Source organism: Ruegeria atlantica (genome assembly GCF_013033965.1).
In the GTDB taxonomy this organism is placed as follows: domain Bacteria; phylum Pseudomonadota; class Alphaproteobacteria; order Rhodobacterales; family Rhodobacteraceae; genus Ruegeria; species Ruegeria atlantica_D.
Genome location: NZ_WQFE01000004.1, coordinates 282684 through 394066, shown reverse-complemented (window position 1 = coordinate 394066; position 111383 = coordinate 282684). Strand labels below are relative to the sequence as shown.

At 58.0% G+C, this 111383-nt stretch carries 115 protein-coding genes and 1 pseudogene (2 of these 116 cut by a window edge); 68 read left to right on the top strand and 48 right to left on the bottom strand.

The annotated features are described in order from the left end of the window. A protein-coding gene (locus tag GOW16_RS10770; RefSeq protein ID WP_170414486.1) for an ABCB family ABC transporter ATP-binding protein/permease crosses the window boundary here: on the top strand, nt 1–268 show its end. It extends 1532 nt beyond the left edge of the window; the window shows 268 of its 1800 coding nt (coding positions 1533–1800); its start codon lies beyond the left edge, outside the window; it ends in the stop codon at nt 266–268. A 158-nt stretch (nt 269–426) separates the two neighbouring features. Next, the gene (locus GOW16_RS10765) at nt 427–750 is read left to right on the top strand and encodes a hypothetical protein (RefSeq protein WP_170414483.1); all 324 of its coding nucleotides are present in this window, start codon (nt 427–429) and stop codon (nt 748–750) included. Nucleotides 751–796: 46 nt separating this feature from the next. Here GOW16_RS10765 and GOW16_RS10760 read toward each other — a convergent pair whose 3' ends face one another. Both GOW16_RS10760 and GOW16_RS10755 read right to left on the bottom strand, forming a co-directional pair. Then, complete coding sequence (locus GOW16_RS10760; RefSeq protein ID WP_170414481.1) at nt 797–4594, bottom strand: efflux RND transporter permease subunit; 3798 nt, start codon at nt 4592–4594, stop codon at nt 797–799. After that, a complete protein-coding gene (locus tag GOW16_RS10755; RefSeq protein WP_170414477.1) occupies nt 4591–5823 on the bottom strand; it encodes an efflux RND transporter periplasmic adaptor subunit in 1233 nt (410 codons plus the stop codon). The genes GOW16_RS10760 and GOW16_RS10755 overlap by 4 nt, the downstream gene beginning before the upstream one ends. A gap of 225 nt (nt 5824–6048) precedes the next feature. Between GOW16_RS10755 and GOW16_RS10750 the strand changes: the two genes are divergently transcribed. The 5 genes from GOW16_RS10750 (at nt 6049) to GOW16_RS10730 (ending at nt 11447) form a co-directional block, all read left to right on the top strand. Then, entirely contained in the window at nt 6049–6720 is a 672-nt protein-coding gene (locus GOW16_RS10750; RefSeq protein ID WP_170414474.1) for a hypothetical protein, read from the top strand. A 78-nt stretch (nt 6721–6798) separates the two neighbouring features. Beyond that, a complete protein-coding gene (locus tag GOW16_RS10745) occupies nt 6799–8085 on the top strand; it encodes an outer membrane protein assembly factor BamB family protein (RefSeq protein WP_438826270.1) in 1287 nt (428 codons plus the stop codon). Between the two features lie 48 nt (nt 8086–8133). Next, nucleotides 8134–9597, top strand: a complete 1464-nt coding sequence (gene der / locus GOW16_RS10740) for a ribosome biogenesis GTPase Der (RefSeq protein ID WP_170414469.1) — start codon at nt 8134–8136, stop codon at nt 9595–9597. A 163-nt stretch (nt 9598–9760) separates the two neighbouring features. After that, nucleotides 9761–10747 carry a fatty acid desaturase gene (locus tag GOW16_RS10735; RefSeq protein ID WP_170414466.1) on the top strand — a complete coding sequence of 329 codons (987 nt, stop codon included), beginning with the start codon at nt 9761–9763 and terminating at the stop codon, nt 10745–10747. A 91-nt stretch (nt 10748–10838) separates the two neighbouring features. Continuing rightward, nucleotides 10839–11447: a helix-hairpin-helix domain-containing protein gene (locus GOW16_RS10730; RefSeq protein WP_170414463.1), complete on the top strand. Its 609-nt coding sequence runs from the start codon at nt 10839–10841 to the stop codon at nt 11445–11447. Between the two features lie 53 nt (nt 11448–11500). Here the strand turns inward: GOW16_RS10730 and serS are convergent, their stop codons facing one another. After that, complete coding sequence (gene serS / locus GOW16_RS10725; protein ID WP_170414460.1) at nt 11501–12793, bottom strand: serine--tRNA ligase; 1293 nt, start codon at nt 12791–12793, stop codon at nt 11501–11503. A 72-nt stretch (nt 12794–12865) separates the two neighbouring features. After that, nucleotides 12866–14530: a mechanosensitive ion channel family protein gene (locus GOW16_RS10720; protein WP_170414458.1), complete on the bottom strand. Its 1665-nt coding sequence runs from the start codon at nt 14528–14530 to the stop codon at nt 12866–12868. A gap of 201 nt (nt 14531–14731) precedes the next feature. Between GOW16_RS10720 and yajC the strand changes: the two genes are divergently transcribed. The 10 genes from yajC to GOW16_RS10670 all read left to right on the top strand — a co-directional run bounded on the left by yajC (nt 14732) and on the right by GOW16_RS10670 (nt 21731). Continuing rightward, complete coding sequence (gene yajC / locus GOW16_RS10715; protein WP_058274044.1) at nt 14732–15019, top strand: preprotein translocase subunit YajC; 288 nt, start codon at nt 14732–14734, stop codon at nt 15017–15019. Between the two features lie 33 nt (nt 15020–15052). Then, the gene (secD, locus tag GOW16_RS10710; RefSeq protein ID WP_170414455.1) at nt 15053–16717 is read left to right on the top strand and encodes a protein translocase subunit SecD; all 1665 of its coding nucleotides are present in this window, start codon (nt 15053–15055) and stop codon (nt 16715–16717) included. A gap of 2 nt (nt 16718–16719) precedes the next feature. Next, a complete protein-coding gene (gene secF, locus GOW16_RS10705) occupies nt 16720–17694 on the top strand; it encodes a protein translocase subunit SecF (protein ID WP_170414452.1) in 975 nt (324 codons plus the stop codon). After that, nucleotides 17687–18457 carry a sulfite exporter TauE/SafE family protein gene (locus tag GOW16_RS10700; RefSeq protein WP_170414449.1) on the top strand — a complete coding sequence of 257 codons (771 nt, stop codon included), beginning with the start codon at nt 17687–17689 and terminating at the stop codon, nt 18455–18457. Before secF ends, GOW16_RS10700 begins: the two co-directional genes overlap by 8 nt. Continuing rightward, nucleotides 18444–18797: an Mth938-like domain-containing protein gene (locus GOW16_RS10695; RefSeq protein ID WP_170414446.1), complete on the top strand. Its 354-nt coding sequence runs from the start codon at nt 18444–18446 to the stop codon at nt 18795–18797. The genes GOW16_RS10700 and GOW16_RS10695 overlap by 14 nt, the downstream gene beginning before the upstream one ends. Nucleotides 18798–18944: 147 nt before the next feature. Then, a complete protein-coding gene (ccmA, locus tag GOW16_RS10690; RefSeq protein WP_170414444.1) occupies nt 18945–19559 on the top strand; it encodes a heme ABC exporter ATP-binding protein CcmA in 615 nt (204 codons plus the stop codon). After that, on the top strand, nt 19556–20212 hold the full coding sequence (gene ccmB / locus GOW16_RS10685; RefSeq protein ID WP_170414442.1) for a heme exporter protein CcmB: 657 nt from the start codon (nt 19556–19558) through the stop codon (nt 20210–20212). The genes ccmA and ccmB overlap by 4 nt, the downstream gene beginning before the upstream one ends. Nucleotides 20213–20273: 61 nt before the next feature. After that, nucleotides 20274–21047, top strand: a complete 774-nt coding sequence (locus GOW16_RS10680; RefSeq protein ID WP_170414439.1) for a heme ABC transporter permease — start codon at nt 20274–20276, stop codon at nt 21045–21047. Further along, entirely contained in the window at nt 21044–21202 is a 159-nt protein-coding gene (gene ccmD, locus GOW16_RS10675; RefSeq protein WP_170414436.1) for a heme exporter protein CcmD, read from the top strand. The genes GOW16_RS10680 and ccmD overlap by 4 nt, the downstream gene beginning before the upstream one ends. After that, entirely contained in the window at nt 21195–21731 is a 537-nt protein-coding gene (locus tag GOW16_RS10670; protein WP_170414434.1) for a DsbE family thiol:disulfide interchange protein, read from the top strand. The genes ccmD and GOW16_RS10670 overlap by 8 nt, the downstream gene beginning before the upstream one ends. Before the next feature lie 107 nt (nt 21732–21838). On the opposite strand, the gene acnA is transcribed toward GOW16_RS10670, so the two are convergent. Next, nucleotides 21839–24529: an aconitate hydratase AcnA gene (gene acnA / locus GOW16_RS10665; protein ID WP_170414430.1), complete on the bottom strand. Its 2691-nt coding sequence runs from the start codon at nt 24527–24529 to the stop codon at nt 21839–21841. Between the two features lie 231 nt (nt 24530–24760). Here acnA and GOW16_RS10660 point away from each other — a divergent pair, with 231 nt between their 5' ends. Beyond that, nucleotides 24761–25462, top strand: a complete 702-nt coding sequence (locus GOW16_RS10660) for a DUF1223 domain-containing protein (RefSeq protein ID WP_170414427.1) — start codon at nt 24761–24763, stop codon at nt 25460–25462. Here the strand turns inward: GOW16_RS10660 and GOW16_RS10655 are convergent, their stop codons facing one another. The 4 genes from GOW16_RS10655 to purB form a co-directional block, all read right to left on the bottom strand. Beyond that, nucleotides 25463–26386: a lysophospholipid acyltransferase family protein gene (locus tag GOW16_RS10655; RefSeq protein WP_170414424.1), complete on the bottom strand. Its 924-nt coding sequence runs from the start codon at nt 26384–26386 to the stop codon at nt 25463–25465. Nucleotides 26387–26505: 119 nt separating this feature from the next. Beyond that, nucleotides 26506–27594, bottom strand: a complete 1089-nt coding sequence (locus GOW16_RS10650) for a flagellar motor switch protein FliG (RefSeq protein ID WP_170414421.1) — start codon at nt 27592–27594, stop codon at nt 26506–26508. A 68-nt stretch (nt 27595–27662) separates the two neighbouring features. Then, nucleotides 27663–28205, bottom strand: a complete 543-nt coding sequence (locus GOW16_RS10645) for a tetratricopeptide repeat protein (protein WP_170414418.1) — start codon at nt 28203–28205, stop codon at nt 27663–27665. Between the two features lie 379 nt (nt 28206–28584). Beyond that, nucleotides 28585–29889 (bottom strand): adenylosuccinate lyase, encoded by a 1305-nt coding sequence (gene purB / locus GOW16_RS10640; RefSeq protein WP_170414415.1) that lies wholly within the window; start codon nt 29887–29889, stop codon nt 28585–28587. A gap of 89 nt (nt 29890–29978) precedes the next feature. Here purB and GOW16_RS10635 point away from each other — a divergent pair, with 89 nt between their 5' ends. From GOW16_RS10635 to GOW16_RS10615, 5 genes are all read left to right on the top strand, one after another. Further along, nucleotides 29979–30311 carry a hypothetical protein gene (locus GOW16_RS10635; RefSeq protein WP_170414412.1) on the top strand — a complete coding sequence of 111 codons (333 nt, stop codon included), beginning with the start codon at nt 29979–29981 and terminating at the stop codon, nt 30309–30311. Further along, nucleotides 30308–30724, top strand: a complete 417-nt coding sequence (locus GOW16_RS10630; protein WP_170414409.1) for a DUF6314 family protein — start codon at nt 30308–30310, stop codon at nt 30722–30724. Before GOW16_RS10635 ends, GOW16_RS10630 begins: the two co-directional genes overlap by 4 nt. A gap of 74 nt (nt 30725–30798) precedes the next feature. Beyond that, entirely contained in the window at nt 30799–31386 is a 588-nt protein-coding gene (locus tag GOW16_RS10625) for a biotin transporter BioY (protein WP_170414406.1), read from the top strand. Nucleotides 31387–31528: 142 nt separating this feature from the next. Then, nucleotides 31529–32086 (top strand): hypothetical protein, encoded by a 558-nt coding sequence (locus GOW16_RS10620; RefSeq protein ID WP_170414401.1) that lies wholly within the window; start codon nt 31529–31531, stop codon nt 32084–32086. Between the two features lie 10 nt (nt 32087–32096). Then, complete coding sequence (locus GOW16_RS10615; protein ID WP_170414399.1) at nt 32097–32447, top strand: hypothetical protein; 351 nt, start codon at nt 32097–32099, stop codon at nt 32445–32447. A 9-nt stretch (nt 32448–32456) separates the two neighbouring features. On the opposite strand, the gene GOW16_RS10610 is transcribed toward GOW16_RS10615, so the two are convergent. Next, complete coding sequence (locus GOW16_RS10610; RefSeq protein WP_170414396.1) at nt 32457–33671, bottom strand: bifunctional alpha/beta hydrolase/OsmC family protein; 1215 nt, start codon at nt 33669–33671, stop codon at nt 32457–32459. A gap of 241 nt (nt 33672–33912) precedes the next feature. Between GOW16_RS10610 and GOW16_RS10605 the strand changes: the two genes are divergently transcribed. Further along, entirely contained in the window at nt 33913–34107 is a 195-nt protein-coding gene (locus GOW16_RS10605; protein WP_170414394.1) for a hypothetical protein, read from the top strand. A gap of 4 nt (nt 34108–34111) precedes the next feature. On the opposite strand, the gene dddP is transcribed toward GOW16_RS10605, so the two are convergent. Next, nucleotides 34112–35455: a dimethylsulfonioproprionate lyase DddP gene (gene dddP, locus GOW16_RS10600; RefSeq protein WP_170414391.1), complete on the bottom strand. Its 1344-nt coding sequence runs from the start codon at nt 35453–35455 to the stop codon at nt 34112–34114. A 123-nt stretch (nt 35456–35578) separates the two neighbouring features. Between dddP and GOW16_RS10595 the strand changes: the two genes are divergently transcribed. Further along, a complete protein-coding gene (locus tag GOW16_RS10595) occupies nt 35579–36322 on the top strand; it encodes a heme-dependent oxidative N-demethylase family protein (RefSeq protein WP_170414388.1) in 744 nt (247 codons plus the stop codon). Between the two features lie 36 nt (nt 36323–36358). Here GOW16_RS10595 and GOW16_RS10590 read toward each other — a convergent pair whose 3' ends face one another. The 5 genes from GOW16_RS10590 to GOW16_RS10570 all read right to left on the bottom strand — a co-directional run bounded on the left by GOW16_RS10590 (nt 36359) and on the right by GOW16_RS10570 (nt 40845). Further along, on the bottom strand, nt 36359–37270 hold the full coding sequence (locus tag GOW16_RS10590) for a hypothetical protein (protein WP_368039884.1): 912 nt from the start codon (nt 37268–37270) through the stop codon (nt 36359–36361). Nucleotides 37271–37469: 199 nt separating this feature from the next. Next, complete coding sequence (locus tag GOW16_RS10585; protein WP_170414382.1) at nt 37470–38258, bottom strand: lytic murein transglycosylase; 789 nt, start codon at nt 38256–38258, stop codon at nt 37470–37472. A gap of 66 nt (nt 38259–38324) precedes the next feature. Continuing rightward, nucleotides 38325–38969, bottom strand: coding sequence for an MSMEG_1061 family FMN-dependent PPOX-type flavoprotein (locus tag GOW16_RS10580; protein ID WP_170414380.1), 645 nt, complete (start codon nt 38967–38969; stop codon nt 38325–38327). Nucleotides 38970–39071: 102 nt separating this feature from the next. Continuing rightward, nucleotides 39072–40478, bottom strand: a complete 1407-nt coding sequence (glnA, locus tag GOW16_RS10575; protein ID WP_170414377.1) for a type I glutamate--ammonia ligase — start codon at nt 40476–40478, stop codon at nt 39072–39074. Between the two features lie 28 nt (nt 40479–40506). Further along, complete coding sequence (locus GOW16_RS10570; RefSeq protein WP_058274017.1) at nt 40507–40845, bottom strand: P-II family nitrogen regulator; 339 nt, start codon at nt 40843–40845, stop codon at nt 40507–40509. Between the two features lie 169 nt (nt 40846–41014). Between GOW16_RS10570 and GOW16_RS10565 the strand changes: the two genes are divergently transcribed. The 3 genes from GOW16_RS10565 (at nt 41015) to tig (ending at nt 45511) form a co-directional block, all read left to right on the top strand. Continuing rightward, nucleotides 41015–42568 (top strand): NAD(P)H-hydrate dehydratase, encoded by a 1554-nt coding sequence (locus GOW16_RS10565; protein WP_170414374.1) that lies wholly within the window; start codon nt 41015–41017, stop codon nt 42566–42568. A 302-nt stretch (nt 42569–42870) separates the two neighbouring features. Then, on the top strand, nt 42871–43995 hold the full coding sequence (locus GOW16_RS10560; RefSeq protein ID WP_170414372.1) for a porin: 1125 nt from the start codon (nt 42871–42873) through the stop codon (nt 43993–43995). Between the two features lie 184 nt (nt 43996–44179). Continuing rightward, nucleotides 44180–45511, top strand: a complete 1332-nt coding sequence (gene tig, locus GOW16_RS10555; protein WP_170414369.1) for a trigger factor — start codon at nt 44180–44182, stop codon at nt 45509–45511. A 96-nt stretch (nt 45512–45607) separates the two neighbouring features. Here tig and GOW16_RS10550 read toward each other — a convergent pair whose 3' ends face one another. From GOW16_RS10550 to rpsF, 7 genes are all read right to left on the bottom strand, one after another. After that, a complete protein-coding gene (locus GOW16_RS10550; protein ID WP_170414366.1) occupies nt 45608–46465 on the bottom strand; it encodes an acyl-homoserine-lactone synthase in 858 nt (285 codons plus the stop codon). A gap of 96 nt (nt 46466–46561) precedes the next feature. Continuing rightward, on the bottom strand, nt 46562–47263 hold the full coding sequence (locus GOW16_RS10545) for a LuxR family transcriptional regulator (RefSeq protein ID WP_170414363.1): 702 nt from the start codon (nt 47261–47263) through the stop codon (nt 46562–46564). A 214-nt stretch (nt 47264–47477) separates the two neighbouring features. Then, nucleotides 47478–47966: a lytic transglycosylase domain-containing protein gene (locus tag GOW16_RS10540; RefSeq protein WP_170414360.1), complete on the bottom strand. Its 489-nt coding sequence runs from the start codon at nt 47964–47966 to the stop codon at nt 47478–47480. 150 nt (nt 47967–48116) lie between these two features. Continuing rightward, nucleotides 48117–48473 (bottom strand): hypothetical protein, encoded by a 357-nt coding sequence (locus GOW16_RS10535; protein ID WP_170414357.1) that lies wholly within the window; start codon nt 48471–48473, stop codon nt 48117–48119. 235 nt (nt 48474–48708) lie between these two features. Next, nucleotides 48709–49329: a 50S ribosomal protein L9 gene (gene rplI, locus GOW16_RS10530; protein ID WP_170414354.1), complete on the bottom strand. Its 621-nt coding sequence runs from the start codon at nt 49327–49329 to the stop codon at nt 48709–48711. A 12-nt stretch (nt 49330–49341) separates the two neighbouring features. Further along, nucleotides 49342–49569, bottom strand: coding sequence for a 30S ribosomal protein S18 (gene rpsR, locus GOW16_RS10525; protein ID WP_005982441.1), 228 nt, complete (start codon nt 49567–49569; stop codon nt 49342–49344). Nucleotides 49570–49596: 27 nt separating this feature from the next. Next, nucleotides 49597–49950 carry a 30S ribosomal protein S6 gene (rpsF, locus tag GOW16_RS10520; RefSeq protein ID WP_170349078.1) on the bottom strand — a complete coding sequence of 118 codons (354 nt, stop codon included), beginning with the start codon at nt 49948–49950 and terminating at the stop codon, nt 49597–49599. Between the two features lie 284 nt (nt 49951–50234). Here rpsF and GOW16_RS10515 point away from each other — a divergent pair, with 284 nt between their 5' ends. Next, on the top strand, nt 50235–50753 hold the full coding sequence (locus tag GOW16_RS10515; RefSeq protein ID WP_170414351.1) for a hypothetical protein: 519 nt from the start codon (nt 50235–50237) through the stop codon (nt 50751–50753). A 128-nt stretch (nt 50754–50881) separates the two neighbouring features. After that, complete coding sequence (locus GOW16_RS10510) at nt 50882–51454, top strand: YceI family protein (protein WP_170414349.1); 573 nt, start codon at nt 50882–50884, stop codon at nt 51452–51454. 69 nt (nt 51455–51523) lie between these two features. Here GOW16_RS10510 and GOW16_RS10505 read toward each other — a convergent pair whose 3' ends face one another. Beyond that, nucleotides 51524–52750, bottom strand: coding sequence for a cytochrome b/b6 domain-containing protein (locus GOW16_RS10505; RefSeq protein WP_170414346.1), 1227 nt, complete (start codon nt 52748–52750; stop codon nt 51524–51526). A gap of 161 nt (nt 52751–52911) precedes the next feature. On the opposite strand from GOW16_RS10505, the gene fabD reads away from it, so the two are divergent. From fabD to mltG, 7 genes are all read left to right on the top strand, one after another. Beyond that, nucleotides 52912–53850 carry an ACP S-malonyltransferase gene (fabD, locus tag GOW16_RS10500; protein ID WP_170414343.1) on the top strand — a complete coding sequence of 313 codons (939 nt, stop codon included), beginning with the start codon at nt 52912–52914 and terminating at the stop codon, nt 53848–53850. A gap of 42 nt (nt 53851–53892) precedes the next feature. After that, nucleotides 53893–54630 (top strand): 3-oxoacyl-[acyl-carrier-protein] reductase, encoded by a 738-nt coding sequence (gene fabG / locus GOW16_RS10495; protein ID WP_170414340.1) that lies wholly within the window; start codon nt 53893–53895, stop codon nt 54628–54630. A gap of 209 nt (nt 54631–54839) precedes the next feature. After that, nucleotides 54840–55073 carry an acyl carrier protein gene (locus GOW16_RS10490; protein WP_005982462.1) on the top strand — a complete coding sequence of 78 codons (234 nt, stop codon included), beginning with the start codon at nt 54840–54842 and terminating at the stop codon, nt 55071–55073. A 142-nt stretch (nt 55074–55215) separates the two neighbouring features. Then, nucleotides 55216–55755, top strand: a complete 540-nt coding sequence (locus GOW16_RS10485) for a GNAT family N-acetyltransferase (protein WP_170414337.1) — start codon at nt 55216–55218, stop codon at nt 55753–55755. Nucleotides 55756–55878: 123 nt separating this feature from the next. Next, entirely contained in the window at nt 55879–56622 is a 744-nt protein-coding gene (locus GOW16_RS10480) for a HisA/HisF-related TIM barrel protein (RefSeq protein ID WP_170414334.1), read from the top strand. A 193-nt stretch (nt 56623–56815) separates the two neighbouring features. Then, nucleotides 56816–58081 carry a beta-ketoacyl-ACP synthase II gene (fabF, locus tag GOW16_RS10475; protein WP_170414331.1) on the top strand — a complete coding sequence of 422 codons (1266 nt, stop codon included), beginning with the start codon at nt 56816–56818 and terminating at the stop codon, nt 58079–58081. Then, complete coding sequence (mltG, locus tag GOW16_RS10470; RefSeq protein WP_170414328.1) at nt 58082–59242, top strand: endolytic transglycosylase MltG; 1161 nt, start codon at nt 58082–58084, stop codon at nt 59240–59242. Nucleotides 59243–59284: 42 nt separating this feature from the next. Here the strand turns inward: mltG and GOW16_RS10465 are convergent, their stop codons facing one another. The 3 genes and pseudogenes from GOW16_RS10465 to GOW16_RS22755 all read right to left on the bottom strand — a co-directional run. Further along, the gene (locus GOW16_RS10465) at nt 59285–60547 is read right to left on the bottom strand and encodes a DEAD/DEAH box helicase (protein ID WP_170414325.1); all 1263 of its coding nucleotides are present in this window, start codon (nt 60545–60547) and stop codon (nt 59285–59287) included. Between the two features lie 275 nt (nt 60548–60822). Next, entirely contained in the window at nt 60823–61089 is a 267-nt protein-coding gene (locus tag GOW16_RS22760; RefSeq protein WP_254429732.1) for a LysR substrate-binding domain-containing protein, read from the bottom strand. Nucleotides 61090–61128: 39 nt separating this feature from the next. Then, a pseudogene (locus tag GOW16_RS22755) lies at nt 61129–61362 on the bottom strand (LysR family transcriptional regulator); the annotation flags it as partial. 839 nt (nt 61363–62201) lie between these two features. On the opposite strand from GOW16_RS22755, the gene GOW16_RS10455 reads away from it, so the two are divergent. Then, entirely contained in the window at nt 62202–63572 is a 1371-nt protein-coding gene (locus tag GOW16_RS10455) for a DNA-packaging protein (protein ID WP_170414666.1), read from the top strand. 8 nt (nt 63573–63580) lie between these two features. Here GOW16_RS10455 and GOW16_RS10450 read toward each other — a convergent pair whose 3' ends face one another. Next, nucleotides 63581–64399, bottom strand: coding sequence for a DUF2971 domain-containing protein (locus tag GOW16_RS10450; RefSeq protein ID WP_170414324.1), 819 nt, complete (start codon nt 64397–64399; stop codon nt 63581–63583). Nucleotides 64400–64608: 209 nt separating this feature from the next. On the opposite strand from GOW16_RS10450, the gene GOW16_RS10445 reads away from it, so the two are divergent. From GOW16_RS10445 to GOW16_RS10370, 16 genes are all read left to right on the top strand, one after another. Continuing rightward, on the top strand, nt 64609–65769 hold the full coding sequence (locus tag GOW16_RS10445) for a phage portal protein (RefSeq protein WP_170414320.1): 1161 nt from the start codon (nt 64609–64611) through the stop codon (nt 65767–65769). Continuing rightward, a complete protein-coding gene (locus GOW16_RS10440; protein WP_170414313.1) occupies nt 65762–65980 on the top strand; it encodes a GTA head formation protein, RCAP_rcc01685 family in 219 nt (72 codons plus the stop codon). The genes GOW16_RS10445 and GOW16_RS10440 overlap by 8 nt, the downstream gene beginning before the upstream one ends. A gap of 26 nt (nt 65981–66006) precedes the next feature. Next, on the top strand, nt 66007–66552 hold the full coding sequence (locus GOW16_RS10435; protein ID WP_170414310.1) for an HK97 family phage prohead protease: 546 nt from the start codon (nt 66007–66009) through the stop codon (nt 66550–66552). Nucleotides 66553–66588: 36 nt separating this feature from the next. Next, nucleotides 66589–67767, top strand: coding sequence for a phage major capsid protein (locus GOW16_RS10430; RefSeq protein ID WP_170414307.1), 1179 nt, complete (start codon nt 66589–66591; stop codon nt 67765–67767). Between the two features lie 171 nt (nt 67768–67938). Next, nucleotides 67939–68538, top strand: coding sequence for a head-tail connector protein (locus tag GOW16_RS10425; RefSeq protein WP_170414304.1), 600 nt, complete (start codon nt 67939–67941; stop codon nt 68536–68538). Beyond that, nucleotides 68535–68873, top strand: a complete 339-nt coding sequence (locus GOW16_RS10420) for a phage head closure protein (RefSeq protein ID WP_170414301.1) — start codon at nt 68535–68537, stop codon at nt 68871–68873. The genes GOW16_RS10425 and GOW16_RS10420 overlap by 4 nt, the downstream gene beginning before the upstream one ends. Then, nucleotides 68870–69283, top strand: a complete 414-nt coding sequence (locus tag GOW16_RS10415; protein ID WP_170414298.1) for a DUF3168 domain-containing protein — start codon at nt 68870–68872, stop codon at nt 69281–69283. Before GOW16_RS10420 ends, GOW16_RS10415 begins: the two co-directional genes overlap by 4 nt. Before the next feature lie 20 nt (nt 69284–69303). Further along, entirely contained in the window at nt 69304–69717 is a 414-nt protein-coding gene (locus tag GOW16_RS10410) for a phage major tail protein, TP901-1 family (protein WP_170414295.1), read from the top strand. Nucleotides 69718–69721: 4 nt separating this feature from the next. Next, entirely contained in the window at nt 69722–70042 is a 321-nt protein-coding gene (locus GOW16_RS10405; RefSeq protein WP_170414292.1) for a gene transfer agent family protein, read from the top strand. Then, nucleotides 70039–70248 (top strand): rcc01693 family protein, encoded by a 210-nt coding sequence (locus GOW16_RS10400; RefSeq protein WP_170414289.1) that lies wholly within the window; start codon nt 70039–70041, stop codon nt 70246–70248. The genes GOW16_RS10405 and GOW16_RS10400 overlap by 4 nt, the downstream gene beginning before the upstream one ends. Further along, nucleotides 70235–70897, top strand: coding sequence for a phage tail tape measure protein (locus tag GOW16_RS10395; RefSeq protein WP_170414286.1), 663 nt, complete (start codon nt 70235–70237; stop codon nt 70895–70897). Before GOW16_RS10400 ends, GOW16_RS10395 begins: the two co-directional genes overlap by 14 nt. A 16-nt stretch (nt 70898–70913) precedes the next feature. Then, nucleotides 70914–71546: a DUF2460 domain-containing protein gene (locus GOW16_RS10390; RefSeq protein ID WP_170414283.1), complete on the top strand. Its 633-nt coding sequence runs from the start codon at nt 70914–70916 to the stop codon at nt 71544–71546. Further along, nucleotides 71546–72433 carry a DUF2163 domain-containing protein gene (locus GOW16_RS10385; RefSeq protein ID WP_170414280.1) on the top strand — a complete coding sequence of 296 codons (888 nt, stop codon included), beginning with the start codon at nt 71546–71548 and terminating at the stop codon, nt 72431–72433. Before GOW16_RS10390 ends, GOW16_RS10385 begins: the two co-directional genes overlap by 1 nt. After that, a complete protein-coding gene (locus GOW16_RS10380) occupies nt 72430–72876 on the top strand; it encodes an NlpC/P60 family protein (protein ID WP_170414277.1) in 447 nt (148 codons plus the stop codon). Before GOW16_RS10385 ends, GOW16_RS10380 begins: the two co-directional genes overlap by 4 nt. Continuing rightward, the gene (locus GOW16_RS10375) at nt 72877–76839 is read left to right on the top strand and encodes a baseplate multidomain protein megatron (protein ID WP_170414274.1); all 3963 of its coding nucleotides are present in this window, start codon (nt 72877–72879) and stop codon (nt 76837–76839) included. It begins immediately after the preceding gene. Nucleotides 76840–76846: 7 nt separating this feature from the next. After that, a complete protein-coding gene (locus GOW16_RS10370; protein ID WP_170414271.1) occupies nt 76847–77143 on the top strand; it encodes a DUF7742 family protein in 297 nt (98 codons plus the stop codon). On the opposite strand, the gene GOW16_RS10365 is transcribed toward GOW16_RS10370, so the two are convergent. Then, a complete protein-coding gene (locus GOW16_RS10365) occupies nt 77124–77462 on the bottom strand; it encodes a TraR/DksA family transcriptional regulator (RefSeq protein WP_170414268.1) in 339 nt (112 codons plus the stop codon). The two genes, GOW16_RS10370 and GOW16_RS10365, sit on opposite strands and share 20 nt — an antisense overlap. An 84-nt stretch (nt 77463–77546) precedes the next feature. On the opposite strand from GOW16_RS10365, the gene cysE reads away from it, so the two are divergent. Further along, nucleotides 77547–78356, top strand: coding sequence for a serine O-acetyltransferase (gene cysE, locus GOW16_RS10360; protein WP_170414265.1), 810 nt, complete (start codon nt 77547–77549; stop codon nt 78354–78356). Nucleotides 78357–78362: 6 nt separating this feature from the next. Here cysE and GOW16_RS10355 read toward each other — a convergent pair whose 3' ends face one another. The 8 genes from GOW16_RS10355 to GOW16_RS10320 form a co-directional block, all read right to left on the bottom strand. After that, nucleotides 78363–78599, bottom strand: coding sequence for a hypothetical protein (locus GOW16_RS10355; RefSeq protein ID WP_170414261.1), 237 nt, complete (start codon nt 78597–78599; stop codon nt 78363–78365). 148 nt (nt 78600–78747) lie between these two features. Next, on the bottom strand, nt 78748–80058 hold the full coding sequence (locus GOW16_RS10350) for a pyruvate dehydrogenase complex dihydrolipoamide acetyltransferase (protein ID WP_170414258.1): 1311 nt from the start codon (nt 80056–80058) through the stop codon (nt 78748–78750). A 1-nt stretch (nt 80059) separates the two neighbouring features. After that, a complete protein-coding gene (locus tag GOW16_RS10345) occupies nt 80060–80596 on the bottom strand; it encodes a hypothetical protein (protein ID WP_170414255.1) in 537 nt (178 codons plus the stop codon). Between the two features lie 15 nt (nt 80597–80611). Beyond that, the gene (locus tag GOW16_RS10340; RefSeq protein ID WP_170414252.1) at nt 80612–81985 is read right to left on the bottom strand and encodes a pyruvate dehydrogenase complex E1 component subunit beta; all 1374 of its coding nucleotides are present in this window, start codon (nt 81983–81985) and stop codon (nt 80612–80614) included. Nucleotides 81986–82000: 15 nt separating this feature from the next. After that, nucleotides 82001–82990: a pyruvate dehydrogenase (acetyl-transferring) E1 component subunit alpha gene (gene pdhA / locus GOW16_RS10335; RefSeq protein WP_170414249.1), complete on the bottom strand. Its 990-nt coding sequence runs from the start codon at nt 82988–82990 to the stop codon at nt 82001–82003. A gap of 173 nt (nt 82991–83163) precedes the next feature. After that, entirely contained in the window at nt 83164–83463 is a 300-nt protein-coding gene (locus GOW16_RS10330; RefSeq protein ID WP_170414246.1) for an FtsB family cell division protein, read from the bottom strand. Between the two features lie 165 nt (nt 83464–83628). Then, complete coding sequence (locus GOW16_RS10325; protein ID WP_170414243.1) at nt 83629–83973, bottom strand: lysozyme inhibitor LprI family protein; 345 nt, start codon at nt 83971–83973, stop codon at nt 83629–83631. 60 nt (nt 83974–84033) lie between these two features. Next, a complete protein-coding gene (locus tag GOW16_RS10320) occupies nt 84034–85224 on the bottom strand; it encodes a phosphoglycerate kinase (RefSeq protein ID WP_170414240.1) in 1191 nt (396 codons plus the stop codon). A 136-nt stretch (nt 85225–85360) separates the two neighbouring features. Here GOW16_RS10320 and GOW16_RS10315 point away from each other — a divergent pair, with 136 nt between their 5' ends. Both GOW16_RS10315 and GOW16_RS10310 read left to right on the top strand, forming a co-directional pair. Further along, nucleotides 85361–85867 (top strand): peptidylprolyl isomerase, encoded by a 507-nt coding sequence (locus GOW16_RS10315; protein WP_155151010.1) that lies wholly within the window; start codon nt 85361–85363, stop codon nt 85865–85867. After that, nucleotides 85860–86408, top strand: a complete 549-nt coding sequence (locus tag GOW16_RS10310) for a peptidylprolyl isomerase (RefSeq protein WP_170414237.1) — start codon at nt 85860–85862, stop codon at nt 86406–86408. The genes GOW16_RS10315 and GOW16_RS10310 overlap by 8 nt, the downstream gene beginning before the upstream one ends. 49 nt (nt 86409–86457) lie before the next feature. Here the strand turns inward: GOW16_RS10310 and aqpZ are convergent, their stop codons facing one another. From aqpZ to GOW16_RS10280, 6 genes are all read right to left on the bottom strand, one after another. After that, nucleotides 86458–87144, bottom strand: a complete 687-nt coding sequence (gene aqpZ / locus GOW16_RS10305) for an aquaporin Z (RefSeq protein WP_170414234.1) — start codon at nt 87142–87144, stop codon at nt 86458–86460. Between the two features lie 124 nt (nt 87145–87268). Next, complete coding sequence (locus GOW16_RS10300; RefSeq protein WP_170414231.1) at nt 87269–88078, bottom strand: zinc-dependent peptidase; 810 nt, start codon at nt 88076–88078, stop codon at nt 87269–87271. 117 nt (nt 88079–88195) lie between these two features. Next, a complete protein-coding gene (locus GOW16_RS10295) occupies nt 88196–88696 on the bottom strand; it encodes a bactofilin family protein (RefSeq protein ID WP_170414228.1) in 501 nt (166 codons plus the stop codon). Beyond that, nucleotides 88686–90011 carry a DUF5930 domain-containing protein gene (locus GOW16_RS10290; RefSeq protein WP_170414225.1) on the bottom strand — a complete coding sequence of 442 codons (1326 nt, stop codon included), beginning with the start codon at nt 90009–90011 and terminating at the stop codon, nt 88686–88688. Before GOW16_RS10290 ends, GOW16_RS10295 begins: the two co-directional genes overlap by 11 nt. Before the next feature lie 180 nt (nt 90012–90191). Further along, nucleotides 90192–91007: a ferritin-like domain-containing protein gene (locus tag GOW16_RS10285; protein ID WP_170414663.1), complete on the bottom strand. Its 816-nt coding sequence runs from the start codon at nt 91005–91007 to the stop codon at nt 90192–90194. Between the two features lie 85 nt (nt 91008–91092). Then, the gene (locus GOW16_RS10280) at nt 91093–91554 is read right to left on the bottom strand and encodes a peroxiredoxin (RefSeq protein ID WP_170414222.1); all 462 of its coding nucleotides are present in this window, start codon (nt 91552–91554) and stop codon (nt 91093–91095) included. 80 nt (nt 91555–91634) lie between these two features. Between GOW16_RS10280 and GOW16_RS10275 the strand changes: the two genes are divergently transcribed. The 4 genes from GOW16_RS10275 to GOW16_RS10260 all read left to right on the top strand — a co-directional run bounded on the left by GOW16_RS10275 (nt 91635) and on the right by GOW16_RS10260 (nt 98182). Next, nucleotides 91635–95006 (top strand): DUF3971 domain-containing protein, encoded by a 3372-nt coding sequence (locus tag GOW16_RS10275; protein ID WP_254429731.1) that lies wholly within the window; start codon nt 91635–91637, stop codon nt 95004–95006. A 57-nt stretch (nt 95007–95063) separates the two neighbouring features. After that, on the top strand, nt 95064–96110 hold the full coding sequence (gene queA, locus GOW16_RS10270) for a tRNA preQ1(34) S-adenosylmethionine ribosyltransferase-isomerase QueA (RefSeq protein WP_170414216.1): 1047 nt from the start codon (nt 95064–95066) through the stop codon (nt 96108–96110). A 112-nt stretch (nt 96111–96222) separates the two neighbouring features. After that, entirely contained in the window at nt 96223–97494 is a 1272-nt protein-coding gene (locus tag GOW16_RS10265) for an MFS transporter (RefSeq protein WP_170414212.1), read from the top strand. Nucleotides 97495–97603: 109 nt separating this feature from the next. Beyond that, complete coding sequence (locus tag GOW16_RS10260) at nt 97604–98182, top strand: DUF924 family protein (RefSeq protein ID WP_170414208.1); 579 nt, start codon at nt 97604–97606, stop codon at nt 98180–98182. Here the strand turns inward: GOW16_RS10260 and GOW16_RS10255 are convergent. Continuing rightward, nucleotides 98179–98613, bottom strand: coding sequence for a hypothetical protein (locus GOW16_RS10255; protein ID WP_170414204.1), 435 nt, complete (start codon nt 98611–98613; stop codon nt 98179–98181). The two genes, GOW16_RS10260 and GOW16_RS10255, sit on opposite strands and share 4 nt — an antisense overlap. A gap of 216 nt (nt 98614–98829) precedes the next feature. Here GOW16_RS10255 and lpdA point away from each other — a divergent pair, with 216 nt between their 5' ends. Continuing rightward, nucleotides 98830–100224 carry a dihydrolipoyl dehydrogenase gene (gene lpdA, locus GOW16_RS10250; RefSeq protein ID WP_170414201.1) on the top strand — a complete coding sequence of 465 codons (1395 nt, stop codon included), beginning with the start codon at nt 98830–98832 and terminating at the stop codon, nt 100222–100224. Between the two features lie 132 nt (nt 100225–100356). Here lpdA and GOW16_RS10245 read toward each other — a convergent pair whose 3' ends face one another. Continuing rightward, on the bottom strand, nt 100357–101742 hold the full coding sequence (locus GOW16_RS10245) for a dipeptidase (protein ID WP_170414198.1): 1386 nt from the start codon (nt 101740–101742) through the stop codon (nt 100357–100359). A gap of 332 nt (nt 101743–102074) precedes the next feature. Here GOW16_RS10245 and hemA point away from each other — a divergent pair, with 332 nt between their 5' ends. From hemA to ispG, 3 genes are all read left to right on the top strand, one after another. Next, the gene (gene hemA, locus GOW16_RS10240) at nt 102075–103298 is read left to right on the top strand and encodes a 5-aminolevulinate synthase (protein ID WP_170414196.1); all 1224 of its coding nucleotides are present in this window, start codon (nt 102075–102077) and stop codon (nt 103296–103298) included. A gap of 129 nt (nt 103299–103427) precedes the next feature. Beyond that, entirely contained in the window at nt 103428–104642 is a 1215-nt protein-coding gene (locus tag GOW16_RS10235; protein WP_170414192.1) for a helix-turn-helix domain-containing protein, read from the top strand. 71 nt (nt 104643–104713) lie between these two features. Then, entirely contained in the window at nt 104714–105835 is a 1122-nt protein-coding gene (gene ispG / locus GOW16_RS10230) for a flavodoxin-dependent (E)-4-hydroxy-3-methylbut-2-enyl-diphosphate synthase (RefSeq protein WP_170414189.1), read from the top strand. Nucleotides 105836–105930: 95 nt separating this feature from the next. On the opposite strand, the gene GOW16_RS10225 is transcribed toward ispG, so the two are convergent. From GOW16_RS10225 to GOW16_RS10215, 3 genes are all read right to left on the bottom strand, one after another. After that, nucleotides 105931–106464, bottom strand: coding sequence for a CHAP domain-containing protein (locus GOW16_RS10225; protein ID WP_170414186.1), 534 nt, complete (start codon nt 106462–106464; stop codon nt 105931–105933). 221 nt (nt 106465–106685) lie between these two features. Further along, nucleotides 106686–107444 carry a DsbA family protein gene (locus GOW16_RS10220; RefSeq protein ID WP_170414183.1) on the bottom strand — a complete coding sequence of 253 codons (759 nt, stop codon included), beginning with the start codon at nt 107442–107444 and terminating at the stop codon, nt 106686–106688. Beyond that, nucleotides 107441–108826, bottom strand: coding sequence for a M48 family metalloprotease (locus GOW16_RS10215; RefSeq protein ID WP_170414180.1), 1386 nt, complete (start codon nt 108824–108826; stop codon nt 107441–107443). The genes GOW16_RS10220 and GOW16_RS10215 overlap by 4 nt, the downstream gene beginning before the upstream one ends. On the opposite strand from GOW16_RS10215, the gene GOW16_RS10210 reads away from it, so the two are divergent. From GOW16_RS10210 to GOW16_RS10200, 3 genes are all read left to right on the top strand, one after another. Then, nucleotides 108825–109988, top strand: coding sequence for a pyridoxal phosphate-dependent aminotransferase (locus GOW16_RS10210; protein ID WP_170414176.1), 1164 nt, complete (start codon nt 108825–108827; stop codon nt 109986–109988). The two genes, GOW16_RS10215 and GOW16_RS10210, sit on opposite strands and share 2 nt — an antisense overlap. Before the next feature lie 66 nt (nt 109989–110054). After that, the gene (locus GOW16_RS10205; protein WP_170414173.1) at nt 110055–111275 is read left to right on the top strand and encodes an N-acetylmuramoyl-L-alanine amidase; all 1221 of its coding nucleotides are present in this window, start codon (nt 110055–110057) and stop codon (nt 111273–111275) included. 95 nt (nt 111276–111370) lie between these two features. Beyond that, nucleotides 111371–111383, top strand: the beginning of a protein-coding gene (locus GOW16_RS10200; RefSeq protein ID WP_170414170.1) for a penicillin-binding protein 1A. Its footprint extends 2474 nt past the window's final position; only the first 13 of its 2487 coding nucleotides appear in the window; its start codon is at nt 111371–111373; the stop codon falls past the right edge of the window.

Here is a 111383-nt window from a genome sequence, read left to right as displayed (position 1 = left end):
GAAAAATCCACCAATCCTGCTGTTGGATGAGGCGACCTCGGCACTGGATACGGACACGGAACAAGACATCAAGGATGCGTTGGCACGGGCAGGCGAGGGACGAACCGTGCTGACGATTGCGCACCGTCTGAGCACCATTGCCGAGGCGGACCGCATTGTCGTGCTGGAACGCGGTGAAATCCTAGAGCAAGGCAACCATGACGAGCTTTTGCAACGTGAGGGCCGCTATGCGCAACTCTGGAGCCGCCAGCAAGCGGACGCCGCCTGATGCGGTCGCAAAGCGATTGATGCATTCGTGCATAATACCACGGCAAAAAATGTAGCTATGCGTACAAGTTTAATTTGACGCTCATTTTCCTTGGTGACACTTCACATAAAGTCATGGTGCCAGGCACTGTGGCCGGACCTAAAATAAGGGATTATCTAATGAAAATGCGTGTAGCAGCAGCTTTGACCGCGGCTGTTCTTATGGCAACGTCGGCTTTTGCCGAGGATCTTGAATTTCTTGTCGTGAACGACTCCAGCGCGGATCTGGTTGAGTTCAATGTCTCGCCCGCGTCGTCCGATAGTTGGGAGGGCAACCTGCTGCGCGGTGGCTATCTGGCGCCCGACTACGAAGCCGATGTTGTGATCGCCGATGGATTAACCACATGCGTCTACGACATCCGGGGCGCGTTTGACGATGGCTCGTCAGTTGAAGATTTCGGTCTGAACCTGTGTGATCTGGGTGAATATGTATTCACCGACTAAGTCTTAAAGAAGAAAAATGGCGAACCGTGGGGTTCGCCATTTTTTGTTACTCTGCCGCTTTGAGAGGCGATGTGGGTGGGTGATCAGGACGCTCATCCTTGTCCGCATCTGATGCGGGCGCAGTAGGCGTCTCATCACCCCAGACAACTTCCGTGGCCTGTACCTGACGCGCAGCGCGCCCAACGGCCATATCCTGAGCGATTTGGCTGGAGCGGCCCGAGGTGGCCCGAGCCAGCGCCTTGCCCCCCCATACCGCATAGGTGGTGACCCAGACCCTCAGCGCCAGGAACGAAGGTGTGACGATCAGGGTCAGAACTGTTGCGATACCCAGCCCGAACACAACCGCCGTGGCCAGCTGTTTCCACCACAGCGCGGTTGGGCTGTTGATGGAATAACCGCCATTGATGAAGTCCAGCGACAATCCGAACATCATCGGTGTCAGGCCCGCCATGGTGGTCAGGGTGGTCAACAGAACCGGGCGAATACGCGCCTCGGCCGTGCGGATGATCGCCTCGATCCGAGGCATATAGCGGCTGTATTCCTGATAAGTGTCGATCAGAACAATGTTGTTGTTCACCACGATCCCCGCCAGGGCCACGATCCCTGTCCCGGTCATGATGATCGAGAAGGGCTGCTGCATGACCATCATGCCGATCAGAACACCGGTGGTCGAAAGGACAACAGCCAGCAGAACCAGAACCGAGTTGTAGAACGAGTTGAACTGCGCCAGCAGGATCACGAACATCAGCCCCAACGCGCCTAGAAATGCATTTGCCAAAAACGCACCGGATTCTTCCTGATCTTCCTGATCGCCAGTCCATTCCCAACTGACCGCATTGCCGAAGGGGTTGGTTTCCAGCCATTCGGTCAGCACCGCAATGCGCTCGTTCGGGTTGATCAGGGTGATCCGGGCGTCACCGGACTCGATATCCGCCCGCAAGACGTCGGCGTTTTCCGCGCCTGTCAGCGAAACCAGCTCATAGATACTGCCTGTCGGGCCGGTGAGGGTCGCGCCGGTGGGTTCCGCGCCGTCTACAACTTCGCGTACGATTGCCAGCCGTTGTTCAGTGCCCTCGGGGCCATCGGTCACAACCTTGCTCAGGCCCGGTTCCACATCCGCCTTCACATCATAATAGCGCTGTTGGTTGATCCGGTTGATTTCGGCCAGTTTGGCCACTGGTTTGCGCGTGACAAAGTTCGACAGGGGCACAAGACCGTCAGGCGTGCGTACCTTGAGCGTGTCCAGCGTGGAAAGCACCCGATCTGCATCGGGCAGGCGGACACGGATTTCGATTTCCTCATCCACGCCCTCGGGCCGCATTTCGCCCAGCAGCAGCCCACGCGTGACCAGCTGCACCATTGCACCGACGGTGGCTACGTCCGCACCGAACCGACCCGCCTTTGCAACGTCCACGTCAATCTGCCAGTCGATACCCGGCAGGGGCAGCGTGTCTTCGATCTTGATCAGGCCAGGAGTTTCTTCGAACACTTCCCTGGCTGTGACCGTGGCAGAGGTCAACTCCTCCCAACCGTCCGCCTTGATACGCAAGTGAACAGGCTTGGCCGAGGCCGGACCCTGTTCCAATGGCAGGATTTCGACAACGATGCCCGGGATCTGCGCCAGTTCCGCGTTCAACTGATCCAGCACAAAGTCGCCGTCATAGTCCGGTGCTACCGTTTCGCGGTCGATCAACCCACCAAGGATTGGCTCAGACACGTTGGGCCGATCTTCCCACGGAATGATCTCGAACTGAACGCGACCGACGGTATCGGCCGGAGCCTGCGCGCCGCCATTGTTCTGGTTCAACCCGCCTTCACCAGCAAAGGCAAAGACGTTAACGACCGCAGGATGTGCGCTGATGATTTCTTCGGCGGCCAGAACCATCTGGTCCTTTTCCGCCAGCGAGATATTGCCGCGGGCCCGAACATAGGCTGTGGCCTGTTCCGGTTCGCTTTCGACAAAGAATTCGACGCCGCGGTTGTTGTTCCCATAAGCGGTCATGACACTCATGACAGCAAACCCAATGACGCCAATCGAGACAATCGGCATGATCGGGTTGCCTACCAGAAATTTGATAACGTAGCCAAAGGGCGTGTGTTCACGCGCTGTATGCACATGCTGATCCGGCGCGCGTTCGATCTTGGCAGCACTCAGCGTGACCGATCCGGCAAAGGCACCGAAGATGAACAGAAACGCGCCAAACAGAACGCCCCCGGATGCGCCTTCGGGCAGCAGGTAGGCTGGGTTCAGCAGTTGCATCGCCCCCAGAAAAATCAGGTAGAGCGACGGCGGAACCATGACGGCGCGGACCCACCAACGGGTGCGCGCACGCAGCCAGTTGGAGGTGCGGTCAAAGACCCGGCTGAGACGTCCCGAGACACCACCCATGACGGGCAGGTAGATCAGCGCAACGATCAGCGAGGCCGACAGAACGAAGATCAGGGTGACAGGCAGCATGCCCATGAACTCACCCGGAACGCCGGGCCAGAAGAGCATCGGCAGGAAGGCACAAAGCGTAGTGGCAGTCGACGACACAATCGGCCAAAACATCCGCTGCGCCGCCTCGACATAGGCGTGCATCGGGCCGACGCCCTCTTTGATGCGTTTGTCCGCGTATTCCACAACGACAATGGCCCCGTCGACCAGCATCCCGACCGCAAGGATCAGACCGAACATCACAATGTTCGAAATGCTGACACCCATGACGGCGAGGAACGCGAAACACAGCAGGAACGAGGTCGGGATCGCAAAACCGACCAGCAGCGCGGCACGTGTGCCAAGCGAGGCCAGAACAACGATCATCACCAGCGCGATAGCGGTCAGAACCGAGCCTTCCAACTGGCTGACCATCGATCCCACGATGCGGCTCTGGTCGTTTGAGGTGCCCAGCTGAATAGCGGCCTGCATCTCGGGCGGCCATTTCGCCTGCGCGGCGGCGATGGTCTGTTTCACGCCCTCAACCGTGTCGATCAGGTTAAAGCCCTTGCGCTTGACCACCTGTAGCGCGACAGTCTGTTCGCCGTTGAAACGGGCGGTCCCTTCGCGGTCTTCAAAGGTGTAGTTGATCTGCGCCAACTCTCCCAAGGTGACGACCCGGTCACCATTTACCTTGACCGGCAGGCCATAAACATCCTGCGCTGTTTTGAAGGAAGAGGGGATCTTGACCGAGAATGTGCCTTGCGCAGTCTCAACCTCGCCAGCCGCGATCAGCTGGTTGTTGTTCTGAACAACGTTAATGAGTTCAGCGGCTGTGACGTTGTACGCCTCCAGGCGCAAAGGGTCGATTACCACCTCAAGCATCTCGTCTCGATTGCCCGCAATACCAGCCTCGAGCACCGAATCCATCGCCTCAAGGTCGTCCTGCAAGTCTTTGGCAACACGGGCCATCGTGCGTTCCGGAACCGCGCCGGTCAGGTTGACAATAACGATGGGGAATTCTGAAAAATTGATCTCGAACAGAGAATACTGTTCAGCGCCTTCGGGGAATTCAGCCTGCGCGCTGTTCATTGCGTCGCGCACATCGGCCATGATCGCGGTCTTGTCCCAGCCGAAATCGAATTCCAACGCCACACCGGCATAGCCTTCGGCAGCGGTGGACGTCATTTCCTTCAGACCATCAAGGTCGGCAAGCTCGGTTTCCATTGGTTTGACCAACAGGTTTTCCGAGTCCTCGGCAGAAATGCCCGGAAACTGGACCGAGACAAACAGGGCAGGGATTTCGATATCCGGCTCGCCTTCTTTGGGCAGGCCGACATAGGCAAACCCGCCCACCACCAATGAGATGGCGATGAAGGCCAGAACCATTCTGGCCCGGCCGGCGGCCCAACTGACGATTCCGGTCATTTTGCTGCTTCCCGATATGTGGGTTCGACTGTGACGCCGCGGGTCACGAACTCTTGCCCGACGATTATGATGTCCGCAGTTTCCGGCAGGCCGCTAACCCAAACTCCCTCGGCGGTGTCGCGCAGCAGAACGACGGGTTGGAAATCGACCACGTTGCTTTGGCCGATGGTGCGAACACCGAGCTGGCCATTATTGTTCAGGGTCAGTGCCGATTGCGGCAGGAAATGCGCCTTGGCCCCAGCGGCCGAGATGCGGATGTCGGCGGTTTGGCCGTCGCGAATGGCCAGTTCCGGGTTTGGAACCGTGATTTCAACCTCAAAGGTACGGGTTGTTTCATCCGCCGAACGGCTCAGAAATGTCACACGACCTGCGACCTGCAAACCAGTAACCAGTTGCGCGGTGGCCTCGGACCCGACAATGATCCGGTTCACCTCGGTTTCAGGTACAAACCCAACCAGTTTGATCGGATTCAATTGGATGACGGTTGCGCAGAGCGAGCCGGGCTGCATCAGGCTGCCCAATTCGGCTGTGTCGCTTTCCAGCAGCCCTTTGAAGGGGGCTTCGATGGTCTGGCGGTCAATCTCGCGTTGCGCAGCTTTGACCTCGGCCGTTGCGGCTTCGATCCCGGCGCGGGTGGCCTCAAGACCTGCTTCGGCGGTTTTGATGCCGGCCTCTGCGGTCCTCATGGCCGCCTCGCTGGAGATTCTGCGTGTTTCCGACCCGAACCCGGTCTCGGACAGTTTATTCGCGGCCGTCAGGTTGATCTCGGCCTCAGCGACACGCGCATGCGCTTCATCCAGACGCGCCTCGGCTTCTGGGATACGGCTTTGGGCCTCCAACTTGGCGGCTTTGGCTTCGGCCAGGCTGGCGGGGCGGGTGCCTGGGTCAAGCTCGCACAGGATATCGCCCGCTTCCACGAATGTGCCTTTGCGTTTGGGTTCCGAGATGACAGTGGATGTAGTTTCGGCCAGAACTTCGACCTGTCGATTGGCCTTGGTCTGGCCCCGCAATAGCACGGCGCTGTCAATTTCGCGTGCAATTGACCTAACGGCAACGACGCCAATCGTCGCCTGATCCGTGTCCGCGACCGAGTTGGAATCGCCGGCAGCGTCAGGGCCGGCCTCGGCTTCCGCGCGCCCGGCAAAGGCGAACAAGGTGTCTCGTTCAAATACCAACAAAAACAGAACAACAATCACCAAAGCGGCGTTTGCCAATGAAATCAATCGCATGCAGGGCTACTCCCAGAATTCTTTTCCACGTTTTTTTGGCGGTCATGCTAGAAAGTGGGGACGATTATGAACCTTTTCCACACTAAACTGAATAGTTCGGTTTATTTTTTTGTACAAGAGTGTAAGCCCTCAGCGGGATTGAGCGAAATCGGACCCTTGGCTTGGCGAATGTGCCGGGGTATGACATGGCGCCATACACCAAGGATGCAGCCCCGGAGGGCAGGGATGAGCGACGTCGACAGTTTTATTGATGAGGTGACCGAAGAGGTTCGCCGAGACCGTCTGTTCCTGCTGCTACGCAGATGGGGTTGGGTCGGCGTGCTTGCAGTTGTCCTGATCGTTGGCGGCGCTGCGTTCAATGAGATTCGCAAGTCGCGGGCAACCAGTCAGGCGCAAGAATTGGGTGACTCGATTCTGGCGGCGCTTTCGCAGAATGAGTCGGGTGACCGGGCAGCCAGCCTTGCCGCCGTCGAAACACAATCGCCGGGTGGGGATGCCGTTCTCAACATGCTGTTGTCGGCCTCTCAGCTTGAGGCCGGATCGGAACAGGATGCGATCGCCAGTCTGAATGCCATTGCGTCCCAGGGCGATCTGCCGGAAATCTACCGCGCTATCGCGGCTTTCAAAGCGCTGCTTCTTCAGACCGACACTCTGCCGGTCGCTGATCGCCGCCTTCAGCTCGAGGCGCTGGCTGCGCCGGGCGCACCGCTGCGGTTGTTGGCCGAGGAACAGTTGGCCCTGATTGATGTGTCCGAGGGCGATGTCGATGCGGCCATCACGCGGCTTCAAGCCTTACGTCAGGATGCAGAGGTTGGCGTGGATTTGCAGCAACGTGCGGCTCAGCTGATCATAGCACTGGGTGGCGAACCAGAGCCATTGGTAGCCCAGCAGGGCTGATCCGGTGGTGGCAAAAAAATTCACAGGCGAGTTCGGAATATCATGGTAGCAAGTCTATTCTCCCGTATTGGATTGCCGATGGCAGCCCTTTCCCTGACCATGGTCGCCGCTTGCCGCGAACCTGAAGTCATTTTGCCGGGGCCGCGTGAAGATATCCGTCCTGCCGCCGATACCGAAACGGTGGAAACTCGCGGATCGAAACCGATCAGCTTGCCGGGGCAAAAAGCCAACGCAAGCTGGCCGCAAAGTGCAGGCACGGCTGCGTTCCGGACAACCAATGCACAGTTGCGAGCTGCGCCGCAGCGTATCTGGTCCACGTCAATTGGGCAGGGTGACTCGCGCAGGCAGCGGATCACGGCCGAACCCGTTGTCGCGGGTGGATTGATCTATACGCTGGATGCGGGGGCAACGGTGTCTGCTGTGTCGCCGCAAGGGCAGGTCGTTTGGGACACCGATCTCATCCCCCCAAATGACGGCGACTCGGATGCCACCGGCGGTGGAATGGCCTATGATAATGGCGTGCTTTATGTATCTTCCGGTTTTGGTCGGTTGACGGCGCTGGATGCCAAAACCGGTGCAGTTCGGTGGCAGAAGAAGCTGAACGCGACGGGCAGCGGAGCACCTTTGGTCAGCAACGGGTTGCTTTATCTGGTGGCCGGTGACGAAACCGGTTGGGCGGTCAATACCAAGGACGGTCGCATAGCCTGGCAAATTCAAGGCACCCCTAGTGTCGGAAACGTTCTTGGCGCGCCCGCACCGGTGATTGCTTCAGATTTTTCCGTCTTCGCATTTGGCTCGGGTGATATTGCGGCGACGTTTCGCCGGGGCGGTATTCGCCGCTGGAATGCGTCAGTGGCCGGGGGGCGTCGCGGACGCGCGGCGGCTCAGATCGTCGATGTAACCGGCGGACCGATGGCAGTCGGCGACACGATTTATATCGGCAACCATTCGGGTCGAACCGTTGCGTTCGATGCCAATTCCGGCGATCGGATCTGGACTGCAGACGAAGGGGCTGTGGATACGGTCTGGGCCGCTGGCAACAGCATTTTCCTGATCAGTGACCGTAGTCAGCTAGTGCGGTTAGACGCGGCCACTGGTGTGATCGTTTGGGCGCAGGACCTGCCGGGATTTGTCAAAGACAAGCCGAACCGCCGTGGCCCGATTTACGCGCATTATGGTCCGATCATGGCGGGTGGGCGCATCGTTGTTACCTCGAATGACGGCTATATTCGGTTCTTCAACCCAGTTGACGGAACACTGGTGAATCGTGTTGAAGTGCCCGGTGGCGCGACGACGGCGCCGGTCGTAGCGGGTCAGACCCTTTACGTCGTGTCGACCAAAGGTGATTTGCACGCTTTCCGTTGACCACAAGATGCGCTAAAGGGCGCGTCTGAGTCTTGAAAGTTGAGTATCATGTCGCTGACCCTCGCCATCGTGGGGCGCCCGAATGTGGGCAAATCCACCCTGTTTAATCGCCTTGTGGGCAAGCGTCTGGCTTTGGTCGACGACCAGCCCGGCGTGACGCGCGACTTGCGCGAAGGCCAAGGGCGCTTGGGTGATCTGCGCTTTACCGTGATCGACACGGCTGGTCTGGAAGATGCGACCGACGACAGCCTTCAGGGCCGAATGCGCCGCCTGACTGAGCGTGCGGTGGACATGGCCGACGTCTGCCTGTTCATGATCGACGCGCGCGTTGGCGTTACTCCGACCGATGAGATGTTTGCCGAGATTCTGCGTAAGCGCTCCAAACACGTGATCCTTGCTGCCAACAAGGCCGAGGGTAATGCGGCGGATGCGGGTGTTCTTGAAGCCTACAATCTAGGGTTGGGTGAGCCGGTGCGTCTTTCGGGCGAACACGGCGAGGGGATGACCGATCTGTATTCCCAGCTGATGCCGTTGGCCGATGCCGCCGAAGAACAGGCGGTCGAGGATGCGCCGGAAACCGATATTGAACTGGATGAGGACGGTGAGGGCGAAACGCCTCTGATCACTGCCGCGAAACCGCTGCAGGTGGCCGTTGTGGGTCGTCCGAACGCTGGTAAATCCACGTTGATCAACAAGATCATTGGCGAAGATCGTCTTCTGACCGGCCCTGAGGCCGGTATTACACGCGATGCTATCAGTTTGCGCGTCGACTGGACCGACCCGGACGGGGATAGCACGCCGATGCGTATCTTTGATACGGCCGGCATGCGCAAAAAAGCCAAGGTGCAGGAGAAGCTTGAGAAGCTTTCGGTCTCGGACGGGCTGCGCGCCGTTAAATTTGCCGAGGTAGTGGTCGTGTTGTTGGACGCAGCCATCCCGTTCGAACAGCAGGACTTGCGTATCGCCGATCTGGCAGAGCGTGAGGGCCGTGCTGTCGTTGTCGCCATCAACAAGTGGGACATCGAAGAAGACAAACAGGAAAAGCTGCGCGACCTGAAAGAGTCGTTCGAACGCCTGCTGCCGCAATTGCGCGGCGCGCCTTTGATTACCGTGTCTGCTAAAACGGGAAGGGGGCTTGAGCGTTTGCGCGCTGCCATCCTGCGTGCCCATGACATTTGGAACCGCCGGGTCCCGACAGCCGCGTTGAACCGCTGGCTGACGGCGATGCTGGAACAGCACCCGCCACCAGCGCCGCAAGGCCGACGGATCAAATTGCGCTATATGACTCAGGCCAAGACACGCCCACCTGGATTCGTGGTCATGTGTTCGCACCCCGACAAGATGCCAGCCAGCTATACACGGTATCTGGTCAATGGCCTGCGCGAAGACTTTGACATGCCCGGTACCCCGATCCGCCTGACATTACGCGGACAGGGGGACAAGAATCCCTACAAGGGACGCCGCAAGAAAAACGCGGGCGCTTTGGCCAAACATCTCAAGGGTCGCGCGTAACTACGCCAATTTTCAGCATTTTCGGCTGAGGGGCGTGACAGCCCGAATTCCCCGCGCTAGCATTCACTAGCGTGCATCTGTTTTGAGCGCGCGTTATTTCACGCGGAGCATCCGCACTAGTTTTTTACAACCATTGGACCTGACCAACGTGGGGAGCGGCTGGATGGATCTGAGGGAATACACACGGCAATACGCGGTTCAGGACAACAGATTGGCCGCGCTAAGCTATTTTGGGACCTTTGCGGTGTATTTTACGTCGCTAGCATTGGCGATCGCCTTTGTGGATCGCTGGTATGTCATGATCCCCGCCGGAATCGTCTTCGCCTTTTCGGCGGTGCGCCTTTACGTGCTTCAGCACGATTGCGGGCATCACTCGCTGTTTGAGACACGTCGCCAAAACGAGTGGGCGGGGCACGGACTTTCGCCGTTCACGTTTGCTCCGTTTGAGGTGATGAAACAGAATCACAACCTGCACCACGCGGGCATCGGCAATCTTGAACATCGCGAGACGGGTGAAATCCATACGATGACCCTGCGGGAATGGAACCAGGCCGATTGGAAAACACGGCTGTTTTACAGGCTTTATCGCAATCCATTCATCCTGGTCCCAATCGGGGCGCTGTTTACCTACTTTATTCGTTACCGGTGGCCTAAGAACACGGTGCGGTTTGGTGTGAAGGGCGTGTTGCTGCACAACCTGTCGATCATCGTCTTTCTTGGCCTGCTGTACTTGATCACGGGGACCACAGGTATTCTGGTCTGGCTTGTGTTTTCACTGCTGGGCGGGATGCTGGGTGTGTTTCTGGTCTATCTCCAACACAATTTCGAGGACACGTACTGGGATGTTCGTCCGGATCTGGACCCGCAACTGGCCGCACTTCAAGGGTCATCGGCGCTGGATTTCGGATGGTGGTTCGACAATGCGGTCGCCTGTATCACCCTGCACGATATCCACCATTTCAATGCGCGCATTCCGTCCTATCGGCTGCGCGCGTGCCATTACAACTTGCCGCCTGAATTCACACCGCGCCGGATCAAGTTCCCCGAAGCAGTCGCGGCCTTGACCCTGAAACTGTGGGATGAAGACGCCAAGCGGCTGGTGCCGTTTCCTCGAAAGGACCACCCAGGCAGCCTTGCCCACAGCAACTGACGCAATTGACCTGCATCTTCGGGTACCGACTTGTGAGAAAGAATTTCTGCTATACATACGAAAATGCAGGGAAAATCGGAAAGGACAAAGAATGACCGCAGTGACCGCAATAAAAGGCGTCGGAGAGGGGCTTGGAAAGTCTTTGGCTGCCAATGGTTTCAAAACCGCCGAGGCCGTTGCCAAGGCAACCCCCGCTGCTCTGATCAAAGTCCCGCGTATCGGTGAAGCCCGTGCAGTTGTTCTGATCGCAGCCGCGAAAGAGGCGACTGCGGCGAAGCCAGCAGCACCAAAACCCGCAGCGGCCAAGCCTGCTGCCAAGCGCACTGCGACAAAACCTGCAACGCGCCGTGCGCCCGCCAGAAAACCCGCGACGCGCCGACCAGCGGCCCGAAAGACCATTGCTGCCGCTGCCGCTGAGAAACGCGCGGAAGAGGCTGCACGCAAAGCGGCCGAGGAGAAAGCCGCTGCTGAAATTGCTGCAGCCAAGGCTAAGAAGAAGGCAAAGGCCAAAGCCAAGGCTGAAAAGGCCGCCAAGAAACTTCAGGAAATGGAAGCCGTGTTCTCGAAAGCCAAGGACAAGGTGAAGGCCAAGGCGAAGAAGGATAAGAAGAAAGACAAAAAGAAAAAAGCCGACAAAGCGGACAAGAAAAAAGACAAAAAGAAAGACAAGAAAAAGGATAAGAAAAAGGCGAAGAAGTAAACTTCTCCGCCTTGCTTGTTCTCAGATCGGCTGCCTACGGGATGCCGGTTATCTTATGCCAGCGTGCCGTCCAGTTGAAGCGTCAGCTTGCCGCCCAGATAGGGAGCGAGAACCTCAGGCAGGGTGACGGTGCCATCTGCGTTCTGGCCGTTTTCCAACACGGCGATCAGGCAACGCCCTACGGCCAGACCCGATCCGTTCAGCGTGTGAACATATTCCGGCTTGCCGCCAGCTTCGGGCCGGAACCGCGCATTCATGCGGCGCGCCTGGAAATCACCACAGGTCGAGACCGAGCTGATCTCTCGATACGTGTCCTGACCCGGAAGCCACGCTTCGATATCAAAGGTCCGTCGTGCACCAAAACCCATGTCGCCGGTGCACAGAACGACGGTGCGATAGGGAATGCCCAGCTTTTCCAAAATGCCCTCGGCACAGCGCAACATGCGTTTCTGTTCGTCATCCGACTTGTCGGGATGCGTGACCGAGACCATCTCGACCTTTTCGAACTGGTGCTGGCGCAACATACCACGCGTGTCCCTGCCAGCCGATCCGGCTTCGGACCGGAAGCACAGCGAATGCGCGGTGTAGCGCCGGGGCAGGTAGCTTTCCTCAATCATCGTGTCGTTGACGATATTGGTCAGCGACACCTCGGAGGTCGGGATCAACCACCAGCCCTCGCGGGTTTGATAGCTGTCCTCGCCGAACTTCGGCAATTGGCCGGTGCCCTGCATCATCTCGGACAGAACCAGAACCGGGCCGTTCACCTCTGTCAGTTCGTTCTCGTTGATATGCGTGTCCAGCATAAATTGCGCCAATGCTCGGTGAATGCGGGCAACTCCGCCGGACAGCAGCACAAAACGCGAGCCGGACAGCTTGGCGGCCGTTTCAAAATCCATGCCGTTTTGAACGGCTTCGATTTCAAAATGTTCTTTGGGTTCAAAGTTGCGCGGGCTGGGAGTGCCCCAGCGGTTGACTTCGACATTATCGTTCTCGTCCGCACCTTCGGGCACATCATCGGCCGGCAGGTTCGCGATACGGATCAACTGATCGGACAGCAGCGCGTCCAGATCCTTGGCCTCATTTTGCATCCGGGCGATCTCGGCTTTTTTCTCAGCCACAAGCGCGCGCAGGCGCTGGAATTCTTCCTCGTCACCACGGGCCTTGGCGGCACCGACTTCTTTGCTGGCCTTGTTCTGTTCCGCTTGAGCTGTCTCTGCAGCCAGAATCTTGGCCCGGCGGCTTTCGTCCAGCCTAAGCAATTCTGACGACACCGGCGCGTCCCCGCGGCGCGCAAGTGCGGCGTCGAAGGCGGCTGGGTTTTCGCGAATGGCGCGGATGTCGTGCATGGTTCAGATCCTTAAATGCGTGAATCACTGAAACCGCTTATGCACCATCTGAAAGGCGGGGTGTAGCGTCCCTTACGACTTATCGGTGTCCTCGTGTGTTTCATGCGCCAGATGGCCATCCCAATGCTCGGCCGGGATCTTTGGTTCCGGCGGATCGGCCATGTAAGAGGGTGTCATGATCTGAACGCCGTTTTCATTGAACACGGCCACGATATTGCGATGCAGGTCCGACCGGATTCTCGGGATTATGCTGCCTCGGGTCGTATAGCCGTTGATCTGGTAGTTGATCGCGTAATCGGCCAAAGCCGTCCACAAAACAAAGGGTTCGGGCTTGGCCTTGATGCCTTTGGTGCGATTGGCGGCCTCGATCAGCATCGCCTCAACCTTTTCGGGCGGTTCTTCATAGCCAATGCCGACCGTAGTGTGCAGCAACAGGCCGCTGCCATCGGTTTTCTTCGAGAAGTTCACCACATCCGAGTTCATCAGCTGCGCATTTGGGATCGAGATCAATTCGTTCTTGATGGATTTCAGATGCGTCTCCATCAGTTTGATCTGAACTACATCGCCGATATGATCGCCGATTTGAATCCGGTCGCCGATCGAGGTCGAGCGACGATAGATCACAAACAGGCCGGCCAGCATATTTGACACGACCGAATTGGCGCCCAGCGACAGCATGGCACCGACCAGGATCGTCAGGCCCTGGAACGCAGCCGAGTCCGATCCGGGGATGTAGGGGACGGCGAAGACCAACGCGATCAGGATCACCACGACACGGGCGATGTTAAAGGTTGGACTTACCCAGTGTTTTTCGAAATCGCCCATGTCAAACGAGCCCGCTTCGACCGCGTCAAAGAACACCCGCATCCCCTTGATGATGTACATCGCCACCCAAGTGATCAAACCCAGCATGATCATATTGGGGATGTAGCTGATAACGCCCTTGAAAATCAGCAGCACCGGCTCAGTCAAATAGGTCAGCAGCAGCTGCGCGAAATAGCGGGTCTCGGCAAAGGCCAGCAGTACAAACGAGAGGTAGTAATAAAAGCCTAGAAAGAAGATGATAAGCAGAACAAAGTTCAGCCCATATCGCACCAGCGCGGCAATCGCCTCGGCCTGAACGCTTTTTGCCGTCGCGGTTTCCACGCCCTTCAGGTGACGCGAGACAAATTTCAGTGTCTTCCGGCGAATCCGACGGTGCAACCATAGGATCGCCACCAAAAATATAATAAATCCGATCGTCCATGCCGCAGCCTCGATCGCACCGGATACGCGCGCCTGTTCAGTGCGGTTGGAGCGGTAGGCTTCGATGGATTGCTTGATCGCGTTCCCGTGTAAAACACTTAGAACGCTCAGCTCCATCTGTTCCAGTTCAGCGTCAGCTTCGGTGACGATCGAAACTCTCTCACCATCGGCGAGTGTCCAGATGCCGAACTCGGTCTCTTCGTATGTGATCTCGACCTTAGGCTTGTCCGAGGCTTCGGCGATTTCGACAATTTTATCCTGAACAGTTTCCGCCCGCTCGGGTGCGGGTAGGGCACTGGATCCACGGACCCTGAACAAGACGTCTCCGTCAACGATGACCGGGGCGACGAAAGCACCCGTTTCCGCACCCTCGGAAGGCGGAGGCTCAGCCGGTGTTTCCTGTGCCAGCGCGGCGTCTGAAAACCACAGGTTCGACACCAATGCCGTCAGGAAATAAACCAGTAAAAGGAAGGGCTTGAATTGCCGTGCCATATGTCCCCCTTGACCCAAACTATACCCGGTTTCTGTGGCGTGCCTAGGACATATATGCAACGTCTGAGATGTTCTTTTAGCACTATGGTCGGGTCCGTCGGGTGCGCAGCGCGGCCTTTGCTTGCAAAGGCGCAATTCAGGGCATAGGTTCTCGCCAAATTTGCGGCGTGCGTCCGCAGCAACAAAACAAAGGAATATCCCATGGAAGGTGGCGCAATCGCCCAGTTTCTCCCGCTGATCCTGATCTTCGCGATCATGTATTTCCTGCTGATCCGTCCGCAGCAGAAAAAGATGAAGCAACATCAGGCCATGGTCGAGGCCGTGCGCCGCGGCGATCAGGTCGTCACGCAGGGTGGCATGATCGGCAAAGTGTCCAAGGTCAAGGAAGGCGACAACGAGATCGAAGTTGAAATCGCCGAAGGTGTGAAGGTTCGTGTGGTCAAATCGACTATCGCGCAGGTTCTGAACAAGACTGAACCGGCGAAATAACTTCGCGCTACAATTCCTTGAAAAGGCAGGGTAATGCTGCAAATTAATACCTGGAAGCGGGTTCTGATCTGGCTGGTCTGCGTGATCGGCCTGATCCTTGCCCTGCCGAATGCGTTTTATACGCGCGTCGAGCAATCCAACGATGCCAAGGCCGCAATCGAGCTTGGCATCGACACCCCCGAAATGCAGGCCGAGGCGGCGCAATGGCCAAACTGGTTGCCGTCGTCGCTGGTTAATCTGGGCCTCGATCTGCGCGGCGGTGCGCATCTGCTGGCCGAAGTGAATGTCGAAGATGTTTACGAATCCCGGATGGAGGCGATGTGGCCGGAAATCCGCGACGCGTTACGGGATGAGCGCTCCACAGTGGGCACGATCCGCAAGCAAGAGTCGGCCCCGGATGAGATTCGCGTGCGTATCAGCCAGCCCGAAGGCATGTCCCGCGCGCTGGAAGTCGTGCGCGGTCTGGCCCGTCAGGTACAGACGCTGACCGGTGTCGGTGCGACTGATATCGAGGCCCGTGCCGAGGGCGATAATACCATCATCGTGCAACTGTCTGACGCTGAAAAGCTGGCCTCTGACGATCGCACGGTGCGACAGGCTCTGGAAATCATCCGCCGCCGGATCGACGAGGTTGGAACTCGGGAACCCACCATTCAGCGTCAAGGCGCGGATCGCATCCTGATACAGGTACCCGGCATCGGCAGCGCCGGAGAGCTGAAAAAGATCATCGGCACCACTGCGCAGTTGACCTTTAACCCGGTTAAAGGGCGGGGCACCAACCCGGATGTAGTTCCGGGGATCGGCGAAGAGGTTATCCCCTCCATCGACGAAACCGGCTTTTTCTACACGGTCGAGTCGGCTCCGGTCGTCACCGGCGAGGAATTGGTGGACGCGCAGCCGTCCTTCGACCAGAACGGCCGCCCTGCAGTCAGCTTCCGGTTCAACACGTCCGGGGCGCGCAAATTCGGCGACTATACGCTAGAGAACATCGGCCAGCCGTTTGCCATCGTTCTGGATGATGAGGTCATCTCGGCCCCGGTCATCCAAAGCCACATTCCCGGCGGCTCGGGCATTATCACCGGTAATTTCACCGTCGAGGAAAGCACCAATCTGGCCGTTCTGTTACGCGCGGGTGCCTTGCCTGCGGGGCTGGAATTCCTCGAAGAACGGACCATCGGCCCCGAGCTGGGTCAGGACAGCATCGACGCCGGTAAGGTCGCAACGATCGTGGCTTTTGTCGCGGTCCTGACCTTTATGGCGCTCAGCTATGGTTTGTTCGGTATTTTTGCCAACATCGCCCTGATCATCAACGTCGGCCTGCTATTTGGCCTGCTGTCCCTGATCGGAGCCACCCTGACACTGCCCGGTATCGCCGGCATCGTGCTGACGGTCGGCATGGCGGTGGATGCTAACGTGCTGATCTTCGAACGGATCCGAGAGGAACTGAAATCCGCCAGAGGCCCGGCACGTGCTATCGAGCTGGGGTATGAAAAGGCGTTGTCGGCCATTCTGGACGCAAACGTGACCACATTCATCACCGCCGTGATCCTGTTTGCAATGGGCAGCGGCCCGGTACGTGGGTTCGCAATTACGTTGGGCCTTGGTATTCTCACCTCGGTCTTCACCGCGATCTTCGTGACGCGCCTGATGATCGTCATCTGGTTCGAACGCCGCCGCCCGAAAACGATTGAGGTGTGATCATGAGACTGAAACTCGTACCCCAGAATACCTCGTTCGATTTCTTCAGCCGCTGGAAGATCTGGCTGGGTATCTCGGCCCTTATGATGATCGTGGCCTTCACGTCCTTCATGTTGCAAGGGCTGAACTTTGGTATCGACTTCCGTGGTGGGACCACTATTCGGACCCAAAGTACCCAAGAGATCGATGTCGGCGTTTATCGCGACGCTCTGGCACCGCTCGAGTTAGGTGACGTCAGTATTACAGAGGTTTTTGACCCAAGTTTTGGTCCGGACGAGAACGTTGCAATGATCCGAATTCAGGCTCAGGAAGACGCTGAAGCCGTGACAGCAGATGTGATCACTCAGGTTGGCGAAGTGTTGGCAGCGGCGGATCCTGGTTTGAAACTGCCTTTTGAAAGCGTGGAATCCGTTGGCCCGAAAGTGTCTGGCGAACTGATCCAGACCGCTGTCATCGCGGTTGCTTTGGCCATCGGGGCGGTGCTCGTCTACATTTGGCTGCGCTTCGAATGGCAGTTCGCTTTGGGCGCGGTGGCCGCGCTGGTACATGACGTGATCCTGACCATCGGGATTTTCTCGGAATTGCAGATCCGCTTCGATCTGGCGATTATCGCTGCGCTTCTGACAATTGTCGGTTATTCGCTGAACGACACAGTGGTCGTCTTTGACCGCGTGCGTGAAAACCTGCGGAAGTACAAGAAAAAAGACCTCAAAGAAGTCCTGAACATCTCGATCAACGAAACCCTCAGCCGGACGGTGATGACGTCTGTTACCACGCTGCTGGCGTTGATTTCGCTCTATGTACTGGGCGGCGACGTGATCCGCGGTTTTGTCTTTGCAATGATCTGGGGCGTGATCGTGGGGACGTATTCCTCGGTCTTTGTCGCCTCAACCATCCTGCTGTGGCTTGGTGTTAAACGCGATTGGTCGAAACCATCCAATAACGCGGGCAACCAGTTCGCAAATGTGGATGCCTGATCTGTTCGGCCAGTCCCCCACGGGGCTGGCCGTTATCACTTTTGCAGCGACGTTGGGCGGGATCGTGCGCGGTTTTTCCGGGTTTGGCACCGCGCTGGTTTTTCTGCCTTTGGCAACCCCGTTCCTCGGTCCGTTTGGGGCGCTGATCGGACTGACGATCATGGATATCTTCGGACCGCTTCCCAACCTGCGACGGGCATGGCGCGCCGTGGATCGTGGTGATCTGGCACGGCTGCTGCTGGGCTGCGCCTTGGTCCTGCCGGTTGGCTTGTGGGTTCTCACACAAGTCGAGCCCGAGGTGTTTCGATACGCGGTCAGCTTCCTGGCGTTGTTCATGCTCGCAATCCTGATCCTGGGATTACGCTACCAAGGCCGCGTGCGGCGCGCGATGGTGACGGCAATCGGTGGCGCTGCGGGCTTTCTCGGCGGCGTTGCGGGGTTGCCCGGACCAGCGGTGATCCTGTTCTACATGTCCCGCCCCCTTCCTGTAGAAGTCATTCGGGCCACGATCCTGCTGTTTCTTTTCGGCTTCGACTTTCTGATCTTCGGCTTCCTGTCCATCCTGGAGCGCGTGACCCTCGACAGTGTCATTCTGGGTCTGGCTCTGTCGGTCCCGAACCTTCTGGGCAATTGGCTGGGCGGCTGGCTGTTCAACCCGGAAAAGGAAAAGCTCTATCGCGCCGCAGCCTATGTGGTTATCGCGCTCGCCGCCTTGTCGGGCTTGCCGCTTTGGGGCATAGAAGACATCCATGCGGTTGAATGAGATAACATATAACGGCGCATCACCTGTTGATGGCTACGGACCCGGCTTTTTCCGTATTGGTGGGCAGGTCTACGAAGGGTCGGTTTTGACCGGCCCCACTGGCACTGCCAGATGGGAAGGGTATGACGATCAATCCCGCTTGCTTGCACTGGCCGGGCAGGTGGATGTCCTGTTGATCGGAACAGGCGCCGACTTGGTCCACATCCCCTCTGACTTTCGTGAAACGCTTGAGAAGGCGGGGCTGGGCGTTGAGATCATGAACTCGCCCGCAGCCTGCCGCACCTATAACGTCTTGCTCTCCGAAGGCCGCCGTATTGCGCTGGCTCTGCTTCCCACGTGATGGGATCCACTTCATCTGGCTGAAAATATCTCGGGGAGCGCGAGGGGCTGGCCCCTCGCTTCGGTACCTATCCAAAAGCGGAACTGTTGTTGCCCTGCGGCAAATCCCGCCTTTTGCCCCTATGCGCAATAAGATAAGCGGGACCGTATGACACTGACCGTAACCGATCTGGCCATCACTCGCGGGGGTATCCCCGTGCTGGAAGGGCTGAACTTTTCGCTTCAAACCGGACAGGCCCTGATCCTGCGCGGACCAAACGGGATCGGCAAAACAACCTTGCTGCGCACACTGGCCGGGTTGCAGCCGGCGTTGAACGGCACCATTGACGGGGCCGAGGATCGGATCGCCTATGCCTCGCATTCCGACGGGCTAAAGCCGACCCTGTCGGTGGTCGAAAACCTGACCTTCTGGGCGTCGGTTTTCGGGACCCATGACATTCAGCCTGCATTGGATGCCTTTGCCCTGAACGAGCTGTCGGACCGCCATGCGGGCAATCTGTCCGCCGGACAGAAACGCCGCCTGGGTCTGGCCCGGATGCTGGTCACCGGACGGCCGATCTGGATGCTGGATGAACCCACCGTGTCGCTGGACAAAAGCGCCGTCCAGATGTTCGCTGATGCGGTCCGTGCGCATTTGGGGCAGGGCGGTTCGGCCCTGATCGCAACTCATATCGACCTGGGCCTGGACGGTGCGGTTTTGGATGTGGGACCGAATAAAGCCAAACCAAAGCCCATCGACGACTTTGACGGAGGCTTCCTGTGATCGCTCTGTTGCTGCGCGACCTGAAACTGGCCTTCCGCGCGGGCGGTGGCTTTGGCCTCGGTCTTGCGTTCTTTCTGATCGTGACCGTTCTGGTGCCGTTTTCCGTCGGCCCGCAATCTTCGCTGCTGTCGACCATTGCGCCGGGTGTGCTTTGGCTGGGCGCGCTTTTGGCCTGCCTGTTATCGCTGGACCGGTTGCTGGCGCTGGATTGGGAAGACGGGTCGCTCGATCTGTTGGCCACAGCGCCCTTGCCGCTTGAGGCGGTCGTGTCGATCAAAGCGCTGGCCCACTGGCTTACAACGGGGTTGCCGTTGGTTCTGGCCGCGCCGTTTCTCGGCGTGTTATTGAACCTACCAGTTCCGGGCTTTTTCTGGCTGGTGATTTCACTGCTAATTGGAACTCCGGCCATGAGTGTGATCGGCACATTCGGCGCAGCCCTGACAGTGGGCCTGAAGCGCGGCGGGCTGCTTCTGTCACTTCTGGTTCTGCCGCTATACGTACCAACGCTGATTTTCGGAGCCGAGGTTGCACGCCGTGGTGCTACAGGGATGGAGACGCAGACCCCACTGTTGATGCTGGCGGGGATCACAGCGGCCACAATCGCCCTGCTGCCCTTTGCCAGCGCGGCTGTTCTACGGATCAACCTTCGGTGACGCAGTCGCAGTTTGACTGATGTCAATTGTGAACGAACACGAGTCGGACTAAATAGAGCCCATGTCTATCGCAGCCAAAACCAATACCCTCTGGGAATACGCCAACCCGCGCAAATTCCTCGCGACCAGCGAGCGGGTTCTGCCGTTCTTCTGGATGTCTTCCTTGTTGTGTCTGGTCGTTGGGCTGACCTGGGGCTTTTTCTTCACGCCAGATGATTACAAGCAGGGCTCGACGGTCAAGATCATCTACCTTCACGTTCCCGCGGCATTGATGGCGATCAATTGCTGGCTGATGATGCTTGCAACCTCGCTGGTCTGGCTGGTGCGGCGTCACCATGTCAGTGCTTTGGCTGCCCGGGCCGCAGCGCCGGTTGGTATCGTGATGACCCTGATCGCTCTGGCGACCGGCGCGATATGGGGGCAACCGATGTGGGGCACATGGTGGGCCTGGGATCCGCGCCTGACCGCCTTCCTGATCCTGTTCCTGTTCTATCTGGGCTACGTCGCCTTGTGGGAAGCGATCGAGGATTCCGACACGGCGGCCGATCTGACCTCGGTCCTGTGCCTGGTAGGCTCGGTGTTCGCCTTACTCAGCCGCTATGCCGTGAATTTTTGGAACCAAGGGCTGCATCAGGGGGCGTCCGTGATGCGTGCCGCAGCCGTTACCGGCGCGGATACCGAAGAAAAAGTCAGCAACATTTATTTCTATCCACTGCTGCTGTGCATCATCGGATTTGTGCTGCTGTTCATTACGTTGGTTCTGTATCGCACGGGAACAGAAATTCGGGCACGACGGATCAAAGCACTGCTTGCGCGGGAAAGGTTGAACGGATGATTCCTGATCTTGGAAAATACGCCGACGCGGTTTTGTGGTCCTATGCAGCCTCGCTGGCGCTTTTAATCGCGCTTGTCGTTTTCAGTGTGATGCGCGGGCGCAAAGTGCGAATGGAAATGGAAAAGGTCGAAAACAGGATGACGCGCAATGGCTAAAATCTCGCCCCTGATGGTCGCGCCGCCCTTGATCTTCGGCGCGTTCGCCGTTTTGGCCGGCATTGGCATGTTCCGCGACGACCCCAACGCTTTGCCGTCTGCGCGCGAAGGGCAGCCTGCGCCGCCGGTTGTCTTGACCGAGTTTCCGGGCAAGACGATGTTCGACGATGCCACTCTGCGTGATGGTGAGGTCAAGCTGGTCAACTATTGGGCCAGCTGGTGTGCACCCTGCCGGGCCGAGCATCCCAACCTTGAGGCGCTGTCTGAAGAGGGCATCCCGGTCTATGGCATCAATTACAAAGATCAATTGAACAATGCCGAAGCTTTTCTGAGCGAACTCGGCGATCCCTACGTGGCCATCGGTCGGGATGAGCAGGGGCGCATGGCGCTGGACTGGGGTCTGTACGGTGTTCCGGAAACCTATGTGATCGACGGAGAAGGCACGATCATTCTGCGCTTTGCCGGCCCGATCACGCAGCGTGTGATCGAAAGCACGCTGCGCCCGGCCCTGGAAAAAGCCGGGCAGTAACCCGAGCCGTTGCTTAGCGGAGCGTGCCTGCGGCACGCGCTCTATCTTTGCGTCTGTGACACTGGCCTAGGAAAAAGCCCCGGCGCGTTGGCCGGGGCTTTGTTGTTCTATCCTGCTTTGGCGAGATTGCGCAGCACGTATTGCAGCACACCGCCGTTTTCGATGTATTCGATCTCGGGCGCGGTATCGATCCGGCATTTCAGCGTGATTGTCTTTTCGGTTCCGTCGCCAAAAACGATGGTGCAAGGCACTTCTTGCAGCGGTTCGACCGAATCCAAGCTATGGATCGAAACGGTTTCATCGCCTGTCAGTCCCAGCGTCTTACGGGTGTCACCGCCGGTGAATTCGAACGGGATCACGCCCATGCCAACCAAGTTGGACCGGTGAATACGCTCAAAGCTTTCCGCGATCACGGCCTTCACGCCCAGCAAGGCTGTGCCTTTCGCAGCCCAGTCGCGTGATGAGCCTGCGCCGTATTGCTCGCCACCGAACACGACCAGCGGTGTGCCCGCCGCCTGATAGGCCATTGAGGCGTCGTAGATCGAAGTCTGTGCGCCGTCCGGGCCTTTGGTATAGCCACCTTCGACCCCGTCCAGCATCTCGTTCTTGATGCGGATATTGGCGAAGGTGCCCCGCATCATGACCTCGTGATTGCCGCGGCGGGAGCCGTAGGAGTTGAACTCGCGCGGCTGCACCTGACGCTCGATCAGATACTGACCAGCTGGCGACGTGCTTGCAAACGAACCGGCGGGCGAGATGTGGTCGGTGGTGACCATGTCGCCCAGAACGGCCAGGACCTTGGCCCCTTCAATGTTCGAGATTGTGCCCGGCTGGGGACCCATTCCCTGAAAATACGGAGGGTTCTGGATATAGGTCGAAGTCGGCGGCCAGTCATAGGTTTCCTGCTGCGGGACCTCAACGCTCTGCCATTTTTCGTCGCCTTTAAAGACGTCTGCGTATTTGGACTGGAACGCTTCGCGGGTGACGGTTTCCTGCACAAGCTCGGCAATTTCGCTTTGGGTCGGCCAGATGTCTTTCATGAAGACGTCGTTGCCTTCCTTGTCCTGCCCAATTGGTTCGGACGTCAGGTCAATATCCATCGTTCCAGCCAGCGCGTAGACCACAACCAGCGGCGGCGAGGCGAGATAGTTTGCGCGCACGTCCGGTGAAATCCGGCCTTCAAAATTGCGGTTTCCCGAAAGAACCGAGGTGGCAACCAGATCGCCCTCAGTAATTGCTTCGCTGATTTCCCTCTGGATCGGGCCGGAGTTGCCGATGCAGGTGGTGCAGCCATAGCCGACAAGGTTGAATCCGATGGCATCCAGATGTTGCTGCAGGCCCGCAGCCTCAAGGTACTCCGATACAACCTGTGATCCCGGGGCCAGGGATGTTTTGACCCACGGCTGACGGTTCAGGCCCAGCTCATGCGCCTTTTTTGCGACCAAACCGGCTCCGATCATCACGTAAGGGTTCGAGGTATTGGTGCAGGAAGTGATCGAAGCGATCACGACCTTGCCGGACTCCATGCCGTACTCTTCACCTTTGACTTCGACCTGCTTGCCCATCGGGCGTTTGAAGGTGTCGGCCATTTCCTTGGTAAAGGCTGCTTTGGCGTCGGTCAGTGCAACATAGTCCTGGGGGCGCTTCGGACCTGAGATCGCGGGAACGATCGTGCCCATGTCAAGCGTCAGAGTGTCGGTGTAGATGGGCGCATAGTTCTCATCGCGCCACAGGCCATTTTCCTTGGCATAAGCTTCGACCAGTGCCAGACGATCTTCGTCCCGGCCAGTGTTTCGCATGTAGCGCAGGGTCTCGCCGTCGATGGGGAAGAAGCCACAGGTCGCGCCATATTCCGGTGCCATATTGGCAATGGTCGCGCGGTCGGCCAGCGGCAAGCGGTCCAGACCTTCGCCATAGAATTCGACGAATTTGCCCACGACGCCTTTTTCGCGCAGCATCTCAACAACCTTAAGAACAAGGTCAGTGCCGGTTGTGCCTTCGACCATCGCGCCGGTCAGTTCAAAGCCCACAACCTCGGGGATCAGCATCGAGATCGGCTGGCCCAGCATTGCGGCCTCGGCTTCGATCCCGCCGACGCCCCAGCCCAGAACGGCCATGCCGTTGACCATCGTGGTGTGGCTATCGGTGCCGACCAGCGTGTCGGGGTAGGCGACCTCATCCCCGTTCTGATCGGTGTCCGTCCAGACGGTCTGTGCCAGATATTCCAGGTTTACCTGATGGCAGATGCCAGTGCCGGGGGGCACGACGCGGAAGTTGTTGAATGCCGACTGACCCCATTTCAGGAACTGATAGCGCTCCATGTTGCGCTCATATTCACGGTCCACATTCATCTGAAACGCGCGCGGGTTGCCGAATTCGTCAATCATGACCGAGTGGTCGATGACCAGGTCGACCGGGTTCAGAGGGTTGATCTTCTGCGCATCACCGCCCAACCCTTTGATGCCATCGCGCATCGCGGCCAGATCGACCACAGCCGGAACACCGGTAAAGTCCTGCATCAGCACGCGGGCCGGGCGATACGCGATCTCGCGCGGGTTCTTGCCGCCACTAGTCGCCCATTCACCAAAGGCTTTGATATCGTCGACCGAGACGGAAAAACCGTCATCTTCGAACCGCAGCATGTTTTCCAGAACCACTTTGAGCGCGGCGGGAAGGCGCGAGAAATCGCCCAGACCGGCCTCTTGTGCGGCGGGGATCGAATAATATGAAATGGATTTGCCATTCACGCTTAGGCTGCGGCGTGTTTTGGCGGTGTCTTGTCCGACTTTGATGGGCATCTGTGGCCTCCCTCTGAAATGACTTAGGTCCCGGGATTCGCTAGTAGTTATCTGCATCACCAAAGCCTTTGATTCAAGGACCAAGGCGGTGTGCTTGCTGAGTTATGTATACCATTGCACACAAATTGTAAGGGTAACGTTGGCCACGTGTCTCAAGAAACGTTGATTGGAGGTTGAACGGGCTTCCGTTTAAACCGGGCAGTACACCCAGCCAAAGGCCCGAGACCCGTAATGTTCAGATCCCTTCGCGCAACAGCGCTTACTTCCCTGTTTCTATCCACTGCTGCCATGGCCGAGGGGGATCCGGTTGTGGTTGAACTGTTTACTTCTCAGGGCTGTTCGTCCTGCCCGCCGGCTGATCAGATCATGCATGAATTGGCCAAACGGGATGATGTGATCGGTCTCGCGCTGCATGTCGATTATTGGGATTACATCGGGTGGAAAGACGAATACGCCGACCCGGATCACACCCGGCGTCAGCGCGCCTATGCACGGGAAGGCGGGCGGTCGATGATCTACACGCCTCAGATGGTGGTGAACGGTCAGCAGGACGTGGTTGGGGCACAATCGCAAGAATTGGATCGCCTGATCGACGCGCACCTGACGGCCGCCGCGCAAGCGTCCGTGACGGCTGTGCGTTCGGGTGATGACGTCTCGGTGGATGTGACACCGGTCGAACTGCCGGCCGGTGAGACCTACGACATCCGCGTCATTCAGTATTCACCGATGCGGCATGCCTCGATCCGGCGCGGAGAGCTGGCCGGGCACGAGTTGGACTATGCCAATGTTGTCGAAGCCTGGCATGTCGCAGGCCAATGGGACGGCGTCGCGCCTCAGGCGTTTTCGGTGACAGTGGAACCCGACCTGCCCGCTGTTGTGCTGGTGCAAAGGGCAGGGCATGGCCCGATCGTGGCTGCCGCGAGGGTCAAGTAATCAGGGCATATCATCGGGCTGAACGCCCAGACCGTTCCAGGCTTTCCAGCGGCGGTGGATCCAGAACCACTGGCCCATATGCTGTCTTACCATGGCCTCAAGATCATCATTGGTGAACTGGGTCATGGTCTTGGGGTCCGTGTGCGGTACCGGATCGTGCAGCACGATTTCAAAGTCCACACCGTTGGGTTGCCGCACCGCGTAGCACGGGATCAGGACGGCATTGTACTTCATGGCCAGTTCGGCGTTTAGCACCGAGGTCACGGCGGGCTTTCCAAAGAAGGTCAGTTCTTCACCGCCATGTGCATGCAGATCGGACACGATCGCGATGATCCCACTTTTCTTGAGCGAGCGCACCATCTCCACCATTCCGCGACGGCCTTGTTCGAACATTGGCGAACCGGTTTTATGGAACGCCTCGACATACAGGTCGTTGAAGTAGGGGTTCGCCATGCGGCGATAAAGGCACCCGATCGGTTGGCCGCTGCGTTCCTGCAGCGCAATGCGCGCGGCCAGATAGTGACCGAAATGCGCAGTGATCATCATGATGGGCCGCCCTTCGGCTACAGCGGTATCAAACGCCGCGACACCCGAGCCGCTTACCTTTGCGGAGCGTTGACGTGCGGTGAAACCTTCTGGCGAAAAATGCTCCATGATTGCGCGGCCGGCATTGTCAGGGACGGCGCTGCAGATCCTTTTGACCTCTGCCTCTGGCAGGTCTGGGCAGGTCAGTTTCAGATTGTTGCGCACGCGTTTGGTAAAGCCGATCAACGGCGAAAGCCCACGTGCGAGCGCACCCATTGTGGCCAGGCGTGTTTCGTAGGGCAGCAAACGCATGCCCCCAATAACGCCCTTCATGAACAATCCAGTGATGTAGTATTTTCTAAGCTCTGCGCGGCTTAGTTCCGACTTTTCGACGGGCATGAATAGGTCTCACCGGCTGTTGCGATTTGCCGGCCAGACATACAAGGCCGAAACCGCAACCACAAGCGTTGCAAACCAAAGCCTTGCTGCCCCCCCCGCCAGAACGCGGTTATGCGTTACTATTCGCTGTCTTCTTCGATCAGCACTATTGCGCCGTCAGCGACAAGGTTGCGAATTGCGCTAACGACAAGCGTCATTGCGTCTTCGGCTTCGGACAGTTTCATCTTGCCGCGTTCATTTATCTCTTCGCGCAGGTTGTCGGCCATGCGGGTCGACATGTTGGACAACAGGAACTCGACTGCGGTTTTGTCATCTTCGGCCTGGGCACCGGCCAGCGCAGTTACAAGGTCCGCCTGTTCCACGCCACGCAGAATCGCTGGCACGTCTCTCGGTAGAATGCGCGAGGGGATATGGGCGAAGGTGAAAATCGACTGGCGCACAAGGGCCGCAAAATCGGTGTCTTCCTCATCCAGCGCTGTCAAAAGCCCGTCGCGCGTTGCGGCTGCGGACTGATTTAGTATCGCGCCCACGCGCACGCCGGGGCCATCCGCAAAAGCCGTGGCCGGGCGCCGGTCAAGTTGAGCAGCCAGCGACCAGCCAATCCGTTCAACAGCTTCGGGTGTGATGTTGGCCGTCTTGGACACGGCATATGTGATACGGCGCGCCACCGGCCCGGGCAGGTGGCCCAAAAGCTGCGCCGCATTTGCTGTTTCCAGCTTGGACAGCATAACTGCGGCAATTTCAGTACTTTCAGCTTGTGCGATGGCAGCCAGATCTTCCGTCGGAACCTCGCGCAAACGTTGCCACGGGTCGCCGATCTGCCGTACGCCAGCTTCCTTGCGCAACCTGGCCGCTGTTGCCGGTGCAATCCTGTCGCTGACTGCATCCAAAGCGCCGGCCAACCCATGTGGAAAAGAAAGGCCGATACTGTCCAGTGCTTCGGCAAATTCATGTGCGACGGACGCCAGCGTGACGCGATCCACAAGTCCCATTTGCCCAAGCTGGTGCGTCAGCTTTTCCTGCAACACATCGGGCAGTTCTTCTAGAGGGATATCCGCGCCTTCATTCAACAAGAGGCGCACAACGACGGCTGCCTTTTGTCGGCTGCTAAGCGCCTTGGGCACGACGCGGGGCGCGTCGTCCTGCGCGTCGGCGACGGGCGCCGATGTGCCCGGTGCCAATTGTACCAAAGAGTTTGTGTCCTGCATCTGCCTGTGGTGCCAAGATTCTGTTCCACAGGCAGATTACGGAGAGTCGGGTAAAGAAAGGTTGAAGCTTAGTAGTTGTAAGTCAGCCCGGTGCGGATCGCCTCGCGCAGGGAGGCTTCGGCCCAGGTGCCTTCACCACCGCGGGCCTTGATCTCGCGCCACTGAGCGATGGCAAGGTCGGTTTTGCCTTCGGTGACAAAGCCCTGACCCATGTAGCTGCGCGCTAGAATGTTGTCGGGATTCGCCTCAATGGCGTTCGAATAGAAGGCATTCGCCAGCTCAAGCTCGCCTAATTTGCGGTAAGTGAAACCCCAGTAGGTCAAAACGCGATCGTCATCCTGATCCATGATGCGCAGGATGTCCTGTGCGTTTTCGAGCTGTCCGTCATAGGCCAGCTCGCGCACGGCGTCATACAGCTCATCTTGGGTAAAGTTGGTCTGGTTGGGCTTCACGCACCGTCCGGCGTCTTTGTCATAGACGCGACCGAACAGACATTTCTTGGTCGTGTTGGTCGGCTTTGGCGGGCTACTGTCACCGCCACCGGCGGCAAGTGCGACCGGCGCGAATGCAAATGCCTGAAGGGCGATGGCTGAAGCGAGTACTAGGCGCATTTTCCTACTCCGTTGTCTGGGCTGCTCTCAGAAAGCATAGTGCGATCTTCTCAAAAGCTAACAACCGAAGGCTCGCATTTATTCACGAATAGGAAAGTTTTTTCTCAGCTGTTTGTAGTTTTGGCGCAAGTTTGGGCTTCAGCATCCCAAACTGTACCGGGCGCGCAGGACTGGGTTTGCTTGGAGTGACCACTGCAGGCCAATGCAACAGACGCTGAACAACTAAGAGCCAAAGCGCAAACTAAAGTACGGATCATCGTGTTTCTCCTGTCCGGACATACGCAGGCATCATAGCCTGTTTTCGCCTGTCTGGCAAAAAGGCAGGGCCCGGTTCACGTCATGCGAACCGGGCCCTGCGAACTGTTTTATCATTCGTGGTTTATTCGCCGAACACGCGAGCGAAGATCGTATCGACGTGCTTGGTGTGATAGCCAAGGTCGAATTTCTCTTCGATCTCGGCTGGGCTCAGCGCGGCGGTGACATCAGGGTCTGCCAGCAATTCCTCTTTGAAATCGGTGCGGTGTTCCCAAACTTTCAACGCGTTGCGTTGAACCATGGAATACGCATCTTCACGGCTGACACCTGCTTGTGTCAGCGCCAGCAGAACCCGTTGGCTCATCACCAGGCCGGGGAACTTGTTCATGTTCTCCATCATGTTCTCGGGGAAGATCAGCATCTTGTCGATCACGCCGGTCAGTCGGGCCAGCGCAAAATCCAGTGTGATCGTGGCGTCCGGCCCGATCATCCGTTCAACGGAGGAATGCGAGATATCGCGTTCATGCCACAGCGCCACGTTCTCCATCGCCGGGATCACCGCCGCGCGCACCATGCGGGCCAGCCCGGTCAGGTTTTCGGTCAGTACTGGGTTCTTCTTGTGGGGCATGGCCGAGGAGCCTTTCTGACCCATCGAGAAGAACTCGGCTCCCTCCAGCACCTCTGTCCGCTGCATGTGGCGAATTTCAATGGCGATGTTTTCGATGCTACTGGCAATGACACCCAGTGTTGCAAAGAATGCCGCGTGGCGGTCACGCGGGATGACCTGGGTGCTGATCGGCTCGGGCACCAGACCCAGCTGGTCGCAGACATGCTCTTCCACACGTGGGTCAACATTGGCGAATGTGCCAACCGCGCCGCTGATCGCGCCAGTGGCGATTTCAGCGCGGGCGTCGCGCATGCGGGACAGGTTGCGGTCCATCTCGGCGTAGAACCGGGCAAAGGTCAGGCCCATCGTTGTCGGTTCAGCATGGATACCGTGGCTGCGGCCGATGCGGACGGTGTCCTTGTGTTCGATCGCGCGGCGCTTCAAGGCTGCCAGCAGACCTTCGAGGTCGGCGATCAGCAGGTCGGCGGCGCGGGTCAACTGCACGTTGAAACAAGTGTCCAGCACGTCCGAAGAAGTCATGCCCTGATGCACAAAACGCGCCTCTTCACTGCCGACATGTTCGGCCAGATGGGTCAGGAACGCGATGACGTCGTGTTTGGTAACCGCCTCGATCTCATCAATGCGGGCCACATCGAATTCGACGTCCTTGGCCTTCCAGACCGCCTCGGCATTCTCGCGCGGGATCACTCCCAGATCCGCCATGGCGTCGCAGGCATGGGCCTCGATCTCGTACCAGATGCGGAACTTGGATTCGGGCGACCAGATGGCGACCATATCGGGGCGGGAATAGCGTGGAATCATTGGCGGCGGCACCTTATTGTGATTTGGCAGGAGGCGTTGCGGCGGGGTTTAAACCCGCGCACGCAAAGGAACAAGGCGCGAGTGTAAAGATGAGACGGTTTGCCCTGATTTTGGCCCTGTGGCCCGGTTTTCTGGCAGCTGAAGAATTCAGAACGCTGACGGGGGATGAAATTCTGGAGGCGTTGAGCGGACAAAAGCTCGATTACGGGGAAGGTGTCTGGCAAACCTTCGACGATACGATGCTGACGCAGTATTTTTCGGGAAGACCCAGCGCCGGGCGATGGGCGGTGCGCGAGGATCGCTATTGCTCGCTCTGGCCGCCCTCTGACCTTTGGGCCTGCTATGACGTACAGCAAAGCGGGTATGTAATCCGGTTCGTGGATGATAACGGGGGTATAACCGACGGGACATTTGCCGAATGAACCTGCCGCACAGTCTCTCGGATTTTGAAGGCCGTTGGACCCTGACCCGGACCATTCTGGATGCGCAGGCGGGGCAGGTGGTGCAGGCCAATGGTCAGGCAGTTCTGCGACCGACTGAAGAAGGCTTGATCTATGACGAAGAAGTCACGTTGCGTGTGCCGGGGCAGGCCGAGATGACAGGCACGCGCAGATATCTGTGGCACGCGGCGGGCGATGCGATTGCCATTCACTTTGACGACGATCGCTATTTTCATCGGCTGGAGCTAGGGCAGGCACATGCGTCTGACCACCACGATTGCCCGCCTGACAGCTATGATGCAATCTACGATTTTTCGGCGTGGCCGGTCTGGACCGTGCGCTGGATCGTCTCGGGTCCCAGAAAATCCTATGAAATGAGCACGGAATACCGCTAAAGATAGCGTATTCATGTTGCAGTCTGTCCTCTAAGCGGGCATTTCTGCGTGTGCAAAAAGGTGGAGATGCAAAAATGAATGCGAATGTACTGGCCAATGCGATTGGCCCGCGCGAAGGTACCGCGTTGCGCGTCAAACAAGTTGTGCTGGTGGCACTGGGTATTCTGGCTCTGGCAATTGCCGCAAAGATCAAGGTCCCGATGTGGCCTGTCCCGATCACGATGGGCACCTTTGCCGTGCTGACCATTGGCACCGCCTATGGCACGCGTCTGGGTCTGGCCACCATGCTGGGCTACCTGTTGATCGGCGCGCTGGGCTTTGATGTATTCGCGGGTTCCTCGGCCGAGAAATTTGGTCTGACCTACATGATGGGCGGCACTGGCGGCTATCTGGTCGGCTACCTGCTGGCAACCGTTCTGCTGGGCGCACTGGCCGCGCGGGGCTGGGACCGTTCGTTCGGCAAGATGGCGTTGGCTCTGGTTCTGGCAAATGTCGTGATCTACGTGCCCGGTCTGCTGTGGCTGGGCCAGCTGTACGGATGGGACCAACCGATCCTGCAGTGGGGTCTGACACCGTTCCTGGTGGGCGACGCGATCAAGCTGGTGCTGGCTGCACTGCTGATCCCTGGCCTGTGGAAACTGGTGGGCGACGCACGCTCGTAACTTCCAGCCAAGTCAAATCTGACTTGACCGCGCCCGGAGATATCCCGGCGCGGTTTTTTTTGTGCCTGCATATCGGGATGCTGGACAAGAGGTGCCAGTGCAGGCCAAGCTGCATTCAATGAAATCATCAGGTTATTGAGATATGCGTATTCAATTTTCTTCGGCGCTCGCCGTTTGCGCCTCGCTATGGTTGTGCGGTGCGCCGGCGTCCGCCGACACTCCGGTCACTTACACGGACAACGGACGCGCGCTTTTTGGCTTTTCCGTGCCCGACTTTTGGGCGTTGCGCACCGGCGGCCCGCGCGAAATTGAAGATACCGAGTTGGGCGATGCTCGCGCCGTTGCCCGGGTCATGGGGATGCGGCCTGTCACCGACGATAATGTCTGGATGGGTTTTGTGTCGCCTGCGGGCGTGGCCTCGATCGAAGACGGTCTGCGGTATCTTGAGGATATCGACCGGTTTCTGGTCAAGGATCCAACGGTGTCCGAGACCACCTCGACGCGCATCGGCGGGTTGCCCGCACGCGTTATTCGCGGGACAGGCAATCGCGAAGGGCGCGGTGTTAACTTTACAGTTTCAGTGATCGACTTGCCGAAGGGGCGTGTAGCCATTGCCGTGGCGATCCTGCGCGACGGCGCTGATCCAGCTTATGTGGACGACCTGAACGCCGTGTTCGCGTCGTTCCGGTCCCTGCAGTGAGGAGGCGCACATGACCCGCAAACTGATCAAACGCGTAACCCTTGCCCTTGGATTGGGGGCTGCAAGCCTGACACTTTCGGCCTGTGACGGCGTCACTGTCGGAGTTGGATACGGGTATGACCCCTTCTACGACTCGATGCTGTGGAATGACTACTATCACGACGTAGACGTGGATATTGACATCGACCGGCCGGATCGCCCCCGGCCGCCCGATGGCCGCCCACCTGCGCGTCCTGTTCCGCCAATCGCCAAGCCACCGAACAGACCGCCAGTGTCCCGACCGCCAAACCGTCCAAGACCACCGGTCGCACGGCCACCGGCGGCTCGGCCTCCCATTCACCGCCCCGCAGGGCGGCGCTGAGCTAGCGGGTCAGTCCAGTAATTCCGTCGTGATCTGGGCTGACCCTTCCAGGGTTCTGTGGACCGGGCATTTGTCCGCGATTTCCAGCAGTCGCGCGCGTTGCTCGGCCGTCAGCGGACCTTCAAGGCGGATCTTGCGGCGGAACTGATCGACTTTTCCTTCGTTGGCCAGCCCCGCGTCCTGCGCATGCACCTTGTTGTGGCACACATCGACTGAAACGGTTTTCAGCGGCCACCGCTTGCGCCGCGCGTACATGCGGATAGTCATTGATGTGCAAGCCCCCAGACCAGATGACACAAACCCGTAGGGCGACATGCCACGGTCAGTGCCGCCGTATGAGGCGGGCTCGTCCGCAACGGCGTGGTGGCGTGGGCCGGACTGAATGTCCTGCAGGAACCCTCCCGGATCAGCTTCGGTCACGCGAACAACACCTTCGGGCGCACCCGGTGGTGGCGCTGGCGGGCAGAGCTTGACGTAGCGCGTTACCCATGCGGTGATCACATCTGCTGCGTATTCCGCATCGGATGCGCGGGTAATCAAGTGATCGGCATCGTCGAGGGTCACAAAGCTTTTGGGATGTTTGGCGGCCAGAAAGATTGTGCTGGCATTGTCAATGCTTACGGTCTCATCCCGAGGGGCGTGCAAAATCAACAAAGCAGCCTTCAGGTCTGCGATAGCAGGCATCAGGGCTGCTTCGGAAATATCATCCACAAACGCCTTGCCAATGCGGAAGGGACGCCCGCCCAACATCACGTCCGCCGATCCAGCCTGCGTGATCTCAGGCAGTGCATCTTCGAAGTGATGCGCTACATGGCCCGGATCTGCGGGTGCCCCCAAAGTGACCACGGCCTTGACGCTGGGAATTCCGGCGCGGGCGCGCAACACAGCCGCACCACCCAACGAATGGCCGATGAGCAGTGCCGGTGCCATGTTGCGACCCGCCAGATAGTGCGACGCTGCGATCAGGTCTTCGACATTGGAGGTAAAGGTTGTGTTGGCAAACTCCCCGCCAGAATGACCCAGCCCGGTAAAGTCAAATCGCAGAACGGCGATGCCCATCGCCGCAAGTCGCGCCGCGATCCGGCGCGCGGCTGGGATGTCTTTGGAACAGGTAAAACAATGCGCAAATAGCGCCGTTGCCAGGACCGGCCCGTCCGGCAAATCCAGGCGCGCGGCCAATTGGTTGCCGTCGTGACCGGCAAAAGTAATGCGTTCGGTGGGCATGGCAGTTCCTTGTTCGTCGGGATGACTAATAGTGTGTGCAACTGACTGGCTGCTCAACCCCATTGTAAGAAGCGTCACGGGAAGGTGAGTGAAGCGAACAGATTGAGCGCAATCCTTTGTCCTTGCTGTGATCCTAAAGCATCAAATTTCGTGAAGTATTACCAAAAAAATATTCGTTTTACTAATTTATATCACCTCCCCATCTTACGACCATCGCAAACGTGCAGCCCAGGAGGTTCAAATGGCCCATATTGCAACTGATCCGAGGGGCGTGGCTCTACGCCCAGATATTTTGGTCGTGGTCGTTCTGACAGGGGTGATCGGTTTTGTACTTGGTCAAACCCTGCCACCCGTTGCCTCGACCAAGGCGCAAGTCGCTGATTCTGCGGCGGAAGATTGGCACGGCAATGTCAGGCGTTCACATTGGTCGAACTGAAACGTCAGTTCAGTCCCATGAGTTGCGGATCAAAGGGATAGGTGGTCAGGTTCTCATACCCGTCTTCGGTGATCAGAACCTGATCTTCCAGCTTGATTGAGAAATCGCCGCCAACCTCTCCAACAGCCGCCTCGACACACAGGACCATGCCGGGCTCTAACGGATAGTCGTATGAGCCAGCCACCGCCTTGTCCGGGTAGGCAACGAGGGGCCATTCATCGCACAGACCCACGCCGTGCATCAGGCAGCCGTATTTCTGTGCCTGAAACTTGTCATCCAGCTTGTGTGCGTTGGCCGTCAGTTCGGGGATCATCACGCCGGGTTTCAGCATCTCCATATTGGTCATAATGTGCTCATGCGCGTGCTGCATGGCATACACCATGTCGGGACGGGGCTTTTCGTCGCCGATCCACCATGTGCGCGAGATATCAATGCAGATGCCGTAAGAACCGATCAGGTCGGTGTCAAAAGCGATGATCTCATTCTGTTGCGTGATCCGGGGACCGCATTCCTGAAACCACGGATTGGTGCGTTGGCCCGAAGCCAGCAGGCGGGTCTCGATCCATTCGCCGCCGCGCCGGATGTTTTCCGCGTGCAGAACGGCCCAGATATCATCTTCCGAGGTCTTGCCGTCGCCCACATTCGCACGTGCGAATTTCTCCATCTCGGCGACGGCGGTTTCGCAGGCATGGTTGGCGCAGCGCATGGCCAGAATTTCGTCAGGACCTTTGATCGCGCGGGTCTTTTCGGTGACCTCCTCGCCCTCCAAGATCTCGAAACCCTGCGCCTCAAGCGCGCGCAGTCCGTGCAGCATGATCTTGTCCACGGCAAGGCGCTTGTTGCCGCCGCTGTGTTCGTCAATCAGAACGCGCACCTCGTTTGAAAACACATCTGCGGCCACATCCACCTTATCGCCCCGGTCGAAATAGAACAGGTCAGCGCCGGACCGCTGTTCCCGCACCAGTGGGTTGAATGTCGAAAGGAACGGAGAATTCTTGTAGTCCCAAATCACCATATAGCCGTCGGCACACAGCAAAACCGCACGAAATGGGTTATGCGTGTTCCACAGCTGCATATTGGTGCTGTCAGTGGCATAACGGATGTTGAGCGGGTCGAACATCAACAGCCCGCCGTAGCCGCGATCGACAATAGCCTTCGTCAACCTTTTCCAACGATGCTCCCGCATCCGCGCCAGATCGGGCAGAGTGAGGCCGGCCTTTTCCCATTCCGAGAACGCAAGCTGCGTCGGGCCGATCTCGATCCGGTCATTTGCGTTCGGGGTGCCATCGCCAAGGGTCGCACCTTTGGTCGGGTCGATCTTGCGGGTGTCGCGATAGTGCCGGTTCATGGTGGGTCTCCCTGCCTGTTTTTTAAGCGTGAAGAATCAATCTTCACGCGTCTTGAAGATTTGCGACGGTGCATTCGTCGCTTTTTGACCGACACGCAAAAATTCTGATGGTACTTCAAGCTCATGACGACAATTCTGCAGACTTCTATCCCGTATGACCCTTTAGACAATCGCCCCTTGCCGGGCGTTCAGCCAGCAACCATGGAAAATTGGCTGCACTGCGATGATGCGTTTGCCGCCCAGATGCAAAGGCGCGAAGAACTTTTGGCTGGCTGCCGAGCGGATGTTTTGTCGATGGATCCTGACGCCATACCAGCGGCACAGGAGTTGTTGGAGCTAGTGCTGACCCACGTTTATCCCGAGTGCACTGATCACGTCATCCGCCCGGACGGGCAGGGCGTTCCGGTCGATCGCTCACAGCCGTTGGACACGTTGTGCCGGTTGGTGCAGGAAGATTTTTGCCTCCTGCAAAAGCAGGGGGATGAACATGTTCTGACCGGAGCTATCCTGTGCTTTCCTGCCAGTTGGTCTTTGTCCGAGAAATTCATGCGGCCTCTGATCGACATCCATGAGCCGGTTGACAGCTACGACGCCAACATTGCCCGACGGGTTCAACGATTGTTTGACGGGATACAGCCGGGACGCCCCCTGTGGCGGTTCAATGCGCTTTGGTATGCGGACGCCGAACTTCATCAACCCCGCAGTGCGAACGATCGGCGAGACCCGCAGGAGCCGCGATACGCGCGGTTCTTGCGAAGTGAGCGGCAGACGCTGCTGCGACTGCCTGAGACGCAGGCAGTGGTTTTCTCAATCCATACCTATGTGCTGGCGGCAGAGCAGGTTCCAAAAATGGAAAACCCCGCCTGATGGCGGGGCCTCCAAGGAGGGTCATTTCAAACCGGGCTACATGCCCAGCGCGCTGGCGACGTCCGCGAGTGCTCCGCTTGTGCTGAGAGCGGAAATCGCGACCGAGTACGCCAGCACCTGAGTATTCAGGCGGAAGTCTTCACCCCTGATCAGGTTAACAGCGGCCAAGGAGGCCGCAATCGGGACCGACACGCTTGCCACGGCACCCGTTAATCCCCAACTGCTAAGCCGAAGGATATCACTGGGTTTTTCGTGGACGAGGGGGGGCGTGTCGTCCCGATCGGTAGGCTGCTCGATAGGTTCTGTCCGAAAAGCGATGCTGAGCAACTGCTCATCCGACAGCTGGATCGGCCGGGCTACTGGTGTCAGTGCCTTTTTTTCTGGCTCATCCAGGTCTTCTGCGTCAGTAACTTCCAGCCCGGCAAACGGGCCTGTCACTGCCTCGAAAATCTGCTTTCTGTCACGTGGCTTGCTTGGGGCCAGCGTGTCAAATGCGCTCATGAATTGTTCGATTGTCAGAACGGTGTTGGGCGACAGCCATTCGACCCTTTGGGTCGCGCAGACGTCAACCATTCGGTATAGGATCACCACCAGCATTAGTTCCGAGACTTCACTGTCGTCCAGTAGGGGGGAAACCGGGGTCACAGTGATTGTCAGCCGGTTTTTCGGTAGGGTGACAATCGGCCGCTGGATCGTCTTCAAACCTGCGGCACGGTTAAGGCGTTCGAACCGGTCTTCGGTTTCGGCCACCCGCGTGTCCAGAGTCAGACGCACCAGATACTGGCTGGACACGACGCTGGCTTCTGTTCTGTTCAACAGGGACTTGCGCTCGACCAGATGACCATAGTCCTCAAGGGTCTTGGCAACGATTTCGCTGAACCGCTCGATCGCGTCCTCGGTCTTACCGTTGAATTGCAGACCACCGTGATAGCTGTGCTTCGGAGTCACTGCGCCGTCCTTTGTCGCATCCTGTCTTTGGAAACAATCTAGCAACCGATCTGGGGCAGATTTGGGCAAAAATGGAAAAAAATGAGAAATCGACCGGATTGATTACGCTATGGAAACCAAGGCATTTTAGGGGCTGTTTGGTGTCTGTGGCGACAATGTGGCCAAATTCGGGTGAAACGGCCTGATTTTCAAAGCGACCTTAGCCGTCGATTCGGGCGGCCATAATTGCAATGGATTGTTGGTAAACCGAGGCGGCGTTCCATTGTTGAATGACCGCAAAATTTGGCTGCCCCTGTTGATAGCCGCGTCCCGGTTTCCAGCCTTTCTTGCGAAGAAAATTGGCGGTCGAGGCCAGTGCATCCGTCATATTGTAGAAATCGACACGGCCGTCGCCAGTGGCATCGACGCCGTATTGCATCGCATTGCCCGGCAGAAACTGGGTGTGCCCAAGTTCGCCATGTTTCGCCCCTTTTGTCGCGGTCGTAATGCTGCCTTGATCGACCAGTTTCAGCGCTCCGATCGCGTGGGGAATGAAAAACTCGGACCTACGGCAGTCGTAGGCCAATGTTGTGATTGCGGAAACAACCTGACTGTCGCCCATGAAGTTCCCAAATCCGGTTTCCATGCCGTGAATTGCGATCAGCACACCGGCTGGCACGCCGTATTGGCGCTCAAGCGCCGCATAGAATTGCGGGTTGCGGGCCTTGCGTTTGCGCCCCTGCGCCACGATGGTATCCGCTCCGCGTAGGCGCATGAATTTGTCCAGAGAGTATTTGAAGCTTTTCTGATTGCGGTCCGCTGCGATGGTGCGGGTGGCGTATTGGGTCTGCGCCAACGCCTGTAGCCCGTTCTTTTTGACACCCGAGCGTTTGGCCTGCCTGGCAAAGTCCTTTTTCCATGCTTCAAAGCCGCTGCTGTTGTTGCCGCATGGCGCGGCTGATGCGAGGGCAGGAAGGGACAGGGCAATCAAAAGAGCGAAGCGAAGCATCAGGGAAACCCTACATTGGGAATTTAAGGAAAAAGGGTACGCTGCATTTCCCCATACTAAAAGACGCTAATACAGGTCCAACTCTCCGGTTCCTTTCAAGCTCTCGAACCACTCATCGGGCGTTTTGTTGATTTTGGCGTGTTTGACCATCATCGCGTTCATATTTGGTAGGTCCGAGGAATCCGGCCATTGCTCGGGCTGCCAAAGGTTTGCGCGGATCACACATTTGGGGCAATGTGCGAAAACTGTTTCGACGTGAATGACCAAGGCCAGTTTGGGCGAACGGTCGTTGATTGCCATACTGTCCAGCAAGTCACGGTCCTTGCATATGCGGGCTGAACCGCGCAGGCGCAGAGTTTCCATTTTGCCCGGCACAAAGAAAATCAGACTGATGCGCGGGTCCAGCAGGACATTGTGGAACGTATCCACGCGCTTGTTCCCCGGTCGATCAGGTATTGCGATCAAGGTGTCAGACAACACGTTTACGAACCCTTCAGGATCGCCGCGAGGTGAAATGTCCAGATGCCCGTCCGGGTTGGCTGATGCGATCAGGCAGAATGTGGACTTGGCGATAAAGTCGCGGCACATCTGATCCAGTCCGGACAGCTCTTTGGCAATGATCTGAGGCAGGGGCGCGCCGGTTATGCGCTCCAGCTCGTCGCTCGAAGTCACGAAGTCTGCGAATTGAGAAAAAGGGGCGTTCGTTGACATACGATCTCTCCTAACCGGGGTCGTTCGAGTGTGAGAGATCGCGCCAATTGAAACAAGGGCGCCCGAGTGGACGCCCTTGATGTTTTCAAACCTTAAACATGATCAGCAGCTGTAATACATGCCGTATTCAACCGGGTGCGGCGTGTGCTCGTAGGTTTCGACCTCTTCCATCTTCAGTGCGATGTAGCCGTCGATCTGGTCTTTGGTGAACACGTCGCCCTGCAGCAGGAAGTCGTGATCCGATGCCAGCGATTCCAGAGCTTCGCGCAGGCTGCCGCAGACGGTCGGGATGTCCGCCAGTTCCTCGGCAGGAAGGTCGTACAGGTTCTTGTCCATGGCTTCGCCCGGATCGATCTTGTTCTTGATGCCGTCTAGACCAGCCATCAGCAGGGCAGCAAACGCCAGGTAGGGGTTCGCGGCCGGATCGGGGAAGCGAGCCTCGACACGCTTGGCTTTCGGGCTTTCGGTCCACGGAATACGGACACAACCCGAGCGGTTACGTGCCGAGTAGGCGCGCAGAACAGGGGCCTCAAAACCAGGGATCAGACGCTTGTAGCTGTTGGTCGCCGGGTTGGTGAAGGCGTTCAGGGTCTTGGCGTGCTTCAGGATACCGCCGATGAAGTACAGAGCCTCGTCCGAAAGATCAGCATATTTGTCGCCTGCAAACAGGGGCTTGCCGTCTTTCCAGATCGACATGTTCACGTGCATGCCGGTGCCGTTGTCACCTGCGATGGGCTTTGGCATGAAGGTGGCCGATTTGCCATAGGCGTGTGCAACGTTGTGGATGATGTACTTGTATTTCTGCAGCTCGTCCGCCTGCTTGGTCAGGCTATCGAAGATCAGGCCCAGCTCGTGCTGACAGGACGCAACCTCGTGGTGGTGCTTGTCGACCTTCATGCCCAGACGCTTCATGGTCGACAGCATTTCCGAACGCAGGTCCTGCGCTTCGTCGATCGGGTTGACCGGGAAGTAACCACCTTTGACGCCCGGACGGTGGCCCATGTTGCCCATCTCGTACTCGGTGTCGGTGTTCCACGATGCATCGGTTGCATCAACTTCGTAAGATACTTTGTTGATACTGTTCGAGAAACGAACGTCATCGAACAGGAAGAATTCGGCTTCAGGACCCATATAAGCAACATCACCGATACCCGATGCTTTCAGGTAAGCTTCGGCTTTCTGAGCGGTGCCGCGCGGGTCACGCTCATAGGCTTCACCGGTGTCGGGCTCGACGACCGAGCAGTGCACACAGATGGTTTTTTCCGCGTAGAACGGATCGACATAAGCGCTGTCGGTGTCGACCATCAGTTTCATGTCCGATGCTTCGATCGACTTCCAGCCCGCGATGGACGAACCGTCGAACATGAAGCCTTCTTCCAGGAAGTCCTCGTCAACCTGATCGGCCATCAGCGTGACGTGCTGAAGCTTACCGCGGGGATCAGTGAAGCGAACGTCGACGTACTCGGCGTCCTCGTCTTTGATCAGCTGAAGAACTGCGTCCTTGCTCATAACTTTGTATTCCTCTGCTTTGAGTTTGTTACAGTGCTTCCGGGCCGGTCTCACCGGTCCGAATGCGAATGGCTTGTTCAACAGGCGAGACAAAGATCTTGCCGTCGCCGATCTTGTCGGTCTTTGCGGCCGCGACGATGGCGTCGATGGCTGCGTCAACCTGATCATCGTCCAGCACAACTTCGACCTTCACCTTGGGCAGGAAATCGACGACGTATTCCGCGCCGCGATACAATTCAGTGTGGCCCTTCTGACGGCCAAAGCCCTTAACCTCGATCACGCTGAGACCCTGGACGCCGACGTCCTGCAGCGCTTCTTTCACTTCGTCGAGTTTGAACGGCTTGATGATCGCTTCGATCTTCTTCATCCCGGGCTCCTTTTAACTCTTGTCAGTCAGGCACTGACCACGTCTAAATTCGGGCGGCAATGTGATTGCGATATCGGCCCGCACGAGGCGCTGAGAAAATGGGCGTCAGGTCAATTTTTGATCGACTTGCACAAAAAGTAAGCGAAATTGAATCGCCAAGGGATTTGAGATGACGAAATTGCTGACAGCGGCGCAGATGCGAGCAATTGAGCAGGCAGCGATTGAGGCCGGTCAGGTGACTGGTCTGGAGCTGATGGAGCGGGCCGGTCGCGGGGTCGTCGAGGCGATTTTCGAGGAGTGGCCTGAACTGTCAAAAACGTCTGGTACTGCCGTGGTTTTGTGCGGTCCCGGCAATAATGGTGGTGATGGGTTCGTCGTTGCGCGGCTGTTGAAAGAGTGGGGCTGGGAAGTCGAGGTCTTTTTGTATGGGGACCCGGAAAAGCTGCCGCCCGATGCTCGTACGAATTTCGAGCGATGGGAAGGCAAAGGCCAAGTCAATATTCGAAGAATTGATCCGCCTACATTGGTAGATGATACGTTTCGGATTCCGCCCACTACAGACTTGATAATTGACGGGTTGTTCGGAACTGGTCTGACGCGCCCGTTCGGTGGGGTCTTTTCACTTGTGACACTGGAGCCGGCAAGGAGCTTGCTGCAAAAAAACAACGTTCGGGTAGTTTCAATTGATGTTCCCAGTGGGTTGTGCTCCGACAGTGGGTGCATTCTTGGGAATGTCATCGTCGCTGATCTCACTGTTACTTTTCATGACAAGAAAATCGGTCATATGATCAACGATGGACCAGCAAGCTGCGGAATGGTTCGGACCAAGCAAATTGGGCTTAAGCAAAAAAAATACAATCAAACCGTTCAATTGACTTCTGAGAAGGGGCTATTCCCGGCAAAGTATACGGGGGATCACAAATACTCTCATGGCCATGCGCTGATCCTATCTGGTGGTCCCGCTAAAACCGGAGCGGCTCGGTTGGCGGCACGCGGAGCTCTGCGGATCGGGGCAGGGCTCGTAACTCTGGGCGTTCCTCCGTCCGCGCAGATGGAAGTCGCGGCGCAGGTGACGGCCATTATGTTGCAGCGGGCCGAGGATGCTGACGCGCTGGCTGAAGCCTTAAAAGATAAGCGACTGAATGCCATGTGCCTTGGTCCGGGATTGGGACTAAAGCGTGCCCGCGATTTGGTGCCAGTAGCTTTGGAAGAGGGTCGATCAACCGTGCTGGATGCGGATGCGTTGACGGCTTTTGCCGATGATCCCGCGACCCTGTTCGAGCAACTGCATGAGAATTGCGTCTTGACCCCGCACGGGGGAGAGTTCGCCCGGTTGTTCCCCGATATTGCTGAAAAACTGAAAGCAATTCCGACCAAAGGCCCGGCCTATTCCAAGGTCGACGCGACACGTGAGGCGGCCAAACGGGCAGGGTGCGTGGTTCTGTTCAAAGGGGCAGATACGGTGATTGCTGCACCGGACGGACGATGCGCAATAAATTCGGCCGATTATGAGCGTTCGGCACCGTGGTTGGCGACGGCTGGTTCTGGTGATGTGCTCGCTGGGTTTATCACCGGGTTGCTGGCACGAGGGTTCGCCCCAATGCAGGCAGCGGAAACGGCAGCCTGGCTGCATGTTGAATGCGCGCGCCAATTTGGCCCCGGGCTGATAGCCGAGGACTTACCCGAGCAATTACCTGCGGTTTTTCAGAGTTTGGCTAAATGACGCATGGGCGAAAATTGGCCGCTTTATCCAGCGTTCGGCAAGAAATGGCCGCACGTATATGCATCAGTGCATGTCATTCCTTTTGAAAGACCTCTGGCAGAGTGGCAGACTTGTACCCAGATTCCCGAGCCTGTGAAGACTTGGTGGTCAAATCTTTGATATGATTAAAATTTTCTTTCTGCCGATTTGAGCCGTAAGGCAGAAATCCAAAAGGCGAAAAACACGGTTCTTTGCGGAGTGGACCGTCACATCGGTTTTCATTTTTGACGGAATCCACAAACGAAATGTTCATGGTGAATAAAATGACAGTGAAATTGAAACTCTCCTCGGTTGCCGCCGTTCTGGCGATGACCACGGCGATCCCTGCGGCTGCTGATCTGAAGTACGAAAACAACAGCGGCGGTTCTGTAGAACTGTATGGTCAATTCGACCCGGTGATCGTATCGGTCGATGACGGTCAAGAGACAGAGACCCGTTTGCTGGACAATGATCTGTCCAACAGCCGCGTGGGTTTGCGCGTCATACAGCCCTACGGCAGCAACGAGTTCATGTTCCGGTTTGAGACTGGGTTGGGGCTGCCGAGTACGGCCTCAGCAAACCAGAATGGCACCAATACAAGCGGTTGGAGCCGCGAAGACATCCGCCATGTCGATTTCTCGCTAAAAGGCGGATACGGTAAGTTCTCTGCCGGTCAGGGTAGTATGGCATCGGATGGGGCCGCCGAGACGGATCTGTCGTATGTCGGGACAGCTTTGTATTCGTTCACGAATGACGAAAACGGCGCATTTTTCTATCGCGGCGCCGATGGTGTGCTGAGCGACATCACTGTTGGTGACTCGTCTAGCAACTTTGATGGCGCGCGCCGGGGTAGGGTGCGCTACGACACACCTGATTTCAATGGTTTCACGGCGGCGGTCGCGTATGGTCAGAACATCCTGTCCAGCAGTGATGACGATGACTATTACGATATCGCAGTCAGGTATCGGAACACATTCACAAATGGCGTCGAATTTGCAGCCAGTGTTGCGTACGCGGTTAGGGATTTCGACGGCCAACCCGGCGAACGTAAGGATACGATCGGGTCTGCCTCGGTCTTGTTGCCAAGCGGGTTCAGCTTTACCGCGGCCCTTGGGACGCGAGACGATACTTCGGCTGGCGCAAGCGATCCGGATTACTGGTACACAAAGCTTGCCTATGAAGGAGATTGGGTTTCCTGGGGCAAAACTGGCGTTGGTGTCGACTATTTCGACGGTTCTGATTTCGAAAATCAGGGATCCAGCACCAAGTCCTGGGGTATTGCCGTTGTTCAGCGGATCGATGCGATCAACACCGATGCCTACTTGAAATACCGCAACCACGATTTCGACGATACGGTCGACTTTGACAAGAACGAAGCCTGGGTGCTGGGTGCGCTCTGGAAGTTCTGACAACGTTTCTACTAAAACGTCATGCGCCCCGGTCTTGCCGGGGCGTTTTTTTTGTTCAAATCGGCGGCAAAACAAGGTGGATTCGGCCATTGCCCCTTGCACGTAGGCGGCTGGGCAAATAGAAGGCGTCAAATTTGCCCGGCGCGCCGTTTTGCGCGCCCCGAATCCTATGGGGACTACCATAATGCAGGTTACCGAGACGCTGAACGAAGGTCTGAAACGCGGCTACAATATCGTCGTATCCGCAGCCGAGCTGGACGACAAAGTTAACGAGAAACTGGTCGAAGCGCAGCCGGAAATCGAAATGAAAGGTTTCCGCAAAGGCAAAGTGCCGATGGCGCTGCTGAAAAAGCAGTTTGGCCAACGCCTGTTGGGCGAAGCGATGCAGGAAAGCATCGACGGCGCGATGAACAAGCACTTTGAAGACAGCGGTGAGCGCCCTGCGCTGCAGCCCGAGGTCAAGATGACCAACGAGGACTGGAAAGAAGGCGATGATGTCGAGGTTGCAATGTCCTACGAGGCACTGCCCGCGATCCCCGAAGTTGACCTGAAATCGGTCGAGCTGGAAAAGCTGGTCGTCAAAGCCGACGACGCAGCCGTCGAAGAAGCGCTGAACAACCTGGCAGAAACCGCACAGGACTTCAAAGCGCGCCGCAAAGGTTCCAAAGCCAAGGACGGTGATCAGGTTGTGATCGACTTTGTTGGCAAGGTTGACGGCGAAGAGTTCGAAGGCGGTTCGGCTGAAGACTACCCGCTGGTTCTGGGCTCCAACAGCTTCATCCCCGGCTTCGAAGAGCAGCTGGTTGGCGTGAAGGCCGAAGAAGAAAAAGACGTCAACGTCAAGTTCCCCGAGGAATACGGTGCCGAGCATCTGGCTGGTAAAGACGCTGTCTTCACATGCACCATCAAAGAGGTGAAGGAACCGGTTGCTGCGGAAGTAAACGACGAGCTGGCCACCAAGTTCGGTGCAGAGGATCTGGCGGCATTGAAAAGCCAAATCGCCGAGCGTCTGGAAGCCGAGTACGCAGGTGCATCGCGCGCCGTCATGAAGCGTGGCCTGCTGGACGCACTGGACAAGAAGGTTTCGTTCGATCTGCCGCCTTCGCTGGTCGAAGCTGAAGCCAAGCAAATCGCCCACCAGCTGTGGCACGAAGAGAACCCGGAAGTGGAAGGCCATGACCACGCCGAGATCGAGCCCACAGACGAGCACAACAAACTGGCCGAGCGCCGCGTGCGACTGGGCCTGCTGCTGGCTGAACTGGGCCAGAAGGCCGAAGTTGAGGTCACCGATTCTGAAATGACTCAGGCGATCATGAACCAGGCACGTCAGTACCCGGGTCAGGAACGTCAGTTCTTTGAGTTCGTTCAGCAGAATGCACAGATGCAGCAGCAGCTGCGTGCACCGATCTTCGAAGACAAAGTCGTCGACTATGTGTTCGAACTGGCTCAGGTCGCGGACAAAGAAGTCAGCAAAGACGATCTGCAGAAAGCCGTAGAGGCACTGGAAGAGGAGTAATCCTCTTCCGCCCATCCCCATGGGCGCAAAAAAATACGGAGCCGTCCAAAATAAGACGGCTCCGCTTGGGTGGCTTTAACTTATGAGGTGAGGGGGTCAGGCCTCATGAGCAAAAGCACGGGGGGTTCTTAGCAGAGCGGTCTTCTGCTCTGGCGTAAAGCGGTCCGAAAGCGCTTCGATCAGTTTCAGCACTGACTCGACTTCGGCTTTCGATGTTGCCGAACTCATCTGTTCGACAAAGTATTTTTCCAACTGGGTCAGTGGCTGGTGGTCGTAGTTTGCAGCACTTGGCTTGGCCTTTGTCTTCGCGCCTTCGACTAGTTCAAGGGCCTGCTCGTCGGTCAGGAAGACATCGTGCTCAATCGCTGCGTAGTCTCGAATTCCATTGATCCGTTCATCCGAACAGTCCATCAATGCCGCCATGGCTACGACCTTGCCCATTGGCTTGGGTGTGCCAAGATAGTCGTAAGGTGCGTTACCGGACCGTTGCAGGACGCGGTTCATCACCGGGTCGATCACGGCGATCGAGTCCAAAACACCCGCCATCTTGGCGTATTCGAACGAGCCGATCATGACTTCGCTGGTGACATAGGACACAGAGTTTTCCCCACGACCTCGACCCAGCTTTTTGGTGTCGACGCAAAACCGCGTTGCTTCCCAAACCTGAGCGCTGCGGATCGGCGGTTCGCCGTCCAGAATTGAATGAAAAACGTCGGACAGCATATGTGGCCCGGTCGTTTGCAGTAGCCTCATGCATCCAACAACGTCCCCCTCGTCGTTGATGCTGACTACATGTGCAGGATGAAGGTCGTCAAAATGGTCGCGTTCACGCCCATCCACGATATTTACATCCCAACCAAGGCGATCGCCGAAAACGCGCGCGCGCAGTTTGTACATCTCATCCAAGACATGCGTAAACTTATTCTGGTTAATACCATCAATTACGATGATCATTTCCATCCCCCTACAGTCTGGTTACCGTAAGGAAGACGTTAACTAAGAATTGAGCTAAGACTATTGGGGGTTTCCCGTATTTTTTATCTTTTTTGATTATCCTGGGGCAATAATGCCAAGTCCTATAGCTCTTCCAATGGCTTGCGGAGTGGTCAACGCACCCAGTTTTTCACGCCCAGACCGCATGTGAACTTCGACTGTGCGGTGTGAAATTGACAGGATGTCACCGATGTCCTGCTGCGATTTTCCATCCGCGACCCACTGCAGGATCTCTTGTTCACGCGTCGAAAGGGCAGGGAGATACAGCGCCTTGGCCAACAGACCAGACTGCATCACAGTATCATGTGCCGTTACTGCAGCCATCTGCAGGTCCCCCATGACGTGTTTTTTCAACTTCTCCCACTCGGAGTCCGAGCAATCCCGGGTCACATTAAGCAGGCCGCATTCTCCGTAGGGGCCACGTACTGGTATGGTTAAGCCTCGGGAAGTAATGCCAAAATCATGCGCATCCCGGAAAACCGAATGGAATTTTTCGTCGTGATCGAACCGCCCCCAATCCACCGGAGCGATGCTGAGCGCAGATTGATACAAAGTCGGGTCGAAATGGTGGAAGCCCTGGCTTCCATAGTGAATCTTCCATTCGTCCGGGTAATTGGCATACCCCTGAACGTCGCCCTTTACAGGGTTAAATGTGGCGTAAGACGCATAGTCAAAACCCAGCTCTTCGCAGACAGCATTAATGATGTCGGCTGCCGACTTTTCCTCGTGGTCGATCGCGGCCAAGTCTATAAGTTTCACCTGTCCAACCCTTGCGGCGGCAATTCTTTCCCCAAAGAAATGCCATATCTGTCCATTTCACCCAGTACGTTGCGTCAAATCCTGTGCCCGACGCAAGCTAATTGTGCATAACGTTTAGGCATAATGCGTGGTTATGGCAACAGATTACCTTAGTGATTCTATTGGTCATTATTACAGCCTTTGCTACAATGACAAACTTTTACTTTACCTCACGTCACTCTGGTCGCAGACCAGTCTCAACCAACATTCCAGCGGCCTTTGCCTCGGGATAGTAACCTTTGGCATACAGGAAGATGGCCCGCTTCTGGTCTCCGTCGGACAATAGCCACGCACCACGCAGGTATTTTCCGGCGAATTCCAGATTGGTATCTGCGTCCAACAAGCCCTTTGCGTTCCCTTTGTATCCCATCGATCGTGCTGTCGCGGGCAGGATCTGTAGCAAACCGTAATAGGGGCTGTTAACGGCCCAGGGGCGGTGGGTGCTTTCCCGTATGGCGAGCTTGTGCACCAGTTCACGTGGCAGTTCATAGTGGTCAGCCCACTTGTTGATCGACGCACGCAATTCTGGAGTCTCGTTGGGATATAGCGGCGGATCAAAGGGGGCACCACGTGAGCTTTTTCCGCCATCCAGGCCGCCGCAGGCAGCCAGTGCTGGAGCGCCAAGGAGTGCAAGAACTAAGAGGCGGCGCGTGTATTGAGGCATGTGTGGTCTCCGATGGGGTCGGGCGCATGATAGTTCCGCCGGACACAACCGCAAGCTGTCAGACAGCCTCCACGCTGATTTATGCCGGGTCGTTGCGTCAGATATCGACACCAAAGTGTTGCACGCTGGTCTGGTCGGAATAGGGCCGTGTTATACTTCGACTTGGAACCACAAAATGATATCGGAAAACCAAATTTTGTTTTCAGTTGCGCGGAACTGAACGGTGTTGTTGATCCCCGGATTGAGGACGGTGCCTGGGAAGGCCTCCCACAATCCACGAATGTCGCCGCCAGACATTGACGGTCCGTAAATGAAGGTATCGTTTATCTCAATCTGAAAGGCCCCTCCGGACGGCGTTGCCCAAGCTTTGAAAGCAAGGATGGGCTTGGCGCGGTTGGTGCCGATTATCAGGTTTGACGGGATGGGATCGCTGAAGGTCTGGCTTTCACCGGGGTTTAATGAAAAGGAACCGTCATTCACGACGATGTAGTCGCACAAAGATGCCATGGTGGTTTCTCCTGTCGGATCGCGGTCCGCCCAGATGTGCGATCACGCAATTGATAATAAAATATACTTCAAAAAAAATGCGGCAGGGCGGCAGGGGCCGCGCGATATTAGGATAGCACAATTTCCATCCAAATTCTTGGTAGCGCCTGACGCTGTTCCGTCCTGTGATTCCCTGACCAAATAAAAAAGGCCGCGCCTTGCGGCGCGGCCAATTATTGGCACGAATACGGCCAGATTAGGCTTTGGCTTCGTCTTCTTCAGCCGGCGCTTCTTCGGCAACCAACTCTTCGTCGTCGGAAGCTGCAGAACCGATATCGTCGAACAGTTCGGCGATTTCGAATTCAGCGGCGGCCTCTTCTTCGGCTGCCAGTTCCTGGATCGATTTGCCCGATGCCTGCAGTTCGGCTTCTTCTTCCGAGCGGGCAACGTTCATCTTGATTTCGACTTCGACCTCGGGGTGCAGTTTGACTGCCAGCGAGTGCAGACCCAGCTCTTTGATCGGAGCGATAAGTGCAATCTGCTTTTTGTCGACGGTGAAGCCTGCTTCGGTTGCGGCGTCTGCGGCATCACGCGGGGTGACCGAACCGTACAGAGCACCGGCATCAGATGCCGAGCGGATCACGATGAACTGCTGACCGTCCAGCTTTTCAGCCAGCGCTTCAGCTTCTTTCTTGGTTTCCAGGTTGCGCGCTTCAAGCTGCGCTTTCTGGGCTTCGAACGAGGCGATGTTCGACTCGGACGCGCTCAGCGCTTTGCCTTGGGGCAGCAGGAAGTTGCGGGCGTAGCCAGGCTTGACGTCAACGACGTCGCCCATTTGACCCAGTTTGGCAACGCGTTCCAGAAGGATAACTTGCATATCAGTCTCTCCTTACTTCACGGCGTAGGGCAGCAGGGCGAGGAAGCGGGCGCGCTTGATAGCACGGGCCAGTTCACGCTGCTTTTTCGCCGAAACGGCGGTGATGCGCGAAGGAACGATCTTGCCACGCTCAGAGATGTAGCGCTGCAGCAGACGGGTGTCTTTGTAGTCGATCTTCGGCGCGTTGTCGCCCGAGAACGGGCAGACCTTGCGGCGGCGGAAAAATGGTTTTGCGGCCATGGTATATGTCCTTTCGTCAGGCGTTGATCAGCGGCGCTCGCGGCGGCCTTCGCGCTCGTCGCGCTTCTGCATCTGGACCGAGGGGCCCTCGGCATGCTCGTCGACCTTGATGGTCAGAACGCGCATAACGTCATCATGCAGGCGCATCAGGCGTTCCATTTCCTGAACGGCGCCAGCGGGGGCGTCAGTCTTCAGGAAGGAATAGTGACCCTTGCGGTTCTTGTTGATCTTGTAGGCCATCGTCTTGACGCCCCAGTACTCGCTTTCGACGACGTTGCCGCCGTTGTCAGCCAGAACGGTGCCGAAATGTTCGACGAGGCTTTCTGCCTGCGCGTTGGACAGGTCCTGACGCGCGATCATTACATGCTCATACAGTGGCATGTGCACTCCTGTTTATATCAAGGCGCATTTCATAGGCGGGGCCATTTTTTCCTTCGCGACCCTGCCACGAGAGGCTGCGCGATTCACATGATTTGCGAAGGATGGCCCCATATACACGATTGCGCACAGGGGGCAAGGGCCGTCACACATGCCTTGGTGAAGTCGCGCTATTTCCTTTGCGCTGCCCAATTCCTGACGCTTTTCGGCTCAAAGTTGTTTTGCATACCGGGGACTAACCGGACAGACCGAACCTAAGACGGCAACCTGAACTAGGGTACAGAGAAATGACCGCGATGAACACGAATACCTTCGAGAAGTCTGCGACCAGCACGACCTATGATCAATCGGTTCCAGTTCTTATCGCATTTGCGCCAAACTGGAGGGCCAGAACCATTCTGGCACGTGTCGCGGGTGCGTTCCTGATCGTTGTGGCGTTTTCCATGTGGCTGATGTCGGGCGCCGTGATGGCGACCGAGGTTTGGCCGATCAAACTGGCCGCGTCGCTAACGTTCTTACTGATCGGTGTCAGCCTGCTGACGATCCAAGTGCTCGATGCGCGCCCCGATGCTTATTTTGATCCGATCCGTCGTGAAGTTCGTGTTCTGCAAAAGAATGAAAACGGTCGTCCTCAGACGGTCCTGCGCCGCAGCTATGACACCTTGGGTGGTGCGCGTTTTGACGATGATCAGGTCGAACTCTACGACGTGGACGGTAGCCTGCTGATGAAACTGCCGCTGCAATCGGCGGATGTTGGCCGAGCGCTGAAGGGCCAATTGAGCGGAAGTGTAACGATCTTTGCCTGATTTTCACTTCTGTTCATTTAGGAACAGAAATTGTTAGAGAATAAGTCTTGTGTGCCGCCCTAGGGCGGCACATTTTTGTTGTTGAGCATTCCAACTGGTTTGCACTCACAACATTTTTGGAGATTGTCATGAAATCCACCCTTCTTGCTGCTGCACTGGCCGTATCGGCGACCTCGGCATTTGCAAGCGCCGAGAAATACGTTCTGGACCCCAGCCACAGCCAGGTTGTCTTCAACTACAACCACCTTGGTTTCTCGACCACCTATGGCATGTTCTCGGGCTTTGAAGGCGAGATCATGTTCGATCAAGAAAACCCGGCGGAATCCAGCGTGTCTGTTTCTATGCCTGTCGTCGAAATGATCACCGGCTGGAAGCCGCGCGAAGATCACTTCATGACCGAAGATTTCTTTGGCGTGGCCGAGGGCGACCTGATTACGTTCACATCGACCGGTATCGAAGTCACCGGCGACAACACCGCGAACATCACCGGCGATCTGACCATGAACGGCGTGACGAAGTCCGTCGTTCTAGACGCTAAGCTGAACCAGGTTGGCGAGCATCCGATGGCTGGTAAACCCTGGGCCGGTTTTGATGCGACCACCACGCTGGTCCGCAGCGAATTCGATCTGGGCCAGTTTGCGCCGTTTGTCAGCGACGAGGTCGAAGTTCGGATCTCGGTTGAGGCACAGAAAGCCGAATAAGCCGACCTGATAATCAAAAAGAAACCGCCGGGACCGTCAGGCCCCGGCGGTTTTTTTGTTCGGCTGTCTCTATTTGGCTTGGGTAGCCGTCAGTTCAACGGCGACTTTGACGGCAAAGGCTAGCGAGTCTTCTGTCGGCTGCGACGTGCCAACGTCATAATCCAGACGGTTCACCTTCAACTCTCCCTGCATTTTTGCCGTGCCGTCCTGCAAGTCCAGCTCGAATGGCAGGACAACGTCCAGGGTTTTGTCCCGGATGGTCAAAGCTCCGCGCGCCTCATAGGCCAGATCGGTCTTAAACAGTTCAGCGTTGAAATTTGCGGTCGGGAACTGGGCGCTGTCAAAGAAGTCAGACCCCATAGCTTGCTGCGTCACGGTGCCAAGGGTCAACGAGCCGATGGCGATTGTTACATCAACTTCGCCGGCTGGTCCCGGTTCTGCTGGTTCGTCGAATGTAATTGCTGCGGTCCAGTCGGAAAACGCGCCGCTGACAGGGCTGCCCAATTGAGTGATCGTGATCGTCAGCGAACCTTCCTGGACTTGCCAGTCGGATTGAACGGCTTCCAGTTCGGCAGAAACATGATCTCCGGTCGGATGCGCTGAGTAGGCCCCGTCGAACCAGCCGATGCCAAGTGCGACGGCCCAGACGGCCACCGCAGCGATGACGGGGACGGGTGAGTGCCATTGCTGTGGCGGTTCCGGCAGCTCAACCCTACCGGGCAACATGCGGCGCAGGGTGCTGTCTTTGTCGATCACGTGGTGCTTGAGCGCCCCGACGATATGCAACAATAAGGCACCCAGCAGCACCAGCATCAGCACAAAGTGCAGACCGCCGCTCGCTTCGGCCAGCGCGGGGGATTTGGGTACAAATGGCAGGTTCTGCCCGAACGGCCAAAGGATCGGCGCAAAACCTTCGGTGGCCGCATGGTGGATCCAACCTGTCAGGGGAACCAGAACCAACGAGCCATATAACAGCCAATGGACGGTCTCGGCAGCAAACGCCTCGGGTTTGTTTTCAGCATTGAGCAACCCAGGTTTGGGTTGGCTGATCGCCCATAAGATACGGGCAAGTGCCACGAAGAAGACGGTGACACCGATAGTCTTGTGCAGCGAAAATAACTGGGCCGCCTGTTGCAGGTCTTCCGGCGTCGTTGGAATAGCCGGGTCTTCGATCGCGTGTGCCAATTGGTTTGCAAACCATCCAATCGGAAGGGCCGTCAGAATAAGCAAGGCCGTCAGCCAGTGGAAGGTTTTCGAAACGCCTCCATAGCTTTGGGCGGTGTTGGCAAGGGGCATTGGTTTGCGACTCCGATCTGTTTGCTAAGGCCACCCTAAATGCAACGCGGGATGACACAATAGCAGCTTGCGCACAGAATGCGTGTCAGGATGCAGAGCTTGTGCCGCTCGTTCACTCGGTTTACACCCCATCGCAACCTAACGTCATCCAAGAGGTTGTAATGACACGCGCGTTCGTTTTTCCGGGGCAGGGCGCCCAGACCATCGGTATGGGCAAGGCACTGGCCGAGGCTTACCCGGCTGCACAGGCTGTTTTCGACGAGGTCGATGAAGCGCTGGGTGAAAAGCTGAGCAACCTGATCTGGGAAGGCGACATTGCAGAACTAACGCTGACGCAAAATGCGCAGCCCGCCCTGATGGCCACTTCCATGGCAGCGATGCGTGCCTTGGAGGCCGAGGGCGTGTCTGTGACGGATGCGGCATTTGTGGCCGGGCACTCTCTGGGTGAATATTCTGCTTTGGCCGCTGCTGGAGCGTTATCGGTTGCTGATACGGCGCGCCTGCTGCGCACCCGTGGTCAAGCGATGCAGAGCGCTGTGCCAGTTGGCGAAGGCGCAATGGCTGCCATTCTGGGGTTGGACCTTGAGGCTGTTCGTGGTGTTGCGGACGAGGCCGCGCAAGGTGAGATCTGTCAGGCCGCGAACGACAACGATCCTACGCAGGTTGTTGTTTCCGGCGCAAAGGCGGCTGTGGAACGTGCGGCCGAGATTGCCAAGGAAAAAGGTGCAAAGCGCGCTGTGATGTTGCCTGTTAGCGCCCCGTTCCATTGTGCACTTATGCAGCCTGCTGCGGATGTGATGGCCGAAGCGCTGGCTGCGGTGGAAATCAAGGCCCCGGCGGTTCCGCTGATTGCAAACGTTCGCGCAGAAGCCGTCAGCGATCCGGATCTGATCCGTCAGCTGCTGGTCGAGCAGGTTACTGGTTCTGTACGCTGGCGCGAGAGCGTGCAGTACATGGCGGCTCAGGGCGTGACCGAGACGTGGGAGATCGGCGCAGGTAAGGCGCTTTCGGGGATGATCCGCAAGATCGACCGCGCGATTGCTGGCAAGGCTGTTGGCACGCCGGATGACGTGCAGAATGTGGTTAAGAGCGAATCATAAGAACAATGTGCGATGCAAGTTGCGCTGTAAAAGGAAGATCGAATGTTTGATTTGACAGGTAAGAATGCGCTGATCACCGGTGCGTCCGGCGGGATTGGTGGCGAGATTGCACGCGCTCTGCATGGCGCTGGTGCCACGGTTGCGCTGTCCGGCACACGTGTCGAACCGCTCGAGGCACTGGCCGCCGAGCTGGGTGAGCGGGCGCATGTCCTGCCGTGCAACCTGAGCGACGGTGAGGCCGTTGCGGCGCTGCCAAAGCAGGCGGCCGAGGCGATGGGCTCAGTTGATATTCTGGTCAACAACGCCGGGATCACGCGTGACAACCTGTTCATGCGCATGTCTGACGAAGAATGGCAGAGCGTGATCGACGTGAACATGACCTCGACCGCCAAGCTGTGCAAAGGCGTCCTGCGGGGCATGATGAAGGCGCGTTGGGGGCGGATCATCAACATCTCGTCCGTCGTCGGTGCCACCGGGAACCCCGGTCAGGCAAACTATGCAGCGTCCAAAGCCGGTATGGTCGGCATGACCAAATCCCTGGCCTATGAAGTTGCCAGCCGCGGGATCACGGCAAACGCGGTTGCTCCGGGTTTCATTACCACCGCAATGACCGACAAGCTGACCGACGATCAGAAATCGGGCATTTTGGGGCAGGTTCCCGCTGGTCGTATGGGTGATGCATCGGAAATTGCGGCGGCGGTTCTGTATCTTGCCAGCCCCGAAGCCGGATATGTTACCGGAACCACCTTGCATGTTAACGGCGGTATGGCCATGTTGTGAGCGCGGACAGGGGCAGATGCGAAAGCGTTTGCCTCGCGCGTTGTCTATGCTATAGGCGGCGCATAAATGCTGGGGTCGACCAAATGGTCGGCCTTCTACTTTCCCGGTCATCCGGGACCCAACCGCCCGCACCGGGCAAATCAAAGCCAGCCTGAGCGGGCAAGGGCAGAACCGGGCACTAGGCCCTGAAAACGGAATGAGGAATAGACATGAGCGACGTCGCAGATCGCGTTAAAAAGATCGTTGTTGAGCACCTGGGTGTTGAAGAAGACAAAGTGACCGAAAACGCGTCCTTCATCGACGATCTGGGCGCAGACAGCCTGGACACTGTTGAGCTGGTTATGGCCTTCGAAGAAGAGTTCGGCATCGAAATCCCCGATGACGCAGCCGAGACCATCCAGACATTTGGCGACGCCGTCAAATTCATCTCGGAAGCTTCCTAAGAGCTTCGAAATCATCAAAAAGCGGCGCTTCCGGGCAACGGAAGCGCCGTTTTTTTTGTGCCTTGTCCAATTCTGGCTTGAAAGGTGCCGTATTCGTTCGCAACATTTTAACCCGAGGCACATAATTCAGAGCGGGCAGGGCATGATACGATCCACCCCGATGATCAATACGGCCCGTTTGACGCTGTGCGGCATGCGGCCAGAGGATTTCAACCGGTTCGCCGAGATTTGGCGTAACCCATGCATCGTGCGGCATATCGGCGGCAAGCCGCGGTCGCGCGGCGAAGCGTGGGATTCGTTCCTTCGCAATGCGGGACACTGGCAAATGGCCGGGTTTGGGCAATGGGCCGTGCTCCAGCAGTCGAATCGCCAGATGATCGGACAGGCGGGGTTCTTTTACGGCAACCGTTCTGTTGGCGAAGATTTCGACAATTTCCCCGAGGCAGGATGGATTCTGGTCCCCGAAGCGCAAGGGCAGGGATTGGGGCTGGAAGCAGCACAGGCCGCACATGATTGGTTTGACCGGATTATGCCTGGTCCGTTGGTCGCGATGGTGAATTCCGCGAACACTGCTTCGCAAAAATTGGCGAACAAGCTGGGGTACACCCCAATGCGCGAATGTGCGTTTAATGGAAGTGACGTTACGCTTCTGCGCCGCAACGGACCTCCCGCCCGTCACTGACAATTTGAGACTTCCCGAATGCCGCAAACCGGCCGTAGTTTGCCGATCTTGGTAAAATCGGGCCGATCATCCGCGTGTATGGTACTCTGGATTTGCAGAGCGATTGAGCGGAGGAGAATGCTCATGAGGATTTACCCCACCATGGAATTGCAGAACGGCCGGTGTGTCACACTGGACAAGGGCCGTCTGGACGATGCGATGATCTGGCATGTGAATCCGACGGACACGGCGCGCAGTTGGTCTGCGGCCGGTGCCACGTGGATGCACCTGACAGATTTCGATGCGATCGAAGGCAGTGATACCAATGCCGAACTGGTCGAGGAAATCATCCGCACGTCCGAGATGTCGGTGCAACTGGCCGGGGGCATGCGGACACGGGAACAGGTCGAGTACTGGATCGACAAGGGCGCAGGGCGGATCGTGATTGGCACGTTGGCGGCCTGGGATCCGAATCTGGTCAAGGAACTGGCGAAGCTCTACCCGGATCAGATCGTTCTGGCTGTGGATGTCTGGCAGGGCCACGTCATGACCGAAGGCTGGCGCAGCCAGAGTGCGTTTACGCCCGAAGCGTTTATTCAAGCGTTCGAGGGCACGCCTTTTGCCGCGATTCTGGTGACAGATATCGACAGCGATATCGAAGATGTCGACGCGCAGCTGGGGTTGATCTCTGGCCTAGCTGAAGCGTCTCGGACGCCGGTAATCGCCAGCGGTGTCGTTCGGACTTCTGACGACATCTCACGCCTGGCGTATATTCATAACATTTCGGGTGCACTGGTTGGACGGGCTTTGTTCCGCAAGACGATTGACTTGGCGGACGCGCTTAATGTGGCTGAACAGGCCCACGAACCGGTCGCTGAATTCCAATAAGTCTACCACATGCAACATTGCCCCGGTCTTTTCAAATCCATGAAAGGTCCGGGGTAAATTTTTTAGGTACATGCCGTATTGACGGGTCGCCCGGCGAAATGGTGCCAAGTGGGAATGTGCCGTTGCTCTTGCCCCCGGACCCCGGGCCGGGGTATGAGCGGTTCTCAAATAGGAAGCAGGCAAGAGGCATTTCATGCGCAGAGTCGTTGTAACCGGTCTGGGATTGGTCACTCCTTTGGCCAGCGGGGTCGAGGAATCTTGGTCACGGCTGCTGGATGGAGAATCCGGCGCAGGCCCGATCACGCAGTTTGATGCCGAAGCAAGTGGCGTCACCACGACCTATGCCTGCGAAGTTCCGCGTGGCGATGGGACCAACGGGACGTTTAACCCCGACGATTGGTTGCCACCCAAAGAGCAGCGCAAGATCGAAGACTTCATTCTGTATTCGATCGCGGCCGCTGACATGGCCTGTCAGGACGCCAACTGGCTGCCTGAGGATGAAGAAGACCGCCTGCGTACAGGTGTGTTGATCGGTTCCGGAATTGGTGGGTTGGGCTCGATCGCTGAAACAGCGAACCTGATCCGCGATAAAGGCCCGCGCCGTGTATCACCATTCTTTATTCCTGGTGCTCTAATCAATCTGGCATCTGGTCAGGTTTCGATCCGCCACGGGTTCAAGGGCCCCAACCACTCGGTTGTGACAGCCTGCTCAACCGGTGCGCACGCAATCGGTGACGCGAGCCGCATCATCCGTGCAGGTGACGCGGACGTCATGGTTGCCGGTGGCGGCGAAGGCTGCATCTGCGAGATCGGCATCGCGGGCTTCAACGCGTGCAAAGCGCTGTCGACGAAGTACGCAGACGATCCGAAAAAAGCGAGCCGCCCCTATGACATGGATCGCGACGGATTCGTAATGGGCGAGGGCGCGGGCATCGTTGTTCTGGAAGAATACGAGCACGCCAAAGCGCGTGGCGCGAAGATTTATGCCGAAGTTCTGGGATATGGCATGTCTGGCGACGCGTATCACATCACTGCGCCATCCGAAGATGGTGACGGGGCAGAGCGTTCGATGAAGGCTGCACTGCGTAGCGCCGGGCTGGAGCCAAAGGATCTGGACTATATCAACGCGCATGGCACTTCGACCATGGCGGACACCATTGAACTGGGTGCAGTCGAGCGCCTGTTAGGCGATCATGCAAGCAAAGCGACAATGACTTCGACCAAGTCCGCCACTGGTCACCTTTTGGGTGCGGCTGGTGCGATTGAGGCGATTTTTTCGATCCTGGCGATCCGGGATCAAGTCGCCCCGCCGACAATCAACCTGGACAACCCTGCCGTTGAAACTCCGATTGATCTGGCACCCAACGCCAAACGTGAGCGTGAAATCAACGTGGCGCTGTCGAATTCGTTCGGCTTTGGCGGCACCAATGCCAGCGTGATCTTCGGAAAGGTCAGCTAAATGCTGCGGGCTCTTGCTTCGAACGCGCTGACACTGCTGATCGTTGGCTTGTTCCTGATGGGTGGGCTGATTGTGTGGGGGCAGTCGCAGTACAAGGCTGAGGGCCCGCTGGAAACCGCCATTTGCCTGCAGGTTAGAAGCGGGTCAAACATGACCCGCGTCAGTCAGCAGCTTGAAAATGACGGAGCCATCAGCAACGCGATGATCTTTCGCATGGCTGCCGACTACACAGATAAATCGCAGCAGTTGAAAGCCGGCAGCTTTCTGGTGCGCGAAGGCGCGTCGATGGAGCAGATCATTGACGAAATCACAAGCAGTGGTGCCAGCACCTGTGGATCCGAGATTGAGTACCGTATTGGTGTCACGCGTATCCAGACTCGAGTGCGTGAATTGGATCCGGCGACACTGGACTTCGTCGAAATCGCTTCGTTTGATGTGACCGACGAGGAAATCCCAGCCGAGTACACGCAAAAGCGCGACGAGGCCGACACGCGGTACCGTGTGTCTGTTGCCGAGGGCGTTACGTCCTGGCAAGTAGCTGAAGGGCTAAAGGGAATTGACGCGCTGACTGGCGAAATTGGGGAAATCCCGGCAGAGGGGATGCTGGCACCTGACAGCTACGAATTGGCGCCGGGCGACGACCGGACCGCCGTTCTGCAGGCGATGCAAGACAAGCAACAATTGCGTATCAACGCCGTGTGGGAGAACCGCCAGGGCGATCTTCCGATTAGTAGCCCGGAAGAGATGTTGATCCTCGCATCAATCATCGAAAAAGAAACTGGTGTTCCAAGCGAGCGCGGGCAGGTCGCTAGCGTCTTCGTAAATCGCCTTGAGCAGGGGATGAAGCTGCAAACGGACCCGACGGTCATCTACGGCGTCACCAAGGGCCAGGGCACGCTGGGTCGCGGCCTGCGCCGCAGTGAACTGCGCCGGGCAACACCTTGGAATACCTATGTGATTGACGGATTGCCGCCGACACCGATTGCAAACCCCGGGCTGGCCAGCCTCGAGGCCGCCGTTGCGCCGGAAGACACCAACTTCGTCTTCTTTGTTGCGGATGGAACCGGCGGCCACGCGTTTGCGGAAACCTTGCAGGAGCACAATCGGAACGTCGCCAAGTGGCGTGAGATCGAGGCTGAAAGAAATAGCTCAAGCAACTAAGAAAAAGGGCCGCGTCGGAATACGCGGTCCCATTTATTAGGCTTACGCAGCAGGGCGCCGACGCGGGCGGCGTCGCTTGGACTGTGCAGGTTTTTGGCCTGCGTTTGCCGCCTTGGGTTTGACTCCGCGTCCCCGGAACCCACCGCGGTTGCGGGGCTTTTTAGGCTCTGCGTGCTCAGGCATGGTGCCGCTTGCCACGGGAATTTCGATTTTCATGAGTTTTTGAATCTGGCGGAATTGATCCAATTCATCAGGGGAGCAGAATGCAATAGCTTCTCCCTCGCGTCCGGCGCGTGCGGTCCGGCCGATACGGTGCACATAGTTGTCCGGCACCTCCGGCAGGTCGTAATTGATGACATAGGCCACGCCCGGGATGTCGATGCCTCGGGCCGCTACATCGGTGGCAACAAGCACGTTAATTTCACCCGCGCGAAATGCCTTGATCGCGCGGTCGCGCTGACCCTGGCTTTTGTTGCCATGAATTGAAGCGGCGTTGAACCCGTCTTTGACAAGGTCTTTCATCAGGCGCTCAGCACCGTGCTTGGTTCTTGAAAAGACCAACGTCAACGCACTCACATCTGCCGAAAGAACTTCTCGCAGCTTCGCGGGTTTCTCTGCCCGAGTGAGGAAATGCACCGATTGGGTAATCTTGTCTGCGGCCTTGCCGGGAGGAGAGACTTGCACCCGGTGCGGGTTGGTCAGATAGGCTTGGCTGATCTCTTCCATCTGCTTCGGCATGGTGGCCGAGAACAGCATGGTCTGGCGCGGGGTACCCAGTTTGGGTGCAATTTTGCGCAGGGCATGGATGAAACCCATGTCCAGCATCTGGTCTGCTTCGTCCAGAACCAGATGCCGCACCTGACCGAGGTCGACCGCTTGGCGTTCCATCAGATCGATCAAACGCCCGGGCGTGGCGACCAGAATATCGGTGCCGCGCGACAGGAACGAGATCTGCTTGCCGATCGACTGGCCCCCTACCACAGTGGCCACGCGCAGCTTGGTCTTGCCTGTCAGATTGCGCAGGCTTTCCGCGATCTGGTTGACCAGTTCGCGGGTGGGGGCAAGGATCAGAGCCTTGGCAGTTTTAGGCGCGGGTTTGCCGGGCTGCGCCAGCAAGTGGTCGATCAGAGGCAGGCCAAATGCCAGTGTCTTGCCGGTGCCGGTCTGCGCCAGGCCCAGGATGTCGTGGCCGTTCAGAGCCAGCGGAATGGCCTGGTTCTGGATCGGTGTCGGTTGTGAGAAATTGGCACGTTTCAGTGCATCATTAAGGGCTGGCGCAAGACCCAGCATGTCGAAGTCGAACAAGTAACTATCCTTTGTGATCCGCACGGCAATAACCGCGCGAACAAGACGTGTGTGGCCACGCAACACGTGACCGGCAAGGGTTCTGCGAGACCTCGGGACGTGCAAGCGAACCCTGCGTCATCCGGCCGTCGCGTCAAGAACCCTGCGTGAAGGGGAACTGGAGATTATGGGGCGCTGTGGGGCGGTTATGCCCACCGATGCTCACGCGTCAGCGCTGTGTTGGGAGGCACATGAGGCTTATGTGCCGTTTTGTCAAGCTTTTGCCGGTCACACTCTTAGATGTTCTGGCGTCGTTGCAAGCTTGTGCGCATTCTTTCGATGGTCCGGCGAACCTCGGGTAGGTTTCGATCGTCTTGATGCGTTACAAGCCATTGGTCGTGGGTCAATTCCGAAATGATTCGACCGACGGGCAAAAGAGTGCCGTGCGTGTCCCCGATGAAGGTTGGCAAAACAGCAATACCCAAACCGGCCAAGGCGAGGTCCAGACTGCTACGGGGCGAGTTGACCTCGCATACTGCATTGCTGCCGATCCGCTTGTCCAACCAGCGAGCCGACGGCGTATCAGCCAGGACTTTGATCCATTAATCCGGGGCAGGTGCCGTCAACCGGGCCAGTTTGTTTTCTATTGGCTTCAGTTCTCTCAGTAATTCCTGACCTTTTGGGGTCAGTTCATAACCTCGGTCGTGGCGGAGGAAGAGCCCACATCCCAATCTGCGCTCCAACTCCAGCATGCGACGGCCAAGCGTCGGCGCGCTGCTACCTGTTGCACGGGCTGCGGCGGACAGGCCGCCTTCACGCGCCACAGACAGAAAGAGCCGAAGACCGTCCCAATTACTAGGTTTTTCAGAAGTGAAAAGATCCTTTCAGAGCATTCCATTTTCAGAAGGAAAGGTGACCTGTAATTTCAGGCTAAGCTAGGTGCCCTACCAGAGGCGCCAATCAGTGCGTCGAACTTCTGTGCCGAGAGTATACGTATGCAAAACAAACGATTGAATTGTCGGTACTCCAGCGTACCGTTCAGGTTCGAACGGGCCAAGCAGGAGCTGGTGACTGAAGACGCATTTATGGAGAAACATGGCGACACGGGAGCGCGCGTTTTGTTTTTGCTTCTCGATCTGCCGGCACGAATTGGAGAACTGATCCGGAGTAGGCTGGTAAAGCCGATGTGCTGCACACGGATGCGCAGTTTCCCTTGCTTTGGAAGGAAGAAACTAAGTTTTAGTAAAGGTTGAGCGCGATCTGTGTTGCGGCGGTGTTGCGTAACTCATTGACTTCGCGCACTTAATCTCGTATAAATTGTGTCATGCTAGAAGAAGTGGGCAACGGCCCCGGGACAACCCGGTGGCCGTTTTTTCGTTTCTCTCGTGCGGAGAAAACTCACGCATGAGGTAACAGGCAAACATGACTTTGATTACCCCGGAAGAGCGGATGTCCCAGACGGCGGAACTTTTGCAGTCGCTTGAGACATCCATTCGCGGTCTGCGCCAAGCAGCGGAAGAATTGCGCAGGCAGATCGGAGCCGGGGAGGATGCAGATCTTGCCGGTACAGGCAAGCAACTCGGGCAGTTAGAGGGGCTGATCCGAAGTTGTCAGAAAGTGGAGACAAGCTTTGTCGAACAACATCACAGACAAGCCGGAATTGCCCAAGGGGGGTATGCGCTCGACCTTGAGCGCGCTCGATTTGAAATCGGGTGCAGGTTGGCTCGCCTCCGCCGATGCTGCGGTTCGGGACCGATTTCTGAGTGAGATCGGGGAGGGAGGGCTGTGTGCCCTCCCTTTCCTGTTTGAGTTCTGGGCGTTGCCGCATCAATTGCCGCCCAAGGGCGATTGGCGGTCGTGGGTGATCATGGGCGGGCGTGGGGCCGGTAAGACGCGGGCAGGAGCCGAATGGGTACGGTCGATGGTTGAAGGGTCTTTGCCGTTGGATCGTGGTGAGGCGTGTCGGGTGGCCTTGGTCGGCGAGACGTTTGATCAGGTGCGCGATGTGATGATCTTTGGCGATAGCGGGATTTTGCAGTGTTCGCCGCCGGATCGGCGACCTGTGTGGAAGGCGTCAGAGCGGAAACTGGTATGGCCCAACGGTGCCGAGGCGCAGGCGTTTTCGGCGCATGATCCCGAAGGGCTGCGCGGCCCTCAATTCGATGCCGCCTGGGTCGATGAGTTGGCCAAGTGGAAGAAGGCCAGCGAGACCTGGGATATGTTGCAATTTGCGTTGCGGCTGGGGGATCAGCCGCGGGTCTGTGTGACGACCACGCCGCGCAATGTGAAGGTTTTGAAGGATCTGCTAGCCTCTCCGTCCACCGCGCAGACCCATGCGCCAACCGAGGCGAACCGGGCCAATCTGGCGGAGTCGTTTCTGGAGGAGGTGCGCGCGCGCTATGCGGGCACGCGGCTAGGGCGGCAAGAGTTGGACGGAGTGCTGTTGTCGGATGCCGAGGGGGCGCTTTGGACGGGTTCGATGTTGGAGGCGTCGCGAGTTGAGAAGGTACCTGAGTTGGACCGTATAGTGGTGGCGTTGGATCCGGCGGTGACGGCGGGGGCGGATGCGGATGCCTGCGGGATCGTGGTCGTGGGGGCTCAGGTGAAGGGGCCGCCCGAAGAATGGCGCGCCTATGTGTTGGCGGATCGGACGGTGCAGGGCGTTGGTCCGGCAGGCTGGGCGCAGGCGGCAATTGACGCGATGGACGAATTGGGGGCCGAACGGCTGGTGGCCGAGGTCAATCAGGGTGGGCAACTGGTGGAAGAGGTCGTGCGGCAGGTGGACCCTCTGGTCCCTTATCGCGCGGTACGGGCATCCCGCGGCAAGGTCGCGCGGGCCGAGCCTGTGGCGGCATTGTACGAGCAGGGGCGGGTGAGCCATGTGACCGGACTGGACGCGCTGGAGGAGCAGATGTGCCAGATGACCGCGCACGGGTTCGAGGGGCAGGGCTCGCCGGATCGAGTGGATGCGCTGGTCTGGGCGCTGCATGAGTTGGTTGTGGGGCCTGCGGGGGTGTATCGGCGGCCTAGGGTGCGGAGTTTGTAAAGACAAAGCTAGATTTGCCTTCTAGATAATGAATAACGTTCGCCGAGAATCTGTATCTGCCAATACCGACAACTTTCTCCAAGAACATACTTTACTTCGTCAATTTTAGATTGCTCGGCACGATGCCCGAAAATCACTGATTTTAGCCCGAAATGTGGAATTTCGTAGTAACCCGGTTGGAGAAAGCCGCTGACCATTCGAAACTCTTGTTCATAGACCCACTCGAAACTCTTAGACGTCATCCCAAGTAGAACAGGCTCGAGTGTGTGCACACGTAGATGGGCCGCTGTCCTGTTAAGAGATACGTCTTCAGATTGCCTAGCTTGTTCGTAATACATAGAGCGGAAGTATTCAAAGGTGGTTATTTTTGGTGGTGTTTCTCGCCAATAGATCACTTGATGCATCGGAATGTCCTCTACGCTCATCACACTCGTATCGTATTCGTATTCTAAGCAAAAACCTTCGAATGAACTCGCATAGTGCCCCCACATAAGCGGACTATTCCAAGATTGAGAAAAGCACGCAGCTACAGCTTTTGTGAGCAGTTGGGCTGCGAATTTATCGGCACCCCGCAGGTATTCTTCATAGTTTTCTTTGGTAACCTGAGTAACTTGTGGCCAGTGTTTGGCAACTTGGGTTATCTGCGACGAAAACTCATCAAATAACTGTGGCTCGTGCACTAAAGCCCCTTCAAATGGATCATTCATTCGATTTATGTGATTTAGCCAAACTTTGCCCATGCTGAGATTGTGTAACTCATCTTCAAAGTGCTCATGTTCGGGTTTGCAAAAGCGATAAAGTCGGTTTGGTGCCCAGCGCTGATCCATTTGTTTTTAAACTCATATTTGTGAATTTTCTTCCGCAGTTATGCCGTCTTTTTTGAGCGATGCAACGCCTCTGACTTAACAGGAAGGCCTGCAGATTTTTTTGTATCCCGTTGCCCAACCCCCGTACGCCCCATTCCCAAGGCTTAAACTTCTTTCCGTCATAACTCCTTTCAACAAGCCGGGCAGAGCGGCGGCAGAAAGGAGCACAGATGGTATTCGATTTCTTGCGTCGTGGATCGGCTGGTGAAGCGCCCGAAGCGAAGGCGAGCGCGGCGGGGCCTGTGGTGGCGTGGCAGACGGGCGGGCGCGTGGCGTGGAGCCCCCGGGATGCGGTGTCGCTGACGCGAACGGGGTTTTCGGGGAACCCGGTGGGGTTTCGCTCGGTCAAGCTGATTGCTGAGGCGGCGGCGGCTTTGCCCCTGGTGCTGCAGGATCAGGCGCAGCGGTTTGATGCGCATCCGATCCTGTCGCTGATGCGCCGTCCGAATGCGGCGCAGGGGCGGGCGGAGTTGATGGAAGCTCTGTTTGGACAGCTGCTGTTGTCGGGCAATGCCTATGTTGAGGCGGTTCAGGCCGACGAGGAGTTGCCGGTTGAGCTGCATGTGCTGCGATCCGACCGAATGAGCGTGGTGCCGGGGCCGGATGGCTGGCCCAAGGCGTATGACTATGCAGTGGGCGGTAAGAAGCACCGGTTTGCGGCGGAAAATATCTGCCATATCAAATCGTTCCACCCGCAGGATGATCATTATGGGTTCTCGCCGATGCAGGCGGCGGCGATGGCGATTGATGTGCATAACAGCGCGTCGCGGTGGTCGAAATCGCTGTTGGACAATGCGGCGCGGCCTTCGGGGGCGCTGGTGTGGAAAGGCGATGGCCATGGGGTGATGGCCGAGGATCAGTTCCGGCGTCTGTCCGATGAGATCGAACAGAACTATCGCGGGGCACGCAATGCGGGCCGACCGATGGTTCTGGAGGGGGGGCTGGATTGGAAGCCGATGGGGTTCTCTCCGTCCGATATGGAGTTTCAAAAGACCAAGGAAGCCGCCGCCCGCGAGATCGCGCTGGCCTTTGGGGTCCCGCCGATGTTGCTGGGGATCCAGGGCGACGCGACCTATTCGAACTATCAGGAGGCCAACCGGGCGTTTTACCGCCTGACCGTTCTGCCCCTGGTGACGCGGGTGGCGGCGGCGGTGTCGGAGTGGCTGGTCGGATTCACCGGCGAGGATTTGATGCTGAAGCCCGACCTGGATCAGGTGCCGGCGCTGTCGGCAGAGCGGGATGCGCAATGGGCGCGGGTCAGTCGTGCCGAATTCCTGACGGACGCCGAAAAACGCGCGCTGCTGGGGCTGCCGGAGCGTGCCGATGAGTGAGGGATATCCGCCGTTCGATTGCGCGCCGGGTCTGCGGCTGGCTGCGCATGAAAGGGTGACCGAAATCCAGCACGCTCATCTCTGTCGCCGGTTGGACCAGATCGAAGAGATGATGGAACGGTTGGAGAAACGGCTGTGGCTGGCGGTCTATGGAGTGGCGGCGGTGATCCTGGCGCAAGCCTTCCAGTCTATCCTGGTGGCAACACCATGAATTCAAAGCCTTATGAGGAGATATTCATGCATCTGGAGCACAAGTTTGCGCGGTTTGGAGATGGTTTGTCGGTGACCGAGGACGCGGTGATCGAGGGCTATGCCAGCCTGTTTGGTCAAGTCGATCAGGGTAGCGATGTGGTTCAGCGCGGGGCTTATCGCGGCTCGCTTGACGGGCTGGCCAAGGCGGGCCAGCGCATCAAGATGCTGTGGCAACACGATCCAGCGCAGCCCATCGGCGTCTGGGACGAAGTGCGCGAGGATGAGCGCGGCCTTTGGGTCAAGGGCCGCTTGCTGGAAAGCACCCAAAAGGGCCGCGAGGCCGCGGAATTGATCCGTGCCGGAGCCATTGACGGGCTGTCGATCGGTTATCGCACCAAGCGGGCCGTGAAGAATGACAAGGGCCAGAGGCTCTTGACCGAACTGGAGCTGTGGGAGGTGTCGCTGGTGACCTTCCCGATGTTGCCCAGTGCGCGGGTGGCGGCCAAGGGGACATGCCCCGACGCCGAGGATACCTTGCGCAGTATTGTCGAGGTGTTTGATCACGCCCGGCAGGAGCTGGCGCGGACCTAGCGCGCCTCAAACCCCACCGAAAAACAGGACATGCTGATGAGCAAGACCGAGAACCCGGCCTTGACCGGAGAAGGTGCGCCCCTGGTTCAGGAGGTGAAGCAGGCGATGGCTGGCTTCGTAAATGAATTCAAGGGCCTGAAGGCCGAAGTTAAAACCAAACTGCAACAGACAGAAGAGCGACTTACCATGCTGGATCGTAAATCAACTATCGCGGCGCGCCCGCATCTTGCGGCCTCGACCTTGGACGGTGCACCGCATCAAAAAGCCTTTGACGCCTATGTGCGTTCTGGCGACGATGACGGTCTGCGTGGTCTGGAAATGGAAGCCAAATCCCTATCGAGCGCGGTCAACAGCGACGGCGGATACCTGGTCGATCCGCAAACCGCCGAGATGATCAAATCGGTGCTGAAGTCCACCGCTTCGATCCGTTCGATTGCATCGGTGGTGAATGTTGAGGCGAACTCGTTCGACGTATTGATCGACCATACCGATGTGGGCGCGGGCTGGGCGGATGAGAACGCCGCCGCGGCCGAGACGGCGACCCCGTCGATTGATCGCATTTCCATTGCGCTGCATGAGTTGAGCGCACTACCCAAAGCCTCGCAACGGTTGCTGGATGACAGCGCTTTCGATGTCGAGGGCTGGCTGGCCGGTCGGATCGCAGACAAGTTCGCGCGTGCCGAGGCGGCGGCATTTATCTCGGGCGACGGGGCGGACAAACCCAACGGCATTCTGAACCATGCCAAGGTCGACAATGATGTTTGGACCTGGGGTAATCTGGGTTACGTACCAACCGGCATTGATGGTGGTGTCGATGCGGACGCGATTGTCGATGTGGTCTATGCGCTGGGCGCGCAGTATCGCGTCAACGGCACCTTCGTGATGAATTCAAAAACTGCCGGTGTGATCCGTAAGCTGAAGGACAGCGATGGTCGCTTCCTTTGGTCGGATGGACTGGCCGCAGGTGAGCCTGCGCGTCTGATGGGCTACCCAGTACTGATTGCGGAGGACATGCCGGATGCAGGCAGTGACAGCTTCTCGATTGCATTCGGTGATTTCCAGGCGGGTTACACGATTGCCGAGCGCCCTGATCTGCGCGTGCTGCGCGATCCGTTCAGCGCCAAGCCACATGTCCTGTTCTACGCGACCAAACGCGTAGGCGGCGATGTGAGCGATTTTGCTGCGATCAAGCTGGTGAAGTTCGGCACCGCCTAAGCGGTGGCGGTTCCGAGGGGCCGCTGGCCCCTCGGGCGGCGGGCATGGGCCGGGGTGAGATCCCCTGCGTTGTCTAGCTGCTCCCCTCCGTCCGAGCAACGTGGGGCGGCGCGTGCCCGTCATTTTCCTGAGTGAGGCCCCCGGAGGGGTCCGAGATTGCGGAGTGAATGGATGATGTTGATCGAAGAAACCGCCATCGCGGATGCGGCGCTGCCAGTGGATCAGTTTAAGGCCCATCTGCGGCTGGGCACGGGATTTGCCGAAGATGATGTACAAGACGACGTGCTGAAGGGATTTCTGCGAGCGGCAATTGCCGCGATCGAGGCGCGCACCGGCAAGGTGCTGATCGAGCGGGATTTCTCATGGAGTCTGAACGCTTGGCGGGACCAGTTTGGTGAGGTGCTGCCGGTGGCTCCGGTCACCGAGGTAAAAACTGTGACTTTGGCGGACGCAGAAGGCGGAGAGACGGTCGTTTCCTCGGATAAGTTCCGGTTGGAAAAAGACGGTCAGCGCCCGCGGTTGCGCCCTATGGCGTCATTGATGCCAAAGATGCCCAATGGGGGGGCTGTCAGGATCGTCTTCGCCGCTGGGATGGCGGGGGCGTGGGATGAGTTACCTGCCGATTTGGGGCAGGCGGTGCTGCTGTTGGCTGCGCATTACTATGAGTACCGCAATGAAACGGCGCTGGGTGCGGGATGCATGCCTTTTGGCGTAACCAGCCTGATCCAGCGTTATCGTACGGTTCGGTTTGGCGTCGGGGTGATTCAATGAAGACGCCGCGTTTGAACAGAAAGCTGGTGCTGGAAGCGCCGGTGCGCGTGGCGGATGGATCGGGCGGATACACCGAAAGTTGGGAACCGCTGGGCGCAGTGTGGGCCGAGGTGACAGCACGCAGTGGGTCTGAGCGACAGGTGGCAGGTGTCCCCGTTTCGCGGGTTGGCTATCGCATCGTGGTCCGAGGCGCGCCCATGGGATCGACCATGCGGCCATCGCCGGATCAGCGCTTTGCAGAAGGTACGCGCCGCTTTGTGATCCGCGCCGTCGCCGAGCGCGACTCGCGTGGTCAGTTCCTGACCTGTTTCGCGGATGAGGAGGTGGCAGCATGAGCTATGGCGTTTCGGCTGCCCTGCAGGCGGCGGTGTTCAAACAGATTTCAGAGGATACGCAGGTCGATGCGTTGTCGGGAGGCGCGATTTACGACGCGGTGCCGGTTGGCTCGGTGCCACAGACCTATGTGACCCTGGGGCCGGAAGAAGTTCGTGAAGCTTCTGACCGCTCGGGCGGAGGCGCGGTGCACCGGTTCTCGGTTACGGTTGTCTCAGAAGCCGCAGGGTTTGGGGCCGCCAAAACGCTGGCTGGCGCGGTGTGTGACGCGCTGGAGGGTGCCACGCCCAGCCTCGATCGCGGTCGCCTGGTGGGGTTGTGGTTCGAGCGGGCCTCGGCCCGGCGCACCGGGACCGGAGGAGCGATCCGTCAAATCGACCTGAGATTCCGCGCCCGCGTGGAAGACGATTAACCAATCAACGGAGAGAGCAAATGGGTGCCCAGAACGGCAAGGACCTGTTGGTCAAAGTAGATATGAACGGCAGTGGTCTGTTCGAAACTATTGCAGGGCTGCGTGCCACGCGCGTCAGCTTCAACGCAGAGAGTGTCGATGTCACCAGTCTGGAAAGTCAGGGTGGCTGGCGCGAACTTCTGTCGGGCGCCGGGGTCAAATCGGCGTCCATCTCGGGTTCGGGCGTTTTCAAGGATGCCGGAACCGACGAACGTGCGCGGCAATTGTTCTTTGACGGTGAAACACCGGATTTTCAAGTCATTATCCCCGATTTCGGCATTGTCGAGGGGGCGTTTCAGGTCACTGGTATCGAGTATGCCGGCACGCATAACGGCGAGGCGACATATGAGATGAGCCTGGCGAGCGCCGGTGCGCTGAACTTTACGGCGCTGTAAACCGATGGCCAATCCGTGGACGGGTGAGGTGGCTTTGACCATCGATGGAGAGCGACGGGTGCTCAAGCTGACGCTGGGCGCTTTGGCGGAACTGGAACAAGAGCTAGGCGCCGGTTCGCTGGTTGAACTGGTGCAGCGGTTCGAAGGCGGAACCTATTCCAGCGGTGACGTGCTGGCGCTGATCGTGGCCGGGTTGCGCGGCGGTGGCGAAGACGTCACCCGCGCCGACTTGCTGAGCGCCGAGATCGAGGGTGGCCCGATGGCCGGAGCCCGCGTGGCTGCGGAATTGCTTGCGCGAGCCTTCATGGTCGCCGGGCAGGCATGAACGGGTTCAACTGGCCCGCCTTGATGCGGGCCGGGATGACCGGCTTGCGTCTAACGCCGGATCAGTTCTGGCGACTGACTCCGGCCGAGCTGCAACTGATGCTGGGGCAGGGTGCAGGGGTGCCAGCGATGAACCGGGCGGGTCTGGATGCGTTGCTGGCGGCCTACCCGGACAAAAGACAAGGAGAGCGTAATGACGGATCGTAACGGTTTGGATGATCTTCAGGAACGCGGCGAAGCGCTGGGCGACTCGCTGGGCGACGCCGCCTCCATGGCGGCGGCTTTTGACAGTCAGATGAAGCGGATCAGCGCCGCGTTTGAAGAGACCGGCAAGGATGTCGCCACACTGGAACGCGGCATGTCCAGCGGGTTGCGCAAAGCGTTTGACGGAGTGGTTTTGGACGGGATGAACTTGTCCGATGCACTGGACGTTTTGAAGAACTCGATGATCCGCACAGCGTATTCGGCAGCGATCAAGCCGGTGACGGATCACTTTGGTGGGATGCTGGCTGGAACCGTTGGTGGTCTGGTCCAGGGCCTTTTGCCGTTTGCCGACGGCGGTAGTTTTTCTCAGGGCCGGGTGATGCCCTTCGCCAACGGCGGCGTTGTCAGTGGCCCAATCACGTTTCCTATGCGCGGCGGAACCGGGTTGATGGGGGAAGCTGGCCCCGAGGCGATTATGCCCTTGGCACGCGGGCCAGACGGCAAACTGGGGGTGCGCAACTCGGGCGGAGGGCGCGCTGTGAATGTCGTGATGAATATTACCACCCCGGACGTGCAGGGGTTTCGGCGCAGTCAAAGCCAGATTGCGGCGCAGATGAGCCGCGCGCTGGGGCGCGGCAATCGCAACAGGTAACTTGAGGGAGCAGGCCATGAATTTCCATGAGGTGAGATTTCCCGCCAGCTTGAGCTTTGGTTCGGTTGGCGGCCCCGAGCGGCGCACAGATATCGTGACGCTGGCCAACGGGTTTGAAGAACGCAACACACCCTGGGCTCATTCGCGACGGCGTTACGATGCCGGGCTGGGGATGCGGTCGCTGGACGATATCGAAACGCTGATTTCGTTCTTCGAGGCGCGGCAGGGGCAGATGTTCGGATTTCGGTGGAAGGATTGGTCTGACTTCAAGTCGGGCGCAGCCACGGCTGAAGTGGACAATGCCGATCAGGTCATTGCGCGCGGCGACGGTAAGACGACCGAATTCCAGTTGGTGAAAACCTACAGCTCAGGCGGGTTCAAGTACGTCCGCCCGATCCTCAAACCGGTGCTCGGGACAATCAAGCTCGGTCTTGAGCAGGATGAAATGCGCGAAGGTGTGGATTTCGAAGTGGATCTGGCGCGGGGTCGGGTCACGTTTACGAACGCGCCTCCGCAAGATGTCGAGATTACGGCAGGGTTCGAGTTTGACGTGCCCGTTCGGTTCGACACCGACAAAATTCAGACCAGCGTGGCCAGCTTTCAGGCGGGTGACGTGCCAAACGTTCCTGTGGTCGAGGTGCGGGTCTGATGAGCGGCGACAAACAGGGATTGCAGGCGCATCTGCAAAGCGGGCTGACAACGACCTGCCGGTGCTGGGCAATCAGGCGCACGGATGGTCAGGTCTACGGGTTCACTGATCACGATATGGAGCTGCGTTTTGACGGGCTGACGTTCAAGGCAAGTTCGGGGCTGACCGCATCGGCGATAGAACAGGCAACCGGACTATCGATCGATAACTCTGAGGCGATGGGCGCGTTGTCTGATGCGGCGATAAGGGAAGAGGACATAGAGGCCGGTCGGTTTGACGGCGCCAATGTTCGCGCTTGGCTGGTGAACTGGGTAAATCCTGACCAAAGGGTGTTACAGTTTCGTGGCTCGATTGGTGAAATGCGTCGCGGTGGTGGTGCTTTTCATGCTGAGTTACGGGGGCTTACCGACCTGCTGAACCGACCTTTGGGTCGGATATACCAAAAGCCATGCACTGCGGTGCTGGGCGACGGCGCCTGCCGGTTCAACGTGGCCGCACCGGGCTTTCAGGCAGAAGCTGAGATCGTCAGCTTGTCGGCGGGCAGCGTTCTGCAACTGAAAGGAGCAGACGCATCGGATACAACTTGGTTCGAACGTGGCCGGTTGGACGTGATCTCCGGCAAAGCTTCGGGGCTCTGGGCGTCGGTCAAACAAGATGAACGTATCGCGGGTGGGCGTAACGTTGTCTTGTGGACCGGGATCAGCGGTGGGCTGACAATCGGAGATCGCGTCCGCCTCACCGCCGGCTGCGACAAGCGCATGGAAACCTGCCGAACAAAATTTATCAACCTCATCAATTTTCAGGGTTTTCCGGATTTGCCGGGTGAGGACTGGGTGATGGCTGTTCCCAAGAAAGACAAGCCGAACAAGGGGGGCAGCAGACGATGAAAATAGACAGGCGGGACATAGTCGAGGAAGCGCGGCGATGGCTGGGCACCCCGTATGTCCATCAGGCGTCCGTTATGGGCGCAGGCGCGGATTGTCTGGGATTGCTGCGCGGCATATGGCGTGCGCTGTACGGGGCCGAGCCCGAAACCGTGCCGAGCTACAGCATGGACTGGTCGGAACCGCAGGGTGAGGAACGGATGTGGGATGCCGCCCGCCGAAATCTGACGGCAAAGCGGTTCAACGAACTGGCGGCAGGCGACGTATTGCTGTTTCGAATGCGGGATGGTGGCGTCGCCAAGCACGTGGGTGTTGTTAGCGAATCTGGGGCAATCCCGCGGTTCATTCACGCATATTCCGGGCACGGCGTCGTGGAAAACGCCCTGAGTGATCCCTGGCGTCGCCGGATTGTCGCCTGTTTCGCATTTCCGCTGGAGGTCAAGTAAATGGCGACGATTGTACTATCTGCAGCAGGGGCTGCCCTTGGTGGCTCGATTGGTGGCACTGTCGCCGGTCTTTCCACAGCCATCATCGGCCGAGCCGTCGGCGCGACACTGGGGCGGGTCATTGATCAGCGGTTGATGAGCCAATCGGTGATGGGGGGTGGCAGCGAAGTCGTCGAAACCGGGCGTTTGGATCGATTCCGGTTGACCGATACCGGAGAGGGCTCTCCGGTCACCACCGTGTTTGGCCGTATGCGGGTCGGCGGGCAGATCATATGGGCATCGGATTTTCTGGAAACCCGCAGCACCAGCACGACCACGCAATCGACGCGGGGCGGGAAAGGGTCGCGTCGGCCAAGCTCGGCCACCGCAACCACTCATACCTATAGTTACTCGATCTCACTGGCTATCGCGGTGGGCGCTGGGCAAATCTCCGACATCTCGCGTATCTGGGCCGATGGCGAAGAACTAGAGCGTTCGGGGCTGAACATGCGGCTGTACAAGGGCACTGATGATCAGTTGCCTGATCCGCTGATCGAGGCTGTTGAGGGCACCGGGCAGGTTCCGGCCTATCGGGGTACAGCCTATTTGGTGATTGAGGACCTTCAGCTTGCCTCATTCGGCAACCGGGTTCCGCAATTTTCTTTTGAAGTTGTGCGGCAGGAACAGCCGGGCCTGCCAGACACCGCTGATGCCGTATCCCGGATTGTGCGCGGTGTCGCGATGATTCCAGGTACAGGCGAGTATTCTCTGGCCAGCACGCAGGTCAACTATTCCAAGGGTCAGGGACAAAGTTGGGCGGCAAACGTGCATTCGGCTTCGGGCGTTGCTGATCTGGTCGCCTCGATACAAGCGCTGAATGCCGAGTTGCCTGCCTGCGATGCGGTGTCGCTTGTCGTGTCGTGGTTTGGCGACGATCTGCGATGTGGGCAGTGCAAGGTGCAGCCAAAAGTCCTGCACAAGGAGTTTGATGGCGGAAACATGCCATGGAGCGTTTCCGGAGTGTCGCGCGCTGAGGCCCAGGTTGTTCAGATCGAAAATGATCGGCCCGTCTATGGGGCGACACCCGCGGATGCGTCCGTGGTCGAGGCGATCCGGCATCTGAACGTGTCAGGCAAGCGGGTGATGTTCTATCCGTTCATCCTTATGGACCAGTTGCGGGGAAATGGGCTGCCGGATCCGTGGTCTGATGCCGCGGATCAACCGCACCTACCATGGCGTGGGCGGATAACCTTGAGTGAGGCACCGGGGCGCAACGGGTCGCCGGACCAGACGACAGAGGCTGACGCCCAAGTCGCGCAGTTCTTCGGGCAGGCGCGCGCCAGTGACTTTGTCATCGGTGACGGCACGGTCACCTATGGCGGCCCGCAGGAATGGGGGCTGTTCCGGTTCATTCTGCATTATGCTGCCCTGTGCAAGGCAGCTGGCGGTGTATCTTCGTTCTGCATTGCTTCTGAAATGCGTGCTCTGACCCAAATCAGGGGCGCGACGGGGTTTCCGGCTGTGGCGCAGATGAAGGTTCTCGCGGCTGAAGTCCGCAAAATCCTCGGGACCGGTACCAAAATCGGCTATGCCGCCGACTGGAGCGAATACTTCGGCTACAAACCCGTCGATGCGGGCAGCGACAGGTACTTCCATCTCGATCCGCTTTGGGCCGATGACAATATCGACTTTGTCGGGATCGACAATTACATGCCGCTTTCCGACTGGCGCGACGGCGAGGATCACGTCGACGCCAACGCGGGCGCAGATGCGATCTATGATCTGGATTACCTGCGCGGCAATGTTGAAGGCGGGGAAGGGTACGACTGGTATTACGCCTCGACCGAGGAATCCAAAGCGCAGATACGCTCTGTGATCGATGATCAAGAGCATGACGAGGCCTGGATCTGGCGATACAAGGACATTCGCAACTGGTGGTCGCAACCACATCACGAACGGATCGGAGGGGTGCGGCAAGCCAATCGGACCGCATGGGTGCCCATGTCCAAGCCGATCTGGTTCACAGAACTGGGTTGCGCTGCCATCGATAAGGGCACCAATCAGCCGAACAAGTTTCTGGACCCGAAATCCTCGGAATCCAAGCTGCCGCGCTATTCCAACGGCCAGCGGGATGATTTCATTCAGGTGCAGTACCTAAAGGCGGTTCTGGGTTATTGGTCCGAGGCGGAAAATAACCCGGTTTCGGATGCTTACGGTGGACGCATGATTGATTTGTCCAACGCCTATGTCTGGGCCTGGGATGCGCGGCCGTATCCAACCTTTCCGAACCTGCAGAGCCAATGGAGCGATGGTGAGAACTACGCACGCGGGCATTGGCTGAATGGACGGTCTGGATCACGCACGCTGGCGTCGGTGGTGACAGAGATTTGTCACGGGGCTGGCGTGACCGACATCGACACGTCGCGCCTCTATGGCGTTGTGCGCGGCTATGCGATCGAGCAGGTCTCGGACGCGCGATCTGCATTGCAGCCGCTGATGCTGCGGTATGGTTTCGACGCCATCGAGCGGGATGGCGTGTTGCGATTTCAGATGCGACATGGGCAGCGCGCTATCGCGCTGGATCAGGAACATCTGGCGATCAGCTCCGATATTGAAGCCGGTATCGAGCACCGGCGCGAAGCCGAGGCGGAGATGACGGGCCGTGTCCGCCTGCGTTTTGTCCAATCGGATGGAGACCACGACATTGTCGCGGAAGAGGCCGTATTGCCCGACACGCGCACCCATTCGGTTGCTGTCAACGAGATGCCCCTGTCCATGACACGTGCCGAAGGTCGCCAGACTGCAGAACGGTGGCTCAGCGAGGCGCGCGTGTCCCGCGAAAGCGTCCGCTTTGCGCTGCCGCCTTCATTGAGACACATCGGCGCGGGGGATGTCGTCAGCCTAGATGCAGACGGGCAAGGGGCACGTTTCCGGATCGACCGTCTGGAACAAGCCGAGATGCAATTGGCTGATGCCGTTCGGGTAGAACCAGGGATTTACGCCCCTTCAGACCTTCCTGATGACGCGATCTCGACCAAGCCTTTTTTCGCTCCGGTTCCGGTGCTGCCCGTTTTCATGGATCTGCCGCTGATCACTGGCTCGGAAGTTCCGCATGCGCCTTACCTGGCCGTGTCTGCCGATCCCTGGCCCGGCAGCGCCGCAGTGTATTCAGCGCTGAATGATGAGGACTACGCTTTGCAAGAGGTGATCTCGGCGCAGGCCGTCATCGGGTTTACGCAGTCACCTCTGCGGCGGGCCAGTATCGGCGTCTGGGACAACGGCACGCCATTGCGCGTCAGGTTGGTTGATGGCTTGCTGGAATCGCGGCCTCGCGACGCGTTGCTGAATGGGGTTAATCTGGCAGCAATCGGGGATGGTACGCCCGGCAATTGGGAGCTATTCCAGTTCGCCAGCGCAGAACTTGTGGACCGGGGCACCTATGCCCTTTCAGGGCGCCTGCGCGGGCAATTGGGGACGGATGCTTTCATGCCCGACACCTGGCCCGAAGGTTCGACTTTTGTCCTGCTGGACGAAAGGGTCTTCCAAACCGGGCTGCTGCGGTCCGAACGGCGTGTGGCGAAACATTATCGCATAGGGCCGGGAACGCGCGCCTATGACGATCCGTCGTTTCTCCATCAGGTTCACGCTTTCGACGGAAACGGACTGCGCCCCTATGCTCCGGTGCATGTCAAACTCACACCAATCGGAGCGGGTGATGAAATCTCGTGGATTCGCCGAACCAGATTGGACGGCGATGACTGGGATGGATTTGACGTTCCGCTGGGAGAGGAGACCGAATCCTATCTGTTGAAAATCAGGATCGACGGATCGGTAGTGCGCGAACAGATGACGTCAGAACCGCGGTGGCTCTATCCATACGCTATGAAGATCGCGGATGGCGTGACCGGAGCTTACGAGGTTGATGTGGCACAGATATCAGCCAGCTTCGGTCCCGGTCCGTCCGCGCGTCTGCTGGCCGGGTAAAGCGGTCATGCGTCCCGTCTTGCATGGCGATGTTAGTACTGCGGCGCGGGTATTGCTGAACGCGCCACCAGCTGATCGGGAACGCCTGTGCGTCAAAATGATCAACGAAGCTGATCTGGCCGACAGCTATGTCGGCCAGACAGGGCGGCTTCACCCGCTTTTCGGCAATGGGTCATTGATGACGGCGGCCCGGGCCCGACCATTAGCCGACGAGCCAGGGTTTGACGACGTGCAATATTGCAAATGTTTTGAGATGGTTCTGCGGTGTCTGGTTCAATTCCACATTACCCGGATGCGCAGCTGACGCATTTGCTGGCGGCAAGGTCAAGGTTCAGGCGACCCACCGGAATCTCTTCGCCACAGTCTTCGCAGTGGCCAAATTCCCCGTCTTCGATCCGCGTTAGCGCCGCCACTAAACGACGGGTTTCAATGTCACGATTTGCCTGCTGTGCTTTGGCCATTGCTTGGTTTTGCAAGGCATCCATTCGGCTGAGCCGCCCAACGGCCTGCTGATCCAACTCCACCACTGACTGTGCCTGATTTCCGAGGGCGGAATGCTCGGCCAGTTCGTCCAGACGCGCGCGGATCAGGGTCTCGAATTTCGCCAATTGCGTTTCATTCATTTTCGTTACCCTGTAGATCACGGGTTTGCGTTTGGCGTTTTTGCCACTAAATGGCATTCTAGGCGCAGCAAAGGATGAAAAGCCATGTTCGAAACGCGCAGTCACGTGACCCCCGTCGACCCTGTTTGGGATCGGATCACAGCCGAAGCTCAGACAGCCGTAGAAAAAGAACCTTTGATGGGCGGGCTGGTGCATGCCTGTATTTTGCATCACCGCAGTCTGGAACGGGCGCTGTCCTACCGGATTGCCGCCAAGCTGTGCTCGAATGAAATGTCGATGATGGTGCTGCGTGAGATCGTGGACGAGGCGTATGCCAAAGACCCCACACTCCTCGAGGCAGCGCGCGCGGACCTGATGGCCGTATACGAACGCGACCCGGCGTGCCACCGGCTGTTGCAGCCGATCCTTTACTTCAAAGGCTATCAGGCAATGCAAGCCTATCGCGTGGGGCACTGGTTGTGGCGCAAGGGGCGTTTTGATCTGGCCTATTTTTTCCAGATGCGTTCTTCCGAGATCTTCGGGATCGATATCCATCCTGCCGCAAAAATCGGCAAGGGCATTATGATCGACCATGCGCACTCAATCGTGATCGGTGAAACGGCGATTGTCGGCGACAACGTTTCGATGTTGCATTCGGTGACACTTGGTGGGACAGGCAAAGAGGAAGAACAGCGTCACCCCACCATTGGCGACGGTGTGCTAATCGGAGCGGGAGCCAAGGTTCTGGGGAACATAGTGGTAGGCCATTGCAGCCGTATCGCTGCGGGCTCGGTGGTGCTGCAGGAGGTTCCTGCGTGCAAAACCGTGGCCGGGATTCCGGCGAAGATCGTCGGCGAGGCTGGCTGCGATCAACCCTCGATTTCGATGGACCATATGCTGGGCAAAGATCAGTAACTCAAGTCAGTTCAAGCGGTCGTTCTTTTTGATCGACCGCTTGCGCCGCTGTTCTTCACGCCGCTTTTTTCGTTCTTCTTTCCTTTTCGCGCGTTCAGCTTCTCGTTTGGCCGTTTCGGCTGGATCAGAACTGAAGGCGGAATTTTCACCCGGATAGGTATTGGGCTTCGCCGCCGCAACCGTCGGCATACCAAACACAAGGGCTGCAACCAGCAAGAAGTTTACCGAATAGGTAGAAGTCATAGGGCACCTATGTCCGTGATTTTCATTCAGACAAGGTGGTTGACGGTAGGTGCCGACGCAACACGCGCGGTGATCACAAGCGCTCACATGACGGTTGTGATATGGTTGGGCCGCGCCGCTCTGGTATCGGCGCGACCCTGATTTTTCCTTAGGCCAGCATGACTATCGGGTTTTCCAGGTTGTCAACAATGGCTTGCAGTAACTGAGCGCCAAGCGCACCGTCAATGACCCGGTGATCGACTGACATGGTGACCGACATCACGGTCGCAACTGTCAGTTCACCGTCATCGCCGACAACCGGCTTTTTCAGACCAGTTCCAACCGCAAGGATACCCGCATGCGGTGGGTTCACGATGGCGTCGAAATTGTCGATGCCGAACATGCCAAGGTTCGAAACCGCGAAGGTGCCGCCCTGATATTCGTGCGGGGCCAGCTTGCGCTCACGCGCGCGACCGGCAAGGTCCTTCATCTCGGAAGACAGCGCAGACAGCGACTTGGTATCGGCGTCCTGCAGAACCGGAGTGAACAACCCGCCTTCGATAGCGACTGCGACAGCCACGTCCGAAGGTTTCAGTTGCAGAACCCGGTCACCGGCCCAAACGGCGTTACATTCGGGAACCTGTTGCAGCGCGTTGGCGACAGCCTTGATGATGAAATCGTTGACGCTCAGCTTTACGCCACGGCCTTCCAACTGCTTGTTCAACTGGCTGCGGAATTTGAGCAGCGCGTCCAGCTTGATGTCGCGACGCAGATAGAAATGCGGGATGGTCTGCTTGGCTTCGGACAGGCGGGCAGCGATGGTTTTGCGCATCCCGTCCAGCTTGATTTCTTCATAGTCGCGACCCTCGTACATCCGGGCAACAGCATCCGCGGACGGACCGGCAGGTGCTGCGGCGGCAGCGGGTGCGGCAGCGACGGGCGCGGATGCAGCAGCCGGGGCCGGGGCAGTCGCGGTTGCGCCCTCGACGTCTGCTTTCACGATCCGACCGTGCGGGCCAGATCCGGTGATCTGTGCCAGGTCCAGACCCTTCTGGGCGGCGATCCTGCGAGCCAGGGGTGATGCAAATATCCGACCGCCATCAGCCTTGGCCGGAGCCGCCGGGGCAGGGGCGGGCGCCTCGGATGCCGCTGGCGCGGCAGCCTCGTTGCCCGCGGCGGCAGCAGGAGCCGCCGCCGGCGCAGCGGCAGGGCTTGCTGCGATGTCATCGGCGCTTTCGCCGTCTTCCAGCAGCACCGCAATGGCAGTGTTGACTTTGACCCCTTCGGTGCCCTCAGGGATCAGGATCTTTCCGACTACACCTTCGTCGACGGCTTCGAATTCCATCGTGGCCTTGTCAGTTTCAATCTCGGCCAGCAGATCGCCGGACGAGACAGCGTCGCCTTCTTTGACCAGCCATTTGGCCAAAGTGCCTTCCTCCATGGTCGGCGAAAGGGCGGGCATCAGAATTTCGGTGGGCATTTTATTTCACCTCCATGGTGTCTTTTGCCGCTGGCTTTTGGTTAGTCGCATTTCCAAACTTTCGAGTGATTGCACGCAACAAACTCAAAACCTCGTATGGGATGAGTGCGCCTATCAGAGCGAAGGCGGCCAAAAGTTCCGGACTCGTTAAACTAGCGCCTCTGACTTCAAACGCACCTGCAAGAAATGCGCTGGTAACCCCCATGGAAAACCTGCCGCAAAGCGCTGACATGTCACCGATGGTGAAATCTGCGTGGTCCTTGAGGAACAAGGCACCGCCTTCGTCTAATGTGTCACCGGCCAAAGAGCCTATCAGCGATGCGATCCAGGTCGCCAGAGCCGCAATCCAAACATCATTGGGCAGACCAAAAGTGGACAAGGTACTTGCTCTTTCAGCGGTTTCGAAGCCCGAGTTCACTATCGTGAGCAACCCAAGAAACGCGAATGCGGGTACAACTACGCATCCGACTAAATTGCTCCAAAAGCGCCATCTTCCGAAAAGCTTGAGTGCTGATTCCGGGTGTTCAGTTTGTGTCATTTGCGCTTCTGTTCTTCACTTATAGGTCACTTGTTTGACTGCTGCGATCACCTCTTCGGTTGTGATCAGCGCCAGTTTCTCCAGGTTCGCGGCGTAAGGCATGGGCACGTCTTTGCCCGTGCAGTTGATGACGGGCGCATCTAGGTAGTCGAACGCTTCTTGCATCACAACGGACGAGATGTAGCCGCCGACCGAACCTTGCGGCCAGCCTTCTTCGACCGTGACCAGACGGTTGGTCTTCATCACCGAGTTGATGATTGCGCCGGTATCCATCGGGCGGATCGTGCGCAGATCAATCACCTCGGCGCTGATGCCTTCTTCGGCCAATTTGTCAGCTGCTTCAAGCGCGTATTGCATGCCGATGCCGAAGCTGACGATGGTGACGTCCGACCCTTCGCGCCAAATACGCGCCTTGCCCAGCGGGACCGTCAGATCATCCACCTGCGGCATATCGAAGGACCGGCCATAGAGGATCTCGTTTTCAAGGAAAACAACTGGGTTCGGGTCGCGGATTGCCGATTTCAGCAGACCTTTTGCATCGGCCGCCGAATAAGGCATCACTACTTTCAGACCGGGGATCTGCATATACCACGCCGCGTAATCCTGGCTGTGCTGAGCGGCCACGCGCGCGGCCGCGCCGTTTGGACCACGGAACACGATGGGGCAACCCATCTGGCCACCAGACATATAGAGCGTCTTCGCCGCTGAGTTGATGATCTGGTCGATCGCCTGCATGGCGAAGTTGAAGGTCATGAACTCGACAATCGGTTTCAGTCCGGCCATGGCGGATCCAACGGCGATGCCGGCAAAGCCGTGTTCGGTGATCGGGGTATCGATGACCCGCTTGCTGCCGAACTCGTCCAGCATGCCCTGGCTGATCTTGTAAGCGCCCTGATACTCGGCGACTTCTTCGCCCATCAGGTAAACGTCTTCGTCACCACGCATTTCTTCGGCCATCGCGTCGCGCAAGGCTTCACGCACGGTCTGCTGTTCCATCGGCGCATCTGCCGGCCAGTCCGGAGACAAGTCCACCTTCGGTGCGGCAGGAGCAGCTGCGACAGGGGCGGGGGCCTCTGCCGCCGCTGGGGCGGCCTCGGCCACCGCCGCGGCTGCAGGTGCAGCCGCCGGAATGGCCGAGGCGTCTTCGCCTTCTTCAACCAGCACCGCGATAGGGGTGTTCACCTTCACCCCTTCGGTGCCTTCAGCGATCAGGATCTTAACAACGATGCCTTCATCAACAGCTTCGAATTCCATCGTCGCCTTGTCGGTTTCGATCTCGGCCATGATGTCGCCGCTTGATACGGTGTCGCCTTCCTTGACCAGCCACTTGGCCAGCGTGCCCTCTTCCATCGTGGGCGAAAGGGCGGGCATGAGAATTTCGGTTGCCATGTCTTATTCGTCCTCTCAGGCGTAAATGTCGGTCCAGAGCTCTTCCACGGAAGGCTCGGGGCTGTCTTTCGAGAATTCGGCGGCTTGATTGACGATCTCTTTGATCTCTTTGTCGATCGCCTTCAGGTCATCCTCGGTCGCGTGTTTGCCGGTCAGCAGCAGCTCGCGCACATGTTCGATCGGGTCGCTTTGTTCGCGAACCTTCTGAACCTCTTCGCGGGTGCGGTATTTGGCCGGGTCGGACATCGAGTGGCCGCGGTAGCGGTAGGTCTTGATCTCAAGGATGTAGGGGCCTTTGCCCGCGCGACAGTGCGCGACAGCCTTTTCGCCAGCGGCCTTGACCGCCAGCACATCCATGCCGTTGACGATCTCACCCGGGATGCCGAACGCTTCGCCGCGGTGGTAGATATCCTTGGTCGATGTCGAGCGCGCCTGCGCGGTGCCCATGGCGTATTGGTTGTTCTCGATCACGAACACCACCGGCAAATCCCACAGGGCGGCCATGTTGAAGGTTTCATAGACCTGGCCCTGGTTCGCGGCGCCGTCACCGAAATAGGTGAATGTCACGCGTCCGTTGCCCTTGTACTTGTCGGCAAATGCCAGACCGGCACCCAGCGGCACCTGTGCGCCAACGATGCCGTGGCCGCCATAGAAATGCTTTTCTTTCGAGAACATGTGCATCGAGCCGCCCTTGCCCTTGGAAAGGCCTCCGATGCGTCCGGTCAGTTCGGCCATCACGCCACCCGGATCCATGCCACAGGCCAGCATGTGACCGTGGTCGCGGTAGGAGGTAATACGCTTGTCACCCTCTTCGGCAGCAGCTTCGAGGCCGACAACAACAGCCTCCTGACCGATGTAGAGGTGGCAGAAACCGCCAATCAGACCCATGCCATACAGTTGACCGGCCTTTTCCTCGAATCGGCGGATCAGCAACATCTCACGGTAATATTCGGTAAGTTCTTCCGCAGAAACATTTGGTTTCTTTGTGGTTTTTCGCGCAGCCATAGTGGCGATCTCCCCCTCTCGGCAAGATAGTTTAGCGTTAAACTATTTCATAAAGCATTTCCTGCTCTCTGGCGAGTGGAAATGTGACGCTGCGTAGGGCAATCGACGCCCATATGGTCACAAAACGCGAGTGAATTGCGTCATGGATTTGTCAACGAAATCCGATCAGAGGATCAGCGGATGACGATTTCATCCGAGCGGATCATGCCCAGCACGGAACGCGCCTGTTGATCAAGAAGATCAAGATCGAGATAGGTGTCCGACAAGCGTCGCGTCAGGTTTTCCATCTCTGCGATCTCGGCGTCAAGCCGTGCCAAGTCGCGCGACAGGGCGTCCCGTTCCGCTGCAATTTCGACCCGCCGGAACAGGCCATAATCGCCTTGCACGGCAGCGAAGGTGAAATAAACACCCAGCATGAAAGCCACCATGAAAAATGCAACTGCGCCCAAACCGGGCCGATGGGAACGGGACACTCTGTTTACCGCCGTATGAAGTCTGCCTCAATAATGTGCCCTTTTCGGACATCTGCCAGCACTATGTCACAGGTGATTCGGCTTGTGAATCCCTTGATTCGCACTTTTTGATAATCGACGAAGAAATGTGTGTGGTCTGGGGGGGCAGAGCCGGGGACAACCACATTATTGCCAGGCTGCAAGCTCTTGATTGCGCTTTAGAGCTTGTTCTTCCATGCAAGCCCAATAGAGCATCGGGGCCGCGCTGCCATCGCTGTCTAGCTCGGGGTCACAGGTCGCGTCACGGTGTTTCAACCAGGCGCGTTGTTGGGTCAGCAGGGCTTGCCCGTCGCCGCGCGCGTCGGCGGTTGGCTTGATCTCGGACCAAAGGCGGTTCAGCTCTCGATCCGCGACCTCCCATTTTTCCTTGGCACAAAAATTGAGATCAAGCTGAGTTTGCCCGTCGCAATGGGATTGTGCGAAGGCGGCCGAAGGTAGAAGCAAGACAGAAATGACGGCAACGGCTTTCATGGCCAATCTCCCGTTTTAGGCGGGGTGTACCATAGACGCCGATTGCCAACCAAAGCGGGGTTACTGATCCAGCGCGGCAACGCCGGGCAGGGTCTTGCCTTCCATCCATTCCAGGAACGCGCCACCAGCTGTCGAGATGTACGAGAAATCCTTTGCAGCGCCCGATGCGTTCAGCGCTGCGACCGTATCACCGCCGCCTGCAACCGATACAAGCTGCCCGGAGCGTGTCAGCGCAGCCGCTTTCAGCGCTGCTGCGTTGGTCGCGGCATCAAAAGGCTCGATTTCGAATGCACCTAGCGGGCCGTTCCAGATCAGGGTTTGGCTTTTCTCAAATATCTCAGTGATCATCGCGACGGTTTCCGGCCCAGCGTCAAGGATCATGCCGTCTTCGGGGCATTGATCGACAGGAAGGATCTGAGTGGGAGCGTTGGCCTCGAACTTTTCGGCGACTACGATGTCACGGGGCAGGATGATCTGGCAGCCGGTTGTTTCGGCCTTGGACAGAATTTCGGCAGCCGTATCTTTCATCGCGGTTTCTGCCAGCGACTTGCCGACGTTTATGTCTTGGGCGACAAGGAAAGTGTTCGCCATGCCCCCGCCGATGATCAGGTAATCCACCTTTTCGATCAGGTTGCCCAGCAGGTCCAGCTTGGTCGAAACCTTGGCGCCGCCGACGACGGCAGTGACAGGACGTTTGGGCGAGCCAAGCGCGGCTTCCAGCGCGCTCAGCTCTTGCTGCATCAGACGGCCCGCACAGGCGGGCAGAAGACGGGCCAGTGCTTCGGTTGAGCTGTGCGCGCGGTGCGCGGCTGAGAAGGCATCATTGCAGTACACATCGCCCATCTTGGCCATGCCGGCGGCCAATTCCGGGCTATTCTTGGTTTCTGAAGCGTGAAAGCGTGTGTTTTCCAACAAAAGCACTTCGCCCGCGCCCAAGTTGGCCGCTGCAGTTTCCGCCTCAATCCCGACGCAGTCATCGCCAAATCGCACCCTGGTGCCAAATGCGGTCTCGAGCGTCGGAACAAGCTGCTTTAGCGAGAGGTTCTGGCGGCGTTCGCCACCTGGACGCCCGAAATGCGCCAGCAGGATGGGCTTGCCGCCAGCAGCCAGAATGTCCCTCACGGTCGGCACGATGCGCTCGATCCGGGTGGCGTCTGTCACGACCCCGTCGACCACCGGGACGTTGATGTCCACGCGCACCAGCACGCGTTTGCCGTTCAGGTCCATGTCGTCCAGTGTTTTCCAGCCCATCGCGCAATCCTCGACAAATTTGAAAGTGACTTAGGCGGTTCTTTTCCTGCATTTTGCCGTCAGGTCAATGCGTCACTTGGCATTCCGGTGCCCTGCGCATAGGTATTTGCGCAAGATAAAACGACAGGAGGGCCTCATGGCCGAAATCAAGGATCCCGAAAACACAATCATCGTCGAGCTCAAGGACGGCAATGTCGTCATCGAACTGTTGCCCGATGTGGCACCCCAGCACAGCGCGCGGATGAAAGAACTGGCGCGGGCTGGCGAGTACGACAACGTGGCCTTTCACCGTGTGATCGACGGCTTCATGGCGCAGACTGGCGACGTACAGCATGGCGACATGGAAGACGGGTTCAACCTGCGTATGGCGGGCACCGGCGGGTCGTCGCTGCCGAACGTCCCGGCCGAGTTCTCCAAGCTGCCCCACGATCGCGGTACTCTGGGTGCGGCCCGTTCGCAGAACCCGGACTCGGCCAACTCGCAGTTCTTCATCAACTTCAAGGACAACCACTTCCTGAACGGCCAGTACACCGTGTATGGCCGCGTCATCGACGGGATGGAGCATGTTGATGCCATCGTCCGTGGCGAGCCGCCGATGAGCCCTGACCGCATGATCAGCGTCAAGGTGGCCGCAGATGTATAAACTGGCCGCAGCATTTACCCTGTTGGCCAGCCCTGCGCTGGCCACAGGCCTTGAGGTCGAGATCGAAGGCGAGGGTGCCAATGGCACCGTCACAATCGACCTGTTCGATGATATTGCCCCAAAACATGTCGAGCAGATCTCTGCTCTGGCTGCCGAAGGCAAATATGATGGCGTCGTGTTTCACCGCGTGATTGACGGCTTCATGGCTCAGACCGGTGATGTTGAGCATGGCCGTCTGGGCGGCGACTTGCGACGCGCTGGCACCGGTGGCTCTGACCGCGCGGACCTTCCGGCCGAATTTTCGGATTTCGAATTCGACCGGGGTGTTGTCGGCATGGCGCGGGCGCAAGATCCCAACAGCGCCAACTCGCAGTTCTTCATCATGTTCGAACCGGGCCCGTTCCTGAACGGCCAGTACACGGTTGTTGGTCAGGTAACCGGCGGTATGGACGTGGTTGACGCGATCAAACGCGGTGAGGGTCAGAACGGCGCTGTGATCGGCCAGCCGGACGTGATGAAAAAGGTCACCGTCACCGAATAAAAAAACGCCCCGGCGCTGATCGCGTCGGGGCGTTCCATTGCTGAGTGGTCTAATCGTCGCTCATCGCTTTCCAGATCAACGCGCCAATTGCGCCGCCGATCAAAGGTGCCACCCAGAACAACCAGAGCTGCCCAAGAGCAGGGGCGTCCGCGAACAGCGCAACCCCGGTGGACCGGGCCGGATTGACCGATGTGTTCGTCACCGGGATCGAGATCAGGTGGATCAGCGTCAATCCAAGACCGATAGCAATGGGACCGAACCCGGCTGGTGCGCCGTTGGATGTGGCGCCCAGGATGATGATGATGAAGAATGCGGTCATGACGATTTCGATCACCAGCGCGGACATCAGCGAATAGCCTTCAGGTGACGCCTCGCCATAGCCGTTTGAGGCAAACCCACCCACGCCTTCAAATCCGGGCGCGCCGCTGACGATCAGGTAAAGAACTGCCGCGGCGGCAATCGCGCCGATGACCTGAGCGATCCAATAGGGGATAAGATCCTTTGCTGGAAACCGCCCTCCGATCATCAGCCCAAGGCTGACCGCGGGATTGAAATGACCGCCCGAGATATGCCCAACGGCATAGGCCATCGTCAAAACGGTCAGACCAAAAGCAAAGGAAACGCCCAGCCAGCCGATTCCTACATCGGCTACACCGGCGGCCAGCACGGCGCTGCCGCAACCGCCCAGAACCAACCAGAACGTGCCGAAGAACTCGGCCATGAGTTTTGATGACATGAAAAACCCTCCTGAAAACACTGATTTAAGACTAATTCGAAAATGATAATTTGTGAAATGTTTGGATAAGGGGAAATTTTACGAGCAGTGGTCAGGAGTGAGGCGTTTAGGGGGCTATACACGCCTAACCCCAGGTAACCGGGTCCAGGCGAAACAGTTTGGCAAGTTGGTCATAAACCTCTGGCGCTTCAGATTTCAGGTCGCGCGGCTTTTCAAAAAAGACCTCAACTGAAACGGCAAAGAATTCTTCGTGCCCCGTCGCGCCGTATGCATCGATGACGGTAGACCGCCCACTTTCCACGGCACGGACAAGGGTGTCATAGGCTGCTAGAAACACACGCTCCCATTCGGCAAAACTCTGCCCGTCACTCAGGATCGGGACACCGTTGGTGCCGCCCGACAGGTCGTCGATCTGGTGGGCGAACTCATGCAGCACGACGTTCTGTCCGTCATGGTCGTTCAGCGCGCCCAGCTTGCTGTGGGTCCAGGACAGGATAACCGGTCCACGGTCCCAGCTTTCACCGGTGCGCACGATCTCTTTCTCACTGACGACGTAACCATCCTGCCGACGCTGCCGCGATTTGAACGCGTCAGGATAGATCAAGATCGTTGTCAGGTGATCGTACCAAAGATCGCTGTTCACAATAAGCAAACAAGCCTGAGCTGCGATGGCCAACTCCATCTCTTCGGTCACCTCCAACCCGTCGCAGCCATAGAAACGAACCTGATCCAGAAACAAGTTCACTTTGCCATCCAGCTTGACGCGCAGGTCCAGGGGCAATCGCCTGACTAGCGGCACCTGCTGTTCGATGAGGATGCGCTGCTCGTCGGTCAGGGGCGTGGACAAAAGCTGTTGGCGCGCCCTGGATTTGGACCGGTAGCGGTACAGTACGAAACCAAAGATTAACGCCAACGCTATGAAAAAGAACAACATGGGCGTCACTATACGGACCCGCCGGGCGGTTGGAACCGGAAAACCTAACCATCCACGTCAAACGAAAAACGCCGCAGGTTTTCCTGCGGCGCTTGCAACAATGAACAGTGGTCCGCGTTACTGCTTGACCTCGGCTGCCGGGTTTGCACCCGCCTTGCCGCTGCGGCCCGGGTTCAGGGGGTCGTCCTGACGCTGAACCGAACCTTCGAAATGCGCGCCGCTTTCGATCGCGATGGTCTTGTGGATGATGTCGCCTTCGACACGTGCGGTCGAGGTCAGGCGCACTTTCAGACCACGGACGCGGCCCACGATACGGCCATTGATCACCACGTCGTCGGCGGTGACTTCGCCTTTGATGGTCGCGGTCTCACCGATTGTCAGCAGATGCGCACGGATGTCGCCTTCGACAGTGCCTTCGACCTGGATATCGCCCGAGGTCTTCAGATTGCCCGTGATGTGCAGGTCCGAGGACAGAACCGACGCTGGCGGCTTGGGCTTGGGCGCGGTGCTGGCTTTGGTTTCTGCCGGTGCAGGGGCAGCCGGAGTCGCCGGAGCAGCAGGTTTTGCCGCCTCGGGTGCATTGGATGCGGGCTCGTTGATTTTGCTCTTAGAAAACATTTCTCGCAGCCTTGATGTAAGTCATTGGGTTAACAGGTTTTCCGTTCACGCGTACTTCATAGTGCAGATGCGTGCCGGTCGACCGTCCGGTGCTACCCATATCAGCAATATGATCCCCGCGCGAGACCCTTTGACCAACCTTCACGCGTATCTTCGTGTTATGGGCATAAAGTGTCTCAATTCCGAACGCGTGTTTGATTTTTACCAGCCGTCCGAACCCGGACTGCCAGCCAGCATGGGTGACCACACCGTCGGCGGTGGCAAAAATATCGGTGCCATGGGCACCGGCAAAATCAGCGCCGTTGTGCATGCGGCGACCGCCTGTCTTGGGGTCACGGCGCGTCCCGAAGCCGCTCGTAAATCGTACGATGGCGTTGACGGGGCTTGCAAACGGCGCCTTCTCTGCTGCAATTCGATACAGGTTCAACTGATCCATCTGTTGCAACAGAGCATTTGCGCGGATCTCGTCGGGGGTCAGGTCCTCACCGCGCGTGCTGAAAGAGATAGGGGTTAGGGGGCCGCCCATGCCACTATAGCCGCGGCGGACTTCTTCGATGATGCGGTCGGTGGGCATGCCGGCCTTTCGGAACATCTTGTCCAGTGGTTCGACCGAGATGACCATCGCCTCTTCCAACTGGCGGAAGATCTCGTCGCTGCGTTCCTGCATCAACCGGATTTCCAGCTCAAGGTCGTCACGCTGTTCCAGGGCGTTCTTGGCATCGGCGGCAATCTGGTCCCGCTCCTCGGCGGTGCGGGACAATGCCTCGGTCATAAAGTTCATCTGCTCGGGGTTGCCAGCGGCGGCCAGATACATGTCGCCTTCGCCGGCTTCCTGCTGCAGCTTGACCAACTCTGTCCGCGCTTCTTCGCGCTGTTTCATTGTTGCGCGCAGTGTGGTCTGGATGACGTCGATGCCGGTTTCCAGCTCGCGGCGGCGGTTTTCCGATGCCAGCAGTTCAGACTGCATCGCCGAAATCTGCTCGAGCGCTGCGTTGAACCGATCCTGTGCGGCCAACGCCTCTTGCGCGCGGACATCCCGTTCCGCGGACATGATGTTCAGACGTTCCTGATAGGTCGCCTGATCACGCTTGGCCTGTTCCCGGAAGTTGCCCGACCCGATGCTGTCCATCAGCAGGATCGCAGTCGCAACGGCTGTCCACCCAACGAACAGCGCTACGCCAGCGACAGCAACAACCTGCGTTTCCGAACTGAGTCGAATGAATCGCGTATCGTTATCCGATTTCAGAAAGACGCGGCGTTCGGGAAAATGCCGCTCGAATAATGAGTGTAATTTGATTGCCAGACGTGTTCTCACGCGTCCTACCTCTCCATCCCCAAAGATCGGGAGCGGTCGTGAGTGATAGCCGTCCCTTGGGCGAAGTGCATAGAGGCAGAGGCGACTTTGGGCAAGTTTGTTAACAATTCGACCTTGCGTTACAGGTTTTTGTCGCCGATTCTAGGCGGGAAATTGCCGATAACGTCAACTTGAGCATGTTTATTGCGCCTGTCCCGGCAATGGCAGGTCTTCCGTCAAGGGCCAGTAGAAATCCGGGGGGAGTCCTGCCTCGGCTCGTTTTTCTTCATTAAACGGTGGTTTCAGGACACCATGGAAGTAGCGACGCACCAACTGGTGGAATACATCCTTCGGGTCGGCATTTTCGCGCCCACACAAGAAGTGGAACCACTTTGAACCATAAGCGACGTGACCCACTTCTTCGGCATAGATGACTTCGAGCGCGGCAATTGCCTGTTCGGCTTTTGCTTTGCGGAATATGTCGATCATGCCGGGCGTCACGTCCAGCCCGCGGGCCTCCAGGACCATGGGGACAACCGCAAGTCGGCCCATCAGGTCTTCGGCAGTGTCTTCGGCGGCGCGCCACATTCCGGCATGCGCAGGCAGGGCGCCATAGTGGCTGCCCATGCTTTCCAGACAATCGCAGACCATCTCGAAATGCCGCGACTCTTCCTCGGCGCATTTGACCCAGTCATCATAGAAACCGATTGGCATCGGCACGTGACCGAACCGCGCGATGATGTCCCAATGCAGGTCGACGGCGTTCAGCTCGATATGCGCAACTGCGTGAAGCAGGGCGATACGCCCGGCCTCGGTTCCGGGCTTGCGCTTTGGAACCTCACGCGGCGACAGCAGCTCGGGCTTTTCCGGGCGGGCAGGGCTCAGCGGCGGAGTTGCGGTCCCGACCTCAATCTCAGGCGCGTCGCCCTTGCGCGATGCGAACCAGGCAGCTGCGTGACGCTTGGACAAGTTGGTCTTTTCCCGACCATCCGCCGTTGTCAGAACTTCGGTCGCCATCTGGGTCAGTGTTTTGGGCACTGCGTTGCCTCCGCTGATTGAGATAGGCGGCTCTTAAACCGGATGGCGACCGTGGTCGAGAGCGCTATAGGCTGCGCACTGCCTCAAGAACCTCGTCCACATGGCCGGGGACTTTGACCTTGCGCCAGACTTTTACAATCTTGCCGTCGCCGTCGATCAGGAAGGTCGATCGCTGAATGCCCATCGATTTTTTGCCGTACATGTTCTTTTCGACCCAGACGCCATAGTCTTCGCAGACCGAAGCCCCTTCGTCCGACAGCAGCGGAGTGGTCAGGCCGTGCTTGGCAACAAACTTGTCATGCTTGGCAATGCTGTCCCGCGAAATGCCGAAAACTTGAGCGCCTGCATCACCAAACTCCTGAAGTTGTTCCGAGAAACCGATGGATTCCTTGGTGCAGCCCGGCGTATCATCGCGGGGGTAGAAAAACAGAACGACGGTACCGCCGCGCAGGTCCGATAGGGTCACTTCGCCGCCGCCGTCGCGGGGTAATGTGAAATCAGGGGCGATGTCTGTTACGTCGGGCATTGGAAACTCCGCTAAAGGATTTTAAGTGCTGCCCGGCATAATAGGGCGACGCGAGCGGGTTGAAAGACTTGGATAAAAAATTGGCTCAGCACGAAGACGCAAGTGGCGACCGGCCCGAGACGCCTGTCCGCCGCCGGTCACGCCGTCGTATTGCCGCGCGCTGGAGCATTGGATCCTTGTTGTTGCTGTGCCTGCTGGCTGGCGCAGGGTGGTTCTTTCTGATCGGGAAACAGCTGCACGCGCCGGAATGGGTTACGCAAAGGGTAGAAGAACGCCTTGAACGCAGCCTTGGTGGATTGAAATTCACCTTTGGGGACGCCAGCTTTATCGTCAATGAAAACTGGCGTCCGCGTATCCGGTTGACGGACGTGACCATCAGCGATGCGGCAGGGCAGCAGATCGCTCAGGTTTCGGATCTGCGGACCCGTCTGTCGATGCGCGAATTGCTGCGCGGTAAGATCAGACCCCGACGGATTGTTTTGCGTGGCGCGCAGATCGCATTGACCCGTGGCATGGACGGCGCACTTTCGCTGACTGTTGGGTCGGGCAGTACTCCGGTGCAAAAGGCCCCGACGCTGGCACAGCTCATCGAGGAATCGGATGATGTGTTCCTGTCGCCGTTTCTGTCGGGTTTGAGGTCGGTGGATCTGGAATCGCTTACGTTGGACTATCAGGACTTGCGGCTTGGGAAGGCGTGGGTGTTTGACGGCGGACATATCTCGATCGTCCGGGACGGGGATGAAATGCGTCTGGCGACCGGCTTTTCAGTGCTGACCGGACGCGATTACGCCAGCACGATCGAGGCGAACTATACCAGCGTTCTTGGCACCCCTCAGGCGAGTTTTGGGGTTTCGATTACCGATCTTCCCGCGGAAGACATTGCCACTCAAAGCGTTGCGCTGGCCTGGTTGCAGGTGCTCAAAGCACCGATTTCCGGCGCTTTGCGGGGCAGCGTTGATGGGCAGGCCGCGTTGGGTCCGCTTTTTGCGACGCTGAATCTCGGTGAGGGTGTCCTGCAACCCACGCCTGAAACGCGCCCGATCCGTTTCGAATCTGCGCGGGCGTATTTTACTTATGATCCTGCGCGGCAGGTTCTGGACTTTAACGAAGCTTCGGTTGTTTCGGATCTGGGCGCGGTACAGGCCGAAGGCAAGGCTTATCTCAATGGTGTCGAAAATGGCGTTCTCGAAAGCCTGACGGCCCAATTGACCCTGAGCAGCATCGACATATACCCCGGTGGCCTTTTCCCGGAATCACTGGAAACGGCACGGGCGGAACTGGACTTTCAGATGAAGCTTTCTCCGTTCGAGCTGCGGCTGGGGCAGATGACCATCACGGATGCCCTGCACGAGTTGCACGCGTCGGGCAAGCTTAGTGGACGCCCCGACGGTTGGGACGTCGAGCTGGACGCGCAACTGGACAAGATGGGGTCCGAAAACCTGTTGCGGTACTGGCCCGAGGCACTGGCACCGAACCCACGAAAATGGGTTTCGGAGAACCTGTACGAAGGTCAGTTTTCGGATGTGGAATTTTCACTGCGTTTGCATCCCGGCAGCAAGCCGGATCTCTATCTCGGTCTTGGGTTTGAGAAGGCCAAGATCCGTTTCGCCAAGACCTTACCGCTGATCCAGGACGGGCAGGGCCGCCTAAGCCTGTTGAAAAACCGCTTTACGGTCACGGCTGAAAAGGGGGTTGTTTTCGCTGATCAGGGTGGCGCGGTAGACGCCTCGGGAACTTCGTTCATTATCCCTGATACGACGGCCAAGGACGGAACGCCCGCGATTGCCCGGATCGAGGCGCGTGGCAGCGTCGAGGCGGCCCTGTCGCTTCTGGACCGACCGCCACTAAGCCTGATGAGCAAAGCCAAGTTGCCGGTCGATCTGGCGGCAGGCGAAATTGGCTTGTCCGGCACCTTGTCATTGCCTTTGAAAAAAGGGCTGAAATTTCAGGATACCGAGTTCCACTACACCGGCGAGATCGACAATGTCCAAAGCGATAAGCTTGTCCCCGGCTTTTCTGTGAGTGCCGATCTTTTGAACCTGTCCGGCAATCAGACCGAGGTGAAGATCGACGGCTATGGTTTGTTCGGTCAGGTGCCGATGCAGGCGTCGTGGCGTCAGCAGATCGGAGGAGATGGACCGCAGCGCAGCCAGCTAACTGGCCAGATCGAATTGTCGCCGGCGCTGATGAGCGAACTGAAAGTACCGCTGCCGACGGGCATGCTGACGGGAAAAGGCACTGCTGAGATCACCGTGGGCATCGGCGCGGATGAACCCGTAAAACTCTCGGCCACCTCGAACCTTGCCGGGGTCGGGATGGCGATCCCAGAACTTGGTTGGCGCAAAGGGACGGGCGCGACCGGAAAGATGACGCTGGATGCCACCTTGGGTGAAAAGCCCAACGTGGACGACCTTACACTTGATGTGGCTGGACTGCGCACTTCAGGCTCGATTTCCTTCCGGGACGGGGGTGTTTTCGACCGGATGCGGTTCAGTTCCTTTGATCTGGGCAACTGGCTGGCCGTTCCGGCTGAATTGATCAACACCGGCGGTCCTGTTCCCAATATTGTCGTTCAGGGCGGTGTCATGAATTTGGGTCGTGCAACTTTTGGCGAGGGCGGCAGTGGCGGAGGGTCCGGCCAGGGTCCAAGGATCGATGTCCTGTTGGACCGACTTCAGGTGACTGAAGATATTGCGCTGACCGGGTTCCGGGGTGCGTTTCAGACCACGGGGGGCGTGAATGGCACGTTTACCGCGAACGTGAACGGCGGTACGGCGGTCAGCGGTCAGGTGACACCGCGCAACAGCCGTAGTGCCGTGAACATAAAATCAAAGGACGCGGGGGCCGTGTTGCGGTCCGCGGGCGTGATCACGCAGGCGCGGGGCGGCAGTCTTGATCTGCAGTTGGAACCGGTCGGCGCACCAGGGCACTATGATGTGATCCTCCAAATCCTGAACACGCGCATTACCGATGCTCCCGCAATGGCCGCGCTGCTGGACGCAATCAGTCTTGTTGGTCTTTTGGACGAGATGACCGGGCAGGGGATCTTCTTCTCGACCATCGACAGCCGAATGCGGATCACCCCGACCGAGATCAAAGTCCTTAGTGGCAGCGCCGTTGGCCCGTCCATCGGCTTGTCCTTTGACGGGACGATTGACACGGTTGCGGGCATGCTGAACCTGCGGGGCGCGATCTCGCCTATCTATCTGGTGAATGCCATCGGAAGCGTGTTTACGAAAAAGGGTGAAGGGATCATTGGCTTCAATTACAGGCTGACCGGACCACTTTCCAAGCCAAAGGTTTCGGTAAACCCGCTGTCAGGTCTTGCGCCACTGTTCCTGCGCAACCTGTTGCGGGCACCGCCGCCGACCGTATCAGATGGTCCCAACGCGCAGCCCAGAAAGCCGGATGAACCCAAAAGGACTTTTGGTTCTCCGCCAAGGGACAATTGACCCAAAACACCAGAATGAGCTGTTGCCGATTTCGGTGTGGAATTGTATGGCGCGGCTATGAAGCTCAGCGATTTTGATTTCCATCTGCCAGAAGACCGGATTGCCACACGCCCCGCCAGCCCGCGCTCATCCGCGCGGCTTCTTGTGGCCAATGGTGATGCGATCTCGGACGCGCATGTCTTTGACCTGCCGGACTGGCTGCAGCCCGGCGACCGGTTGGTGCTGAATGACACACGCGTCATCCCCGCGCGCCTGAACGGACGGCGCCATCGCGACAGCGCGCAAGGGCCAGTGTCTGCTGCGATTGAGGCGACATTGCTGGACCCGCAAGCTGATGGCACATGGGCGGCCCTGATCAAACCGCTAAAGAAGGTGAAACTGGGCGAAGACATTCAGTTCTCGGATCAGCTTAGCGCCACGCTTGTGCGGGTCGAGGACGGTCAGGCCTATCTGCGGTTCAATCTGTCGGGTGACGATTTCGATGCCGCGCTGGAGCAGGCCGGGGCAATGCCTCTGCCGCCTTATATCGCGGCCAAGCGGCCGGCGGATGAGCAGGACAAGACGGATTACCAGACAATCTGGGCCCGAAATTCCGGAGCGGTCGCCGCTCCGACGGCGTCGCTGCATTTTGATGAGGTGTTGATGCAGGCGCTGGGCGCGCGTGGCGTCGCGTTCACTCATGTCACCCTGCACGTTGGCGCGGGCACATTTCTGCCGGTCAAGGTCGAGGACGTGACGACCCACAAGATGCACGCGGAATGGGGCAGCGTCAGCGCCGCCGCCGCGCAAGAGATCCGCGATACCAAAACCGCTGGCGGCAGGGTCATCCCGGTTGGCACAACTGCGTTGCGTCTGATCGAAAGCGCGGGCCGTTCAGGTCAGATCGAACCGTGGGAAGGCGAGACCGATATCTTCATCTATCCCGGCTTTCAGTTCCACGTTACCGATGCGCTGATGACCAATTTCCATCTGCCGAAATCCACCTTGTTGATGCTGGTGTCAGCCCTGATGGGGCAGGAGCGTATGCGACGGGTTTATGCGCATGCGATTGAACAGAATTACCGGTTCTTCTCGTACGGGGATGCGTCGCTTTTGATCCCGTAAGGGGCGTGTTGTCGGGATCGAATCCTTCCAATGTCGTAGACAAGCATGACCAAAGCCGTTTTTGATTGCAAAACGGTGTGACAGTTTAGGTCGGAAAGTTTCGGAGGCCCCAATGATCCAGGTCCTATCCAGCGCATGGGCGCTTTTGCTCGGTATGGGCCTGTTGATGGTCGGAAACGGCCTGCAGGGGACGATCCTGGGTGTCCGTGGTGAGATCGAGGGATATTCGACCCTTCAGATGTCGTTTGTGATGTCCGCCTATTTTGTAGGCTTTCTGGGCGGATCGCGCTTTGCGCCCGAAATGATCCGGCGTGTCGGGCACGTACGGGTCTTTGCGGCGCTGGCGTCGTTTATTTCCGCCGTGATGATCATGTATCCGCTGATGACCGACCCGATTATCTGGATTCTTGGTCGTGTCGTGATCGGGTTCTGCTTTTCCGGAGTGTACGTTACTGCGGAAAGCTGGCTCAACAACGCAGCCAGCAACGAGAACCGCGGTCAGGCGTTGTCTCTTTACATGATCTTCCAGATGACCGGGATCATCAGCGCACAGGGCCTGGTCTTGGTGGGCGATCCGGCTGGATTCGACACCTTTGTCATCGCCTCGATCCTGGTTTCGGTCTCTTTTGCGCCCATTCTCCTGTCGATCTCGCCAACACCTGCGTTTGACACAACCAAGCCGATGACGCTGCGCGAATTGTTCGGGTATTCGCCATTAGGCTGTGTTGGCATGTTTCTTCTGGGTGGCGTGTTCTCAGCCCAGTTCGGGATGGCGTCGGTATACGGCGCCCGTGCGGGCCTGACATTGGTCGAGATTTCGACTTTTGTTGCGGCTTTCTATGTTGGCGCTCTGGTCTTGCAGTATCCGCTGGGTTGGATGTCCGACCGCATGGATCGCCGTTTCCTGATTATGCTTGTTGCTGGGGTTGGAGGCTGCGCGGCCATTGCGGGTATGCTGTTCGGAGTGACGTTCCCAATCCTTCTGGGCGCAGCCTTCGTGATCGGCGGCATGTCGAACCCTCTGTATTCACTGCTGATTGCCCATGCGAATGACTTCCTGGAGCACGAGGACATGGCCGCAGCCTCAGGGGGGCTATTGTTCATCAACGGCCTCGGGGCGATCGCGGGCCCGCTGATCACAGGCTGGCTTATGGGGGATGCGGTCTTTGGTCCCTCAGGTTTTTTCCTGTTCATTGCCGCTCTGCTGGTCACGATGGCTGCTTACGCGATGTATCGCATGACGCAACGCGCCGCGATCCCGATTGACGAAACTGGCACAATGTCCCCGGTCTATCCAACAGCGTCGCCTGTTGCGCTTGAAGTCGCGCAGGAAGTGGCCATTGAGGCCGCGGAAGCCGAGCAGGAAGCGCAAGATGTTGCCTAGGACACAGATTTATGTCGCAAATGTTGCAATAATTTACTGTTACAATTCTGAAAAACACACTTAAATAAAGTTACGTCCCTTGGGGGGGAAACACGACGGAGTTAAGGGCATGGCAAGTCCTGAAGAAGTATTGAGTTTTTGGTTAGATGAAGTTGGTCCCAAGGGTTGGTATCTGCAGGATGACGCATTGGATGCTGAAATCCGCGAAAAGTTCCTGACCACATGGAAGGCTGCGTGTGAGGGCAAGTTCTCCCTTTGGCTGACCTATCCCAGCGGCGCATTGGCGTACATCATCCTGATGGATCAGTTCCCGCGCAATATGTTCCGAGGAAGCGCCGAGGCTTTCGCCTCGGACCGGGCGGCATTGTCAGCGGCGAAATGTGCGGTGGACAAAGGGTGGGATCTGAAGATTGACGAACCGGCCCGCCAGTTCTTCTATCTTCCTTTGATGCATTCGGAAAACCTGTGTGATCAGGAACGCTGTGTGCGCCTGATGTGTCAGAACATGACCGACGGCGACGACGGCAACCTGTTGCACGCACGGGCGCATCGCGAAGTGATCCGCAAGTTCGGCCGGTTCCCGTATCGCAACGATGCCCTCTCGCGTCCAATGACGGAACACGAGGCCGCCTATGTCAGCATGGGCGGATACGGCGCGACAGTGCGTGAGCTGCAAACAGCCGGCTAGGACGCAGGCTCGCACCCTCGGATTGAAATAACCCGGTCGGCTACAAGGTCGGCCGAATTTTCAAGTGTAGTGTTGATGAGCTGTTCCGGGGACTCGGTTAGCTCTGCTATTTTCGTCTGGGCCGCTTGCAGGTTGCTCTCCAGGTCGTCCAGTTTTTCCAACGCTTTAGACAGTTTCTGAGCCGTGGCGCTATCGACCGTTGTTCCGTCAAGTTGAAGCGAGGACAGGTCGCTGCGCAATGCCGTCAATTCGCCGCGTACGCCCTGAACGTCTTCCTTTAAAGGCGCCACGATCTGAACCTTTTCGGCAAACTTGGTGGTGACATCGTCGACCGTCGCCGCCAGCTTCCACCCCAGAAACAGGCAAAGCGCAATCAGGATAAGCGTGGCGTTAAGCAGGGCAAGCAACAGATCTTTGAGCGTTTTGGCCATGGTAAGTCTTTCGAATAACTTGGGTTTCACAATGTTCGGGCAAGCCCGGTGCGTATCTTCTAGCCATTGGTTCACGCGCGGTATAGGCTGAAAACAGCGCGTAACGCGCCGGTTTACCCTGCGTCTCTTTTGTCGCGGGAGCAATATGTTGATGCATTCAGGGAATTAGTTTAATGGTAAACTAATTTCTGAATCGACCTGCGCCGAGAGGGAAACATGGCAGCACAATCTTTTGATCTGATCGTAATTGGCGCCGGTCCTGGTGGATATGTGGCTGCTATCCGTGCCGCACAGCTGGGCCTGAAAACCGCTGTGGTTGAGCGCGAACATTTGGGCGGTATCTGCCTGAACTGGGGCTGTATCCCGACCAAGGCGCTGCTGCGGACCTCCGAGGTTTTTCATCTTATGGAGCGCGCCAAGGATTTCGGTCTGAGCGCTGACAAAGTTGGTTTTGATCTGGATGCGGTCGTGAAACGCTCGCGCGGGGTTGCGGCGCAACTGTCAGGCGGCATTGGCCATTTGCTGAAAAAGAACAAGGTGACCGTTGTGATGGGCGAGGCCACGATCCCTGCCAAAGGCAAGGTCACTGTCAAAACCGACAAGGGTACCGAGGAACTGACGGCCAAGAACATCGTGCTGGCGACCGGCGCGCGCGCTCGGGAGCTGCCGGGACTAGAAGCAGACGGCAATCTGGTCTGGACATACAAGCACGCGCTACAGCCGCCGCGGATGCCGAAAAAGCTGCTGGTCATTGGTTCTGGTGCAATCGGGATCGAATTCGCCAGTTTCTATAACACGTTGGGCGCGGACACGACCGTGGTCGAGGTGATGGACCGCGTGCTACCGGTCGAAGATGCCGAAATCAGCGCGCTGGCCAAGAAAGCCTTTACCAAACAAGGCATGACCATCATGGAAAAGGCGATGGTCAAACAACTGGACCGCGCGAAGGGTAAAGTCACAGCCCATATTGAAGTTAAGGGCAAAGTCGAAAAGCACGACTTTGACACCGTAATCTCGGCCGTGGGGATCGTGGGGAATGTCGAAAACCTCGGGCTCGAGGCCTTGGGCGTCAAAATCGACCGTACACATGTCGTCACGGATGAGTTCTGTCGTACAGGTGTCGATGGCCTTTATGCGATCGGTGACATTGCCGGCGCGCCTTGGCTTGCGCACAAGGCCAGCCACGAGGGTGTCATGGTCGCCGAGTTGATCGCCGGCAAACATACCCATCCGGTGAAACCTGAAAGCATCGCCGGTTGTACCTATTGCCAACCGCAGGTGGCGTCCGTTGGGTATTCAGAGGCGAAGGCCAAGGAACTGGGATACGACATAAAAGTCGGCAGGTTCCCGTTCATCGGCAACGGCAAGGCTATCGCTCTCGGCGAGCCCGAAGGCCTGATCAAAACAGTGTTCGACGCCAAAACCGGAGAGCTTTTGGGTGCGCATATGATTGGCGCTGAAGTCACGGAATTGATTCAGGGGTATGTTGTAGGCCGACAGCTGGAAACCACGGAAGAAGACCTTATGAATACTGTCTTCCCGCACCCGACGCTGTCAGAGATGATGCACGAAAGCGTGCTGGACGCCTACGGACGTGTGATCCACATGTAAGGGAAGGGGGCTCTGCCCCCGCCGCCTTCGGCGACTCCCCCGAGGTACTTTCAGCCAGATGAAGCAGCGGATCCGTGTCTTCATCTGGCCTCAAATACCTCGGAGCGCGAGGCAGGGCCTCGCAAAACGTGTTTAGTTGCGCAAAGCATCCAGAATGCGCGCCCACGAGCGAATACCCTTGTGGAAGCTTTTCACGTCATATTTTTCGTTCGGTGAATGGATCGCGTCGTCGTCGTTGGCATAGCCGACCAGCATCGAATCCAAGCCGAGAACTGTATCGAAATAGCCAACCACCGGGATCGAGCCTCCCATACCGGTAAAGACAGCTTCACGGTCCCATTCATCCGACAGAGCGCCGCGCGCCGCTTCGAATTCCGGGCGGTCGAGGTTCATCACCGATGCTGGCGAGCCTTCAAGGTCGTTGTCCCAGACAACTTTCGCGTCGGAAGAAAGACGTTCTTCGACATGTTTGCGGACCTTATCGCGCAGCGCGTCGGGGTCCATGTCGCCGACAAGACGGCAAGTGATCTTGCAGTGCGCCTCGGACGGGATCACGGTTTTCGAACCTGCGCCGTTGTAGCCGCCCCACAAACCATTCACTTCCAGTGTCGGACGCGCCCATTGCTGTTCTAATGTGGAATAGCCCTTTTCACCATGGGGTTGGGAATAGCCCACCGAATTCAGGTATTCCGCCTCATCAAAGCCGCAGTTTTCCCACTGACGTAGCTGCTCGGCAGGTACTTCGTGGACACCTTCATAAAACCCGTCAACGGCCACGCGCCCGGTTTCGTCGTCATAGAAGGACGCGACGATTTTCGACAGTTCGCGCAACGGGTTCAGCCCGGGGCCGCCGTAGTGCCCGGAATGCAGGTCGATGCGGGGACCGATGATGGTGAACTCATCCTTGAGCATGCCGCGCAGTTGCGACGCGATCGATGGTACGCCGCGAGAAACCATCGAGGTGTCGCAAACCAGCGCCAGATCAGCCTTCAACTCGTCCTTGTTGGCTTCAAGGAACGGCACCAACGAGGGAGAGCCGGATTCTTCTTCGCCCTCGAAGAAGAACGTGATGCGGCAGGGCAGGGATCCGTGAACCGCCTTCCAAGCACGGCAGGCCTCGACAAAGGTCATCAACTGACCCTTGTCATCCGACGAACCACGGCCGCGGATGACCTGTCCGTTTTCGGTATCTTCCAGCGCCGGGTCGAATGGGTCGCGGTTCCAAAGCTCCAGCGGATCAACGGGTTGCACGTCGTAGTGCCCGTAAAACAGAACGTGCGGGCCGCCGCTGTCCTCCCCCACATGGCCAACCACCATCGGGTGACCGGGGGTTTCGCGTTTTTCGGCCGCAATGCCGATGCTTTGCAGATCGGCGACCAACCAGTCGGCGGCCTGATCAACCTGCTCTTTGTAAGCCGGATCGGTCGAAATCGATGGGATGCGCAGAAATTCCATCAAGCGGTCGATGGACGTGGACAGATCGGTGTCGATCCTGCTCAGAACAGCGTCTAGTGACATGAGCCTCTCCTGAATGGCGTGAACTGGTGCGGAACCTATCAGTACCGGCGGTGCCGTCCAGTGCGTATCGACGGGATTTGGGGTATACTATCGGAAACGGGATATGTGACTTTGGAACGCCTGCGTCGTTTCCTCGCGTCTGATGGCCGTAACTTTACTTGTCCCATGGCAAGATCGGGGATAATTGATGCAAATCAATGTCGCGACTCCGACGATGCCACTAGGCAAGGCATTCCAGGGGACGCAAACCGCAGGAACAGCATGCTCTGGTATCTGTGGGAACAAGGGTTCGGCAACCAGAAGGTCAATGCCGGGCACAGAAGGAGAAACCGGTGGACTATACTGCTCAGCTCGATTCAGCGATTGCCAGGCTGCACGAAGAAGGACGTTACCGGACCTTCATTGATATCGAACGCCAGAACGGTCACTTCCCGCATGCTGTGCGCACGCGTCCCGACGGGTCGCAACAGAACATTACCGTGTGGTGTGGCAACGACTACCTGGGTATGGGCCAGAACCCGGTTGTTCTGAATGCGATGCATGATGCTGTTGATGCTGCGGGTGCCGGTTCCGGCGGAACGCGCAACATTTCGGGCACGACCGTGTATCACAAACAGCTTGAGGCTGAGCTGGCCGATCTGCACGGCAAAGAGGCTGCGTTGCTGTTTACCAGTGCGTATATTGCGAATGACGCGACACTTAGCACGTTGCCCAAGTTGTTCCCCGGCCTGATCATTTATTCTGACGCGCTGAACCATGCTTCGATGATCGAAGGTGTGCGCCGCAATGGCGGTTCCAAGCGCATTTTCCGGCACAATGACGTCGCGCATCTGCGTGAATTGCTTGAGGCCGACGATCCGGCCGCCCCTAAGCTTATTGCGTTCGAATCCGTCTATTCGATGGACGGTGATTTCGGCCCGATCGAAGAAATCTGCGACCTGGCCGACGAGTTCGGCGCCCTGACCTATATCGACGAAGTGCACGCGGTTGGTATGTACGGCCCGCGCGGTGGAGGCGTGACCGAGCGTGATCGTCTGGCGCATCGCATCGACATCATCAACGGCACACTGGCAAAAGCCTATGGTGTGATGGGTGGTTATATCGCGGCCAGCGAGAAAATGTGTGACGCCGTACGCTCTTATGCGCCGGGGTTCATCTTTACCACGTCGTTGCCGCCTTCGGTGGCTGCGGGCGCGGCGGCGTCGGTTGCCTACCTCAAGGGGGCGTCTGACCTGCGCGAGCAGCACCAGACTCAGGCCAAAGTGCTCAAGCTGCGACTGAAAGGCATGGGCCTGCCGCTGATCGATCACGGCAGCCACATTGTGCCGGTGATTGTTGGCAACCCGGTCCACACTAAGATCCTCAGCGACAAGTTGCTGGACGATCATGGTATTTACGTTCAACCGATCAATTTCCCGACTGTGCCGCGTGGCACGGAACGTCTGCGCTTTACCCCGTCTCCTGTGCATGGGCCGGGTGAAATGAACCGTTTGATCCACGCGATGGACGAACTTTGGTCACATTGTGCGCTAAATCGCGCCGAACTTGCAGGATAACCTCACGCCAAAGTGTGCAATTTGCTTGTCGCGTGTTAAGCTTTCGCTAACAAAAGAGACGCACGAATCATAATTGGAGCGATTCGTCGTTAGCGTGTAAGACGCACAAGGCAGAATGGGGCAGCAGGGATGATTGGGCGCAGATCACAGCGCGAATCCGAAGACAGCACGGACGTCCGGCCAAAGGGCTTCGACGACTATGAAGTGCGGCTTGGCGACAGGATGCGCGGCGAACGCGCGACAATGGGCAAGTCTCTTCTGGATGTTCAGCGCGAGCTGCGGATCAAAGCCAACTACATCGCTGCCATAGAAGACGCCGATCCCGAGGCGTTCGACACACCCGGCTTCATCGCCGGGTATGTGCGTTCTTACGCCCGCTATCTGGGCATGAACCCCGACGAAACTTTTGCCACCTTCTGCGCTGAAAGCGGATTTGAGGTTGCCCATGGTATGTCGGCCGAGGCGTCGGTTGTTCGCAAGTCTTCGGGCGGATTGCCTGCGCGCGGACCGATGGGGCGCGATCCGTTCATCTCGCCGAACACGCCGTATATCCCGGGCAAGGAATCTCTGGTCAGCCAGATTGAGCCGCGCGCCATCGGGTCGTCTTTGGTTCTGCTCACCGTGATTTGCGGTATTGGCTATGGTGGCTGGGCCGTGCTGAACAAAATCCAACAGGTTCAGGTCAGCCCGGTTGAACAGGCCCCGGTTGTTCTGTCGGATCTTGATCCGCTTGATGCTGCCCGCGCCCCGGTCGAAATCGCCGAGGCACCAGATACCACAGCCCCGACGCCCGAAGCGTTAGATCGCCTTTATCGCCCACAGGCACTGGATGTTCCGGTACTTGTGGCACGAGACGCACCGATTGCGACATTGGACCCGCGCACCGTGGGCACGTTCCGCCCGCCAGAGGCACCCAAGATTGAAGTGGCCGAAGTACATACGGTTGAACGCCCCGCATTGCCTCAGGTGGTCGAGCAGGTTGATACCGCTCTGAAAATCGTGGCCGTTGCGCCATCGTGGATGCGCATTCGTGCCGCAGATGGAAGCGTTCTGTTCGAAGGTACACTGGGTACGGTCGAGCAGGGCAACACATTTGAAATTCCCCTGACCGAAGAACCGCCGCAGCTGCGCGCCGGGGCTTCGGGGTCCGTTTATTTCTCGATGAACGGTGAACATTTCGGACCTGTCGGCGCGCCGGGCACAGTGACCAAAGGTGTCCTGCTGTCCAAGGACGCAGTCGCCGAACGCTATGAGGTTGCCGATCTGGAAGCCGAACAGAATAGCGCCCTAAAACAGTTGGTCGCCGAACTTCAGGCGGTTGAACCGGAAACGCCGGCTGAGTGATCTGGCCATTGCGGTGCGCGGGTAGGCGGACTATTTAAAGACGCAACTCAGTCTGTTTTGGACCCGTCCATATGTCCCTCAATCACGTCCGCCCATGGCGAAACATCTATCGCCGCAAATCCCGTCAGATCATGGTCGGGAATGTTCCGGTCGGGGGCGACGCGCCCATCGCTGTTCAGACGATGACCAACACTCTGACAACGGATGTTGCCGGGACTGTGGCGCAGGTTCAGGCTGCGGCAGAGGCTGGTGCCGATATCGTGCGCGTGTCCGTCCCGGATGAGGCGTCATCAAAGGCGTTGAAAGAGATCGTGCGCGAAAGCCCGGTTCCCATCGTAGCCGACATTCACTTTCACTACCGCAGGGGTATCGAAGCGGCAGAGGCAGGCGCTGCATGCCTGCGGATCAACCCGGGCAATATCGGCGATGAAAAGCGCGTAAAGGAAGTCATCAAGGCGGCACGCGACCACAATTGTTCGATCCGCATCGGCGTGAACGCAGGCAGTCTGGAAAAGCACCTGCTTGAGAAATATGGCGAGCCATGCCCCGAGGCGATGGTCGAAAGCGGGCTGGAACATATTCGCATCCTTCAGGACAACGACTTTCACGAATTCAAGATCAGCGTGAAGGCCAGCGACGTCTTTCTGTCGGCTGCGGCCTATCAGGGCATTGCCGAGGCCACGGACGCGCCAATCCACCTTGGTATCACTGAGGCGGGGGGGCTGGTATCCGGCACCATCAAATCCGCTATCGGTTTGGGCAACCTGCTGTGGATGGGCATCGGAGACACGATCCGTGTCAGCCTCTCTGCCGACCCGGTTGAAGAAGTAAAGGTGGGCTATGAGATCCTGAAATCTCTGGGCTTGCGCCATCGTGGCGTCAACATCATATCCTGCCCGTCCTGCGCGCGGCAGGGTTTTGACGTGATCAAGACGGTCGAGGCGCTGGAGCAGCGGCTGGAACACATCAAAACGCCGATGAGCCTGTCTATCATCGGCTGCGTGGTTAACGGCCCGGGTGAGGCGCTTATGACCGATGTGGGCTTTACCGGCGGTGGGGCGGGATCCGGAATGGTTTATCTGGCAGGCAAGGCCAGCCACAAGATGTCGAACGATCAGATGATCGATCACATCGTTGATGAGGTCGAGAAGAAGGCCGCCGAGTTGGATGCTGCAGCTGAGGCGGCAGAGTAAGCTCGCAAAGACACTAACGCAGATGATCCGAAAAACGCCTCGGTTGCAAAGTGGTCGGTTTGCACGGTCTGAAGCAGACGCAATCGGAAACAGAGTTACTCGATAAAGTTTGGATATATGAACCCGTTTACTGGGTAGAAACTACCATAGCGACCGGGATGAGTTTCGACCCTCACTAACGTCCAATCGTTGTTTTTTGATACGTCCTTAACGCCCATTTTTAACGATACCTTGTTGCGGTGCCAGTTGGCGTGGTTCACGATGACTTCCCTCTCGGTGACAACGTCGGACACGACAGCCACGTGGCCAAGGGGCATTCCCCGGGTTGCCCGAAATGACATCACCGCACCGACAACCGGTTCATTGCCGCGGTCAAAGACATTGCGCGCCTTCCCCCACCAGTCTTTGGCGTTGCCGCGAATTTCAATGCCGCTGAGGTTGCGTGCGTAGGGCACGCACCACACTCTTTGCCCACGGGCTTGTTTCTTTGAGACCTCTTGCAGCGCCATTGCCTGACGTTCCGGATCAAGATCAGTGTCGTTCGGATTCTGAGCGCAGGCAGAGAAAAGAACGAAAAGCGCCAGCGCAATCGCAACGCGGGCGATGCCGGGCAGGCGTGGACAAATCATATCCGTTTTGTTGACGCAGATATCCAAGAAACTTCATTGCCGGTTTGAGTGGTAATGAAGTTCTAAGGCGAACTTGTGGCCTGTGAAAAGAGGGTAAATCGGCCTACAGGCATTTTTTGCCTGTTTTCACAAGAAGCGCATTCAATCCAAGGGCTGTTCGCCTATGCAATCTGCGCCCGACTGGCGATGCGAGCAGAGGGCGGCCCTGCCGCCCTGCCGCATTAACCTTGTTCGGCCCGCACGCCATCAGCGATCTGTTGCATCTGGTCAGCGGGCAGGAAGCCGCGCAGCATTTCTGTGCCCAGAACAAACGAAGGTGTACCCGAGATTTGCATACGTTGCGCCAATGCGCGGGTCCGACTGATTTCTTCAGTAACCTGCTCGCTGTCCATGGCCGCGACGATAGCATCGCTGTCCAAACCCAGGCCGTCCGAAATTCGGCGCAATGAAACCTCAGACGGCTCACCAGTGAATTCCAGCAGTGCGTCATGGACTTGTTTATAGGCATCATCCCCTGCGACATGTTTGGTCGCAACCGCAAAACGCGACGACAGAACCGAGGCGTCGCCCAGGATCGGGAATTCCTTGATCACAAGGCGGATGTTGCCGTCTTCGGCAAGCAGACTTGCGACTTCGGGCACGGCGCGGCGGCAATAGCCGCAGCGGTAATCCATGAACTCGACCAGAGTGATGTCGCCATCGGGGTTGCCGCCAACCCAGCTATAGCCGTCGTTGAACAGCTCGTCCGCGTTGGCCGCGACCAGATCCTTGTCTGCGGCGGCTTCGGCGGCGGCGTTGCGCTGTTCAAGAATGTTGATCGCTTCGATGATCACTTCGGGATTTTCCAGAAGGTATTCGCGCACCTGGACACCGAACTGCTCACGTTCGGCGTCGCTCATGGTGCTCAGGTCAAGGGCCTGCACGGGGCCTGCGATCAGGGAAAGCCCCAGAAGGGCGGGTGCAGCATGTCTGAGGATCATTTCCGGTTCCTTTTCTTTTTCTTCTTCGCTTGTTCCGAGGCAATCAGCACATCCTGTGCCCGTTGCCAACCAGGTGAGCCTTCGGGCAACTGCCCGATGGCGCGTTTTGCATGAATACCTGCATCTGCCAATCGGCCTTGCAGGGCATAGCGTTCTGCGGTCACAGCCGAGGCCATGCCATTGTTCCCGACCTTGGCGTAAGCCATTCCAAGATCCTGCATCAGTCGTGCATTGCGATAGTCCCGTGCGCGCGCCTTTTCAAGGACCTTCAAGGCATCGGCTGTCTGCCCATCGGCCAGCAAAGCGCGCCCGTAACCCGCCAAAAGCAACGAATCATTCGGGGCCATTTCAACCGCCTGCCCATATGCTTTAATAGCGTCAGGCAACCTTCTGTTTTCCAGAAGAATTTGGCCCTTGAGTTCGTAGTAAAACGGATCATCGGGCCGGATTTCCAGCGCGCCTTCAATTGCATCCTTCGCGCGGGCCAGATCACGATTCTGGTGATGAGCGGCGGCCTCGCGCATCAGGCGAATGTCCTGCGCGTCTTCTTCCTTGGACCGGCGCAGGGTCCAACCGGGTGAGCGCAGGAAGGCCGACAGCTTGCCCTTGACCCGCGCAAACCAGTAGTCGGCGTTTGGGTTTGGTGCAGTATTATCGCTGAACTCTCCCACAAAGGCCTCAGCAGCGCGCAGGCGTTCACGGCTGGTAGGATGGGATCGCATATAGGGATCTTGGTTGGCTGTGCTCAGCAATTCTTGACCAGCGAATTTTTGGTGCAGGGCGACCATCCCACTGGGCGAAATCCCCGCCGCACGCAGATAGCTGGCAGAACTGCGGTCGGCCGATGCCTCTTCTGCCCGTGTATGTCCTAGAAAACCTCGCAGGGCCGAGGCGTTTGTTCCAATGGCGATTCCCGCTGCGGCTTCGCCCCCGCCTGCGGCAGCGGCAACAAGGGCCAGCGCCGTGCCCAGCATGGCTTTGCGCTGCGTGGCGCGCAGATTCTCGGCCCGTCGGGCCAGATGGCCATTGGCGATATGGGCTGCCTCATGTGCAATCACGGCCTGCAGCATCTCGGGGCTGTCGACGGTCAGGATCAGTCCGTAATTCAGGTAGATCGCGTTGTAATCAATGACAAAGGCGTTGAAGGTGCGGTCGTTGACGACCAGAATTTTCACCCGATTGGTGTTCAACCCGGCGGCCCGCAGAATGGGAAAGGCCAGTTCGCGCAACCCGTGTTCGATATCTGGGTCGCGGATCAAGCCTTGAGCGCTGGACTGGAATGCGCTGCCCATCCATGTCACTGCAATCAGCAACAGGGCCGGGATTGACGCCAGCCTGGATAAGCGTTCAAAAGCCATGGCTGCAACATGGGAGATGGGCATGAGAAACTCAACCCGATCCGGGGTCGATCCCTTCATCGTGATGGACGTGATGGAGGCTGCGCGCCGCGCCGAAGAGGCTGGACGCCACATCATCCACATGGAGGTTGGTCAGCCGGGGACCGGTGCGCCCAAAGGCGCCGTTCACGCCCTGGCCAGAGAGATGGACCAAGGCCCGCTGGGCTACACTGTGGCTTTGGGTCTGCCTGCACTGCGCCAACGGATCGCGCGGCTTTATGGCGAATGGTATAATGTTGACCTGAACCCCGAACGTGTTGTGGTTACGCCCGGATCGTCCGGAGGGTTCCTGCTGGCCTTCACCGCCCTGTTCGACAGTGGTGATCGCGTGGGGATCGGTGCGCCGGGCTATCCGTCTTACCGGCAGATTCTGAAGGCGTTAAGTCTGGTGCCGGTCGATCTGCCGACCGCTACCGAAAACCGTTTGCAGCCGGTTCCATCCGATTTCGCAGCGCTCGACCTGCAGGGCCTGATGGTTGCATCGCCGGCCAATCCCACCGGCACCATGCTGGATCATTCGGCAATGGGCGCGCTGATTGATGCGGCGCACGGGCAGGGCGCTTCGTTCATTAGCGATGAGATTTATCACGGTCTGGAATACGAGGCCAAAGCCGTCACTGCGCTGGAACTGACGGATGAGTGCTATGTGATCAATTCGTTCTCCAAGTATTTCTCGATGACCGGCTGGCGTGTCGGCTGGATGGTCGTCCCCGAGGATCAAGTGCGCGTGGTTGAACGGATCGCCCAGAACATGTTCATCTGTGCTCCGCACGCCAGCCAAGTAGCCGCGCTTGCCGCGATGGATTGCAACGAGGAATTGCAGACCAATCTGGATGTCTATCGCCGCAACCGCGAATTGATGCTGGAAGGGCTTCCCAAGGCCGGGTTCACCAACATCGCGCCGCCGGATGGGGCATTCTACGTCTACGCTGACGTCTCGGACCTGACGGATGACAGCCGCGCCTTTGCAGCCGAGATCCTGGAAAAGGCCGGGGTGGCTGTCACGCCGGGGCTGGATTTCGACCCGCTGCGTGGTCATGTGACGCTGCGGTTCTCATACGCGCGCTCGACCCCTGACATCGAAGAAGGGCTGCGGCGCTTGCATCGCTTTATGGCTGAACGTGGTGCGATCACGGAACAGGCTTGAGCCGTTCACAACGGGCCTCGGATGCGATAGAGTGCCGGACAAACGATCTCGGGAAAACTTGAGGCCATGAGCAGGATCATCTACGCCATAGCGCTGTTCTGGGCGCTGTCGACGGCCGTTGCGGCGCATGATTTCAGCGCGCTTGCGCGCGTGTTGCCGGATGACAGCCGAATTGTGGACGAAGGTCGCGCCGGAGTGCGTGTCGATCTCGGCCTCAGCCAGGGCGTGCCTTATCGGGTGTTCACCTTGCAAGACCCCTATCGCATGGTTCTGGATTTCCAGGAGGTTGACTGGACCGGGCTTGACCGCGAGACCTTTTTGCAGACCGACCGTATCAGCGGTGTTCAGTTCGGTGCGTATGTGCCTGGCTGGTCGCGTTTGGTACTTGATCTTGGCGCGCCTTTGGCCGTTGAACGGGCCGAGATGCGGATTGATGAGGCCACCGGAGGGGCGCAGCTGTCGCTGCTGCTGCAAGGAACCGATTTCGATACATTCGCGGCTGGCGCAGGCGCACCCCGTCAACAAGGCTGGGATTTGCCAGAGCCTGCGCTAACCCCGGCCCAACCGCGCCGTGGCGGATCAGGTGCGTTGCGGGTCATGCTCGACCCGGGTCATGGTGGCATTGATCCGGGGGCCGAGGTCGACGGCTTGGACGAAAAGACCTTGATGTTGACCTTCGCGCGCGAGCTTCGCGAGCATTTGCTGCGGACCGGCGGCTTCGAAGTGGTGATGACGCGCGTTGATGACCAATTCGTTTCACTCGAACGGCGTATTGCGCTGGCGCATCGCGCGGGTGCGGATGTGTTCATCTCGCTGCACGCGGATATCCTCTCCGAGGGGCGGGCGCATGGGGCTGCGGTGTATACACTGTCCGATGAAGCCTCGGACGTGGCCAGCGACAAACTGGCCGAAAGGCATGACCGGGGTGATCTGATCTCGGGCATTGATCTGAGCGGCGCAGATGATCAAGTGGCCGACGTATTGCTGGATATCGCCCGGCAGGAAACCAAGCCCCGAACTGACGCGCTGGCTCGGGCGCTGGCCGATGGCATGACTCAGCAGGGCGGCCCGATGAACAGCAGGCCGATCCGCACGGCCTCATTCTCTGTTCTTAAGGCGGCGGACATCCCTTCAGTTCTGGTCGAGCTTGGATTTTTGTCCAGTCCGCGCGATTTGAAGAACATCCGAAACCCGGAATGGCGCGTGGGCATGGCGCAGGGCATTGTGGATGGGTTGAAGAAATGGCGGCAGGAAGACCTGATAAAACGATCCCTGATTGGTCAGTGACCCTGCGGCGTAAACCGGCTATTATTGGCCATCGTGTTTTGACCCGGGGCAGGGCCATCACTATATAGACGTCACCGCGAGTAAAAGGCAGTAACGTGATCCGTTTCA

What these genes read in the sequence shown, in the direction of transcription:
- GOW16_RS10625 (WP_170414406.1), top strand. Translation starts at nt 30,799, where the DNA reads ATGAATGCGAATGTACTGGCCAATGCGATTGGCCCGCGCGAAGGTACC.
- GOW16_RS10440 (WP_170414313.1), top strand. Translation starts at nt 65,762, where the DNA reads ATGAGTGAGGGATATCCGCCGTTCGATTGCGCGCCGGGTCTGCGGCTG.
- GOW16_RS10215 (WP_170414180.1), bottom strand. Translation starts at nt 108,826, where the DNA reads ATGCCCATCTCCCATGTTGCAGCCATGGCTTTTGAACGCTTATCCAGG.
- GOW16_RS10765 (WP_170414483.1), top strand. Translation starts at nt 427, where the DNA reads ATGAAAATGCGTGTAGCAGCAGCTTTGACCGCGGCTGTTCTTATGGCA.
- purB (WP_170414415.1), bottom strand. Translation starts at nt 29,889, where the DNA reads ATGATTCCACGCTATTCCCGCCCCGATATGGTCGCCATCTGGTCGCCC.
- GOW16_RS10735 (WP_170414466.1), top strand. Translation starts at nt 9,761, where the DNA reads ATGGATCTGAGGGAATACACACGGCAATACGCGGTTCAGGACAACAGA.
- GOW16_RS10595 (WP_170414388.1), top strand. Translation starts at nt 35,579, where the DNA reads ATGACGACAATTCTGCAGACTTCTATCCCGTATGACCCTTTAGACAAT.
- GOW16_RS10325 (WP_170414243.1), bottom strand. Translation starts at nt 83,973, where the DNA reads ATGAAAGCCGTTGCCGTCATTTCTGTCTTGCTTCTACCTTCGGCCGCC.
- GOW16_RS10750 (WP_170414474.1), top strand. Translation starts at nt 6,049, where the DNA reads ATGAGCGACGTCGACAGTTTTATTGATGAGGTGACCGAAGAGGTTCGC.
- GOW16_RS10760 (WP_170414481.1), bottom strand. Translation starts at nt 4,594, where the DNA reads ATGACCGGAATCGTCAGTTGGGCCGCCGGCCGGGCCAGAATGGTTCTG.
- GOW16_RS10265 (WP_170414212.1), top strand. Translation starts at nt 96,223, where the DNA reads ATGATCCAGGTCCTATCCAGCGCATGGGCGCTTTTGCTCGGTATGGGC.
- GOW16_RS10585 (WP_170414382.1), bottom strand. Translation starts at nt 38,258, where the DNA reads ATGCTTCGCTTCGCTCTTTTGATTGCCCTGTCCCTTCCTGCCCTCGCA.
- GOW16_RS10205 (WP_170414173.1), top strand. Translation starts at nt 110,055, where the DNA reads ATGAGCAGGATCATCTACGCCATAGCGCTGTTCTGGGCGCTGTCGACG.
- serS (WP_170414460.1), bottom strand. Translation starts at nt 12,793, where the DNA reads ATGCACGACATCCGCGCCATTCGCGAAAACCCAGCCGCCTTCGACGCC.
- GOW16_RS10410 (WP_170414295.1), top strand. Translation starts at nt 69,304, where the DNA reads ATGGGTGCCCAGAACGGCAAGGACCTGTTGGTCAAAGTAGATATGAAC.
- GOW16_RS10645 (WP_170414418.1), bottom strand. Translation starts at nt 28,205, where the DNA reads ATGCGCCTAGTACTCGCTTCAGCCATCGCCCTTCAGGCATTTGCATTC.
- queA (WP_170414216.1), top strand. Translation starts at nt 95,064, where the DNA reads ATGAAGCTCAGCGATTTTGATTTCCATCTGCCAGAAGACCGGATTGCC.
- GOW16_RS10355 (WP_170414261.1), bottom strand. Translation starts at nt 78,599, where the DNA reads ATGACTTCTACCTATTCGGTAAACTTCTTGCTGGTTGCAGCCCTTGTG.
- GOW16_RS10430 (WP_170414307.1), top strand. Translation starts at nt 66,589, where the DNA reads ATGAGCAAGACCGAGAACCCGGCCTTGACCGGAGAAGGTGCGCCCCTG.
- GOW16_RS10445 (WP_170414320.1), top strand. Translation starts at nt 64,609, where the DNA reads ATGGTATTCGATTTCTTGCGTCGTGGATCGGCTGGTGAAGCGCCCGAA.
- GOW16_RS10380 (WP_170414277.1), top strand. Translation starts at nt 72,430, where the DNA reads ATGAAAATAGACAGGCGGGACATAGTCGAGGAAGCGCGGCGATGGCTG.
- GOW16_RS10345 (WP_170414255.1), bottom strand. Translation starts at nt 80,596, where the DNA reads ATGACACAAACTGAACACCCGGAATCAGCACTCAAGCTTTTCGGAAGA.
- GOW16_RS10480 (WP_170414334.1), top strand. Translation starts at nt 55,879, where the DNA reads ATGAGGATTTACCCCACCATGGAATTGCAGAACGGCCGGTGTGTCACA.
- GOW16_RS10720 (WP_170414458.1), bottom strand. Translation starts at nt 14,530, where the DNA reads ATGGCACGGCAATTCAAGCCCTTCCTTTTACTGGTTTATTTCCTGACG.
- GOW16_RS10670 (WP_170414434.1), top strand. Translation starts at nt 21,195, where the DNA reads ATGGCTAAAATCTCGCCCCTGATGGTCGCGCCGCCCTTGATCTTCGGC.
- GOW16_RS10415 (WP_170414298.1), top strand. Translation starts at nt 68,870, where the DNA reads ATGAGCTATGGCGTTTCGGCTGCCCTGCAGGCGGCGGTGTTCAAACAG.
- GOW16_RS10490 (WP_005982462.1), top strand. Translation starts at nt 54,840, where the DNA reads ATGAGCGACGTCGCAGATCGCGTTAAAAAGATCGTTGTTGAGCACCTG.
- GOW16_RS10285 (WP_170414663.1), bottom strand. Translation starts at nt 91,007, where the DNA reads ATGGCGACCGAAGTTCTGACAACGGCGGATGGTCGGGAAAAGACCAAC.
- GOW16_RS10310 (WP_170414237.1), top strand. Translation starts at nt 85,860, where the DNA reads ATGTATAAACTGGCCGCAGCATTTACCCTGTTGGCCAGCCCTGCGCTG.
- GOW16_RS10610 (WP_170414396.1), bottom strand. Translation starts at nt 33,671, where the DNA reads ATGCCCACCGAACGCATTACTTTTGCCGGTCACGACGGCAACCAATTG.
- GOW16_RS10550 (WP_170414366.1), bottom strand. Translation starts at nt 46,465, where the DNA reads ATGATCATCGTAATTGATGGTATTAACCAGAATAAGTTTACGCATGTC.
- ccmA (WP_170414444.1), top strand. Translation starts at nt 18,945, where the DNA reads ATGACACTGACCGTAACCGATCTGGCCATCACTCGCGGGGGTATCCCC.
- cysE (WP_170414265.1), top strand. Translation starts at nt 77,547, where the DNA reads ATGTTCGAAACGCGCAGTCACGTGACCCCCGTCGACCCTGTTTGGGAT.
- GOW16_RS10515 (WP_170414351.1), top strand. Translation starts at nt 50,235, where the DNA reads ATGACCGCGATGAACACGAATACCTTCGAGAAGTCTGCGACCAGCACG.
- GOW16_RS10455 (WP_170414666.1), top strand. Translation starts at nt 62,202, where the DNA reads ATGCGCTCGACCTTGAGCGCGCTCGATTTGAAATCGGGTGCAGGTTGG.
- yajC (WP_058274044.1), top strand. Translation starts at nt 14,732, where the DNA reads ATGGAAGGTGGCGCAATCGCCCAGTTTCTCCCGCTGATCCTGATCTTC.
- GOW16_RS10580 (WP_170414380.1), bottom strand. Translation starts at nt 38,969, where the DNA reads ATGTCAACGAACGCCCCTTTTTCTCAATTCGCAGACTTCGTGACTTCG.
- GOW16_RS10315 (WP_155151010.1), top strand. Translation starts at nt 85,361, where the DNA reads ATGGCCGAAATCAAGGATCCCGAAAACACAATCATCGTCGAGCTCAAG.
- GOW16_RS10485 (WP_170414337.1), top strand. Translation starts at nt 55,216, where the DNA reads ATGATACGATCCACCCCGATGATCAATACGGCCCGTTTGACGCTGTGC.
- GOW16_RS10655 (WP_170414424.1), bottom strand. Translation starts at nt 26,386, where the DNA reads ATGCCCGTCGAAAAGTCGGAACTAAGCCGCGCAGAGCTTAGAAAATAC.
- GOW16_RS10505 (WP_170414346.1), bottom strand. Translation starts at nt 52,750, where the DNA reads ATGCCCCTTGCCAACACCGCCCAAAGCTATGGAGGCGTTTCGAAAACC.
- GOW16_RS10660 (WP_170414427.1), top strand. Translation starts at nt 24,761, where the DNA reads ATGTTCAGATCCCTTCGCGCAACAGCGCTTACTTCCCTGTTTCTATCC.
- GOW16_RS10535 (WP_170414357.1), bottom strand. Translation starts at nt 48,473, where the DNA reads ATGGCATCTTTGTGCGACTACATCGTCGTGAATGACGGTTCCTTTTCA.
- GOW16_RS10405 (WP_170414292.1), top strand. Translation starts at nt 69,722, where the DNA reads ATGGCCAATCCGTGGACGGGTGAGGTGGCTTTGACCATCGATGGAGAG.
- GOW16_RS10365 (WP_170414268.1), bottom strand. Translation starts at nt 77,462, where the DNA reads ATGAATGAAACGCAATTGGCGAAATTCGAGACCCTGATCCGCGCGCGT.
- fabF (WP_170414331.1), top strand. Translation starts at nt 56,816, where the DNA reads ATGCGCAGAGTCGTTGTAACCGGTCTGGGATTGGTCACTCCTTTGGCC.
- rpsF (WP_170349078.1), bottom strand. Translation starts at nt 49,950, where the DNA reads ATGCCACTGTATGAGCATGTAATGATCGCGCGTCAGGACCTGTCCAAC.
- GOW16_RS10295 (WP_170414228.1), bottom strand. Translation starts at nt 88,696, where the DNA reads ATGTTTTCTAAGAGCAAAATCAACGAGCCCGCATCCAATGCACCCGAG.
- glnA (WP_170414377.1), bottom strand. Translation starts at nt 40,478, where the DNA reads ATGAGCAAGGACGCAGTTCTTCAGCTGATCAAAGACGAGGACGCCGAG.
- lpdA (WP_170414201.1), top strand. Translation starts at nt 98,830, where the DNA reads ATGGCAGCACAATCTTTTGATCTGATCGTAATTGGCGCCGGTCCTGGT.
- GOW16_RS10570 (WP_058274017.1), bottom strand. Translation starts at nt 40,845, where the DNA reads ATGAAGAAGATCGAAGCGATCATCAAGCCGTTCAAACTCGACGAAGTG.
- GOW16_RS10260 (WP_170414208.1), top strand. Translation starts at nt 97,604, where the DNA reads ATGGCAAGTCCTGAAGAAGTATTGAGTTTTTGGTTAGATGAAGTTGGT.
- dddP (WP_170414391.1), bottom strand. Translation starts at nt 35,455, where the DNA reads ATGAACCGGCACTATCGCGACACCCGCAAGATCGACCCGACCAAAGGT.
- GOW16_RS10220 (WP_170414183.1), bottom strand. Translation starts at nt 107,444, where the DNA reads ATGATCCTCAGACATGCTGCACCCGCCCTTCTGGGGCTTTCCCTGATC.
- GOW16_RS10395 (WP_170414286.1), top strand. Translation starts at nt 70,235, where the DNA reads ATGACGGATCGTAACGGTTTGGATGATCTTCAGGAACGCGGCGAAGCG.
- GOW16_RS10245 (WP_170414198.1), bottom strand. Translation starts at nt 101,742, where the DNA reads ATGTCACTAGACGCTGTTCTGAGCAGGATCGACACCGATCTGTCCACG.
- GOW16_RS10620 (WP_170414401.1), top strand. Translation starts at nt 31,529, where the DNA reads ATGCGTATTCAATTTTCTTCGGCGCTCGCCGTTTGCGCCTCGCTATGG.
- fabG (WP_170414340.1), top strand. Translation starts at nt 53,893, where the DNA reads ATGTTTGATTTGACAGGTAAGAATGCGCTGATCACCGGTGCGTCCGGC.
- acnA (WP_170414430.1), bottom strand. Translation starts at nt 24,529, where the DNA reads ATGCCCATCAAAGTCGGACAAGACACCGCCAAAACACGCCGCAGCCTA.
- GOW16_RS10700 (WP_170414449.1), top strand. Translation starts at nt 17,687, where the DNA reads ATGCCTGATCTGTTCGGCCAGTCCCCCACGGGGCTGGCCGTTATCACT.
- GOW16_RS10370 (WP_170414271.1), top strand. Translation starts at nt 76,847, where the DNA reads ATGCGTCCCGTCTTGCATGGCGATGTTAGTACTGCGGCGCGGGTATTG.
- GOW16_RS10425 (WP_170414304.1), top strand. Translation starts at nt 67,939, where the DNA reads ATGATGTTGATCGAAGAAACCGCCATCGCGGATGCGGCGCTGCCAGTG.
- mltG (WP_170414328.1), top strand. Translation starts at nt 58,082, where the DNA reads ATGCTGCGGGCTCTTGCTTCGAACGCGCTGACACTGCTGATCGTTGGC.
- GOW16_RS10650 (WP_170414421.1), bottom strand. Translation starts at nt 27,594, where the DNA reads ATGCAGGACACAAACTCTTTGGTACAATTGGCACCGGGCACATCGGCG.
- GOW16_RS10745 (WP_438826270.1), top strand. Translation starts at nt 6,799, where the DNA reads ATGGCAGCCCTTTCCCTGACCATGGTCGCCGCTTGCCGCGAACCTGAA.
- GOW16_RS10235 (WP_170414192.1), top strand. Translation starts at nt 103,428, where the DNA reads ATGATTGGGCGCAGATCACAGCGCGAATCCGAAGACAGCACGGACGTC.
- GOW16_RS10560 (WP_170414372.1), top strand. Translation starts at nt 42,871, where the DNA reads ATGACAGTGAAATTGAAACTCTCCTCGGTTGCCGCCGTTCTGGCGATG.
- GOW16_RS10300 (WP_170414231.1), bottom strand. Translation starts at nt 88,078, where the DNA reads ATGTTGTTCTTTTTCATAGCGTTGGCGTTAATCTTTGGTTTCGTACTG.
- GOW16_RS10540 (WP_170414360.1), bottom strand. Translation starts at nt 47,966, where the DNA reads ATGCCTCAATACACGCGCCGCCTCTTAGTTCTTGCACTCCTTGGCGCT.
- GOW16_RS10510 (WP_170414349.1), top strand. Translation starts at nt 50,882, where the DNA reads ATGAAATCCACCCTTCTTGCTGCTGCACTGGCCGTATCGGCGACCTCG.
- GOW16_RS10420 (WP_170414301.1), top strand. Translation starts at nt 68,535, where the DNA reads ATGAAGACGCCGCGTTTGAACAGAAAGCTGGTGCTGGAAGCGCCGGTG.
- GOW16_RS10450 (WP_170414324.1), bottom strand. Translation starts at nt 64,399, where the DNA reads ATGGATCAGCGCTGGGCACCAAACCGACTTTATCGCTTTTGCAAACCC.
- GOW16_RS10400 (WP_170414289.1), top strand. Translation starts at nt 70,039, where the DNA reads ATGAACGGGTTCAACTGGCCCGCCTTGATGCGGGCCGGGATGACCGGC.
- GOW16_RS10635 (WP_170414412.1), top strand. Translation starts at nt 29,979, where the DNA reads ATGAGACGGTTTGCCCTGATTTTGGCCCTGTGGCCCGGTTTTCTGGCA.
- GOW16_RS10615 (WP_170414399.1), top strand. Translation starts at nt 32,097, where the DNA reads ATGACCCGCAAACTGATCAAACGCGTAACCCTTGCCCTTGGATTGGGG.
- GOW16_RS10320 (WP_170414240.1), bottom strand. Translation starts at nt 85,224, where the DNA reads ATGGGCTGGAAAACACTGGACGACATGGACCTGAACGGCAAACGCGTG.
- GOW16_RS10435 (WP_170414310.1), top strand. Translation starts at nt 66,007, where the DNA reads ATGCATCTGGAGCACAAGTTTGCGCGGTTTGGAGATGGTTTGTCGGTG.
- fabD (WP_170414343.1), top strand. Translation starts at nt 52,912, where the DNA reads ATGACACGCGCGTTCGTTTTTCCGGGGCAGGGCGCCCAGACCATCGGT.
- GOW16_RS10695 (WP_170414446.1), top strand. Translation starts at nt 18,444, where the DNA reads ATGCGGTTGAATGAGATAACATATAACGGCGCATCACCTGTTGATGGC.
- GOW16_RS10680 (WP_170414439.1), top strand. Translation starts at nt 20,274, where the DNA reads ATGTCTATCGCAGCCAAAACCAATACCCTCTGGGAATACGCCAACCCG.
- GOW16_RS10730 (WP_170414463.1), top strand. Translation starts at nt 10,839, where the DNA reads ATGACCGCAGTGACCGCAATAAAAGGCGTCGGAGAGGGGCTTGGAAAG.
- GOW16_RS10255 (WP_170414204.1), bottom strand. Translation starts at nt 98,613, where the DNA reads ATGGCCAAAACGCTCAAAGATCTGTTGCTTGCCCTGCTTAACGCCACG.
- aqpZ (WP_170414234.1), bottom strand. Translation starts at nt 87,144, where the DNA reads ATGTCATCAAAACTCATGGCCGAGTTCTTCGGCACGTTCTGGTTGGTT.
- der (WP_170414469.1), top strand. Translation starts at nt 8,134, where the DNA reads ATGTCGCTGACCCTCGCCATCGTGGGGCGCCCGAATGTGGGCAAATCC.
- secD (WP_170414455.1), top strand. Translation starts at nt 15,053, where the DNA reads ATGCTGCAAATTAATACCTGGAAGCGGGTTCTGATCTGGCTGGTCTGC.
- GOW16_RS10605 (WP_170414394.1), top strand. Translation starts at nt 33,913, where the DNA reads ATGGCCCATATTGCAACTGATCCGAGGGGCGTGGCTCTACGCCCAGAT.
- GOW16_RS10565 (WP_170414374.1), top strand. Translation starts at nt 41,015, where the DNA reads ATGACGAAATTGCTGACAGCGGCGCAGATGCGAGCAATTGAGCAGGCA.
- GOW16_RS10755 (WP_170414477.1), bottom strand. Translation starts at nt 5,823, where the DNA reads ATGCGATTGATTTCATTGGCAAACGCCGCTTTGGTGATTGTTGTTCTG.
- ispG (WP_170414189.1), top strand. Translation starts at nt 104,714, where the DNA reads ATGTCCCTCAATCACGTCCGCCCATGGCGAAACATCTATCGCCGCAAA.
- GOW16_RS10340 (WP_170414252.1), bottom strand. Translation starts at nt 81,985, where the DNA reads ATGGCAACCGAAATTCTCATGCCCGCCCTTTCGCCCACGATGGAAGAG.
- tig (WP_170414369.1), top strand. Translation starts at nt 44,180, where the DNA reads ATGCAGGTTACCGAGACGCTGAACGAAGGTCTGAAACGCGGCTACAAT.
- GOW16_RS10350 (WP_170414258.1), bottom strand. Translation starts at nt 80,058, where the DNA reads ATGCCCACCGAAATTCTGATGCCCGCCCTTTCGCCGACCATGGAGGAA.
- ccmD (WP_170414436.1), top strand. Translation starts at nt 21,044, where the DNA reads ATGATTCCTGATCTTGGAAAATACGCCGACGCGGTTTTGTGGTCCTAT.
- GOW16_RS10630 (WP_170414409.1), top strand. Translation starts at nt 30,308, where the DNA reads ATGAACCTGCCGCACAGTCTCTCGGATTTTGAAGGCCGTTGGACCCTG.
- rplI (WP_170414354.1), bottom strand. Translation starts at nt 49,329, where the DNA reads ATGCAAGTTATCCTTCTGGAACGCGTTGCCAAACTGGGTCAAATGGGC.
- GOW16_RS10385 (WP_170414280.1), top strand. Translation starts at nt 71,546, where the DNA reads ATGAGCGGCGACAAACAGGGATTGCAGGCGCATCTGCAAAGCGGGCTG.
- secF (WP_170414452.1), top strand. Translation starts at nt 16,720, where the DNA reads ATGAGACTGAAACTCGTACCCCAGAATACCTCGTTCGATTTCTTCAGC.
- GOW16_RS10225 (WP_170414186.1), bottom strand. Translation starts at nt 106,464, where the DNA reads ATGATTTGTCCACGCCTGCCCGGCATCGCCCGCGTTGCGATTGCGCTG.
- pdhA (WP_170414249.1), bottom strand. Translation starts at nt 82,990, where the DNA reads ATGGCTGCGCGAAAAACCACAAAGAAACCAAATGTTTCTGCGGAAGAA.
- rpsR (WP_005982441.1), bottom strand. Translation starts at nt 49,569, where the DNA reads ATGGCCGCAAAACCATTTTTCCGCCGCCGCAAGGTCTGCCCGTTCTCG.
- GOW16_RS10210 (WP_170414176.1), top strand. Translation starts at nt 108,825, where the DNA reads ATGAGAAACTCAACCCGATCCGGGGTCGATCCCTTCATCGTGATGGAC.
- GOW16_RS10390 (WP_170414283.1), top strand. Translation starts at nt 70,914, where the DNA reads ATGAATTTCCATGAGGTGAGATTTCCCGCCAGCTTGAGCTTTGGTTCG.
- GOW16_RS10375 (WP_170414274.1), top strand. Translation starts at nt 72,877, where the DNA reads ATGGCGACGATTGTACTATCTGCAGCAGGGGCTGCCCTTGGTGGCTCG.
- GOW16_RS10280 (WP_170414222.1), bottom strand. Translation starts at nt 91,554, where the DNA reads ATGCCCGACGTAACAGACATCGCCCCTGATTTCACATTACCCCGCGAC.